The sequence below is a fragment of the Pantoea sp. ARC270 genome (genome assembly GCF_003236725.1).
Classification (GTDB): domain Bacteria; phylum Pseudomonadota; class Gammaproteobacteria; order Enterobacterales; family Enterobacteriaceae; genus Pantoea; species Pantoea anthophila.
Window position 1 is genome coordinate 1 of sequence record NZ_PUGA01000009.1, and the last position, 91,355, is coordinate 91,355.

General features: G+C 57.5%; 84 protein-coding genes. 51 read left to right on the top strand and 33 right to left on the bottom strand.

What is annotated here, in order from left to right:
* The 3 genes from CKF42_RS06080 to sseB form a co-directional block, all read left to right on the top strand.
* A partial coding sequence (locus CKF42_RS06080; RefSeq protein WP_146239921.1) for an aminotransferase class V-fold PLP-dependent enzyme occupies positions 1-451 on the top strand: 451 nt, incomplete at its 5' end.
* Positions 452-612: 161 nt separating this feature from the next.
* Positions 613-1,899 (top strand): aminopeptidase PepB, encoded by a 1,287-nt coding sequence (pepB, locus tag CKF42_RS06085; protein ID WP_111207785.1) that lies wholly within the window; start codon positions 613-615, stop codon positions 1,897-1,899.
* A gap of 46 nt (positions 1,900-1,945) precedes the next feature.
* Positions 1,946-2,710 (top strand): enhanced serine sensitivity protein SseB, encoded by a 765-nt coding sequence (sseB, locus tag CKF42_RS06090; RefSeq protein WP_009088716.1) that lies wholly within the window; start codon positions 1,946-1,948, stop codon positions 2,708-2,710.
* A gap of 38 nt (positions 2,711-2,748) precedes the next feature.
* On the opposite strand, the gene sseA is transcribed toward sseB, so the two are convergent.
* Positions 2,749-3,591, bottom strand: coding sequence for a 3-mercaptopyruvate sulfurtransferase (gene sseA / locus CKF42_RS06095; protein ID WP_009088719.1), 843 nt, complete (start codon positions 3,589-3,591; stop codon positions 2,749-2,751).
* 318 nt (positions 3,592-3,909) lie between these two features.
* On the opposite strand from sseA, the gene ndk reads away from it, so the two are divergent.
* The 11 genes from ndk (at position 3,910) to CKF42_RS06150 (ending at position 16,601) form a co-directional block, all read left to right on the top strand.
* Positions 3,910-4,341 (top strand): nucleoside-diphosphate kinase, encoded by a 432-nt coding sequence (gene ndk, locus CKF42_RS06100; protein WP_003848684.1) that lies wholly within the window; start codon positions 3,910-3,912, stop codon positions 4,339-4,341.
* 186 nt (positions 4,342-4,527) lie between these two features.
* The gene (locus CKF42_RS06105) at positions 4,528-5,697 is read left to right on the top strand and encodes a bifunctional tRNA (adenosine(37)-C2)-methyltransferase TrmG/ribosomal RNA large subunit methyltransferase RlmN (protein WP_111207786.1); all 1,170 of its coding nucleotides are present in this window, start codon (positions 4,528-4,530) and stop codon (positions 5,695-5,697) included.
* A gap of 80 nt (positions 5,698-5,777) precedes the next feature.
* Positions 5,778-6,512: a type IV pilus biogenesis/stability protein PilW gene (pilW, locus tag CKF42_RS06110; protein WP_111207787.1), complete on the top strand. Its 735-nt coding sequence runs from the start codon at positions 5,778-5,780 to the stop codon at positions 6,510-6,512.
* Positions 6,502-7,515 (top strand): cytoskeleton protein RodZ, encoded by a 1,014-nt coding sequence (gene rodZ, locus CKF42_RS06115; protein ID WP_111207788.1) that lies wholly within the window; start codon positions 6,502-6,504, stop codon positions 7,513-7,515. Before pilW ends, rodZ begins: the two co-directional genes overlap by 11 nt.
* A gap of 37 nt (positions 7,516-7,552) precedes the next feature.
* Positions 7,553-8,674: a flavodoxin-dependent (E)-4-hydroxy-3-methylbut-2-enyl-diphosphate synthase gene (gene ispG / locus CKF42_RS06120; protein ID WP_009088728.1), complete on the top strand. Its 1,122-nt coding sequence runs from the start codon at positions 7,553-7,555 to the stop codon at positions 8,672-8,674.
* Between the two features lie 105 nt (positions 8,675-8,779).
* Positions 8,780-10,057 (top strand): histidine--tRNA ligase, encoded by a 1,278-nt coding sequence (hisS, locus tag CKF42_RS06125; RefSeq protein WP_046102368.1) that lies wholly within the window; start codon positions 8,780-8,782, stop codon positions 10,055-10,057.
* 33 nt (positions 10,058-10,090) lie between these two features.
* The gene (locus CKF42_RS06130; protein WP_111207789.1) at positions 10,091-10,708 is read left to right on the top strand and encodes a YfgM family protein; all 618 of its coding nucleotides are present in this window, start codon (positions 10,091-10,093) and stop codon (positions 10,706-10,708) included.
* A gap of 19 nt (positions 10,709-10,727) precedes the next feature.
* Complete coding sequence (gene bamB, locus CKF42_RS06135; RefSeq protein ID WP_058957402.1) at positions 10,728-11,909, top strand: outer membrane protein assembly factor BamB; 1,182 nt, start codon at positions 10,728-10,730, stop codon at positions 11,907-11,909.
* Positions 11,910-12,083: 174 nt separating this feature from the next.
* A complete protein-coding gene (der, locus tag CKF42_RS06140) occupies positions 12,084-13,574 on the top strand; it encodes a ribosome biogenesis GTPase Der (protein ID WP_009088735.1) in 1,491 nt (496 codons plus the stop codon).
* Between the two features lie 61 nt (positions 13,575-13,635).
* On the top strand, positions 13,636-13,857 hold the full coding sequence (locus CKF42_RS06145) for a zinc ribbon domain-containing protein (RefSeq protein ID WP_009088737.1): 222 nt from the start codon (positions 13,636-13,638) through the stop codon (positions 13,855-13,857).
* Between the two features lie 302 nt (positions 13,858-14,159).
* A complete protein-coding gene (locus CKF42_RS06150; protein ID WP_111207791.1) occupies positions 14,160-16,601 on the top strand; it encodes a glucose/quinate/shikimate family membrane-bound PQQ-dependent dehydrogenase in 2,442 nt (813 codons plus the stop codon).
* 270 nt (positions 16,602-16,871) lie between these two features.
* Here the strand turns inward: CKF42_RS06150 and CKF42_RS06155 are convergent, their stop codons facing one another.
* The 3 genes from CKF42_RS06155 to xseA all read right to left on the bottom strand — a co-directional run bounded on the left by CKF42_RS06155 (position 16,872) and on the right by xseA (position 19,849).
* Complete coding sequence (locus CKF42_RS06155) at positions 16,872-17,204, bottom strand: protealysin inhibitor emfourin (RefSeq protein WP_009088741.1); 333 nt, start codon at positions 17,202-17,204, stop codon at positions 16,872-16,874.
* Positions 17,201-18,214 (bottom strand): M4 family metallopeptidase, encoded by a 1,014-nt coding sequence (locus CKF42_RS06160; RefSeq protein WP_111207792.1) that lies wholly within the window; start codon positions 18,212-18,214, stop codon positions 17,201-17,203. Before CKF42_RS06160 ends, CKF42_RS06155 begins: the two co-directional genes overlap by 4 nt.
* A gap of 261 nt (positions 18,215-18,475) precedes the next feature.
* Complete coding sequence (xseA, locus tag CKF42_RS06165) at positions 18,476-19,849, bottom strand: exodeoxyribonuclease VII large subunit (RefSeq protein ID WP_111207814.1); 1,374 nt, start codon at positions 19,847-19,849, stop codon at positions 18,476-18,478.
* 168 nt (positions 19,850-20,017) lie between these two features.
* Here xseA and guaB point away from each other — a divergent pair, with 168 nt between their 5' ends.
* The 3 genes from guaB (at position 20,018) to CKF42_RS06180 (ending at position 24,216) form a co-directional block, all read left to right on the top strand.
* On the top strand, positions 20,018-21,484 hold the full coding sequence (gene guaB, locus CKF42_RS06170; protein ID WP_009088747.1) for an IMP dehydrogenase: 1,467 nt from the start codon (positions 20,018-20,020) through the stop codon (positions 21,482-21,484).
* A 68-nt stretch (positions 21,485-21,552) separates the two neighbouring features.
* Complete coding sequence (gene guaA, locus CKF42_RS06175) at positions 21,553-23,133, top strand: glutamine-hydrolyzing GMP synthase (RefSeq protein WP_111207793.1); 1,581 nt, start codon at positions 21,553-21,555, stop codon at positions 23,131-23,133.
* 309 nt (positions 23,134-23,442) lie between these two features.
* Entirely contained in the window at positions 23,443-24,216 is a 774-nt protein-coding gene (locus CKF42_RS06180; protein WP_111207794.1) for a DUF3750 domain-containing protein, read from the top strand.
* Between the two features lie 32 nt (positions 24,217-24,248).
* On the opposite strand, the gene CKF42_RS06185 is transcribed toward CKF42_RS06180, so the two are convergent.
* The gene (locus CKF42_RS06185) at positions 24,249-24,428 is read right to left on the bottom strand and encodes a hypothetical protein (protein ID WP_009088756.1); all 180 of its coding nucleotides are present in this window, start codon (positions 24,426-24,428) and stop codon (positions 24,249-24,251) included.
* A gap of 187 nt (positions 24,429-24,615) precedes the next feature.
* Between CKF42_RS06185 and CKF42_RS06190 the strand changes: the two genes are divergently transcribed.
* Positions 24,616-24,861, top strand: a complete 246-nt coding sequence (locus CKF42_RS06190; RefSeq protein WP_111207795.1) for a hypothetical protein — start codon at positions 24,616-24,618, stop codon at positions 24,859-24,861.
* 20 nt (positions 24,862-24,881) lie between these two features.
* On the top strand, positions 24,882-25,379 hold the full coding sequence (locus CKF42_RS06195; RefSeq protein ID WP_111207796.1) for an AlpA family transcriptional regulator: 498 nt from the start codon (positions 24,882-24,884) through the stop codon (positions 25,377-25,379).
* A gap of 3 nt (positions 25,380-25,382) precedes the next feature.
* Here the strand turns inward: CKF42_RS06195 and mgtE are convergent, their stop codons facing one another.
* The 5 genes from mgtE to ppk1 all read right to left on the bottom strand — a co-directional run bounded on the left by mgtE (position 25,383) and on the right by ppk1 (position 31,475).
* A complete protein-coding gene (gene mgtE, locus CKF42_RS06200; protein ID WP_111207797.1) occupies positions 25,383-26,816 on the bottom strand; it encodes a magnesium transporter in 1,434 nt (477 codons plus the stop codon).
* Positions 26,817-26,939: 123 nt separating this feature from the next.
* The gene (locus CKF42_RS06205; protein ID WP_033736145.1) at positions 26,940-27,125 is read right to left on the bottom strand and encodes a YfgG family protein; all 186 of its coding nucleotides are present in this window, start codon (positions 27,123-27,125) and stop codon (positions 26,940-26,942) included.
* 101 nt (positions 27,126-27,226) lie between these two features.
* Positions 27,227-27,841, bottom strand: coding sequence for a tellurite resistance methyltransferase TehB (tehB, locus tag CKF42_RS06210; RefSeq protein WP_009088764.1), 615 nt, complete (start codon positions 27,839-27,841; stop codon positions 27,227-27,229).
* A gap of 41 nt (positions 27,842-27,882) precedes the next feature.
* Positions 27,883-29,409 (bottom strand): exopolyphosphatase, encoded by a 1,527-nt coding sequence (gene ppx / locus CKF42_RS06215; protein ID WP_009088767.1) that lies wholly within the window; start codon positions 29,407-29,409, stop codon positions 27,883-27,885.
* A 5-nt stretch (positions 29,410-29,414) separates the two neighbouring features.
* On the bottom strand, positions 29,415-31,475 hold the full coding sequence (gene ppk1, locus CKF42_RS06220) for a polyphosphate kinase 1 (RefSeq protein ID WP_046102362.1): 2,061 nt from the start codon (positions 31,473-31,475) through the stop codon (positions 29,415-29,417).
* A 150-nt stretch (positions 31,476-31,625) separates the two neighbouring features.
* On the opposite strand from ppk1, the gene CKF42_RS06225 reads away from it, so the two are divergent.
* Genes CKF42_RS06225 through pstB form a run of 3 tightly spaced genes read left to right on the top strand, consistent with a single transcriptional unit; the run spans position 31,626 to position 36,124 of the window.
* Positions 31,626-33,713: an ABC transporter permease subunit gene (locus CKF42_RS06225; RefSeq protein ID WP_111207798.1), complete on the top strand. Its 2,088-nt coding sequence runs from the start codon at positions 31,626-31,628 to the stop codon at positions 33,711-33,713.
* Entirely contained in the window at positions 33,710-35,344 is a 1,635-nt protein-coding gene (pstA, locus tag CKF42_RS06230) for a phosphate ABC transporter permease PstA (protein WP_111207799.1), read from the top strand. The genes CKF42_RS06225 and pstA overlap by 4 nt, the downstream gene beginning before the upstream one ends.
* A gap of 12 nt (positions 35,345-35,356) precedes the next feature.
* Positions 35,357-36,124 (top strand): phosphate ABC transporter ATP-binding protein PstB, encoded by a 768-nt coding sequence (pstB, locus tag CKF42_RS06235; protein WP_046102360.1) that lies wholly within the window; start codon positions 35,357-35,359, stop codon positions 36,122-36,124.
* Positions 36,125-36,314: 190 nt separating this feature from the next.
* On the opposite strand, the gene purN is transcribed toward pstB, so the two are convergent.
* Both purN and purM read right to left on the bottom strand, forming a co-directional pair.
* Entirely contained in the window at positions 36,315-36,953 is a 639-nt protein-coding gene (gene purN / locus CKF42_RS06240) for a phosphoribosylglycinamide formyltransferase (protein WP_058957413.1), read from the bottom strand.
* Positions 36,950-37,990, bottom strand: a complete 1,041-nt coding sequence (gene purM / locus CKF42_RS06245; protein WP_111207815.1) for a phosphoribosylformylglycinamidine cyclo-ligase — start codon at positions 37,988-37,990, stop codon at positions 36,950-36,952. The genes purN and purM overlap by 4 nt, the downstream gene beginning before the upstream one ends.
* A 228-nt stretch (positions 37,991-38,218) precedes the next feature.
* On the opposite strand from purM, the gene upp reads away from it, so the two are divergent.
* The 3 genes from upp to hda all read left to right on the top strand — a co-directional run bounded on the left by upp (position 38,219) and on the right by hda (position 41,082).
* Positions 38,219-38,845, top strand: coding sequence for a uracil phosphoribosyltransferase (gene upp / locus CKF42_RS06250; RefSeq protein WP_009088774.1), 627 nt, complete (start codon positions 38,219-38,221; stop codon positions 38,843-38,845).
* A gap of 144 nt (positions 38,846-38,989) precedes the next feature.
* On the top strand, positions 38,990-40,273 hold the full coding sequence (gene uraA / locus CKF42_RS06255; RefSeq protein WP_046102358.1) for a uracil permease: 1,284 nt from the start codon (positions 38,990-38,992) through the stop codon (positions 40,271-40,273).
* 107 nt (positions 40,274-40,380) lie between these two features.
* Positions 40,381-41,082 (top strand): DnaA inactivator Hda, encoded by a 702-nt coding sequence (hda, locus tag CKF42_RS06260; protein WP_219854829.1) that lies wholly within the window; start codon positions 40,381-40,383, stop codon positions 41,080-41,082.
* Here hda and arsC read toward each other — a convergent pair.
* Together arsC and CKF42_RS06270 are read right to left on the bottom strand one after the other, a co-directional pair.
* Positions 41,079-41,420, bottom strand: a complete 342-nt coding sequence (arsC, locus tag CKF42_RS06265) for an arsenate reductase (glutaredoxin) (protein WP_111207816.1) — start codon at positions 41,418-41,420, stop codon at positions 41,079-41,081. The genes hda and arsC overlap by 4 nt on opposite strands.
* 29 nt (positions 41,421-41,449) lie before the next feature.
* Positions 41,450-42,913 carry a M48 family metallopeptidase gene (locus CKF42_RS06270; protein ID WP_009088781.1) on the bottom strand — a complete coding sequence of 488 codons (1,464 nt, stop codon included), beginning with the start codon at positions 42,911-42,913 and terminating at the stop codon, positions 41,450-41,452.
* 756 nt (positions 42,914-43,669) lie between these two features.
* Here CKF42_RS06270 and CKF42_RS06275 point away from each other — a divergent pair.
* The 3 genes from CKF42_RS06275 (at position 43,670) to CKF42_RS06285 (ending at position 46,861) form a co-directional block, all read left to right on the top strand.
* Positions 43,670-44,275, top strand: coding sequence for a DsrE family protein (locus CKF42_RS06275; protein ID WP_046102356.1), 606 nt, complete (start codon positions 43,670-43,672; stop codon positions 44,273-44,275).
* Positions 44,276-44,306: 31 nt separating this feature from the next.
* A complete protein-coding gene (locus tag CKF42_RS06280; RefSeq protein WP_009088786.1) occupies positions 44,307-44,915 on the top strand; it encodes a DsrE family protein in 609 nt (202 codons plus the stop codon).
* Between the two features lie 380 nt (positions 44,916-45,295).
* Positions 45,296-46,861 (top strand): sensor domain-containing diguanylate cyclase, encoded by a 1,566-nt coding sequence (locus tag CKF42_RS06285; RefSeq protein WP_009088788.1) that lies wholly within the window; start codon positions 45,296-45,298, stop codon positions 46,859-46,861.
* A gap of 74 nt (positions 46,862-46,935) precedes the next feature.
* Here the strand turns inward: CKF42_RS06285 and bcp are convergent, their stop codons facing one another.
* Together bcp and CKF42_RS06295 are read right to left on the bottom strand one after the other, a co-directional pair.
* On the bottom strand, positions 46,936-47,403 hold the full coding sequence (bcp, locus tag CKF42_RS06290) for a thioredoxin-dependent thiol peroxidase (protein WP_009088790.1): 468 nt from the start codon (positions 47,401-47,403) through the stop codon (positions 46,936-46,938).
* Between the two features lie 156 nt (positions 47,404-47,559).
* On the bottom strand, positions 47,560-48,141 hold the full coding sequence (locus CKF42_RS06295; protein ID WP_009088792.1) for a glycine cleavage system transcriptional repressor: 582 nt from the start codon (positions 48,139-48,141) through the stop codon (positions 47,560-47,562).
* A gap of 143 nt (positions 48,142-48,284) precedes the next feature.
* Between CKF42_RS06295 and dapA the strand changes: the two genes are divergently transcribed.
* The 6 genes from dapA (at position 48,285) to ypfH (ending at position 54,798) form a co-directional block, all read left to right on the top strand.
* Positions 48,285-49,163, top strand: coding sequence for a 4-hydroxy-tetrahydrodipicolinate synthase (gene dapA / locus CKF42_RS06300; RefSeq protein ID WP_009088794.1), 879 nt, complete (start codon positions 48,285-48,287; stop codon positions 49,161-49,163).
* A 14-nt stretch (positions 49,164-49,177) separates the two neighbouring features.
* Positions 49,178-50,209 carry an outer membrane protein assembly factor BamC gene (bamC, locus tag CKF42_RS06305; RefSeq protein ID WP_009088796.1) on the top strand — a complete coding sequence of 344 codons (1,032 nt, stop codon included), beginning with the start codon at positions 49,178-49,180 and terminating at the stop codon, positions 50,207-50,209.
* Positions 50,210-50,354: 145 nt separating this feature from the next.
* A complete protein-coding gene (gene purC, locus CKF42_RS06310; protein ID WP_009088797.1) occupies positions 50,355-51,068 on the top strand; it encodes a phosphoribosylaminoimidazolesuccinocarboxamide synthase in 714 nt (237 codons plus the stop codon).
* 130 nt (positions 51,069-51,198) lie between these two features.
* Positions 51,199-52,062, top strand: coding sequence for a neutral zinc metallopeptidase (locus CKF42_RS06315; RefSeq protein WP_009088799.1), 864 nt, complete (start codon positions 51,199-51,201; stop codon positions 52,060-52,062).
* Entirely contained in the window at positions 52,062-54,044 is a 1,983-nt protein-coding gene (locus CKF42_RS06320) for a tRNA(Met) cytidine acetyltransferase TmcA (protein WP_111207800.1), read from the top strand. The genes CKF42_RS06315 and CKF42_RS06320 overlap by 1 nt, the downstream gene beginning before the upstream one ends.
* Before the next feature lie 73 nt (positions 54,045-54,117).
* The gene (ypfH, locus tag CKF42_RS06325) at positions 54,118-54,798 is read left to right on the top strand and encodes an esterase (RefSeq protein WP_009088803.1); all 681 of its coding nucleotides are present in this window, start codon (positions 54,118-54,120) and stop codon (positions 54,796-54,798) included.
* Positions 54,799-54,828: 30 nt separating this feature from the next.
* On the opposite strand, the gene CKF42_RS06330 is transcribed toward ypfH, so the two are convergent.
* The 6 genes from CKF42_RS06330 to narQ form a co-directional block, all read right to left on the bottom strand.
* On the bottom strand, positions 54,829-55,017 hold the full coding sequence (locus CKF42_RS06330; protein WP_009088805.1) for a YpfN family protein: 189 nt from the start codon (positions 55,015-55,017) through the stop codon (positions 54,829-54,831).
* A 22-nt stretch (positions 55,018-55,039) separates the two neighbouring features.
* A complete protein-coding gene (gene dapE / locus CKF42_RS06335; RefSeq protein ID WP_111207801.1) occupies positions 55,040-56,167 on the bottom strand; it encodes a succinyl-diaminopimelate desuccinylase in 1,128 nt (375 codons plus the stop codon).
* Position 56,168: 1 nt separating this feature from the next.
* Entirely contained in the window at positions 56,169-56,537 is a 369-nt protein-coding gene (locus tag CKF42_RS06340; protein WP_111207817.1) for an ArsC family reductase, read from the bottom strand.
* Positions 56,538-57,115: 578 nt separating this feature from the next.
* Positions 57,116-60,232, bottom strand: coding sequence for a multidrug efflux RND transporter permease AcrD (gene acrD / locus CKF42_RS06350; protein WP_111207802.1), 3,117 nt, complete (start codon positions 60,230-60,232; stop codon positions 57,116-57,118).
* A gap of 167 nt (positions 60,233-60,399) precedes the next feature.
* Complete coding sequence (locus CKF42_RS06355; protein ID WP_058957420.1) at positions 60,400-61,029, bottom strand: response regulator; 630 nt, start codon at positions 61,027-61,029, stop codon at positions 60,400-60,402.
* A 68-nt stretch (positions 61,030-61,097) separates the two neighbouring features.
* On the bottom strand, positions 61,098-62,786 hold the full coding sequence (gene narQ / locus CKF42_RS06360) for a nitrate/nitrite two-component system sensor histidine kinase NarQ (protein ID WP_111207803.1): 1,689 nt from the start codon (positions 62,784-62,786) through the stop codon (positions 61,098-61,100).
* Between the two features lie 253 nt (positions 62,787-63,039).
* Between narQ and CKF42_RS06365 the strand changes: the two genes are divergently transcribed.
* From CKF42_RS06365 to CKF42_RS06380, 4 genes are all read left to right on the top strand, one after another.
* Positions 63,040-63,312 (top strand): YdgH/BhsA/McbA-like domain containing protein, encoded by a 273-nt coding sequence (locus tag CKF42_RS06365; RefSeq protein ID WP_058957421.1) that lies wholly within the window; start codon positions 63,040-63,042, stop codon positions 63,310-63,312.
* Between the two features lie 280 nt (positions 63,313-63,592).
* Entirely contained in the window at positions 63,593-65,089 is a 1,497-nt protein-coding gene (gene ansP / locus CKF42_RS06370; RefSeq protein WP_009088814.1) for an L-asparagine permease, read from the top strand.
* A gap of 135 nt (positions 65,090-65,224) precedes the next feature.
* Positions 65,225-65,803 (top strand): GDP-mannose pyrophosphatase NudK, encoded by a 579-nt coding sequence (gene nudK / locus CKF42_RS06375; protein ID WP_046102349.1) that lies wholly within the window; start codon positions 65,225-65,227, stop codon positions 65,801-65,803.
* Between the two features lie 182 nt (positions 65,804-65,985).
* Positions 65,986-67,059, top strand: a complete 1,074-nt coding sequence (locus CKF42_RS06380) for a DUF1176 domain-containing protein (protein WP_111207804.1) — start codon at positions 65,986-65,988, stop codon at positions 67,057-67,059.
* Here the strand turns inward: CKF42_RS06380 and ampH are convergent.
* On the bottom strand, positions 67,056-68,219 hold the full coding sequence (gene ampH / locus CKF42_RS06385) for a D-alanyl-D-alanine-carboxypeptidase/endopeptidase AmpH (RefSeq protein ID WP_046102347.1): 1,164 nt from the start codon (positions 68,217-68,219) through the stop codon (positions 67,056-67,058). The genes CKF42_RS06380 and ampH overlap by 4 nt on opposite strands.
* On the opposite strand from ampH, the gene CKF42_RS21050 reads away from it, so the two are divergent.
* Complete coding sequence (locus CKF42_RS21050) at positions 68,218-68,397, top strand: hypothetical protein (protein ID WP_146239922.1); 180 nt, start codon at positions 68,218-68,220, stop codon at positions 68,395-68,397. The genes ampH and CKF42_RS21050 overlap by 2 nt on opposite strands.
* An 80-nt stretch (positions 68,398-68,477) precedes the next feature.
* Here CKF42_RS21050 and tkt read toward each other — a convergent pair whose 3' ends face one another.
* The 5 genes from tkt to amiA all read right to left on the bottom strand — a co-directional run bounded on the left by tkt (position 68,478) and on the right by amiA (position 74,879).
* Complete coding sequence (gene tkt, locus CKF42_RS06390; protein WP_009088825.1) at positions 68,478-70,478, bottom strand: transketolase; 2,001 nt, start codon at positions 70,476-70,478, stop codon at positions 68,478-68,480.
* A gap of 57 nt (positions 70,479-70,535) precedes the next feature.
* Positions 70,536-71,486 (bottom strand): transaldolase, encoded by a 951-nt coding sequence (tal, locus tag CKF42_RS06395; RefSeq protein ID WP_009088826.1) that lies wholly within the window; start codon positions 71,484-71,486, stop codon positions 70,536-70,538.
* Between the two features lie 499 nt (positions 71,487-71,985).
* Complete coding sequence (locus tag CKF42_RS06400) at positions 71,986-72,828, bottom strand: class I SAM-dependent methyltransferase (RefSeq protein ID WP_111207806.1); 843 nt, start codon at positions 72,826-72,828, stop codon at positions 71,986-71,988.
* Between the two features lie 196 nt (positions 72,829-73,024).
* Positions 73,025-73,939 carry an oxygen-dependent coproporphyrinogen oxidase gene (gene hemF, locus CKF42_RS06405; RefSeq protein ID WP_009088828.1) on the bottom strand — a complete coding sequence of 305 codons (915 nt, stop codon included), beginning with the start codon at positions 73,937-73,939 and terminating at the stop codon, positions 73,025-73,027.
* A 91-nt stretch (positions 73,940-74,030) separates the two neighbouring features.
* Entirely contained in the window at positions 74,031-74,879 is an 849-nt protein-coding gene (gene amiA, locus CKF42_RS06410) for an N-acetylmuramoyl-L-alanine amidase AmiA (RefSeq protein ID WP_111207807.1), read from the bottom strand.
* Between the two features lie 208 nt (positions 74,880-75,087).
* On the opposite strand from amiA, the gene CKF42_RS06415 reads away from it, so the two are divergent.
* From CKF42_RS06415 to CKF42_RS06460, 10 genes are all read left to right on the top strand, one after another.
* Positions 75,088-75,513, top strand: coding sequence for a GNAT family acetyltransferase (locus CKF42_RS06415; RefSeq protein WP_046102342.1), 426 nt, complete (start codon positions 75,088-75,090; stop codon positions 75,511-75,513).
* Complete coding sequence (locus CKF42_RS06420) at positions 75,503-75,970, top strand: DUF2919 domain-containing protein (protein WP_111207808.1); 468 nt, start codon at positions 75,503-75,505, stop codon at positions 75,968-75,970. The genes CKF42_RS06415 and CKF42_RS06420 overlap by 11 nt, the downstream gene beginning before the upstream one ends.
* A 64-nt stretch (positions 75,971-76,034) precedes the next feature.
* Entirely contained in the window at positions 76,035-76,652 is a 618-nt protein-coding gene (locus tag CKF42_RS06425; RefSeq protein WP_111207809.1) for an RpoE-regulated lipoprotein, read from the top strand.
* Positions 76,653-76,892: 240 nt separating this feature from the next.
* Positions 76,893-77,909, top strand: coding sequence for a sulfate ABC transporter substrate-binding protein (locus tag CKF42_RS06430; RefSeq protein WP_111207810.1), 1,017 nt, complete (start codon positions 76,893-76,895; stop codon positions 77,907-77,909).
* Positions 77,909-78,742, top strand: a complete 834-nt coding sequence (gene cysT, locus CKF42_RS06435; protein WP_009088836.1) for a sulfate/thiosulfate ABC transporter permease CysT — start codon at positions 77,909-77,911, stop codon at positions 78,740-78,742. Before CKF42_RS06430 ends, cysT begins: the two co-directional genes overlap by 1 nt.
* Positions 78,742-79,617: a sulfate/thiosulfate ABC transporter permease CysW gene (gene cysW / locus CKF42_RS06440; RefSeq protein WP_046102340.1), complete on the top strand. Its 876-nt coding sequence runs from the start codon at positions 78,742-78,744 to the stop codon at positions 79,615-79,617. The genes cysT and cysW overlap by 1 nt, the downstream gene beginning before the upstream one ends.
* On the top strand, positions 79,607-80,695 hold the full coding sequence (gene cysA, locus CKF42_RS06445; protein WP_111207811.1) for a sulfate/thiosulfate ABC transporter ATP-binding protein CysA: 1,089 nt from the start codon (positions 79,607-79,609) through the stop codon (positions 80,693-80,695). Before cysW ends, cysA begins: the two co-directional genes overlap by 11 nt.
* Positions 80,696-80,776: 81 nt before the next feature.
* A complete protein-coding gene (cysM, locus tag CKF42_RS06450; protein WP_046102338.1) occupies positions 80,777-81,661 on the top strand; it encodes a cysteine synthase CysM in 885 nt (294 codons plus the stop codon).
* A gap of 166 nt (positions 81,662-81,827) precedes the next feature.
* Positions 81,828-82,508: a response regulator transcription factor gene (locus tag CKF42_RS06455; RefSeq protein WP_009088840.1), complete on the top strand. Its 681-nt coding sequence runs from the start codon at positions 81,828-81,830 to the stop codon at positions 82,506-82,508.
* Complete coding sequence (locus CKF42_RS06460) at positions 82,505-83,836, top strand: ATP-binding protein (RefSeq protein ID WP_046102337.1); 1,332 nt, start codon at positions 82,505-82,507, stop codon at positions 83,834-83,836. The genes CKF42_RS06455 and CKF42_RS06460 overlap by 4 nt, the downstream gene beginning before the upstream one ends.
* A gap of 62 nt (positions 83,837-83,898) precedes the next feature.
* Here the strand turns inward: CKF42_RS06460 and crr are convergent, their stop codons facing one another.
* From crr to cysZ, 5 genes are all read right to left on the bottom strand, one after another.
* Positions 83,899-84,399, bottom strand: coding sequence for a PTS glucose transporter subunit IIA (gene crr, locus CKF42_RS06465; protein ID WP_009088842.1), 501 nt, complete (start codon positions 84,397-84,399; stop codon positions 83,899-83,901).
* Positions 84,400-84,441: 42 nt separating this feature from the next.
* Entirely contained in the window at positions 84,442-86,169 is a 1,728-nt protein-coding gene (gene ptsI / locus CKF42_RS06470; protein WP_009088845.1) for a phosphoenolpyruvate-protein phosphotransferase PtsI, read from the bottom strand.
* 161 nt (positions 86,170-86,330) lie between these two features.
* Positions 86,331-86,588: a phosphocarrier protein Hpr gene (ptsH, locus tag CKF42_RS06475; RefSeq protein WP_003848868.1), complete on the bottom strand. Its 258-nt coding sequence runs from the start codon at positions 86,586-86,588 to the stop codon at positions 86,331-86,333.
* Between the two features lie 387 nt (positions 86,589-86,975).
* On the bottom strand, positions 86,976-87,944 hold the full coding sequence (cysK, locus tag CKF42_RS06485) for a cysteine synthase A (RefSeq protein WP_009088849.1): 969 nt from the start codon (positions 87,942-87,944) through the stop codon (positions 86,976-86,978).
* Between the two features lie 141 nt (positions 87,945-88,085).
* Positions 88,086-88,853, bottom strand: a complete 768-nt coding sequence (cysZ, locus tag CKF42_RS06490; RefSeq protein WP_111207813.1) for a sulfate transporter CysZ — start codon at positions 88,851-88,853, stop codon at positions 88,086-88,088.
* 218 nt (positions 88,854-89,071) lie between these two features.
* Here cysZ and zipA point away from each other — a divergent pair, with 218 nt between their 5' ends.
* Complete coding sequence (gene zipA / locus CKF42_RS06495; RefSeq protein WP_046102334.1) at positions 89,072-90,085, top strand: cell division protein ZipA; 1,014 nt, start codon at positions 89,072-89,074, stop codon at positions 90,083-90,085.
* A 75-nt stretch (positions 90,086-90,160) separates the two neighbouring features.
* A partial coding sequence (ligA, locus tag CKF42_RS06500; protein WP_146239923.1) for an NAD-dependent DNA ligase LigA occupies positions 90,161-91,355 on the top strand: 1,195 nt, incomplete at its 3' end.

Sequence of the window (91,355 nt, forward strand, 5' to 3'; positions counted from 1 at the left end):
CGGTATGCGATCCGGCACCCTGCCGGTTCATCAGATTGTCGGGATGGGGGAAGCCTTTCGCATCGCAGCTGAAGAGCGCGAAACCGAGATGGCGCGTCTGCAGGCGCTGCGTGAGCGTCTGTGGCAGGGCATCAGCACACTGCCGGGCGTGACCCTTAACGGCCATCCTCAGCAGAGCGCGCCGAATATTCTCAACGTCAGTTTCGCTGACGTTGAGGGTGAATCATTGATCATGGCGCTGAAAGATCTGGCGCTCTCTTCCGGCTCGGCCTGTACCTCCGCCAGCCTGGAGCCTTCCTATGTCCTGCGGGCGCTGGGGCTGAGTGAAGAGCTGGCGCACAGTTCGCTGCGCTTTTCGCTGGGACGCTTCACCACCGATGAAGAGATCGACTATGCCATCGCGCTGGTGCAGAAATCCGTGACGCGTCTGCGGGCATTAATGAAATCCTGACACCCGGTCAGAATCCGGAAACGGCACCTGTCATTGCACTTCGCTGGCATCACCCGACGGAATCTGTTATCAGGTCTGTCTGCGGATTGCATTTAACATCTTATTAAAGCCGTTATAACAATCAGGCTGGATGAAACAGATAACGATTATGGAGCTTTTCGATGACCACACAACCGATGAACATCACGCTTAGCAGCCAGCCCGCCGATGCGCGCTGGGGCGAAAAAGCGATTCTCAGCAGCAACGACAGCGGCATGACGCTGCATCTGACCGGCGCGGATGCCCTGAATACCATTCAGCGTGCGGCGCACAAAATCGACAGCCAGGGGATCCGCCACGTGGCGCTCACCGGCGAAGGCTGGCATCTTGAGCAGTGCTGGGCATTCTGGCAGGGCTTCCGTGGCCCGAAAGGGCAGCGTCAGGTGGAGTGGCCGACGCTGGGTGAACATGAGCAGGCGGAGTTTGACCGTCGTCTGAAAGCGATCGACTGGGTCCGCAACGTCATCAACCTGCCTGCAGAAGATCTGGGGCCGGAACAGCTGGCACACATGGCGATCGATCTGATCAGTGAAGTAGGCGGCAGCGCCGTCAGCTATCGCATCACTAAAGGTGACGATCTGCGCGAGCAGGGCTACATGGGTCTGCACACCGTAGGACGTGGCTCGAATCGCCCGCCGGTCTTCCTGGCGCTGGATTACAACCCGACCGGTGATGAGAGTGCGCCGGTCTATGCCTGTCTGGTCGGTAAAGGCATCACCTTTGATACCGGCGGCTACAGCCTGAAGCAGAGCAGCTTCATGGATTCGATGAAGTCAGATATGGGCGGAGCGGCGACCGTCACCGGCGCGCTGGCGCTGGCGATTTCCCGTGGCCTCAACAAGCGCGTCAAACTCTACCTCTGCTGTGCCGACAACATGGTCAGCAGCAACGCCTTTAAACTGGGCGATATCATTCGCTATCGCAACGGTAAATCGGTGGAAGTGATGAACACCGATGCGGAAGGGCGTCTGGTTCTGGCCGACGGCCTGATCGATGCCAGCGAACAGAATCCTACGCTGCTGATCGACGCTGCCACCCTGACCGGCGCAGCCAAAACGGCGCTGGGTAACGATTACCATGCGCTGTTTACCTTTGACGACGTGATGGCGCAGTCGCTGATGGGCAGCGCGGTGAGCGAGAATGAACCTTTCTGGCGTCTGCCGCTGGCAGAATTCCATCGCAGCCACCTGCCGTCTAACTTCGCCGACCTTAACAATATCGCCAGCCCTTCCCATGCGGCGGGTGCCAGCAGTGCGGCAGCATTCCTGTCCCACTTCGTCAGCCACTATCAGCAGGGCTGGCTGCACATCGACTGCTCTGCGACCTATCGCAAAGGCGCGGTCGATCAGTGGGCCGCAGGCGCAACCGGCCTGGGCGTGCGCACTATCGCCAACCTGTTACTGAAATAAGCTGACCCCAGCGGTGGCCGATGCCACCGCGATGCAGAGAGCAACTATGAACCGTCTTGAAGAGGTGCTGAAGCTGGCCGCAACTGAGCCAGCCCATCGGCCCGAATTTTTTCAACTGCTGCTGGAGTCCGATGTCTGGGTACCGGGTGAAAGCACCCAGCCACAGCTCGATGCCAGTACGCCGGTTGATCTGCAGCACTGGGAAAAAGAGGATGGCAGCAGCATCATTCCTTTTTTCACGTCGGAACAGGCGATGAGCGAAGCCGTCACGGGTGAACAGGCCTGGCTGCGTCTGCCGGTGCGGACGCTGTTTGAGATTACGCGCGGCGAAACGCTGTTTCTCAATCCAAAACTCCCTTCCGGCAAAGAGTTTACCCCGGCAGAGATTACGCATCTGCTGGCGGAGCAGGGCAGTGCGCTGAGTCAGCAGACCGTGCTGGAAGGCGGGCACGCCCTGCTGCTCTCTGAGGTGGCCGAGCCGCCTGCGCAGATGATCGACTCGCTGACGCAGCTGTTCAGCAAGCACAAAGAGGTGCGGCGCGCCTTTGTTGCCAGCATTCGTGAGCAGGCCGACGAAGCGCCTAATCTGCTGATTGGTATCGAAGCGGACAGCAACATTGAGGCGATCATTCAGGCGGCGGGCAGCGTGGCAACGGATACGCTGCCGGACGATGCGCCGATTGATATCTGCGAAGTTACCCTGCAGGACCGCGGTATCAGCCACTTCTTTACCGCGCACATCACGCCCTTTTATGAACGTCGCTGGGGCAGTTTCCTGCGTGACTTCAAGGGCAGCGAGCGGATTATCTGACGCAGTTAAAAACAGGCGGCTCATGGGCCGCCTGTTTTTTATTTCGCAATCGGTAAGTCGTCGCGACTGCCCCATTCACCCCAGGAGCCGTCATACAGCGTGACATCCCGCGCCCCCAGCGCCGTCAGCGCCAGGATCACCACCACCGCCGTGACGCCAGAGCCGCAGCTGGCCACTACCGGTTTGCTGATATCGACGCCGGCGTCAGCAAACAGCTGGCGCAGCGCCGCCTCCGGCTTCAGTTCTCCCTGCTCTACCAGACTGTTCCACGGCACGTTCAGACTGTTGGGAATATGCCCGCGATGTAATCCGGGACGCGGCTCGTCCACTTCCGCGTTGAAGCGATTGGCCGCACGTGCATCCACGATCTGTGCGCCGCCTTCATGGCTGATCAGCAGCACATCCGTCAGACGTTTCACCCGGCTTTCATCCGCCTGAGCCTCAAACTCGCCTTCCGGCAGGCTGACCTCGCCGGTTTCCAGCGCAAAGCCCGCTGCTTTCCAGCCCTGCAGTCCGCCCGCCAGGATCGACACCTGCGCCACACCAAAGGTCTTCAGCATCCACCAGGCGCGTGGCGCGGAGAAGAGATTGCCTTCGTCATAGACCACCAGGTGTTTATCGCTGCTGACGCCCAGCTCGCGCATCGCCACGGCAAAGCGTTCGGCGCGCGGCAGCATATGGGGATAGGGGCTGGTGTGATCGGACAGCGCTTCGATATCGAAGTAAGGAGCGTCGGGTAAGTGTCCCGCCAGATATTCGGCCTGAATATCACGCACGGCCTCCATGCCGGGTGGCAACATGCGCGCATCCAGTACCTGAAGCCGCTCATCGTCATAGTGCTCTTGTAACCAGTCGGCGGACACAAACAGTGGCGTCGTCATAACAACCTCATCTCTGCAATCTGTGATAGCAGTGTCGGGGAATGTGGAAACCATCTCAAGCGATGCGTTAATAAAATGGGGCAGGGGAGGAGAAAAAGCCTGGCGTGCTGCTCAGGAATCGTCCGTCAGGGCCGCCGCACCGGCGCTTTTTCAGGCAAAATCATAACGGAGAGGCGTCTGCGTCGACTCAGATCAAGAATTTTCAACAAATTAGGGATCTCTGATAGGCAATGCCGCACTCAGCCCCTATAATCGGCGCCGTTTATTGGCCGGGGGCTGCGCCGCCGGTTTCTTCAGGACGTCAAGACAGAGGTCATCATGGCAATCGAACGTACTTTTTCTATCATCAAGCCAAACGCCGTCGCTAAAAATGTGATTGGTGCTATCTACAACCGTTTTGAAAGCGCTGGCTTCAAAATCGTTGGTGCAAAAATGCTGCAGCTGAGCAAAGAGCAGGCTGAAGGTTTTTACGCTGAGCACCAGGGCAAGCCATTCTTTGATGGTCTGGTTGAATTCATGACCTCTGGCCCGGTTGTCGTTTCTGTACTGGAAGGTGAAAATGCCGTTCAGCGTCACCGTGACCTGATGGGTGCGACTAACCCGGCAAACGCACTGGCTGGCACCCTGCGTGCTGACTACGCAGACAGCTTCACCGAAAACGCCACGCACGGTTCAGATTCTGCTGAATCCGCTGCCCGCGAAATCGCCTATTTCTTCGGCGAAAACGAAATCTGCCCACGTACCCGTTAATCGCCTGGCGATAAACAGCAGGTCGGCTTTACAAAAATCTGCCTGAGGGAGCCACTCCCGCCTGTTATCAGGCCGCAGATGTTGTACAATATTGCGCCTTCATTGACTTCGCTTAATGAAGGCGCAATTTTTTTCACCTATCCCTGAACAGCGCCATAACGTGTAACAACGAGGCCAGAGAATATTATGTCCGAACAGATTGTGACGTCCGCGTCCGCATCCCCCATTGTCGTTTCCCCTAAAAGCCAGAAAATCAACCTGCTGGATCTCAACCGTCAGCAGATGCGCGAGTTTTTCCAGTCGCTGGGCGAAAAGCCGTTCCGTGCCGATCAGGTCATGAAGTGGATTTACCACTACTGCTGCGACGATTTCGAGCAGATGACCGACATCAACAAAAAGCTGCGTAACCGGCTGATGGAGCTGACGGAGATCCGCGCACCGGAAGTGGCTGAAGAGATGCGCTCCACTGACGGCACCATTAAATGGGCCATCCGCGTGGGCGATCAGCTGGTGGAAACGGTCTATATCCCGGAAGGCGACCGCGCCACGCTGTGTGTTTCTTCGCAGGTGGGGTGTGCGCTGGAGTGTAAATTCTGTTCGACCGCACAGCAGGGCTTTAACCGTAACCTGCGGGTGTCAGAAATTATTGGTCAGGTGTGGCGTGCGGCGAAAATCGTCGGCGCAGCAAAAATCACCGGCCAGCGTCCTATCACCAACGTGGTGATGATGGGCATGGGTGAGCCGCTGCTCAACCTCAATAATGTGGTTCCGGCAATGGAGATCATGCTGGATGACTTCGGCTTTGGTCTCTCCAAGCGTCGTGTGACCCTCTCTACTTCAGGTGTGGTGCCTGCACTGGACAAACTGGGCGATATGATTGATGTGGCGCTGGCCATTTCACTGCACGCGCCTAACGACAAGCTGCGTGATGATATTGTTCCGATCAACAAAAAGTACAATATCGAAACCTTCCTGGCAGCGGTGAAACGCTACATTGGCAAATCTAACGCCAACCAGGGACGCGTGACCATTGAGTACGTCCTGCTGGATCATGTCAATGACAGCACCGACGATGCGCATGAGCTTGCCGCATTACTGAAAGAAACACCGTGTAAAATCAACCTGATTCCGTGGAACCCCTTCCCGGGTGCACCTTATGGCCGTAGCTCAAACAGCCGCATCGACCGCTTCTCCAAGGTGCTGATGGACTACGGTTTTACCACCATTGTGCGTAAAACCCGTGGCGACGATATTGATGCCGCCTGTGGTCAGTTAGCGGGTGAGGTAATCGACCGCACCAAGCGTACGCTGCGTAAAAAAATGGCGGGTGAAGTCATCTCTGTGAAGGCGCTCTAGAAGCGTGACAGAGAACGTTTCCTGACGTGAAGACGCGTGGCAGGCTGCAGCCTGTCAATGTCAGGCAGAGGGAAACGATCGTGCGTAACGGATTACCCGCCAGTGTACTGGCGCTGTTTGTTGTAAGCGGGTGTGTCAGCCAGCCGCACTCACCCGGTGCTGAAGAGGTGCGTCTGCAGTTAGGGATGCACTATCTGGCGGCGGGTGATTATGCCGCCGCTGAGCGAAACTTTCTGCGCGCGCAGGCCGCCGCGCCAGAGGATTACCGGGTCTCGCTTGCGCTGGCACGACTGGCGCAACAGCAGGGCAATCAGACAGCAGCCCAGGTAGGGTTTATACTGGCACAGCAGCAGGCCCCGGATAATGGTTTTGTTGCTAACAATTACGGTGCGTTTCTCTGCGCTTTAGGGCAGTATGACGAAGCGCATCAACAGTTTAGTCGGGCAGAAACCGCTCCGTCGTCTGATGCACGCAATGACGCGCTTGAACTGGCAGGTTTTTGTTACCTGCAGGCGGGGGATGTTGTTGCCGCCCGCAGGACGTTACGCCGGGCCATTGAAGCCGACAGGCGAAAAGCTGATTCGCTGCTGGCGGAGGCTGAAAAGCAGATGGCTGAAAACCATCTGACGAGGGTGCAGATTTTGCTCGACGTTTACCAGCTACAGTTGCCCGAAACGGCACGCAGTCTGGCGTTACACTTACGTTTCGCCGCGCTACAGGGAAATGCCGCAGACGTTTCACGTTATGGCGACCAGTTAGCGCGACGTTTTCCGCAATCGATACAGTACCAGCGTTATTTAGCTAATGAATACTGAAGCCACTCAAGAAAACTCTGCATTACATTCAACAGGTGATCGCCTGCGTCTGGCCCGTGAGCAGATGGGGCTGTCACAGCAGAACGTCGCTGAACGTCTGTGTCTGAAACTCTCTACCGTGCGTGACATCGAAGAGGACAAATCGCCTGCCGATTTAGCCTCGACGTTCCTGCGCGGTTACATCCGCTCTTATGCGCGTCTGGTGCACATTCCTGAAGAGGAACTGCTGCCGATGATGGCGAAACAGACGCCGGTCCGGGCGGCAAAAATCGAGCCGATGCAAAGTTTCTCCCTGGGCAAGCGCCGCAAGAAACGCGACGGCTGGTTAATGATTTTTACCTGGCTGGTGGTGTTCGTGGTGATTGGCCTGACCGGCGCCTGGTGGTGGCAGAATCACAAAGCGTCGCAGGACGATCTGGTGCCGATGACCGACCAGAACGGCAGCAGCGGCGATAGCGGCCAGTCGATTCCGCTGGGTGAGACCAGCGGTGACAGCGCGGCGCCAGCCGCGCCTGACGAAAGTAATACGGCCGCCAGCGACAACAGCGCGACCAGCACGCCAGCCACCTCTGCGCCGGCTGCCAGCACGACCACTACCCCAGCCACAAAGCAGACCGACAGCAGCAATGCTGTCGTGTCACCGAGCCAGGCGCCACAGGACAACACATCGGCAGCACCGGCCACGACTAACCCTGCAACCAGCACGACACCACAGATGCCGGTCGGCGCTGCCGCAGTCAGTGAACCGGCGGCCGATCCGAATGCGGTGGTCATGAACTTCACCGCCGACTGCTGGCTGGAAGTGAGCGATGCCACCGGCAAAAAACTGTTCAGCGGCATTCAGCGTAGTGGTGGTAAACTGAGCCTCGCGGGCACACCTCCGTATCGTCTGAAAATTGGCGCGCCGTCCGCGGTTCAGGTGCAATATCAGAATCAGCCCGTTGATTTAAGTCGTTTTATCCGTAATAACCAGGTTGCTCGCCTGACGTTGGGTGCGCAATAACAGCGTATCGCGTACCGGGCAATTGTGGAGAAGAAATATGCATAACGAAGCACCCATTATCCGTCGTAAATCCAGACGCATTTACGTCGGCAAGGTGCCGGTCGGTGACGGCGCACCTATTGCCGTCCAGTCGATGACCAACACCCGCACCACTGACGTGGAAGCGACGGTAAATCAGATCAAAGCCCTTGAGCGCGTCGGTGTCGACATCGTTCGTGTCTCGGTGCCGACCATGGATGCAGCAGAAGCGTTCAGGCTGATCAAACAGCAGGTGAACGTGCCGCTGGTTGCAGACATCCATTTTGACTACCGCATCGCCCTGAAAGTCGCCGAATATGGCGTTGACTGCCTGCGCATCAATCCCGGTAATATCGGGAACAATGAGCGTATCCGTATGGTGGTTGACTGCGCGCGCGACAACAATATTCCGATCCGGATTGGCGTTAACGCCGGTTCGCTGGAAAAAGATCTGCAGGAAAAGTATGGCGAGCCGACGCCGCAGGCGTTGCTGGAATCGGCCATGCGTCACGTCGATCACCTCGACCGTCTCAACTTCGACCAGTTTAAAGTCAGTGTAAAAGCCTCTGACGTCTTCCTGGCGGTGGAATCTTATCGCCTGCTGGCAAAACAGATCGATCAGCCTCTGCATCTCGGGATCACCGAAGCGGGCGGGGCGCGCGCTGGCGCAGTCAAATCGGCGATTGGGCTGGGTCTGCTGCTGTCAGAAGGGATCGGCGACACGCTGCGTATCTCGCTGGCGGCCGATCCGGTTGAAGAGGTCAAAGTCGGCTTCGATATTCTGAAATCACTGCGCATCCGTTCGCGCGGGATTAACTTCATCGCCTGCCCGACCTGTTCACGTCAGGAGTTTGACGTGATCGGCACCGTCAACGCGCTGGAGCAGCGTCTGGAAGATCTCATCACGCCGATGGATGTCTCCATTATCGGCTGTGTGGTCAACGGACCGGGCGAAGCGACGCTCTCGACCCTGGGCGTGACCGGTGGCAGCAAGAAGAGTGGTTTCTACGAGGATGGCGTGCGTCAGCGTGATCGTCTCGATAACCATGACATGATCGATCAGCTGGAAGCGCGCATTCGTGCCAAAGCGTCGATGCTGGATGCCAGCCGCCGTATTGACGTGCAGCAGCTGGAAAAATAATGGCGTGCGCAGCCTGCGTGCGTGACTTTTTTGACTGAACCTGTGCGGTTTCATCCTCATAAGGTATGATGCCGGACAGGTTTTTTTGCATTAAGAGATTTTAACGTGGCGAAGAATATTCAGGCGATTCGCGGGATGAACGACTACCTGCCTGCGGATACCGCTCTCTGGCAACGGATTGAAGGCGTACTCAAGCAGACGCTGGCGAGCTACGGCTATAGCGAAATTCGCTTGCCGCTGGTGGAGCAGACCCCACTGTTTAAACGCGCCATCGGTGAAGTCACCGATGTGGTTGAAAAAGAGATGTACACCTTCGAGGACCGCAATGGCGAAAGCCTGACGCTGCGTCCGGAAGGAACCGCAGGCTGCGTGCGAGCCGGTATCGAGCACGGTTTACTCTACAATCAGGAGCAGCGCCTGTGGTACATGGGGCCGATGTTCCGCTATGAGCGTCCGCAGAAGGGCCGTTATCGCCAGTTCTACCAGATTGGCGTCGAAGTGTTTGGTCTGCAGGGACCGGATATCGATGCGGAGCTGATTATGCTCAACGCCCGCTGGTGGAAAGCCTTAGGCATTGCCGACCACGTTCGCCTGGAACTCAACTCCATCGGCTCACTGGAAGCGCGTGCGCACTACCGCGACGCACTGGTCGCCTTCCTCGAACAGCACAAAGAGGTGCTGGATGAGGATTGCAAACGCCGCATGTACAGCAACCCGATGCGCGTTCTCGACAGTAAAAATCCCGATATTCAGCAGCTGCTGAATGATGCGCCGCAGCTCGGCGACTATCTTGATGACGAATCACGCGACCATTTCAGCGGCCTGTGTGCCCTGCTGGATGACGCGGGCATCCGCTACACCGTCAATCAGCGTCTGGTGCGCGGCCTGGATTACTACAATCGCACCGTGATTGAGTGGGTCACCGACAGCCTGGGTTCACAGGGTACCGTGTGCGGCGGCGGTCGCTATGACGGCCTGGTAGAGCAGCTCGGTGGACGTGCCACCCCTGCGGTAGGCTTCGCGATGGGCATGGAGCGTCTGGTGCTGCTGGTTCAGGCGGTGAATCCGGAATTTGAACCGACGAGCAATGTGGATGTCTATGTTATCGCTTCCGGTCAGGGCGTGCAGTCCGCTGCGATGCAGCTGGCTGAGAAATTGCGCGATGAAGCGCCAGAGCTGAGGCTGATGACTAACTTTGGCGGCGGCAACTTCAGGAAGCAGTTTGCCCGCGCTGACAAGTGGGGCGCTCGCGTCGCGCTGGTGCTGGGCGAGGATGAAGTCAAAGCCGGTCAGGTCGTGGTGAAAGATCTGCGCCGTGGCGAGCAGCAAACGCTGGATCAGGCAGAGGCTGCTGCTGTATTGCGCACGCTGTTACAGGCGTAACACAGCACCAACCATAGAAAGGAGAAGGATTGCGTGGAAGTGTATAGCAATGAGAACGAGCAGACCGAAGCGCTGCGCAACTTTTTTACCAGCAATGGTAAGGCGTTAGCCATTGGCGTAGTCATCGGCATTGCTGCGCTGGGTGGCTGGCGTTACTGGAGCAGTCATCAGGACGATACCGCAAAAACGGTATCGGCCCAATATCAGCAGCTGACCACCGCCATGCAGGCGGGCAAACCTGAGACGCTCGAAGCGGTTAACCGGTTTGCCAGCGAAAACAGCAACACTTACGGTGCGCTGGCGGCGATGGATCTGGCGAAGCAGTATGTGGACGCCGGTCAGCTTGTTAAAGCCGCAGCACTGCTGCAAAACGGACTGAAAGATACCAAAGATGCCAATCTGCAGGCGGTCATTAACCTGCGTCTGGCTCGCATTCAACTGCAACAGAATCAAGCGGATGCGGCGCTTAAAACCCTTGACGGTGTGAAGGGTGATGGCTGGACAGCCATTGTGGCCGATATTCGCGGCGAAGCGCTGCTGGCCAAAGGCGACAAGCAGGGCGCGCGCGATGCCTGGAGTAAAGGGGTGGAATCTGACGCCTCTCCGGCATTAAAGCAAATGATGCAGATGAAGATGAATAACTTAAGCTAAGCCAGTCAAGAGAGAGCGCATGGAATTACGTAAATACCTGCTGCCGGGACTGATTTCAGTCACTTTGCTCAGCGGTTGTTCGCTGTTTAGCGGCGAAGAAGATGTAGTGAAAATGGCCCCGCTGCCGAAGGTGGAAAATCAGTTTACGCCAGAGAAAGTGTGGAGCACCTCGGTCGGCGATGGCGTGGGTGATTTCTACTCCAATCTGCATCCTGCCTGGCAGGACAGTACGGTCTTCGCAGCCGATCGCTTTGGTATCGTGAAAGCGCTGGATGCCGCGGACGGTAAAGAAAAATGGAAAGTCGATCTCTCTGAGAAAACCGGCTTCTTCTCGAAAAATCGCTCAGCCCTGTTATCGGGCGGCCTGACGGCGGATGGCGATCGGATCTATGTCGGCAGCGAGCGCGGTCAGGTTTATGCCCTGAACAGCAGCGATGGCAGCCTGGCCTGGCAGACGAAAGTCGCCGGTGAAGCGCTGTCACGTCCGGTGGTCAGCGATGGCCTGGTGCTGATCCATACCAGCAACGGCATGTTGCAGGGTCTGGACCAGAGCAGCGGGGCGGTGAAGTGGAGCGTTAACCTGGATATGCCTGCGCTATCACTGCGCGGTGAATCGGCTCCGGCTGTTGCGTTTGGCGGGGCCATTGTCGGTGGTGACAACGGCCGCGTCAGTGCCGTCGTGCTGAACCAGGGGCAACTGATCTGGCAGCAGCGTATTTCTCAGGTCAGCGGCGCAACCGAAATCGATCGTCTGAACGATGTCGATACGACCCCGGTTATCGTCAACGGCGTGGTTTACGCGCTGGCGTACAACGGTGACCTGACGGCGCTGGATCTGCGTTCCGGCCAGATTCTGTGGAAACGCGAAATCGGCGGTGTGAAAGATCTGATTGTTGATGCCGGCCGCATCTATCTGGTCGATCAGGATGACCGTGTGATTGCCCTGAACGCGGACGGTGGCGTCGCTATCTGGCGTCAGAGCGATCTGCTGCATCGCAACCTGACTTCACCGGTGCTCTACAACGGCTATCTGGTGGTCGGCGACAGCGAAGGATATCTGCACTGGCTGAACACCACCGACGGTCGTTTTGTCGCGCAGCAGAAGCTGGACAGTTCCGGTTTCCAGACCGAGCCCGTGGTCGCCAGCGACAAGCTGCTGATCCAGTCGAAAGATGGTGAGGTTTATGCGATTACCCGTTAACGGGTAAACGTCCGGCAGGTGAAATCCTCCGTTCCGACGGCTCCTGATTTAATCAGGGGCCGTTTCGTTTTTAGTCAGGCATGGTATTCTTTGCGCCTTAAGCCTGAACTTAACGGCCAGAGCCGTTATAATCACGCCATTCGGGCGATTCATTTTTTATTGAGGCATTTTGTTATGGTACCTGTGGTCGCGCTGGTTGGGCGTCCCAATGTGGGAAAATCTACGCTATTTAACCGCTTAACCCGCACTCGTGATGCGCTGGTAGCGGATTTTCCCGGACTGACTCGCGATCGCAAATATGGTCGCGCCGAAGTGGAAGGGCGCGAATTTATTGTTATTGATACCGGTGGTATCGACGGCACCGAAGAGGGTGTTGAAACGCGGATGGCCGAGCAGTCACTGCTGGCGATTGAAGAAGCGGATGTCGTACTGTTTATGGTCGACGCACGTGCGGGCATGATGGCCGCCGATCAGCAAATCGCTAAACATCTGCGTTCACGTCAGAAAGCCACTTTCCTGGTGGCGAACAAAACTGACGGGCTCGATCCGGATCAGGCGGTTATCGACTTCTACTCACTCGGCCTGGGCGAGATCCACGCCATTGCGGCGTCGCACGGTCGCGGTGTCACCAGCCTGATCGAAACGGCGCTGCTGCCGTGGATGGAGACGGTTGAGCCGGTCGAACTGACCGAAGAAGAAGAGAACCAGGCCTACTGGGCGGCGCTGGACGCCGAGGAGATCGCTGAGCAGGAAGCCGCCGAGGAAGAAGAAAACTTCGACCCGACAGGTTTACCTATCAAGCTGGCCATCGTGGGGCGTCCTAACGTAGGTAAGTCAACGCTTACTAACCGTATCCTCGGTGAAGACCGCGTAGTGGTCTACGATATGCCCGGCACCACCCGCGACAGTATCTATATTCCGATGGAGCGTGACGGACGTGATTACGTACTGATCGACACCGCCGGGGTGCGTAAGCGCGCCAAAATCTCTGACACCGTAGAGAAATTCTCGGTGATCAAGACGCTGCAGGCGATTGAAGATGCCAACGTGGTGATGCTGGTCATCGACGCCCACGCCGGTATCTCGGATCAGGATCTCTCCCTGCTGGGCTTTATTCTCAACAGTGGACGCTCGCTGGTAATCGTGGTTAACAAATGGGATGGCCTGTCGCAGGAAGTGCGTGACGAAGTGAAAGAGACGCTGGACTTCCGTCTGGGCTTTATCGATTTCGCCCGCATCCACTTTATCTCTGCGCTGCACGGCAGCGGGGTGGGTAACCTGTTTGAATCGATCACTGAAGCCTATGACTGTTCGACCCGGCGCGTAAACACTTCGCTGCTGACGCGCATCATGAACATGGCGGCAGACGATCACCAGCCACCCCTGGTGCGCGGCCGTCGCGTTAAGCTTAAGTATGCCCATGCCGGTGGTTACAACCCGCCCATCGTGGTCATCCACGGGAATCAGGTGAAAGATCTGCCAGATTCTTACAAGCGCTACCTGATGAACTATTTCCGCAAATCCCTGAATGTGATGGGAACGCCAATCCGTATTCAGTTCAAAGAGGGTGAGAACCCTTATGAAGGCAAGCGTAACCTGCTGACGCCGACTCAGCAGCGTAAACGTAAGCGTCTGATGGCGCATATGAAAAAGAATAAGCGTTAATGAGAAGAGGGCCATGAGGCCCTCTTTTTTTTGTGCTGAACACGCTGCTCAGGAGGAGAAAGTGACTATTCACTGCGAAAAATGTCAGCAGCCACTGCGGCTCAGCGACGGCGAATTTATCTGTGACCGCTGCAGTGCGCACTATCCGGCGCAGCCCGTCTGTCCGGACTGTCACCAGCCACTGACGGTACTGAAAGCCTGCGGTGCGGTCGACTATTTTTGTCAACATGGCCACGGATTGATCTCGCGCAGGCGGGTGCAGTTTCAGCCGTCCACACCGTAAGATTTGGCTATGATTAAACGCACCGGTGAACCCGACCCGCCCGCCGTTTTGTAGCAAAAATGCTATTACGTCGTAACAAATGAGTTGTATATGTTCACTCGGTTATGTACCAGGTGGTACAATCCTGCCGCGTCGTGGGAGGGGCCAGCCACATCTGTAGGCTTCCGGCCCTCAGATTCTTACGGACGCGGGTCTGTTTATAATTGATTTGAAACAGAACGGGGCTCTGCGCAGAACGTCTTAAGGCGCGGAGTCCGGACGGCACCTGTCCGGACGTTCTGTTTATTCAGGAGAGATAGTTTATGGCTGAAACATCCTCCCGCTCCGCCAGGGGGTTGGGAATCGCATCCGTGCTGCTCGGACTGGTGCTGCTTGCTACCGGTCTGTTCTTTGCAATCGGTGGCGGCAAACTGGTTGCACTTGGCGGCAGCTGGTACTTTTTGATTGCAGGGATCGTCATCGTACTTTCCGCAATTCAGTTCTTCCGCCGCAAATCGTCGGCAGCGGTTCTTTTCCTGCTGGTCTTTATCGGCACGCTGATCTGGTCGCTGTTTGATGCCGGGCTGGATTTCTGGCCGCTGGTCTCACGCCTGATGGTGCCAGCCGGACTGACACTGCTGGCCTTCCTGATCTGGCCTTCACTGCGTAAGCATGAAGGTAAGCCCTCACTGGTAAAACCTTCCTATACTTTCTCCGCACTGCTGGCCGCAGGCATGGTGGTCACGCTGGTGCAGATGTTCCAGCCGCATCCTACCGTGGCCGGTAATGGTGAAGAGCTGCCGCTGATCCCGGTCGATAAAACCAAACAGCAGAAAGACTGGGATAACTACGGCAATACGCCGCAGGGCAGCCGCTTTGTGGCGCTGGACCAGATTACCCGCGACAACGTGAAGGATCTGAAAGTTGCCTGGACCTTCCGCACCGGTGACACCCCGATCAGCCCGACCGGTAACGGCGCAGAAGATCAGCAGACGCCGTTACAGATTGGCAACACGCTTTATCTCTGCACTCCACACAATAATGTGATTGCGGTGGAAGCGAACAGCGGTAAGCAGATCTGGAAACGCGAAATCAATGCGCAGGCTGAAGTCTGGCCGCGCTGCCGTGGTCTGGCTTACTTTGACGCGACGAAACCGCTGCAACAGCCGGACAAGCCGGGGTCAGTTCCGGTAACGGCCGTTACCCTGCCTGCCGGTGACACCTGTCAGCGTCGTATTCTGATGAACACCATCGACGCGCGTCTGATTGCCATCAACGCCGACAACGGTGAGTTCTGTGAAGACTTTGGCGATCACGGCATTGTCGATCTGAAAGCCGGCATCGGTAAGGCACCAGACCCGCAGTATCAGCTGACCTCAGCTCCTACGCTGGCAGGCACCACTGTCGTGGTTGGCGGACGCGTGGCGGATAACGTACAGACCGATATGCCGGGCGGCGTGCTGCGTGGATTCGACGTTATCACCGGCAAGATGCGCTGGGCGTTTGACCCGGGCAACGTTGACCCGAATGCGATCCTGATGCCGGGCAAGGAGTACACCCGCAGTACGCCGAACTCCTGGGCTCCGATGTCATACGATCCGACCATGAACACCGTGTTCATTCCGATGGGCAGCTCCTCTGTTGACCTCTGGGGCGCAAACCGTACCCCACTGGATCACAAATATGGCGCATCCGTGCTGGCGCTGGATGCCACCACCGGTAAAGAGAAGTGGGTCTATCAGACCGTGCACAACGATCTGTGGGACTTTGACCTGCCCATGCAGCCAAGCCTGATCGACTTCCCGCAGAAAGATGGCAGCACCACGCCAGCGGTGGTGATCGGCGGTAAAACCGGCATGATTTTTGTGCTCGACCGGATGACCGGTAAGCCTTTGACCAAAGTCGAAGAGCTGCCGATGCCGCAGGGCCATATCCCGAACGAGCAGTACACCAAAACCCAGCCACACTCGACCGGCATGCCGCAGATTGGCAACCAGACGCTGAAAGAGTCTGACATGTGGGGAGCGACGCCGTTTGATCAGCTGGCCTGCCGTGTTGCCTTTAAATCGATGCGTTATAACGGCCTGTTCACCGTGCCGGACACCGACAAGTCGCTGAGCTTCCCGGGCTCGCTGGGTGGAATGAACTGGGGCAGCATGTCGACTGACCCTAACAACCATCTGCTGTTCGTTAACGATATGCGTCTCGGCCTGTGGGTGCAGATGATCCCGGCTGACACCAACAGCATTTCACGTGGCAGCAACGGTGGCGAAGCGATCAACACCGGTATGGGTGCGGTACCGCTGAAAGGCACGCCGTACGCCGTAAACAAAAACCGCTTTATGTCTCCGCTGGGCATCCCTTGTCAGAAGCCGCCATTTGGTACGCTGTCGGCGATTGACATGAAAACCCAGAAAATCGTCTGGCAGGTACCGGTCGGTACCGTGCAGGACACCGGACCGTTTGGTATCAAAATGGGCGTGAAAATGCCGATTGGTATGCCGACGCTGGGCGGAACGCTGGCAACGCAGGGTGGCCTGGTCTTCATCGCGGGTACCCAGGATTACTATCTGCGTGCCTTTGATTCTTCAACCGGTAAAGAGGTGTGGAAAGCGCGCCTGCCGGTCGGCAGTCAGGGTGGCCCGATGAGCTACGTCTCACCGAAAGATGGTAAGCAGTACATCCTCATCTCGGCAGGTGGCGCACGTCAGTCACCGGACCGCGGTGATTACGTGATTGCTTACGCGCTGCCAGACAGCAAGTAATATCGCAAAAGGAAAAGGGCCGACATTGTCGGCCCTTTTTTTTTGAAAAAATTCTGGCCGGTTCGCTGTAAGAGCGGGCATGCTCAGGCAACACGGTCAGATCGGAAAGTCGCAAAACCGTCATCCATGACGGCTCGTCCCGCGCCGTCCCTGGCGCGGGACGCTTTCCTCTTCTGACTGTGTTACCTTCGCTAAAGGCTCATTCGCTGCTGCCAGATTCACATCAGATTATCAGCTCTCTCCGGGCCGACATTGTCGGCCCTTTTTTGCTTATTTGCCGTCGCGCCACAGCGCCTGCAATTCGGGAGGGGCGACCTGTTCCGGGATCAGCAGCACAATGGTGCCAACCTCACGGCGGGTCGCGTACTGGATCTGAATGCGAAAATAGCGCTGATCGCCACTGCCCACCTGCGCGGCTTTCTCCTCGGGTTCGCCCAGCGGCATCGCCTGTTCCAGCGCATGGCAGACGCGCTGTTTTTCAGGCGGTGGCAGATCGCCCAGCATAAAGCGACGCTCGGCGCGCAGCCCCGGAATAAAGGCCATGCCGCCTTCACGCGCGACGATGACCGTAGCGTCATCGGTGAGTTCGGGCAGTTCACTCATAGCACGCCAACCTCCTTCCACGCCTGTTCAATGGCACGGCCGACCGACGAATTAAAGCGCTTTTCACCATGCTGAACGGTGAAGCGGGCAAAGGTCTTAAAGTCCGCATCCTGAGGCAGTTCGTCGTCACACAGGGTGTCATACCAGGCGTAGCCTGCCTGCTCCCAGGCAAAGCCGCCCAGCGCGGTGGCCGCCAGATAAAATGCCCGGTTAGGAATACCGGAGTTGATGTGAACTCCGCCATTATCTTCACGGGTTTTCACATAGTCATCCATGTGCGCCGGTTGCGGATCTTTACCCAGCATCGGGTCATCGTAGGCGGTGCCGGGTTCAGACATTGAACGCAAACCGCGCCCATTGATGCCGCTTGCCAGCAGGCCTTCACCGATAATCCAGTCCGCCTCTTCGGCGCGCTGTTTCTTGCTGTACTGTTTGACCAGGGAGCCAAAGACGTCAGACAGGGACTCATTCAGTGCGCCAGCCTGCTCAAAGTAGATCAATCCGGCTTCATTTTCCGTGACGCCATGCGCGAGTTCATGTGCCACCACATCAATCGCAATGGTAAAGCGATTAAAAATTTCGCCGTCACCGTCACCAAATACCATCTGCTGACCGTTCCAGAAGGCGTTCTGATATTTTTCCCCGTAATGGACGGTACCAAGCAGCTTCAGCCCCTGATTATCCAGCGAGTTACGCTGATAAGCCTGCCAGAAAAAGTCATAGGTGACGCCGAGGTAGTCCCAGGCTTCTTCAGCCGCCACATCATCACTGGCGGGCTGGCCCTCCTGTCGAATCAGCTTACCGGGCAGGGTTTCTCTGCCCTGGGCATCATAAATTTCCCGGTCCACATGGCCGCCCGCAGCCGTTTTAGCTACGGCGGTTTTTTGCCAGTGTTCTGCCATCAGGTGCTGAACGTGGGTGAGGGTGCGACGCGCCTGCGCCTGCTGGTGACCGGAACCGTGAGCAATGATCTTACGAAGGATATAGGGAGGAATAACGCAGTAAGCCATCTGAAACTCCTTGGCAGCTGAGAAAGAGGTACCGGAGAGTATAGACCCGTCAGGCAGACAACTTTGACAGGCCATCTGAAACTCCCTGGCAGCAGAGATGTACCGGAGAGTACAGACCCGTCAGGCAGACCACGTTGACAGGCCATCTGAAACGCTCTGGCAGCAGAGATGTACCAGAAAGTATAGACCGGTCACGGCGAATGCACGCGGTAAATGAGACCAGCCATAACTGGAAAGGAAGGGCGATGAGGGCGGAGCGGGTCAGGAGGCGGTTTTGCGGCGACGCTTTTTCTCAGGCAGTAACTGTGTGACCTGGCTTTCGACCCAGCCATCATCCAGACGGGTGCGCAGCAGGTCGCCGCTCTGCAGCTGCGCCGTTTGTTTCACCACCTGTCCGGTGGTGTCGGTCGTGACGCTGAATCCGCGTGCCAGCGTGGCCAGGGGACTGACGCCCTCCAGCTGCGCTACCAGCTGACCAAACTGCTGTTTTCCGCTGCTCAGTTGCGTTGTCATGCTCTGCTGCAGGCGGTAGTGCCAGCTTTGCAGCTGCTTCTGCGCTTCGAACAGGCGCGGCTGCGGCTGTTGGGCACTGAGCCGGTGCTGCAGGCGATCCTGCTGACGGGTAGCGAGACGCAGGCGGGTTTCCATCGCATCACCCAGACGCTGCTGCAGGCGGAACAGGGCAGTCTGCTGGCGGGCCAGACGCAGCTGCGGATGCTGCTGCTGCAGGCGATGTTCCAGGCGGCTGTAAAGCCGCTGCTGGCGCGCCAGATAGTAATCCATCGCCATCTCCAGCCGCTGCTGCTGTGACTGCAGCTGACGCAGCAATTCAAGCTGATTGCGGCTGACAATTTCTGCTGCGGCCGACGGTGTGGGCGCGCGTAAATCTGCGACGAAGTCGGCAATGGTGACGTCGGTTTCGTGTCCGACTGCGCTGACGATGGGAATGCGGCTGGCAAAAATTGCGCGAGCTACCCGTTCGTCGTTAAAGCTCCACAAATCTTCCAGCGAACCGCCGCCGCGCCCGACAATTAAAACGTCGCATTCATTGCGCAGGTTAGCGACTTCAATCGCCCGGACGATAGCCGCAGGCGCATCGACACCCTGCACGACAGTAGGATAGATGACCACGGGCAGGGAGGGATCGCGGCGATGCAGCACGCGTAACACATCGTGCAGGGCGGCGCCGGTCGCCGAGGTGATCACCCCGACCTGACGCGCCGGTTCCGGCAGCGGCTGCTTATGCTGCGGGTCGAACAATCCTTCGGTCGACAGTTTTGCCTTCAGCAGTTCAAACTGCTGCTGCAACAGCCCTTCGCCCGCCGGATGCATACTCTCGGCAATCAGCTGATAGTCGCCACGAGGCTCGTAAAGGGTGATGGTGGCGCGTACCAGCACCTGCTGTCCGTGCTGCGGACGAAAAGTGACGCGACGATTGCTGTTGCGGAACATGGCGCAGCGCACCTGAGCGCCATCATCCTTCAGCGTGAAGTACCAGTGACCGGAAGCCGGCTGAGTGAAATTGGAGATCTCGGCGCTGATCCAGACCAGGCCCATCTCTTTCTCCAGCAGCTGACGCACTGTCGTATTGAGACGGCTGACGGTAAAAATATTGGCGTTGGATGGCAGCGACATGTGACGAAGATCAAATTCCAAATCAGCAGGTTAATTCACCGATACTACAGGGCTGCCAGTGCGGATCAAGAGTTTTTCGTAAATAATAGTGGAGGCAATCGATTACGGCCTGTATAATGCCGCGGCAATATTTTATCTAATCTCAATCACCCGAGGTGGAGTATTGCCATGTTAAGAATCGCTAAAGAAGCACTCACTTTTGACGACGTTCTGCTCGTTCCTGCTCACTCCACCGTCCTGCCTAATACGGCCGATCTCAGCACACAGCTGACCAAAAACATCCGTTTAAACATTCCTATGCTTTCCGCTGCCATGGACACCGTGACCGAAGCGGGTCTGGCAATTGCGCTGGCACAGGAAGGCGGCCTTGGCTTCATCCATAAAAATATGTCGATTGAACGCCAGGCGGACGAAGTGCGCAAGGTGAAGAAACATGAGAGCGGCGTCGTGACTGAACCGCAGACCGTACTGCCGACCACCCCACTGGCTGACGTCAAAGCGCTGACCGAGCGCAACGGCTTTGCAGGCTATCCGGTGGTTAACCGCGACAATGAACTGGTCGGTATCATCACCGGTCGTGACGTGCGCTTTGTGACCGATCTCTCTCAGCCTGTTTCTGCGGTTATGACCCCGAAAGATCGTCTGGTGACGGTGAAAGAGGGTGAAGCGCGTGATGTCGTGCTGCACAAAATGCATGAAAAGCGCGTAGAGAAAGCGCTGGTCGTGGATGACAGCTTCCATCTGCTGGGCATGATCACCGTTAAAGACTTCCAGAAAGCCGAACGTAAGCCTAACGCCTGTAAAGATGCGCAGGGCCGTCTGCGTGTGGGTGCCGCTGTCGGTGCCGGTGCAGGCAACGAAGAGCGTATCGATGCGCTGGTTGCTGCGGGCGTTGACGTGCTGCTGATTGACTCCTCTCACGGTCACTCTGAAGGCGTGCTCTCCCGTATCCGTGAAACCCGTGCTAAATATCCGGACCTCGAAATTGTCGGCGGTAACGTCGCTACCGGTGCCGGCGCACTGGCACTGGTTGAGGCCGGCGTCAGCGCGGTCAAAGTCGGTATCGGCCCTGGCTCTATCTGTACCACCCGTATCGTCACCGGTGTCGGTGTTCCGCAGATCACCGCCGTCTCTGACGCCGTGACTGCACTGGAAGGCACCGGTATTCCGGTCATCGCCGATGGCGGTATCCGTTTCTCCGGTGATATCGCAAAAGCGATCGCGGCGGGAGCCTCCTGTGTCATGGTGGGTTCAATGCTGGCGGGCACCGAAGAGTCTCCGGGCGAGATCGAACTCTACCAGGGTCGTGCATTTAAATCCTATCGCGGCATGGGTTCACTGGGCGCGATGTCCAAAGGCTCTTCAGACCGTTACTTCCAGACCGATAACGCCGCTGACAAGCTGGTGCCGGAAGGCATCGAAGGCCGCGTGGCCTATAAAGGCCGTCTGAAAGAGATCGTCCATCAGCAGATGGGTGGACTGCGTTCATGCATGGGCCTGACCGGTTGCCCGACCATTGATGACCTGCGCACTAAAGCGGAGTTTGTCCGCATCAGCGGCGCTGGCATCAATGAGAGTCACGTACATGATGTGACCATCACCAAAGAGTCACCGAACTACCGTATGGGCTCGTAATTTCGATTTCCCGCCCGGCTTCAGCCGGGCGCTTTTATTTATTAAGTCACCGTTCTGGAACCCCCTCAATGACGACGGAAAATATCCATAAGCATCGCATTCTGATTCTCGATTTCGGCTCGCAATATACTCAGCTGGTGGCACGCCGCGTGCGCGAGCTTGGCGTTTACTGTGAACTCTGGGCATGGGATGTGAGCGAAGAGCAGATTCGCCAGTTCAACCCAAGCGGCATCATCCTTTCCGGTGGCCCGGAGAGCACCACCGAACTGAACAGCCCGCGAGCGCCGGAATATGTCTTTAATGCTGGCGTGCCGGTCCTGGGCGTCTGCTACGGTATGCAGACCATGGCGATGCAGCTGGGCGGCGCCGTTGCCGGTTCAAACGAACGCGAGTTCGGTTATGCGCAGGTTGAAGTGACCACGCCAAGCGCTCTGGTTCGTGACATCGAAGATGCGATCAGTGCGGCCGGTAAACCGCTGCTGGATGTCTGGATGAGCCACGGCGATAAAGTCACCGCTATCCCGGCTGACTTCGTAACCGTTGCCAGCACCGAAACCTGTCCGTTTGCCATCATGGCGAACGAAGAGAAGCGTTTCTATGGCGTGCAGTTCCACCCGGAAGTGACCCATACCCGTCAGGGCCTGCGGATGATTGAGCGCTTCATCATCGACATTTGTGAATGTGAAGCCCTGTGGACGCCAGCCAAAATCATCGAAGATGCGGTAGAACGTCTGCGTGAGCAGGTAGGAAATGACAAAGTTATCCTCGGTCTGTCTGGCGGTGTGGATTCATCGGTAACGGCGATGCTGCTGCACCGTGCCATTGGCGACCGTCTGACCTGCGTGTTTGTGGATAACGGTCTGCTGCGCCTGAACGAAGCGCAGCAGGTGATGGATATGTTTGGCGATCACTTTGGTCTCAACATCGTCCATGTCCCGGCTGAGCAGCGTTTCCTGGACGCACTGGCGGGTATTGATGAACCTGAAGCCAAGCGTAAAACCATTGGTCGCGTCTTTGTGGAAGTGTTTGACGAAGAAGCGCTGAAGCTGGAAGACGTTAAGTGGCTGGCGCAGGGCACCATCTATCCGGACGTGATTGAATCGGCGGCGTCAGCCACCGGTAAAGCGCACGTCATCAAGTCGCACCACAACGTTGGCGGCCTGCCGAAAGAGATGAAGATGGGTCTGGTTGAGCCGCTGAAAGAGCTGTTCAAAGACGAAGTGCGTAAGATTGGTCTGGAGCTGGGCCTGCCGTACGACATGCTGTTCCGCCATCCGTTCCCGGGCCCGGGTCTGGGCGTGCGCGTGCTGGGCGAAGTGAAGAAAGAGTATTGCGATCTGCTGCGTCGTGCCGATGCTATCTTCATCGAAGAGCTGCACAAAGCGGATCTCTACAACAAAGTCAGTCAGGCATTCACCGTCTTCCTGCCGGTTCGCTCGGTCGGTGTGATGGGCGATGGCCGTAAATATGACTGGGTGGTTTCACTGCGCGCGGTGGAAACCATCGACTTTATGACCGCTCACTGGGCGCATCTGCCGTATGATTTCCTGGGCCGCGTTTCTAACCGCATCATCAATGAAATCAACGGGATCTCCCGCGTGGTGTATGACATCAGCGGTAAGCCACCGGCGACGATCGAGTGGGAGTAATCGGCCTGTAGCCGGTTAACCCTGATGATGTTCAGGCCCGCTTCTCAGCGGGCTTTTTTCTGCCCTGGCTGCCTGCCGATCCGCCGTTTTAACCTTTCAGCACATCTGCACCCGAACCTGGTGATTTTCTGTTCACTTTGCCGCAAATTGCGCTATTCTGCTGGTCAGCAAAAGCACGTCGGGTTTCCTGTCTGACGCCCGCTTTTGACTCGCCGCTTTTACCGATTGTCCATATCTCAAAGCCGCCGCTTACGGAAACTGCCTTCTCTCCGGGCGTTTCCTGATTCTGACGCCACCAGGAATGTTGTCATGCTTTCACTCAAAGTGTTCAGCCTGTTTTTTGTTGTCGTATTGCTGCTCTCTCTGGGAGCCAGTATCGCCCAGGCGACCCGTCACAGCGAAACCGCAGAGCGGGGTGGCTGGTGGTCGGCGCGACGCGATTCAGCCGGTATTGCGCCTGACCCGCGCGCCTTCGCTAATCTGGCTATCGTGCAAATCTATGCCGCGCCCACCTATGGCTGGAAAGGGCGGGTCGCGGTGCATCCCTGGATCATCTTCAAACGTGCCGGTGAAACGCACTACAATCGCTATGAAGTGATCAGCTGGGGCAGTGGCGATAAAGTGCGTCACAATACCAATCTTCCCGATGGCTACTGGTATGGTGCAAAACCGCGGCTGCTGGTGAACCATCGCGGACCCGAGGCAGAAGCGATGATCCCGCAGATTGAAGCGGCCATTCAATCCTATCCCTGGCCGACGACCTATCACGCGTGGCCGGGGCCCAACAGCAATACTTTTCTGGCGCACATTGGTCGCGAAGTGCCGGCCTTAAAACTCGATTTGCCTGCCAATGCCCTGGGCAAAGATTACCGGCCACTGTGGCGTCCGGTCGGGCTGCCGCCATCCGGGCGAGGTCTGCAGGTATCGGTTCTGGGTGTGGCGGGCGTCACGCTGGGAGCGGAAGAGGGATTTGAAGTGAATCTGCTGGGTCTGAACATGGGTCTCGACTTTACCCCGTTCCGCCTGCGGTTGCCGTTTATTGGCGGGCTGGGCAACGACAACCTGCAGCAGGATAAGCCCTGATCGTCTGGCCCCGCTAACGGGGCCAGTTTGCCTCAGCACACGCCAAAATCGCCCTCTTCGTGATAGAGGTTGACGCTCTCTGCCTTCACTTCAATCTCTTTTTTGGTCGCATCATCCACCCGTGCGCAATACAGGGTGTCACCTTCAACGCGTAATACCTGCATTTTAGGGCCACCGGTTTTCGACTGAACAAAATCCTCTGCTTTAAACATAGTTTCTCCGTCGTGAGTTGTGATTGCTGCCAGCATCGCGCTGACATTTTTTGCGTAACGTTTTCCAGTTTAGATCCTGACCGTTTTACTGTGTGAAAAAGTCTGCGCATGCTCAGCCGGATAAGAATATTTCTTCTGGTTGTCAGTTGACAACTCATTAATCCGACGGCAGGATAGTGGAGGACAGATGGCAAGGAAGCGGCATCCTGATAAAGAGATCGAAGCGGCGTTACGTTATGCCGAATCCCACGGCTGGCTGGTCGTTACGGGCGGTCATCACGCCTGGGGCAAAATGTACTGCCCGAACACGCTGCTGAGATGCCGCTGCGGGGAGTTTTGTCTGACCTGTATCTGGAGCACGCCAAAAAATGCGCATAACCATGCCCGTGCGCTCCGGCGAGTGGTCGACAATTGTGACTATCTGACGTCCTGAGAGTGCGTAAGGAGAGGCATATGGAATATTGTTTTACATTACGGTTCAGCCTGCCGGAAGGGCATGCGCCGGCAGATGAGATGATGGAAGGGCTGGCCGCAGCCGGCTGTGACGATGCGCTGATTGGTCTGGGGATGCCGGGGCGAATCGCACTGGAGTTTACCCGGGAGTCAGGCTCTGCGACGGAGGCACTGGCAGAGGCAGAAGCGGCGGTCCTGCGCGCGATACCGGGTGCCACGCTGGTGGAAGCGGCGCCTGACTTTGTGGGACTGACTGATGTAGCCGAGCTGATCGGTATGTCGCGCCAGAACATGCGCAAGCTGATGCTCAGCCACCGCCCGCCATTTCCGCTGCCGGTGCATGACGGCAAAACCGCCATCTGGCACCTGGCGGATGTGCTGGAGTGGCTGAACCAGCGCGGTAACTATGTGCTGCCGGTGGCGACCCGGGAACTGGCGCAGGTGACGCGCCAGCGTAATCTCAGCGGGTCACTGCAACGCTACGGTCTGCACGCCTGAGGGTCAGTGCGTGGTCAGAAACAGCGTCGCCAGTCCCAGGAAGATAAAGAATCCGCCGGTGTCGGTAATGGCGGTAATCAGAACGCTGGAGCCGACGGCCGGATCGCGCTTCAGTCTGGTCATCACCAGCGGTACCAGCACGCCCATCAGCGCCGCCAGCAGCAGATTAAGCGCCATGGCCAGCATCATAACGCCGCCCAGCGCCATATTGTCATACATCAGCCAGGTGATGCCGCCCATGATGCCGCCCCAGAAGAGGCCGTTGATCAGTGCCACGCCCAGTTCACGGACAATAAGAAACGAGAAGTTACCCGGCTCCACCTGATGCAGCGCCAGTGCGCGCACAATCATGGTGATCGTCTGGTTACCGGTATTGCCCCCGATCCCGGCCACAATTGGCATCAGTGTCGCGAGGGCGACGATTTGCGAAATGGTCCCTTCAAACAGCCCGATAACGCGTGAGGCAACAAAGGCGGTACAGAGGTTGATCGCCAGCCAGGCCCAGCGTTTACGGACTGACTTATGCACCGGGGCAAAGACATCCTCTTCCTGACTGATACCGCCCATCTTACGGATATTGCTTTCGTTTTCGGCGTTGACCAGGTCGATGATATCTTCAATGCTTACACGGCCAATCAGTTTGCCTTTTGCATCGGTAACGGCGGCAGAGATGAGGTTATAACGCTCAAAGGCGCTGGCGGCGTCTTCTGCCTTGTCATTAAGCTGGAAGGTGGTGGGGCGTGCGTTCATCACTTCACTCACCAGCGTTTTGGGCTTATTCAGCAGGATATCGGTCAGCAGCAGTTCACCCAGCAGCTGATTATCTTTATTCGTGATGAAGAGCTTGTCGGTGCCGCCCGGCATACTTTTGCGCTTGCGCAGGAAACGCTGCACCGTCGCCAGCGTGACATCTTCACGCACCGTCAGGATGTTAAAATCCATCACCCTGGCGACGCGATCGCGGTCAAACTGCACCATGCTGAGCATCCGGGCGCGCAGGCCAGGTTCCACGGTGGCCAGCAGGCGTCCGGTCAGGTCACGCGGCAGATAGCGCGCCAGCCAGACCTGATCGTCGATATCCAGCGGCTGGATGGCGCGCAGGATATCGCGGTCGCTCATCTCCTCCGTGAGGCTGGCCCAGACCGTTTCTGACGCTTCAACCAGCACGTGACCGCGCCGCTCGTTTGGCACCAGCCGCCACAGCGCCTGGCGCTCCTCTTCCGGCAGGGCTTCGAGAATATCGGCAAGGTCAGCGGCATGCAGCTGAAGAATATCCTGTTCCAGCGCTTCACGCTGGGCCGCATTTTCACGTTGCTGTTCAGGCGGGCGATCGCCGGATTTCTCCAGCAGGGCATCAACCAGATCGTGTTCATTGAGCAGCAGCGTCAGAATGCGATGACGGGTTTCACTTAAACGTTGAGAGTGAGAGGCAGACACATTGGATCCCTTTAGTCTGAAAGCACCAGCACGAAGTGTAGCGTTTCGCCTGAAAAAGGGATGCAAAAAAGCGTCCGATCGGTCGGATAACGTTTTAAATTCAGTTCAGAAGGGGACTGTGCGTTAGCGGGTATCGCCTGATGTCACTGTAACCGGTCCAGGCGTCGCTTTCTGTTGCTGATGATGTTCGAAGGCAGCAGGCAGGATGAAAATCAGGCGACTAAAGAGAATGATAAAACTGATCAGCAACACGATGCGGGTCATGGTGCCGGTTTTCTGACGTCTTCGGGGAGAAATAGCGCTGTTCACGCGGGGTGGTTCCTGTAGTGACCCTCATCGGGGCGATTGCAATATTTAGTCACAGTCGCCCGATGAAATCAATCGCTGTTGTAAAAAACAGCAGATAATGATCAGTAACTCGCTTTCTGCGCCAGCAGCGTGGCAAAGCGGCAGGTGATGCGCTGGCCGTTTTCATCTTTACGGTGCAGCTGGCCGGGATGCTCGTTGTACTTCACGATGTGCCAGTTGCGATAGTAGTGACTGAGTTCACCCGATTTAAACGCAAAAGAGAAATCAGCCGGGCAGGGCATATCGTCCGTGTTCATCGCCGCGACAATCAGGTTAAAGCCATATTTCACCGTGCAGGCCTGCATGTCCGCAATCAGCTGTGGAATAGTCTGCGGCTGCAGAAACATCATCACCACGGTCGACAGCACAAAGTCATAGCCGCCATTGAAGCGCGTCGTGTTCAGGTCATGCTGCGCGGTGTGGATACCGCTGAGGTTTTCCTGCGTCACAATCTCCTGCAGGCGCGCCAGACTTTGTGGATTGTGATCCCACGCCGTCACGTCAAATCCCTGCTGATTCAGAAACAGCGTGTTACGGCCCACGCCACAGCCAAGATCCAGCGCCTTGCCGACGGTGAGCTGGGGCAGCGCCGCAACCACTTCAGAGTGAGGCGGAGTCAGGCCATAGGTTTCGGCGAAGTAGTTTGCGCCTGAAAGCAGTGTGGTTGGTTGTGTCATAGTCATCAGTTCAGTTAAAAGGGCGCCAGGCGCCCGTAAGGTCAGGCTTCTTCTTTAAGGATCAGTTTCCATCCCGTCACGTCATTCCAGTAAACCTGCTCACGTTCGAGATCGAGCTGAACCAGGTTGTTCTGACTGAAATAGCCTGCCGGGAAGGTCAGCGTCCAGTGGCCGTCATCACACTTCAGGCTTAACGCATCCGGGCGCGTCGTGGCCTGGCGCTGATTATTGAGCAGCGTACCCAGGCGCAGCAGGAAAATCAGCGGGATAAACTGCTTTTTCTTGAACAGCGTGACGCGCGGCAGCTCATCGAGTTTAATCGCTTTGCGATGGAATCTGACCAGCGCAGCCAGCAGCATCTGCTGGTCCTGATTGAAACCGGGCAGGTTGGTGTTTTGCAGGATGTAGGCGGAATGGCGCTGCAGCGCGCTATGGTTAATAGTTAGGCCCACTTCATGCAGCATGGCCGCCCACTTCAGCAGCGCAGCCAGTTGCGGATTGGCCAGCTTTGGATTCTGCTCGCTCCACTGCACATAAAGCTGCTCGGTGGTGTCAAGCACGCGTCGCGCCTGATCGCTGTCGATGGCGTAGTGATTCGCCAGACTCTGTGCGGTCCGGCTGCGAATATCCTGATGGCGGAAGCGGCCTTCCATCTCATAGAGCACACCTTCACGCAGCGCACCGTCAGAGAGGCGCAGCTCGCGGATCGCCAGCGCATCAAATACGCCACAGAGAATCGCCAGTCCCGGCACGAAGACGTTTTTGCGCTCTTCAGAGAGGCCCGGCAGGCTCAGTGCCGCAAAGGATTTATGCTTCATCACCTCGTCATAGAGCTTGTCGAGACGCTCAGGGGTGATCAGCTTCTCTTTCTCATCCATCGCCTGCAGCACTTCACAGGCGGCTTTGATGGTTCCGGACGCCCCCAGCGCATATTTCCAGCCATGCAGACGATACTGCCACGCCAGCGTTTCCAGCTTCTGCGCGGCCGCTAAACGGGCACGACGGAAGTTTTCACGACTGATTTCCCCTTTAGGGAAATAGAGCTGGGCGAAACTGACGCAGCCCATGCGGCGGCTCTCAACCAGCTGCGGTTCAAAATCCTCGCCAATCACCAGCTCGGTCGAGCCGCCGCCGATGTCGATCACCAGCTTGCGGCCTTTTTCCGGCTGCGTATGCTCCACGCCCATAAAGATCAGGCGCGCTTCTTCATGACCTGAAATCACCTCGATCGGGTAGGGGATCACCTCAGCCGCCCGCTGCAGGAAGGTTTCGGCATTTACCGCCTCACGCAGCGTATGGGTGCCGACAATCGTCACGTTACTCGGGCTGAACCCCTGCAGGCGCTCGGCGAACAGCGCCAGACAGGCTAAGCCGCGCTCCATCGCCTCTTCGCTGAGTTTGTGCTGAGCATCCAGCCCGTCAGCCAGATGGACGCGCTGCTTCAGGCGACCCAGCACCTGCATCGCACCGTCGACGACCCGCGCAATCACCATATGGAAACTGTTCGAGCCCAGGTCAATCGCCGCAAACTCCTGGGGTTTAGGTGTACTTTTATGAGAAATTGGCATAGGATTTAGTCAGGTTGTTCCAGTTTCTTGATGTAATCATAGATGGCCAGCTGCGAGCGCACTTTACGGCGATTGCCTCGCTGGACGTAATGGTTACTCAGCTCTTTGTCGACGATGCGGGCTTTCACCGTATCACTCAACTGAATGGCAATAATGTCGAGTATGCGTTGCCGGATGCGTGGATCGAGAATCGCCACCGCCACCTCGATACGGTAATCAATATTACGCGTCATCCAGTCAGCGGAGGAGAGGAACACCTTTTTATCGCCGCCATTCTCAAAAATATAGACGCGATCGTGTTCCAGATAGCGGTCAACAATACTGATGACGCGAATGTTCTCGCTGATCCCCGGCAGATCCGGGATCAGTGAGCACATGCCACGCACCAGCAGATTGACTTTTACCCCTACGCTGGAGGCTGTATAAAGCCGATCAACCAGCCCTTTGTCCACCAGATTGTTTATTTTCAGAGTAATGCCGGAGGGCTTCTGCTGCTGGGCATTGGCGATTTCGGTGTCGATCAGTTCATACAGCATCCGGCGTGAATTCTGCGGAGACACCATCAGGTGATCGAACGTTACGGGCCGGTAGGGGTTCTCAATAAAGTTGAACACCCGACGCACTTCGTTGGTGATACGCGCATCGGCGGTCAGCAGGGAGTAGTCCGTGTAGAGCCGGGCGGTCTTCTCGTTAAAGTTGCCGGTGCCGATGTGGGCATAGCGCACAATCTCTTCCCCTTCACGGCGTGAAATCAGGAACAGCTTGGCGTGGATTTTCAGGCCAGGAGCGGAGAAAATCACATGCACACCGGCTTCGGTCAGGCGTTTAGCCCAGTAGATGTTGGCTTCTTCATCGAAGCGCGCCTGCAGCTCAACCACCACCGTGACCTTCTTACCGTTATACGCGGCGTGGATCATCGCATCCATGATGCGCGAGTGTTTGGCGACGCGGTAAATATTGATTTTGATCGCCAGCACGCTCGGGTCAAACGACGCCTGACGCAGCAGCTCCAGCACATGCTCAAAGGTGTGATAAGGATAATAGAGCAGCACGTCGCGGTCGCGGATCGCATCAAAGCCGTTGCGGTAGCCGTCAAAGCCGATGTGGCGGATCTGCGGCAGCGGACGATTTATCAGGTTGTTTTTGCCGACGTTCGGGAAGCCGATGAAATCTTTAAAGTTGTGATAGCGACCGCCGGGCAGAATCGAATCGAAGTTAGAGATAGAGAGCTTGTGGCACAGCAGTTCAACCATCGCCTCCGGCATATCGCGCTGATAGACGAAACGCACCGGCTCTGCCGTCAGTCGCTGCTTCAGGCTGGAGGACATCAGCTCCAGCAGGCTCGACTCCATCTCCGTCACCAGATCGTACTCGGCGTCACGCGTCATTTTCATGGAATAGGCGTTGAGCGCGTCGTAGTCGTAAAAGCCTTTGAAAATATCATCCAGGCAGTAACGTAAAATGTTGTCGAGCAGGATCATCGGCTTACGGCGACGCGGTGGCTCCGCCGGAAGATTGATAAAGCGCGGCACCTTGTCGGACGGGATCTCCAGCAGCGCATAGCGGATGTCGTCACCCCGGATAATCTCGACCGCCAGGTAGGTGTAGTCATCTTTAAGAAATTCGGTCAGGTCAGTTTCATGGGTGATCAGAATCGGCGAGATGTGCTGACGCAGCTCATGCTTAAAGTAGTGACGCAGCCACGCCTGCTGATTGGGCGACAGCTGACGTTCGTTGATCAGGAAGATCTGGTTGCGTGCCATCTCCAGCAGCAGCTCGTTATAGAGGGCATCGAACTCCTGATCGGACTTCATCACCCGCTGCTGAATTTTCTTAAACAGATGACGTGGCGTACTGGCGGAACCCTGCTCTTCACCGATCAGAATACGGCGTTTCAGGTCGGCAAAACGCACTTTATAGAATTCATCGAGGTTGTTGGAGTAGATACCCAGAAAGCGCATCCGCTCAATCAGTGGATTGCTTTTATCTGCCGCTTCCTGCAAAACCCGTTCATTAAAGGATAACCAGCTCAATTCTTTTTCAATATAAAGCTTTACCTGACCCATTCTCACTCCATTTAGCGGTTGCAGGACTGAAGATCCAGTGTCCCTGAACATTATGGCGAGAGTATGGCAGCGTTGTCCAACGCCAGGAGTTGTCTTATCAACCCGCTACGGGCAACATAGCGGCTTATTTCAGCCTGCTGCCGGAACCGCATGAGCGTAAACCACATTCCTGTCCAATTCAGCGATCGTAAGCGTCGTGCCATTGACCGCCTGACGCGGCGGCTGGTCACCTGCTGCGGCGTGGCGATCCTGCTGCTGATGCTGCTGCTGTTCTGCTGGCTGATAGGAGTGGTACTGCCGCTGTTTACGGCGCCGGGTCTGCAAATCGCCTCCAGCCAGCAACTCTGGGATCGTGCGCCTGCATTAGCGATGGGCAATCAGGACAAGGTCGGCTGGCGTATCAGCGATCGCGGCGCGGCGCGCTTTATTCCGCTGGATGGGCAGCCCGCAGAACCGGCACTGGCGCTGACGCCACCACCGGGTGCGATTGTGCAGAGTGCCGACGGGCAGACGCTGCTGCTCAATATTGAGGGAGCACTGACGCTGCTGCAGCCCACAGCCGACCAGCAGTGGCGCTTTCCGCTGGGCGACAAACCCTTTCATTTACCCGCTGGCGCGGTGACGAAGATGGCGCTGGCAACCCGCCATGCCGATCAATGGCGTATCGCGGCGCTCACCCAGGCCGGACTTCAGGTGCTGACGATCGGCACCGATCGTCAGGCTGCTATTCTCTCGCTGCCTCAGCGTCAGCTTGATCTGCTGGCGCTTTCACCGACAGGCGATCTGCTCTACACCACGGAAGGCAATCTGCTGCGCGTCTGGCAGCTCGGTGATGCACAGGCCTCATTACGCGAAACGCACACCCTGCCGCAGCCGCCGCAAAGCCTGCACCTGCTGGTGGGCGGTGCAAGCCTGCTGATTCAGGATCGCAGCGGCGTGACACAGTGGTTTGCTGTGGCCGGCGAGCAGGGGCCGCGCCTCCAGCGCATAAAGACCTTCGCGCAGAGCGACGGTGAGACGCTTCTGGTGACGGAGCCGCACCGTCGCGTGTTCGCCACACTCAGCAGGCAGGGGCTGCTGCGGCTGTTCGCCAGCAAGCAGAGCGGCCCGATACTGGAGCGTCAGCTGGCGCCCGGCATCGTACAGGCGCAGTTTTCACCCCGCGGCGATAGCCTGCTGATTGAGCGGCCCGGACACTGGCAGATGCTGCGGCTCGATAACCCGTGGCCCGACGTCACGTGGCGTAATTTCTGGCAGAAAATCTGGTATGAGAACTATCCCGCGCCGGACTGGGTCTGGCAGTCGACCGCCGCGGGCGACGGCTATCAGGCAAAGTTCAGTCTGGTGCCGATGGTGACGGGCACGCTGAAAGCGGCCGGGTTAGCGCTGCTGGTTGCCACGCCGCTGGCGCTGGCCGCCGCCATGTACACCGCGTGGTTTATGGCCCCCGGCCTGCGACGCTGGGTTAAACCGGCGATAGAGATGATGGGGGCGCTGCCGAGTGTGGTGGTCGGGCTGATTGCCGGACTCTGGCTGGCACCGCACATCGGGCAGGCCCTGCTGGGGGTGCTGCTGCTGCCGCTCACCCTGGCGGGCGCGCTGCTGCTGTGCGGGGTATTCAGCGCCCGCTTACCGCCGCGCTGGCGTCAGCCCGGTCGCGAAGTGCTGATTCTGCTGCCGCTGCTGCTGTCAGTGACGCTGCTGACGCTGTGGCTGCCCGCTCGGTTTATGCCGGATGCCGGCGACTGGCTGCCGCATTATGAACAGCGAAATCTGCTGGTGGCCGCGCTGGCGATGGGCTTTGCGCTGGTGCCGCTGATCTTTACCCTCTCGGAAGATGCGCTGTTCAGCGTCCCCGCGGCGCTGGGACAGGGCTCGCTGGCGCTGGGCGCGACGCCGTGGCAGACGCTGACCCGCGTGGTGCTGCCCGGTGCCTCTGCCGGTATTTTTGCCGCGCTGATGATAGGCCTGGGGCGCGCCGTGGGAGAAACCATGATTCTGCTGATGGCGACCGGCAACACCCCGCAAAGTGAAGGGGGCCTGTTCAGCGGCCTGCGCGCGTTGTCCGCCAATATCGCTATCGAGATGCCGGAAGCGGCGGCGGGCAGTGCTCACTACCGGGTGCTGTTTCTCAGCGCTCTGCTGCTGCTGCTGTTTACGCTGGTTATCAACACCATTGCAGAGCTGATCCGTCAGCGGCTGCGTCAGCGATACAGTCAGCAGGAGGAGCAGGCATGAAGGTGATGCGCCAGAACGATCGCTGGCGGTGGTTAACCGCCGGCGCGGTAGCCGTCTGCCTGCTCGCTTTTATGCTGCTGATTGGTTTGCTGGCCTGGCAGGGGGTGCGTGCCTTCTGGCCGCAGCGCGTTGACCTTTACAGCTTCAGCCAGCCGGACGGCGGCGAGACGCGCCTGCTGGGTGAAACGCTGGAGCATCAGCTGCACTTTCCCGCCCCGGCCGATGAGCAGGGCAACCAGGGTGAGAAGGTTCATCGCTATCTGATTAAGACCGGTAACCGGGAGTGGGATGCGCCCGATTTCCGCGTGGTTTACAGCCGTCAGGCGGCGCAGGTCACTCAGCCCGCCGATGTCATGGTGCTGCAGCGGCGCGGCCACGGTCAGGCCTATGGCTGGTTTGTCGGGCTGCGTGAAGACAATGAAGAGTTAACCGCCAGAGACCCGGATGCGCTGCTGCATCAACGGCTCGGGCAGGTGCAGACCCTGGTGCGCCAGGCCAGCCAGATCCGCCGGGTCGATATGGCGCGTCTCAACAGCCAGCGGGAGCAGTTAGACGAGCAGGCGGAGGCACGACGGGCCGCCGGACGCTTTGATCTGCAGACCGAGTCGGAATTTCAGGCCAATCAGGCCGCCCTGCAGCGCCGTTTCAATCAGCTGAGTGAGACGCTGGCCTCTCTGCAGCAGCAGAGTCAGCGCGATCTGCTGATCCTGCGGGATGTGCACGGCACCGAACATGCGATTCCGCTGACCGACATTGTGGACAGCTGGAAGCCCAATGCGATGACGGCAGGCGGCAAAATGCTGCATTTCCTGCATCAGCTGTGGCGCTTCGTCAGCGACTCCCCTGCGGAGGGCGAGAGTGAGTCGGGCGCGTTTCCGGCCATTTTCGGCACCGTGCTGATGGTGCTGCTGATGTCGGTGGTGGTAATGCCGCTGGGTGTGATCGCGGCAATCTGGCTGCACGAATATGCCGGACGTCATGCGCTGACCCGGCTGGTGCGTATTGCGGTGGTCAATCTGGCGGGCGTCCCCTCGATTGTCTATGGCGTCTTTGGCCTGGGCTTTTTCGTCTGGCTGGTGGGCGGCACAATCGACCAGCTCTTCTTCGCCAGCGCACTGCCCAATCCGACGTTTGGCACGCCAGGGCTGCTGTGGGCCTCACTGACGCTGGCGTTACTGACGCTGCCGGTGGTCATTGTCGCGACCGAAGAGGGGCTGTCCCGTATTCCCAGCAGTCTGCGACAGGGTTCGCTGGCGCTGGGTGCAACGCAGGCGGAAACCCTGTGGAATGTGGTGCTGCCTATGGCGGTGCCCGCGATGCTGACCGGTCTGATCCTGGCGGTGGCGCGGGCGGCTGGGGAAACCGCACCGCTGATGCTGGTGGGGGTAGTAAAAATGGTGCCGGAGCTGCCGGTAGACGCGGTGTTTCCTTATCTGCATCTGGATCGCAAGTTTATGCATCTGGGCTTCCAGATTTACGACCTGGCGTTTCAGAGCCCGAATATTGAAGCTGACCGGCCGCTGGTGTTTGCCACCGCGCTGCTGCTGGTGCTGATTATTCTGTCGCTTAATCTGCTGGCGATGGCCCTGCGTCACCGTCTGCGTGAACGCTATCGCCTTATGACTCAATAACAGGCTATGACTATGACGTCCGACACGGATATGGCGCTTACCGTTAACCATCTGTCGCTGTGGTATGGCGAGCGCCAGGCGCTGCAGGATATTTCGCTGCAGGTGCCGAAAAACAGGATCACCGCGCTGATTGGTCCCTCAGGCTGTGGTAAATCGACGCTGCTGCGCTGCTTTAACCGCATGAATGATGTGATCGATCACTGCCGGGTTGAGGGAGAGGTGCTGCTGGGCTCGCTGCCGATACTGCGACCGGAGCAGGATCTCTCCGCGCTGCGGCGTCGGGTCGGGATGGTGTTTCAGCGGCCGAATCCGTTTCCCAAGTCGATCTATGAGAATGTGGTTTACGGGCTGCGCCTGCAGGGGGTACGCGACCGGCGGGTGCTGAATGAAGCCTGTGAGCGTGCGCTGCGTGCGGCGGCACTGTGGGGCGAGGTGAAAGATCAGCTGTCTCAGAATGCGCTGACGCTCTCGACCGGACAGCAGCAGCGGCTGGTGATTGCCCGCGCTATTGCGATTGAACCGGAGGTTCTGCTGCTGGATGAGCCGACCTCTGCGCTGGACCCCATCTCGACGCTGGTGATTGAAGAGCTGATGACCACGCTGAAGCAGCATTTTACGCTGGTGCTGGTGACCCACAATATGCAGCAGGCCTCTCGCGTGTCAGATTACACCGCATTCATGCATCAGGGCGTGCTGGTGGAGTTTGATGAGACCGACCGTATCTTCACCGCGCCGAAACAGCGCCGGACCGAAGATTATATTACGGGGCGTTACGGCTGAGTCCGCAACGGGAAAGGGGCGCTGTGCGGGATATCACATCGGCTCAGGGGGCCTGTATCCTGCGTAAAGACGCAAAAGACGCCCTCCATGGCGGGCTCAGCGCGGGCCCTCCATGGCCCGCTATGCTTTACTCCGGACACAGGCCCCCATCGCTTCAGGTTTATCCGCTGTCTGTGGGACTTCCTGTGTATCAGTCGTTAGCATAGCCCTGCGGCGGCAGCGGTTCGCCATCCAGCCAGGCCTTACCGTCACGCATCGCCAGCCGTCCCTCAACAAACCAGTCGATGACCAGCGGGTAGATGGCGTGCTCCTGATGCTGCACCCGCTCCGTGATCTCCGCCTCCGTGTCGTCGGCAAAAATCGGCACTTTTGCCTGCAGGATCACCGGCCCGCCATCCAGCTCGTCAGTGACGAAGTGCACCGACGTGCCATGCTCGCTGTCACCGTTCTCCAGCGCCTGACGGTGCGTATGCAGGCCCGGATATTTCGGCAGCAGGGAAGGGTGAATATTCAGCAGGCGATCGTGAAAATGGGCCACGAATGCGCTGCTGAGAATACGCATATACCCCGCCAGGACGACAAGGTCGGGCGAGTACGCTTCAATCTCAGCGATCAGCTGGCGATCAAAAGCGTCCCGGTCGGTGAAATCGCTGGCGGCCAGCGCGTGAGCCGGGATGCCCGCCTCACGCGCCCGCGTTAAGCCAAAGGCAGCGGCGCGGTTGCTGAACACGGCAGCCACGCTGCCGTGAATGCGCCCGCTGGCGCAGGCGTCAAGGATGGACTGAAGATTGCTTCCGTTGCCGGAGATCAGTACAACCAGCTTTTTCATCCGTTGATGACCACACGCTCTTCCGCCTCTGACGCTTTGATCACGCCGAGCTTCCAGGCTTTCTCACCGGCCGCTTCCATCAGCGCGATCGCTTTATCCGCGTCGGCCGGGCTCAGGGCGATGACCATCCCGACGCCGCAGTTAAAGGTACGGTACATCTCGAAACGGCTGACGTTACCGGCCTGCTGCAGCCAGCTGAAGACGGCCGGCCACTGCCAGCTCTTCTCATCAATCACCGCCTGGGTGTTGTCGGGCAGCACGCGAGGAATATTTTCCCAGAAGCCGCCGCCGGTCAGGTGTGCGATAGCATGCACATCGACCTGTTCAATCAGGCTCAGGATATTTTTCACGTAGATGCGGGTCGGTTCCAGCAGATGATCAGCCAGCGGTTTGCCTTCCAGCTGTTCGGTCAGCGGATCGGTGTTGCTGACTTCCAGAATCTTGCGCACCAGCGAATAGCCGTTGGAGTGCGGGCCGCTGGAGCCGAGGGCGATCAGCATGTCGCCATCCTGCACCTTGCTGCCATCAATGATTTCTGATTTTTCCACCACGCCCACGCAGAAACCGGCCACGTCGTAATCTTCGCCGTGATACATGCCTGGCATCTCGGCCGTTTCACCGCCGACCAGCGCACACCCTGACTGCAGACACCCTTCGGCGATGCCGGTGATCACCGCAGAGGCAGTGTCCACGTCCAGTTTGCCGGTCGCGTAGTAATCCAGGAAGAAGAGCGGCTCAGCACCCTGTACCACCAGGTCGTTAACGCACATCGCCACCAGGTCAACACCAATGGCGTCGTGACGTTTGAGATCCATCGCCAGACGCAGCTTGGTACCAACGCCATCGGTGCCGGAGACCAGCACGGGTTCACGGTATTTTTGCGGCAGCGCGCAAAGCGCACCAAAACCGCCCAGTCCACCCATCACTTCCGGGCGACGCGTCTTTTTCACTACGCCTTTAATACGGTCAACCAGGGCATTACCAGCATCAATATCAACACCGGCGTCTTTGTAACTGAGAGAGGTTTTGTCGGTCACTGCGAGGTCCCCACGCGAGTTGCGGTTGGTGGTTAAAATAAAGCGCGGCAATTCTAACAGTGCAGGCAAACGTTTGCGAGTCCGGGATTGCGCATCGGACAATTTTCATTAATCCTTGTTTTATCCCGGCCAGACTCGCGGCTTTGCGCAAGGACAGGTGGCGCAGAGCGGAAAAGGCGGTATAATCCCGCGATTTTTTTTAGCTCAACTCATTCCGGGAGAACACCAATGAAGATCGTGGAAGTCAGACACCCGCTGGTCAAACATAAACTGGGCCTGATGCGTGAGCATGATATCAGTACAAAGCGCTTTCGTGAGCTGGCGTCTGAAGTGGGCAGCCTGCTGACCTACGAAGCGACCGCCGATCTGGAAACGGAGCGCGTCACCATTGAGGGCTGGAACGGCCCGGTTGAAATCGATCAGATCAAAGGCAAAAAGATTACGGTGGTGCCGATTCTGCGTGCCGGTCTTGGCATGATGGAAGGGGTTCTGGAGCACGTTCCCAGCGCCCGTATCAGCGTGGTTGGGGTTTACCGTGATGAAGAGACGCTGGAGCCGGTTCCCTATTTCCAGAAGCTGGTTTCTAACATCGAAGAGCGCCTGGCGCTGGTGGTAGACCCGATGCTGGCGACCGGGGGCTCAATGATCGCCACCATCGACCTGCTGAAAAAAGCGGGCTGCACCAGCATTAAAGTGCTGGTACTGGTTGCCGCCCCGGAAGGGATCGCTGCACTGGAGAAGGCACACCCTGACGTTGAGCTCTACACGGCGTCCGTGGATCAGGGACTGAATGAGAAGGGTTACATCATTCCCGGACTCGGCGATGCCGGGGACAAGATTTTCGGAACCAAATAAATCGCATAGCCGACCAGAGAGTCGGCTTTTTTTTGCAAAAAAAAGCTCTCCGACCGGGGCGGGTTTGCCGCAGGGCTGACCCGCGTGCCTGAGGCTGTGCCTGAAGCGCGCACCCGTGGGGAAAATAACATAAGGGGATAAATGATGACTCGTCGCGCCATTGGCGTCACTGAACGACCGCCGTTACTGCAAACCATTCCACTCAGCCTGCAACACCTGTTCGCCATGTTTGGTGCTACGGTACTGGTGCCGATTCTGTTTCACATCAACCCGGCGACGGTTCTGCTGTTTAACGGCGTCGGCACGCTGATCTACCTCTTTATCTGTAAGGGCAAAATCCCCGCCTATCTCGGTTCCAGTTTCGCCTTTATCTCGCCGGTACTGCTGTTACTGCCGCTGGGCTATGAGGTGGCGCTGGGAGGATTTATCCTCTGCGGGGTGCTCTTTTGCCTCGTGGCGCTGATTGTTAAACGCGCGGGAACCGGCTGGCTGGACGTGATGTTTCCGCCAGCGGCGATGGGCGCGATTGTCGCCGTAATCGGTCTGGAGCTGGCGGGCGTAGCGGCCAATATGGCGGGCCTGCTGCCGGCAGAAGGCAGTGCACCCGACAGTAAAACGGTGCTGATTTCGCTGGTGACCCTGGCCGTCACGGTATTTGGTTCGGTGCTGTTCCGCGGCTTCCTGGCGATCATCCCTATCCTGGTCGGCGTGGTGGCGGGTTATCTGCTCTCCGCGTTTATGGGCATCGTGGACTGGCGCGGCGTGGTCAGTGCCCCCTGGTTTGCCCTGCCGACCTTCTATACGCCGCGCTTTGAATGGGTGGCGATGCTGACGATTCTCCCCGCCGCGCTGGTGGTGATTGCCGAACATATCGGGCATCTGGTGGTCACGGCTAACATCGTGAAGAAAGATCTCATCCGCGACCCCGGCCTGCATCGCTCAATGTTCGCCAACGGCTTGTCGACGGTGATCTCCGGCTTCTTTGGCTCCACCCCGAACACCACCTACGGCGAAAACATCGGCGTCATGGCGATTACCCGTGTCTACAGTACCTGGGTAATTGGCGGTGCGGCGATTCTGGCGATCCTGCTCTCCTGCGTCGGCAAACTGGCGGCGGTGATCCAGGCGATCCCGGTGCCGGTTATGGGCGGCGTGTCGCTGCTGCTGTATGGCGTGATCGGCGCTTCGGGTATCCGCGTCCTGATCGAATCGAAAGTCGATTACAACAAAGCGCAAAACCTGATCCTGACCTCGGTGATCCTGATCATTGGCGTCAGCGGCGCGAAGGTGCACATCGGCGCGGCAGAGCTGAAGGGCATGGCGTTAGCGACAATCGTGGGCGTCGGACTCTCATTGATCTTCCGGGTGATCTCGCTGCTGCGTCCGGAAGAAGTGGTGCTGGACGCCGAAGAATCCCGCGAGCCCTGATCGCATCGTGACGGACAGGATCGGGGCAGGGACGCCCCATTCATCTCTTTCTGAAAACTGTGGTAGACTTCCCCCGATTTTTTGCTTGTTCTCTTGCTGAGGTGCTTCTGAACACGCCGGCACAATTGTCATTGCCACTCTATTTACCTGACGATGAAACCTTCGCCAGCTTCTGGCCGGGGGAGAACCCGTCGCTGATTGCCGCGCTGAAAGGCGCTCTCAGCCAACAACATGGCAGCTATCTCTACTTCTGGTCACGCGAAGGCGGCGGGCGGAGTCATCTGCTGCACGCCGCGTGCGCCGAAATGTCCGCACGCAGTGAAGCGGTCGGGTATGTGCCACTGGACAAACGCACCTGGTTTGTACCGGAAGTGCTGGAGGGGATGGAGCAGCTGTCACTGGTCTGCATCGATAACATTGAGTGCATTGCCGGTGAGCCGGAGTGGGAGATGGCGATCTTCGATCTCTATAACCGCATTCTGGAAACCGGCAACACGCGGCTGTTCATCACCGGCGATCGTCCACCGCGCCAGCTGAATCTGCAGCTGCCGGATCTCGCCTCGCGCCTGGACTGGGGGCAGATCTATCGCCTGCAGCCGCTCTCCGATGAAGATAAACTGCAGGCGCTGCAACTGCGCGCCGGGTTACGCGGCTTTGAGCTGCCGGAGGATGTGGGACGTTTCCTGCTGAAGCGACTGGATCGTGAAATGCGCACCCTGTTTGAAACGCTGGATCGGCTGGATCGTGCCTCGATCAGCGCCCAGCGCAAACTTACCATTCCCTTCGTTAAAGAGACGCTCGGCCTTTAAAGAATGTCGAGCACCGCTTCCGCCGGACGTCCGATTCGCGCCCGATCGCCCTTGATCACAATCGGCCTTTCAAGCAGTTTCGGATGGGCGGCGAGCGCGTCCAGCAGCGCACTCTCCTCTTTATCACTCAACGCCAGTTCGCTGTAGAGCGCTTCTTTCGTGCGCATCAGCTGGCGTGCGCTCTGCATCCCCAGCTTCTGCATCAGACTCTGCAGCGTCTCGCGGTCAGGCGGCGTCTGCAGATAGAGCACCACTTCCGGTGTCAGGCCGCGGGCGTTCAGCAGGGCCAGAGTTTCGCGGCTCTTGCTGCAGCGCGGGTTGTGGTAAATCGTCACCATGTCAGGCTCTCCCTTTCCGGCTGTCATTCTCAGCCTTTCTGATATTGTTTGAAACGCTGCTGCAACTGACGCAGCTGATCGATACGGGCATCGTAGCGCGCCTGTTTCAGGCTGCCGAGCGGCACCTGGGCGCTGGCGCTGCTCAGTGCGCTAATCGCCTGATCGAGCTGACCATTCAGTGCCAGACTCTCGGCCCGCGCCGAGAGCTCCTCATCATTCAGCCCCTGCTGAGCAGACGCCTGCGCCAGTAAATCCCAGCCGTTGGGGTCATCCTTGTTTGCCCAGGTGTAGCGATTCAGAATGCGGCTGGCGCTGGCATACTGTTTCGCTTCTACATAGGCATTCGCCAGGTTGAGCTGCACCACCGGGCTGTTTTTCGCCCCGGTAGCCGCGGTGAGCAGGGCAATCGCCTGCTGCGGCTGGTTCAGACCGATATCGATATCGGACATGATGTCGAGGAACCAGACATTACCGGGCTGCTTCGCCAGCAGCGGGGTCATAATCCGCTTCGCGTCGGCAAAACTCTTCGCCTGCAAAAACTGTATCGCTTTGCCATATTGTGAGGCCAGCTGCTCACGCGAATTGCCGCTGGCATACTGGCTAAGCAGTTCGTCAGTAAGCTGATTGCGCCCGGTGGAGTACATGCCCAGCGCCCGGACCTTCGCCAGATAAAAATCTTCCGTCGACTGCACGACTACTGGCCGCATCTGGTTGGCGCGGTTTCGGGCATCCGCCAGACGGCTGTCGGGCAGGGGGTGCGTCAGCAGAATTTCCGGTGGCTTTGACGAGAAGCGGCTCTGATCGGCCAGCTTCTGCAAAAAGTTCGGCATCGCCTGCGGATCGAATCCGGCGCGCTGCAGCACCTGAATCCCGATGCGATCTGCCTCCTGCTCATTGCCCTGGGTAAAGCTGATGATCCCCTGCTGGGTGCCCGCCAGCGTACCGGTCAGTGCGGCCATGCCCGCCTGCGGACTCGCCATCGCCAGCAGAATGGAGCCCAGCGCACCGACCCAGGTCAGCGGCGCATTGCGCTTCTGATCTTCCATCGCGCGCGCCAGATGGCGCTGGGTAACGTGAGAAATCTCATGCGCCATTACCGACGCCAGCTGGCTTTCATTCTCGGTAAAGCGGAACAGCGCGGAGTGCAGCACCACATTGCCGCCAAAAAAGGCAAAGGCGTTCAGCTCATCGTTCTGTATCAGAAAGAAGTGGAACGGCGTTTTCACCGAGTCAGCGTGCGCAACCAGGCGCTGGCCGAGCTGATTGATGTACTGATTAAGAAGCGGATCGTTGATCAGCGGTGCGCTGGCGCGAAGCTGGCGGACATAGAAGTCGCCCATCTGCAGCTCCTGATTAATCGACAGCGTCGAACCGGCCGTGGTGCCAATATCGGGAAGAGAATCACTGACATCAGCGTAAGCCGGTGACAGCGTGGACAGAATGAGCGTCGGCAGAAGCGCGGCGATCAGCGTTTTTTTTAACCGGTTCAACATGCCTTAATCCTGTAGAGAGGCTCTGAAAAGAGACAGGTGCGCAGCGGGTAGGTTCCCTTTTCCGCAGATAACGACGGTTTGCGCCTATCTTAACCAGTGCCCGAAAAGAAAGAAATGCTGTTTTCGGGGCCAGCCGGCGGCGCGGTTTGTGCAAGATTAGCGGATATAACGAAAAAATTTGAACATTCCTGAAACCTAAACCGTAGTTAAACGGATAAGCCGGGGCAGGGGATTGCCCGCGCCGCCGCGCAATTATACAACGGCTTATTTACCCTGCTGATTGAGTCCGGCATGAATAAAGCAGAATCTTCTGTCGGTCTTCTGACGTTAATCCGCTTTCTTTTTTAAATTTATGTAAATTCACTCAAAAAAACTGAATATGGCATGATTTTTTCCAGGCCAAATCTGAAAAAAACAGCGAAACGCATGGGTTTAATCCTTTTTTTACATTGATAAATTCAATCGTTATTCCGGCCATATCTGTTTTTTTCTATTTAACGCTGGCTGTTATTTTTTAAATCTTTCCCCTGTCGCCATAAATAAGGCGGCCCTTATCGCGGGCCAGTGATAAGAAGACGGTTTTAAGTCGCTAATGAAATTTTTCGATTAATTCAGGCGGTGAATCATTTCTGCTGTCATCAGCAGCGTGCCTGCCCGCCTTTCCTTCAGGAGAGAATCACGTCCGCGCTGTGATATAGATAGCCGACCTGATTCAGTCCTGAATCGGCCAGAGATTATTTGCCGGAGAGAAGTGTTATGCGTTCAGCTATTTCGTACGCGTTAATCGCCATTATCGGTGGCGTAGTGGGTGCGGCTGTTACACAGAGTGGCACTATTTATGACAAAGTCACACGCCATTTTGCCTCAGAGCCTCAGGAACCCGCCGGATTCTGGAGTACACCGGCGATTGAAGGCTACGGCAAAATTCATTATGAGCCTGATGCCGCTTTTAAGCCGGTGCCGGGTCTGAGTAATAAAATTGTTTTTCAGATCACCCGCAGCGATGGCGCGATGACCGCACCCAATCTGGGACTGGAGCGCGTCGCGCGGGTAGTGAATCTTTATATCGCCTCTGGCGTTCCGGCCGATCAGCTGAAGTTTGTGGTTTCGGTTACCGGTGACGCGACCCCCGCCATGCTGGATAACACCCATTTCAAACAGTTTTATGGCATCGACAATCCCAACCTGAAGCTGATTAACGAGCTGAATCAGGCGGGCGTCAAAGTCTCCGTGTGCGATCAGTCGGTGGCCTTCCACCACTATCCCAACAACTGGATTGATAAATCCGTTGTGCATGCGCTTTCCAGTCCAACCACGGTCTCAACGCTGCAAAACCAGGGGTATGCGTGGCTGGCAATGTAATTAACGTTTTATTTAATCGGGAGAATATCTGATGCGTCCAGCAGCTTTAGTGGTGGTGGCAGCCGTCGCGGGATTTATTGGCGGCAATGTTTTACAGCTGCCCGCTTTATTTGGTAAGGCCAGCGATAAACTGGCGGAGAATAAAACCGAGCCTGCCGACTTCTGGAGTACACCAGCAATTGAGGGCTACGGCAAAATACATTATGTCGATACGCCAGCCTTTAAACCCGGCACAACGACAGGCCTGAGTAATAAAATCGTCTTTCAGATCAACCGCAGTGAAGGGGATATTCGTAAGCCGAATCTCGGTCTGGAGCGCGTCGCGCGTGTAACCAACCTCTATTATGCGGCGGGTGTGCCGCTCGACCAGCTGAAATTTGTGGTATCCATTAACGGCGACGCGGTTTCATCTGCCCTGAATAATGCGCAGTTCAGCAAAGCCTACGGTGTCGATAACCCGAACCTGAAATTAATCAGCGAACTGAAAAAAGCGGGTGTGCAGGTCACTATCTGTGACCAGTCAGTGGCGTTTCACCAGCTGGAGCGTGACTGGATCGACCCGATGGTCACCCACACGATCTCCAGCGGCACCACGGTCGCCACCCTGGAAAACAGCGGTTACGCCTTCCTGATGCTCTGATCCTCCTGACAGCGGCGTTATTGCCGCTGTCATCTGCTGTGCTTTGCTTTCCTGTAAGGCGGACCGGTCTTACTCCTTTCTTCTTACCGGATGCACCCTGTCGCTTCAGGCTGGCCTTAATTGCCGCGCCTCCCACAATAAAACGTCATGTTTACCGGGATTCGGGACCACTATCTATCGTGATTTTTCCCTGTCAGATGGGAAGCCCTGATCATTAAATCAGTGCCAGGATAATTTGTATTTAGTCGGCTGAAATTTGTCTTAATGCTGCTCAAAAAGGCCAGCAGGGTGTAGACTTAAGCCCGGATTATCAGCTGGCTTTCATTAAAAAAATAATCAGGCATTCATGACATGACTTCCTTCTTCGGGGCGGCAACGCCATGCTAAAGCTGTTTCGGCCTAAAGCCGATTTGCGCAATCTCATCGCCCTGCTGGTCATTGTCAGTATTGTCATTACGCTCGCCAACACACTTTACGCCACCTGGCGGGTGCAGCGTCAGGTGCTGATCGATTCCACGCTTGAAGCTAACCGCGCCTATGCCGCCAAGCTCGCCTCTACCAGCGAAATCTTCTTCCAGCTGGCGCAGTCACAGCTGCACTTCAGCGCCAATCAGCTCAGCCGTGACTTCAATAATGATGCGTTGCTGAGCAGTGAGGTCAACCGCCTGCGTGAGCAGACCACCAGTTTTAACTCGGTGGTGGTGGTGGACGGGCAGGGTGTGGTCAAAGCGATCTCGCCTGAGTCCCTGACCCTGAAAGGCATGCATCTCACCAGTGATGCCTCGCGCGAAGCGCTGACGCTGCGGCAGCCGGCAATCAGCAAACCGACGCTGTCACCGGCTAATAATCTGCTGGTGTTTGTCTCATGGCCGATCTGGAGCGAACAGGGCGACTATCTGGGCTACGTCGGCGGCACCATCTATCTGAAAAAGAAAAGTATTCTGAATGCGCTGCTGGGTGAACAGTTCTACCGCGATGGCACCACGGTCTATGTGCTCGACAGTAATAATGAGGTGCTGTATCACCAGAATCGTCAGCTGGTGGGCAAAACTCTGCCTGCCATCGTCAGTCCCAACGGTGAGGAGACTAACGGCTCGCTGATGATGACCGGTGCGGGAGAATCCACGCAGCTGGCAGGCTATGCCGTCGTTCCGACCACCGGCTGGACGGTGGTGGCCCTGAAGCCCATCAATGCCACGCTCGATCCGCTCTCCGGGCTGTTAATGAAAGTGCTGAAAAACTCGGTGCCGTTTGCACTGCTGACCCTGCTGGTGGCTGTGGTGCTGGCGCGACTGATCGCCCGCCCGCTGTTTCAGCTGGCGCGCAAAGCCAGCCGGATGGATGCGCAGGGCGTCTCTAAGGAGATTGGCGGTATCAGCGCCTGGTACTTTGAGGCCGCACAGGTGAAGCGCGCACTGCTCACCGGTATCGGCCTGGTGCAGGACAAAATCGGCCGTCTCAGCTCAGAAGCGCAGACCGATCCGCTCACCCAGTTGCTGAATCGCCGCGGGCTGAACGCGGTCCTGGAGTATTACCGCACGCTGCGCCAGCCTTTCGCGGTGCTGGCGCTGGATATCGACCATTTCAAAAACGTTAACGACAGCTGGGGCCATGACGTCGGTGATCGGGTGATTCAGCAGGTGGCCAGCACGCTGCGTGCCAGCGCCCGTCACTCGGATGTGGTGTGCCGCAACGGTGGGGAGGAGTTTCTGATGCTGCTGCCAGGAACGTCGCTGGATGAAGCGCAGGTCATCGCAGAGCGGGTGCGGCAGGGCATTGCAGAAGCCTGGCTCAGGGATGTGGGGCGGATTACCCTCTCTATCGGCGTCGCGGCCTGGAAAGGAACGCAGGATGCCGGGCTGGAAGTGAGCCTGAAACAGGCGGATGCCGCGCTTTATGAGGCAAAGAATGCCGGGCGCAACTGCGTCATCGTGGTCCGATCTTAACGGTTCGGGAAGCGGGGAGGGCGGGAAAAGAGAAAGAAGAAGGGCGCGGCACCCAGGCTACCGCGCCCTTAAGATCAGGCGGACTTGACGTAATCCAGCACCATGTCGTGGTGATTCGAGGTCTTGAAGTTATCAAACACTTTCTCAACCTTGCCCTCTGCATCCACCAGGAAGCTGATGCGATGAATGCCGTCATAGGTTTTACCCATAAACGTTTTTTCACCCCAGACGCCAAACGCCTGGCAGACTTCATGGTTTTCATCTGAGAGCAGGGTAAAGTTCAGCAGCTCTTTTTCCGCAAAACGTGACAGTTTTTCCGGTTTGTCGGTGCTGATACCCAGCACTTCCACACCCGCTTTTTTCAACTCATCCATGTTGTCACGCAGACCGCACGCCTGCACGGTGCAGCCTGGCGTCATCGCTTTCGGGTAGAAGTAGACCAGAACGCGCTGTCCCTGGAAGTCGGTCAGATTCACTTGTTCGCCGTCCTGATCGGGCAGGCTAAATGCGGGTGCGGTGTCACCGGCTTTCAGTGGATTCATCACATCTCTCCATTTTTTTATTCAGGCTGTGGGTAATACACCATCCAGCGAAAAACAACCAGAGGGAACGTTACCATCAGGGGGTATTTCACCACATAGCCGGTCACGTTTCAGTGGCAGTAATGTGGAGAAATAACTCCGGTTTATTTGCAAAGCTTAGCGCACCGCGCTGACAGATTCGCTGCTGTCGGCGTCTGACACACTATAGAGGCGCAGCGTGCCCTGGGCATTCAGCTCCTGACACAGCGCATTGAACGCCTGCTCAAAGGTGGTGCCGCTGGTGCGTGTCGGACTGTGTGCCGTCATCTGAATATAGAGTGTCGGCGGCAAACTCTGTTGCGCGGGGGTGATGCGCGACACCAGTTCGGCCACGTTCATCTGATGCTTATCAATGAGATCGGTAAAGCGCTCGATGATGTGCGGTGAATCGGCGACCTCAACCTGGATAAAGGCGGTATCCGGCATCGGCGGGCGTAACCGCGCGTTGGTACGCTTCATGACGATCAGCAGCTCCAGCTCTGCCCCTTTCAGCGGCAGCGTCGATTCAATTAGCGTGATCGCATTCCAGCTGCCGGACAGCAGCATGATAAACGTGAACTCATCCCCGAGCATGGCAAGACGACTGTCTTCAATATTGCAACCACAGCTGCTGACGTGTCGGGTAATGGTGTTGACGATACCCGGACGGTCAACACCGAGGGCGGTGATCACCAGATGATGGGGCTGAGATTGCGACAAAATGGCTTTTCCTCTGCTTTCGCTAATAACCATAAGGTAAACATAAAAAAAACTGCTGACAAGCGCGGGAATAGCGTGGCTTGCTTGCTTTTCCCTAAGCGTAAAACGTACCATGAAGCACTTGTTTGTCGAGGGGATCGCCAATGTTTACGGGAAGTATTGTTGCACTCGTTACGCCAATGGATGACAGCGGTAATGTCTGCCGGTCGAGTCTGAAAAAACTGATTGATTATCACGTCGCCAGCGGCACCGCGGCGATCGTTTCCGTCGGCACCACAGGCGAGTCTGCCACCCTGAGTCATGAAGAGCATGGCGATGTGGTGATGCTGACCCTGGAACTGGCCGATGGCCGTATTCCGGTGATTGCCGGAACCGGGGCTAATGCCACCGCTGAAGGCATCTCCCTGACGAAGCGTTTTGAACATTCCGGCGTGGTGGGTTGCCTGACCGTCACCCCTTACTATAACCGCCCGACGCAGGAAGGGCTGTTCCAGCACTTTAAAGCGATTGCTGACAGCACCAGCCTGCCACAGATGCTCTATAACGTTCCCTCACGTACCGGTTGTGACATGCTGCCGGAAACCGTTGCCCGCCTGGCCGAAATCAAAAATATTATCGGAATCAAAGAGGCAACCGGGAACTTATCGCGGGTTAGTCAGATCCAAGAGCTGGTTAATGAAGATTTCATTCTGGTGAGTGGCGATGACGCGACGGCACTGGACTTTATGCAACTGGGCGGCAAAGGCGTCATCTCGGTGACCGCGAACGTGGCTGCGCGCGAAATGGCGGAAGTCTGCCAGCTCGCACAGCAGGGCAATTTCGTCGAGGCACGCCGCCTGAATCAGCGTCTGATGCACCTGCACCAGACGCTTTTCTGTGAACCCAATCCTATCCCGGTGAAATGGGCAGCGAAGCAGCTGGGATTAATCGCTAACGACACGCTGCGTCTGCCAATGACGCCACTGACAGCAGCCAGCCAGCCGAAAGTGGAACAGGCGCTGGTGAAAGCGGGTTTGCGATAATTTAGGGAGTTTGAATGAATTACTCAGTAAAGCGGTCAACAATTGCCACAGTGGTGGGGCTTTCTACCCTGATGCTGTTGTCGGCCTGTTCAACCGATCAGCGTTATAAGCGCCAGGTCAGCGGCGACGAATCCTATCTTCAGGCCAGTGAACTGCATGAGCTGAAAGCGCCTGCCGGGATGATCCTGCCGGTGCAGCGTGGCGACTATGATGTGCCCCGCACCGCCAGTCAGGGCCCTACCGGCAAGCAGCTGGACATCCGTCCGCCAGCACAGCCGCTGGCACTGATGAACGGCACCCGCGCGCAGTTCAGTAACAACACCGGCGCGCTGATCATTGATAACAGCCGTGGCTCGGTCTGGTCGCAGGTCGTCAATGTGGTGCAGTCCTACAAATTCCCGATCGCCTCCCGCAATGATGCCGGTCAGCAGCTGACGACCGACTGGGTTCAGTGGAACCGTGCGGATGAAGATCAGCAGTACCGCGGTCGCTACCAGATCAGCGTGCAGTCGCAGAGCTATCAGCAGCTGCTGACCGTGCGTCTGCTGGAGCTGCAGCAGGATGGGAAAACCATCACTTCACCTGCCCAGATCCAGCGTTACACCGCGCAGATGCTGAATGACATCAGCACCGGCATGGACAAGATCGATACCGCCAGTGAAAACGCGGCATCCGGTCGGGTGAACGGCGCGATCGATGTGCAGAGCGGTGCCGATGATACCGGTCTGCCTATGCTGATCCTGCGAACGCCTTACAACGTGGCCTGGCAGCGTCTGCCAGACGCAATGAAACGCGTTGGCATGGAGGTGACTGACACCACCCGCTCCACCGGCAGCATGAAGGTGACCTACAAGTCACTGAGCAGCAGCGACTGGGATTCCGTGGGCGCGAAAGATCCGGAATTGCCGAACGGCGATTACAAAGTGCAGGTCGGCGATCTCGACAACCGCACCAGTCTGCAATTCATCGACCCGAAAGGGCATGTGCTGACCCAGTCGCAGAACGATGCGCTGGTGGCCGTGTTCCAGGCGGCGCTGAACAAATAAAGTTGCCTCAGGCCGGAGATTCTCCGGCCTTTTTATTTTGTTTTTGGCATAATAGCGCGCGGCGAAGTAAACGATTGCGTCAAGGCAATCGCCGCAGCGGCGCTGGCCGCTGAACACCCGTTATTTCAAGTCTGGAGTGAACAAGATGCAAAAGCGAGCTGAGTTGTATCGCGGTAAAGCGAAAACCGTATACAGCACCGATAACCCGGATCTGCTGATACTCGAATTCCGCAACGATACGTCAGCAGGTGATGGCGCCCGAATCGAGCAGTTTGATCGTAAGGGAATGGTTAACAATAAGTTTAACCACTTCATCATGACCAAATTGCAGGAAGCGGGTATCCCGACCCAGATGGAAGCGCTGCTGTCCGATAATGAGGCGCTGGTCAAGAAGCTGGAGATGGTACCAGTAGAGTGTGTGGTGCGTAACCGCGCCGCAGGATCGCTGGTAAAACGTCTGGGCGTGGAAGAGGGCATGGTGCTTAATCCGCCGCTGTTTGATCTTTTCCTGAAAGATGATGCAAAGCATGACCCGATGGTCAACGAATCCTACTGCGAAACCTTTGGCTGGGTCAGTAAACAGAACCTGGCGCGGATGCAGGAGCTGACCTTTAAAGCTAACGAGGTGCTGAGCAAGCTGTTCGACGAGGCGGGTCTGATTCTGGTCGACTTCAAACTGGAGTTTGGTCTGTTCAACGGTGAAGTGACGCTGGGCGATGAGTTTTCCCCGGACGGTGCGCGCCTGTGGGACAAAGAGACGCTGGATAAAATGGACAAAGACCGTTTCCGCCAGAGCCTGGGGGGTGTAGTGGAAGCCTATGAGGCGGTGGCACAGCGACTGGGCGTTAAACTCGACTGAGTCTGACGACCGTGCAGAACATAAAAAGGAGAGCCCCGGCTCTCCTTTTTTCATTTTGGCGTAAAGCTGGTGATTGCTTCTTCGCACAACTAAAATCATGCCATCTGAAGATTATCAAAGGGAGTAGAGCATGCGCTGGCAAGGGCGTCGCGAGAGCGACAATGTAGAGGACCGTCGCGATCAGTCATCCGGTTTTGGCGGCGGCGGACGCCAGATTCGTCTGCCACGTGGCAAAGGTGGCATCGTGCTGCTGATTGTGGTGGCGGTAGCAGGCTATTACGGTTACGACCTCACCGGACTGCTGACCGGCGGCGACGTGGCACCGACCAGTCAGCAGCAGCGCAGCGTCAGCGCCAATGATGATGAGGCGGCGAAATTCACGAAGGTGATTCTGGCTACCACTGAGGATACCTGGGGCAAACTGTTCCAGCAGATGAACAAGCAATATGTGGCCCCGAAGCTGGTGATGTATCGCGGCGCAACCCGCACCGGCTGTGGCACCGGCCAGTCAGTGATGGGACCGTTTTACTGTCCTGCTGACCAGACCGTCTACATTGACCTCTCCTTCTACGACGAGATGAAGACGAAACTGGGCGCGGGCGGAGACTTTGCTCAGGGGTACGTGGTCGCCCATGAAGTGGGTCACCACGTGCAGAAGCTGCTGGGCATTGAGCCAAAAGTGCGTGAAATGCAGCAGGGCGCCAGCCAGACGCAGGTCAATCAGCTCTCCGTCAAAATGGAACTGCAGGCGGACTGTTTTGCCGGTGTCTGGGGACACTACATGCAGAAGGAAAACATCCTGGAAGCGGGCGATCTGCAGGAGGCGCTGAATGCTGCCGAGGCGATTGGTGACGATCGTCTGCAGCAGAAAGGTCAGGGGCGCGTGGTGCCGGACAGCTTTACCCACGGCACCTCTGAGCAGCGCTACACCTGGTTCAAGCGCGGATTTGATGGTGGCGATCCGGGACAGTGCAACACCTTCGCCAGCAACTGATGTCTCTGCCACAGCAGACGCAGCTAATGCAGCAGGCCGGTGTCCGTCGTCTGGCGGTGATCAGCGGCGACCCGGCCTGGTGTGTGATGCGGGCCGCAGAGTGGCGTGAAATGCTCCCGGGCGACTGGCTGCAGGTGAGTCCTGAACCGCTGTTTACAGGTTCCTCTGACGCTCCCGAACCGCATAAACCGCCCGGAGCGCTGCGAACGCTGCTTGGCCGCGAGTTTCATCACGCCATTTTTGACGCCCGACAGGGCTTTCATGCCGAGGCTTTCGCTGCGCTGGCGGGGACGCTCAGCGCCGGTAGCTGGCTGTTACTGCTGGTGCCGCCCTGGGGACAGTGGTCGCAGCAGCCTGATGACGATAGCCTGCGCTGGGCAGATGTTGCGGAACCGATCGCGACGCCCGGTTTTGTTCGCCATCTGCAACAGCTGATAATCGGCGATAAGCAGGTGCTGCTGGCGCGTCAGCATCAGCCTGACCGTTTTCCGCCCCCACCGGACTGGCCGCACTGGCACTGTCAGGCACCGCAACAGCAGCAGGCGATACTCGATCAACTGGCGACGATGCCTTCCGGCGTCGCGGTCCTGACGGCCGCCCGCGGACGGGGCAAATCGGCGCTGGCGGGCATGCTGGCCCGGCAGAACGGGCAGTGCCTGGTGACCGCCCCGGCCAGAGCCTCCACGGAAGTGCTGGCGACCTTTGCTGCTGAGGCTTTCCATTTTATGGCCCCGGATGCCCTGCTGGCGTCTGATCCCGTACCAGCGGCGTCGTGGCTGATCGTGGATGAAGCGGCGGCCATCCCGGCTCCGCTGCTGCAGGCGCTGGTCAGCCGCTATCCCCGCGTCCTGCTGACTACCACCGTGCAGGGCTACGAGGGGAGCGGGCGCGGGTTTATCCTTAAATTCTGTGCCGGGCTGCCGCAGGCACGCTACTTCACGCTGGATGAGCCGCTGCGCTGGTCGCGTCACGATCCGCTGGAGCAGTGGCTGAATGCGGCGCTGCTGTTTGAGGATGCCGCTGCCGCCACGCCCGCTTCTGCCGTGACGCCACACCCGGTCCCGCGTCACGATTTCCCCATGCTGGAGGCCGCCTATCGTCTGCTGACCAGCGCGCATTACCGCACCTCGCCGCTCGATCTGCGCCGCCTGCTGGATGCACCGGGTATGCAGCTGTGGCGGGCAGGGGAGCCGCCGGGTCTGCAGGGGGCGCTCTGGCTGGTGGAGGAGGGCGGGCTGGAGCCCGCCCTGGCGCAGGCGGTCTGGGCAGGCACCCGGCGACCGCGCGGCAATCTGGTGGCGCAGTCGCTGGCCGCACACGCGGGTCTGGCTGAGGCGGCGACCCTGCGCTCGCTGCGCATCAGCCGGATTGCCGTGGCCGCGGAGAGCCGCCGTCGGGGAATGGGGCAGCAGCTCGTGGCCGCTGCCGCCCGCGCCGCCGCCGATCGCGACTACCTCTCGGTCAGCTTCGGCTACACTGAATCTCTCTGGTCATTCTGGCGCGCCTGTGGTTTTACGCTGGTACGGATTGGCAGTCAGCGTGAGGCCAGCAGCGGCTGTTATGCGGCGATGGCCATCCTGCCCTGTTCTGCAGCCGGCGAGGCATTGCAGCGTCGCGCGGCAGAACAGCTGGCGCGTGACTGGCCGCTGCTGCGTCAGCACATCGCGCTGGAGCTGCAGTTTGAGGCGAGGTGTGATGATGGATGGCGTGCGCAGGACATCCAGCTGGCCGCGGGTTTTGCCTGGGCGCAGCGCCCACTGGAAGCGAGCCTGCCGGTGTTGCAGCGTCTGGTGGCGGCCAGTGCGGCACCAGACTCACTGCTGGCCGCAGCGGTAAGCACACCGAATGCGTTAAGCGGGCTGGCACACCAGGCGGGCATAAGCGGACGCAAGGCGCTGATTTCGGTACTGCGTCAGCAGGCGGCAGCCGCCCTGGAAAGTCTGGGCATTCGGCAGGATGCGCTGCACCCGTCGTTGAAATAATTCGACCAGCGGGTTCAAATAATCCTCATATCATTCTTTGCCAGCTGGCGTAGAGTGAATAACGGAGGTCACTATGACACTGAAATATGTAATCGTTCAACAGCCTGCCACCACGGCTCAGCTGTTTCTGCTCTACCATGGCGTAGGCGATAACCCGGATTCTATGGGTGAGATTGGCAGCTGGTTTGCCCGGACATTTCCTGAGGCGCTGGTGGTTTCTGTTGGCTCGCCGGCTGCGGGCCGTCAGTGGTTCAGCGAGGCTGAACTGCACGATATGACGCTACAGCAGCGGGTTAACGCGGCGATGCCACAGTTTGTGGAATCTGTGCGTCACTGGCAGAAAAAAAGCGGTGTGCGCCCGGAAGCAACGGCGTTAATCGGTTTTTCCCAGGGCGGCAGTATGGTGCTGGAAGGGGTAAAAGCCCATTCCGATCTGGCCGGCCGCGCGGTGGTGTTCAACGGCCGGTTTATTACCCTGCCGGAGAAAGCCAGCACCCGTACCACGGTTCACCTGATCCACGGTGATTATGATGAGCAGATTCCGGTGTTTCATGCGCAGCAGGCGGAGCAGCGACTCACCGCCAGCGGGGGCGACGTCACGCTCGATATCGTCGACGATCTGGCGCACGCTATTGATGACCGCAGCATGACGCTGGCGCTGAATCATCTGCGCTACACGGTGCCAAAACGCTACTTCGATGAAGCGTTAAGCGGGGCAAAACCCGGTGACGATGATGTCATTGCGATGATGTAAAAATGCCCCTGCAGAGCAGGGGCATTTTCGTTACTTCTTCTTCGGCCAGTCGTCTTCGTCATCCCACTTATCGTTAAAGTCACGGTGGGGCGGCAGGTCAGGTTTGTTATCCATGAATTTTTTATGGTCGATCCGTTTCAGATCTTTATAGACATTCATCAGCACGCCAACCATCAGCAGGATCACCAGGATCCACCAGTAATCTTTGATAAATTCCATTTGCTGCTCCTTTACATCGCCATCAGGCGATCAGTTGTTCCATGATGCGTTGGTACATCCGGCTTAGCATCTGCAGGTCGGAAGCTTTCACACACTCATTGATTTTATGAATGGTGGCATTCACCGGCCCCAGTTCCACCACCTGCGCCCCCATCCGCGCGATAAACCGGCCATCGGAGGTGCCGCCCGTCGTCAGCAGCTGCGGCTTAATTTCATTATAGTGCGCTACCGCTTTCACGACGGCATCAACCAGCTTTCCGCGTGAGGTCAGGAAGGGCTGACCTGAAAGTTTCCACTCAATGGTGTAACGCAGCTGGTGACGATCCAGCAGTTCTGCGACCCGCTGGCGGATCATCTCATCGGTGAGTTCGGTGCTGAAGCGGAAGTTGAACTGCACAAACAGCTCGCCGGGGATCACATTGTTGCTGCCGGTGCCCGCCTGGACGTTGGCAATCTGCATACTGGTGGCCGGGAAGAACTCATTACCCTGATCCCACTCCGTCGCCACCAGCTCATTCAGGGCAGGCATCGCGCGGTGAACCGGGTTGTCAGCCAGATGCGGATAGGCAACGTGACCCTGCACGCCATGTACCATCAGGTTGGCGGTGATCGAGCCGCGTCGGCCATTTTTTACCACGTCACCCACTACTTCGGTGCTGGAAGGCTCACCGACCAGGCAGTAGTCGAGGCGTTCCCGGCGCGCCATCAGCCGTTCCACCACTTTTACCGTGCCGTTGGCACCGCTGGCCTCTTCATCAGAGGTGATCAGAAAGGCGAGTCGCCCTCTGTGATGGGGACGGGCTGCCACAAAACGCTCGGCCGCGACGACCATGGCTGCCAGCGATCCTTTCATGTCGGCCGCACCGCGCCCAAACAGCATGCCGTCGCGGATGGTGGGTTCAAACGGCGGGTTAATCCAGCGGCTGGCATCGCCCGGCGGCACCACATCGGTGTGACCGGCAAACGCCAGCGTTTCCCCTTCGCCACGGGTGGCCCAGAAGTTCAGGGTATCGTCGATGTTCATCGTCTCAATCTGAAAGCCAATGGATTCAAGACGGGCGATCAGCAAAGCCTGACATCCGGCATCATCGGGGCTGAGAGAGGGACGACGAATAAGCTGCTGCGTCAGCTCAATGACCGGGCAAAACATATTATGGCTTCTCCTGAATAGCATTCTGATAGGTGGCTTCGCTGAAACCGGCGAGCAGGCTGCCATCCGGGGCGCGCAACAGCGGACGCTTAATCATGGCGGGATGCGCCAGCATCAGCGCTTTGGCGCTGCGGGCATCGGTCACCGCGTCGCGGTCAGCCTCGGGCAGTTTACGCCAGGTAGTGCCGCGGGTATTGAGCAGGGCTTCGTAGCCCAGCGCATCGATAAATTCCTGCAGCAGTGCATCGCTCAGGCCATCGACCCGATAATCGTGAAAGTGATAATCAACGCCTGCATCTGTTAAAAAGCGCCGGGCTTTTTTTATGGTGTCGCAATTTTTTATCCCGAACATCACCCACTGCGTGCACATCGCCTGATCCTTATTGTTATGAAGCGCGTTAAGCTGAAAAAGCAGCCAAAGCGCGAGTTTAGCATAGTGTGATCCGTTGCGGCATCTGCCCTGACGGCTGATCGTGCGTAAAGCGAGCCTCAGGCAGAGGATCATTTCCCCCCGGGTAAACGCTATCAATTCAGCGGGCAATCATTACCCTGCTCATCATTTCGCTATTAAGAATTTCGCCATGTTGAAAAAATCGTCTACCGCTGGGTTAATAGCGAAATATTTCCTGCGTAGTCAGGAGGTTGCTGAAATGTGCGTCAGCTTACAAAATCCGCAATATTCATGTTTTCATCGCTGCTGCCGATAGTGATAACAGGTGTAAACGTATTCACCTGGCGAAAAAAAACGCGTAATATTGCCAGCACAATAAGAGAGGGCATTATGATTGACACTGAAATGGGAACCTGGAAAGAATTCATCGAAGCGATGTTACGCAACAAGTAACACGTGGAGATTAAAGCAGGACATTCCCGCTTGCTGACATTCTTACCACACACAGAAATAAGGCGGCCGCTGATCTCAGGGGCCGCTTTTTATTGGCTCCGCATTCAGTCATGCGGCTTCTCTTTCAGCGGGAAGCGACGGCGTACCAGCACAAAGAACAGCGGCACGAAATAGATCGCCAGCAGCGTCGCGGAGATCATGCCGCCCATCACGCCGGTTCCCACGGCATGCTGGCTGCCGGAGCCTGCTCCGCTACTGATCGCCATAGGCAGCACGCCAAAGATAAAGGCCAGTGACGTCATGATGATGGGCCGCAGGCGCTGACGCGACGCCTCCAGCGTAGACTCCACCAGCTCACGCCCTTTGCTGTTCATCTCACTGGCAAACTCGACAATCAGGATGGCGTTTTTCGCCGACAGGCCGATTACCGTCAGCAGGCCCACCTGAAAATAGACATCATTTTCCAGCCCGCGCAGCCAGGTGGCGATCAGCGCTCCGACGACGCCGAGCGGTACCACCAGCATCACCGAGAAAGGAATCGACCAGCTCTCATAGAGCGCGGCCAGGCAGAGAAAGACCACCAGCAGCGAAATGGCATAGAGCGCCGGGGCCTGTGAGCCGGAGAGGCGCTCCTGATAAGAGGCGCCACTCCACTGGAAGCCGACACCCAGCGGCAGGGCGTTAACCAGCTTCTCCATCTCATCCATGGCAGCGCCGCTGCTCACGCCACTGGCGGCTTCGCCCACGATCTCCAGGGATGAGTAGCCGTTATAACGCTCAAGGCGTGGCGAACCGGTCTCCCAGCGGCTGGTGGCAAAGGCGGAGAAGGGCACCATTTTGCCGCTGCTGTTGCGGACATACCATTTGTCAATGTCGTCCGGCAGCATGCGGAACGGAGCGGCGGCCTGCACATAGACCTTTTTCACCCGGCCGCGATCCAGAAAATCGTTGACATAGCTGGAGCCCCACGCGGTGGTCAGGGTGTCGTTGATGGTATCCAGTGACACGCCCAGCGCCTGCGCTTTGCGCGCATCCACATCGATCTGCAACTGCGGGCTGTCATCCAGGCCATTGTGCCGCACCCGTGACAGCGCCTTATCGTTGCCCGCCATCTCCAGCAGCCTGTCACGCATCGCCATCAGCTGGGTATGACCAATGCCTCCGTGATCCTGCAGCTGCAGATCAAAGCCGGAACTGCTGCCCATACCGGTGATCGCGGGGGGACTGCTGGCTATCACCCGGCCCTCTTTGATCTGCTGAAAGGCTCTGGTCGCGCGCTCGATAATCGCAAAGGAGGTGCGATCGTCACCGGGCCGCTCCTCCCAGTTTTTCAGCCGCACAAACAGACGCGCGACGTTCTGTCCGTTGCCGCCCGGGCCTGCACCGATGGTGGAGAAGACCGACAGTACGTTCGCTTTCTCCTGAGTCAGATAGTAGTGCTCCACCCTGGCGACCACGCGAGCGGTCTGCTCCAGCGTCGAGCCCGCCGGCAGCTGCACCTGCGTCAGGAATACGCCGCGATCTTCCAGCGGCAGAAACGAGGTGGGCAGGCGCAGAAACAGAAAGGCCATCAGGCCGATAAGGCCGAGATAGAGCAGCAGCCAGCGACCGCCGCGGCGCAGAATCGCCGCGACCCCGCGCTCATAGCGCTCAGCATTGCGGTTGAAGTGACGATTGAACCAGCCAAAAAAGCCGCGCGCCGCATGCTGTTCGCCCTGTGCCACCGGCCTGAGCAGCGTGGCGCAGAGTGCCGGTGTCAGGATCATCGCCACCAGCACTGACAGCACCATCGCCGACACGATGGTGATGGAGAACTGACGGTAAATCGCGCCGACGGTTCCGCCAAAAAATGCCATCGGCACAAACACGGCTGACAGCACCAGCGCGATACCCACCAGCGCGCCCTGAATCTGGCCCATCGATTTCCGGGTGGCGGCTCGCGGCGAGAGTCCCTCTTCGCGCATGATACGTTCCACGTTTTCCACCACCACGATGGCATCATCCACCAGTAACCCGATCGCCAGCACCATGGCAAACATGGTCAGGGTGTTGATGCTGAATCCGCAGGCGTAGAGCACGCTGAAGGTGCCAAACAGCACCACCGGCACCGCAATGGTCGGAATGAGGGTGGCGCGAAAATTCTGCATGAACAGATACATCACGCCAAACACCAGCACGATCGCCTCCAGCAGCGTCTTCACCACATCGGTAATTGACGCTTTGACGAACGGCGAGGTTTCATAGGCCACTTTTGCTTCCAGCCCGTGCGGGAAGTAGTGCGACAGCTCCTCAATGCGCGCCCGCACCAGCTTATCGGTGTTCATCTCGTTGGCGCCGGAGGCGAGCTTTACCCCCAGCCCCGAGGCGGGCTGACCATTGTAGCGGCTCAGATAATCATATTTCTCCGCCCCCAGCGCCACGCTGGCGACATCGCCCAGCGTCACCACGGAACCGTCAGGATTGTTCTTCAGGGTGATGGCCCGGAACTGCTCCGGGGTCTGCAGCATCGACTGCGCATTGACCGTAGCGTTCAGCGCCTGCTTCTCCACCGAGGGCAGGCCTCCGACCTGACCCACGGCAACCTGTGTGTTCTGCGACTGAATAGCCCTGACCACATCTCCGGTGGTCAGGGCATAGGCGATAAGCTTGTTGGGATCGAGCCAGATGCGCATCGCATATTGCGAGCCGTAGGCGTCCACCTGGCCGACGCCATCAATGCGGCTCAGGGGGTCCTGAATGTTGCTGGCGACATAGTCTGCAATATCCTGCTTATCCATGCTGCCGTCGGTAGAGACGAAAGCCACCATCAGAATGTTACTGTCACCGGTTTTGTTCACCGTGACGCCCTGTGACTGCACCGCCTGTGGCAATTTGCGCAGCGCAGACTGCAACTGGTTCTGCACCTGCTGACGCGCTTCATCAGGATCGGTTCCGGCGGTAAAGGTGAGGGTGATTTGCGCCTGGCCGGTGTTGCTGCTGTTGGAGGACATGTACATCAGGTTATCGATGCCGGTCATGTTCTGCTCGATCACCTGGGTGACCGTATTTTCCAGCGTCTGGGCCGATGCGCCCGGATAGTTAGCGGTAATGCGGACATTGGGCGGGGCCAGGTCGGGGTACTGCTCAATGGGCAGTGACCTGATCGACAGCGTGCCGCACAGGCACAGCAGAATCGCCAGCACCCAGGCAAAGATGGGGCGGTCGATAAAGAAATTCGACATTAAACCGACACTCCTCACGACAGTTAAAATCGACCAGGCCTGCCCGCTACGGGCGCACTGACAGACAAATCGGATGTGCTTTGTCACGATTCGCCGCCGCCATTCACTCTACGTGCGGCAGCGGGGGAAATCGTGGAGAAATTGAGGAGAAAGTGTAAATTCGTTGGCTATTTGCGGCTTTCCAGCCACATCACCGTGGCGGCGACACGCGAACGCACATCCAGCTTGCGCAGCAGATTACGGATATGCACTTTTACCGTCTCTTCCGAGATGTGCAGAATAGCGGCAATCTCTTTGTTCGACAGGCCGCGCGCGACCTCCTGCAGCACGTCCCGCTCGCGATCGGTGAGCTGACGCAGCGGATCGGCGCTGTGCTGGCGATTCGTCAGATAGCTGGCGACGCCTTCACTGAAGACTTTTTCGCCACGCGAAGCCTGCAGAATATGCGCCAGCAGGATCTCCGGTTCGCTGTCCTTGAGCAGATAGCCATCGGCACCGGCATCCACCATCGCAAAAATGTCACTGCGGGCATCAGAAACGGTCAGCACCAGAATGCGGGCGCTGATCCCTTCATGGCGCAGCGCCTTCAGCGTGTCCAGCCCGGACATGCCTTTCATATTCAGGTCGAGCAGAATGATGTCGGGCTCCTGACGGCGCGCCTCGGCCAGCGCCTCTGTGCCGTTATTCGCTTCGGCGACCACCGTCAGTTGCGGCTCCAGCGCCAGCAGCTGACGAATACCGCGACGCATCAGCGGGTGGTCATCCACAATCATCAGGGTTAATGCGGGTTGTTGCATAGTCTCTCCGTTTATCGGTTCAGTGAAACCGACAGTCTGTTCTGGCGAGTAAACCAGGCGGCGGCCCGTTACTCCAGCGGGCGGGCAGGCTGCGGCGGAAAGCGCAGTTCGACCCGGGTGCCCCGCGGTTGCGCGTGGATGGTCAGGTTGCCGCCCAGGCGCTGAGCGCGTTCCGCCATAATGGTCAGGCCATAGTGGCCGGGGGGTTCGTCGGTGCTGTTCATGCCCACACCGTCGTCTGTAATCGTCAGTAAGTGCTCACCTTTTTCACTGTGCTGATACTCCACCCGGATGACCTCTGCGCTGGCGTGACGTATCGCGTTCAGCAGCGCCTCACGGGCGATCTGCAATACATGCACCTGCTGCTGCGCTTCCAGACTCAGCAGCCCGGTCTGATAGTGAAACTGTATCTCTGCGCCACTCTTCTCCTGCAGCGAGGCGATCATCGCCTGCATCGCCGCGACCAGATCTGCCTGCTCAATGGTCAGGCGGAAGGTGGTCAGCAATTCACGCAGCTGCCGGTAGGCATCAGCCAGCGCCCGATCGAAGTCTGCAATGATAGTGTGCGCTGCGCTATCCTCTTTATCGACGGTGCGGCGCAGCAGGGTCAGCTGAATGCGTAAAAAGGAGAGCGACTGCGCCAGCGAATCATGCAGTTCACGGGCGATGGTGGTGCGCTCTTCGATCAGCAGCATCTGCTGATACTGCTGCTGCGCCTGCCAGATCCAGATAGCGCGTCCGAGCATCGCCGCGAGGCTGCGCATCAGCTCATCCGGGGGAGAGGCACCGGCTGTCTGCCAGCGCAGCTCGCCCATCGGCTGGTCGGCCTGCCGGACCGGCAGCCGCTGCCACTGACCTCCGGCCTCTTCATCACCGGCGCAGAACTGAAACTGATCGCTGTCGAGCCGGATAGCCGTCAGTTTTTCACGCGTCAGCACGCGGCTCAGGACGGCTTCAAACAGGGCCGGATGCAGCGGGCTGGCCGTCAGCATCTGTGAGCTGTCATAGAGCAGGGAGAGGGTGCGGTTCGCCTGGGTTAAATCTTCGGTCTTTTCACGCACCGTACTTTCCAGCAGCTTATAGTGCGAATGCAGGCGTGCCGCCATGCCGCTAAAGGCGTGAGACAGTACCCGCAGCTCATTCTGCTGTTCGACCTGCAGCGGCGGAAAAGCAAAATTGCCGCTCTCAACGTAGCGACTGGCGGTGACCAGCGCATTGAGAGGCCGTACCACCTGCAGGCGGGTAAAGCGAATCGTCATCAGCGCCAGTGCCACAATCGCAATCACCCCCACCAGGCTGCTGCCCGCCACCAGATGCATTTTCAGTTCGGTGTAACGCTGTAAGCCCAGCACAAAGCGGTCGATCTCGGCGACGTAAACCGGGATCTGATGCTGCCAGGTGACGGTATCGCCCTGCAGCAGCTGCTGTTGCAGGTCAGGCCAGGCGGCGCGCAGACGTTGATAGCGAGTGCTGACTTCACGCGGAACCCAGGGGCGATCCAGCTTCTGTAACACCGGGGAGTCCAGCGTCTGCTGATAGAGCGCCAGATGTTGCGGCAGATTCTGCGGCTGACGGCTGGCATCCCAGGCCATGCGGTAACTCTGCATACGCAGTGAACCGGCCAGATTGATCGCCTCTGCGTCGCGCTGACTGCTGAGCAGCGTGACCAGGGCCAGACCTGTTGTGAGCAGCGACAGCAGGACAATTGCACTGAGCGCCTGCGCGATGCTTTGAGTTACGGAACGTTTAACAATCACATGAATGGCCCTGTGGTGAGTGCGGGATTATAAAAGAGCAATCTCCTGACGCAAATGATCCTGCTGCGGTTTATCGCCCCTGTTGTGTCGGACCGAACAAAAAATGACCGCAACTGACAGTTCCCAGGATCGACGACGGTTCTGTGGTCAAAAAACAAACAGCTTTACACCGCCCCGATGTTGCTTTTCATTGCAGCGCTAATAATTCTTCCAGTCACTGACTTACCCCCGATTACAGATTAAGGAGCATCCCATGAAAAAACTGAATGCTGTTCTGGCGGGCGCCTTACTGACTACCGCCTCATTTACCACTTTCGCTGCTGCACCGGTCGATCAGGCCCAGGCGCAGAACCTGCAGAGCATCGGCAGCGTCTCGGTCTCCGGCGTGCGAGGCTCGCTGGATGATGCCAGCCGCCATCTGTCGCAAAAAGCGGAAGAGATGGGCGCCAGCCACTACCGTGTTATCGGCGTCGATAACCCAGGCGACTCCAGCCTGTGGAGCGGCACCGCAGAGATTTATCGCTAGCTATACCCTCCTGTTTCCATCCCTGTAGCTCTTACCGGCCTGAAAATGGCCGGTTTTTTTATTTTTGTGCATCATGACGGATTCTTACAAATCAGCCTGTGCATCCGCCCGGTATATTTTGCTTCGTTCCTGCATAACGGGTAGGATTCATCGCCGTAAATTCCCGCCTTGCCTGGCACTCACTCACAGGCAAGCGCACAGAGGAAAATACCCCATAACTCAGGGCATGACACCTGCATGGGGGAAGCGACGACTGATGGTCAGGACAAACAGGAAAGCTATGAAATCTAAAAAGAAAACCCCAGGCGAGTTGCGCGCTGCGAAACGACGCTGGCTCAATTCTCATGACGCGGGCTACCAGAAGGCTATGGGTAACCGGCACGTACAGATGATCGCAATCGGTGGTGCCATCGGCACCGGTTTGTTCCTGGGCGCAGGTGGCCGTTTGCAGGCTGCGGGCCCCGCCTTAGCCATCATCTATCTGGTGTGTGGCATTTTCTCCTTCTTTATTCTGCGTGCGCTGGGTGAGCTGGTGTTACACCGTCCCAGCAGCGGCAGCTTTGTTTCTTATGCCCGTGAGTTCCTCGGCGAGAAAGCCTCCTACGTGGCGGGCTGGATGTATTTCGTCAACTGGGCCATGACCGGTATCGTGGATATCACCGCCGTCGCGCTCTACATGCACTACTGGGGCGCGTTTGGTGATGTGCCGCAGTGGGTCTTCGCCCTGGGTGCGCTGGCGATTGTTGGCACCATGAACATGATCGGCGTGAAGTGGTTTGCCGAAATGGAGTTCTGGTTCGCGCTGGTGAAAGTGCTGGCCATCGTGGTCTTCCTCGTGGTGGGCGTGGTGTTCCTTGGCACCGGCAAACCGTTGGATGGCAACAGCACCGGCTTCCATCTGATTACCGACAACGGCGGTATCTTCCCGCACGGCTTACTGCCTGCGCTGGTGCTGATTCAGGGGGTAGTGTTCGCCTTTGCCTCGATCGAACTCGTCGGAACGGCGGCGGGCGAATGTAAAGATCCGCAGACCATGCTGCCGAAAGCCATTAACAGCGTGATCTGGCGTATCGGTCTGTTCTACGTCGGTTCGGTGGTCCTGCTGGTGCTGCTGCTGCCGTGGAACGCCTATCAGGCCGGTCAGAGTCCGTTCGTGACCTTCTTCTCAAAGCTGGGCGTACCTTACATCGGCAGCATCATGAACATCGTGGTGCTGAGCGCGGCGCTCTCCAGCCTGAACTCCGGACTCTATTCGACCGGACGTATTCTGCGTTCCATGTCGATGGGCGGTTCTGCACCGAAGTTCATGTCTAAGATGAACGGTCAGCAGGTGCCTTATGCCGGGATTCTGGTCACCATCGGCGTTTATGTCATTGGTGTAGTGCTTAACTACTACGTGCCGTCGCAGGTGTTTGAGATCGTCCTGAACGTCGCCTCACTGGGTATTATCTCCTCCTGGGCCTTTATCGTGGTCTGCCAGCTGCGTCTGCGTAAGGCGATCAAAGAGGGTAAGGCGGACGATGTGAGCTTCAAGCTGCCGGGCGCGCCGTTTACGTCCTGGCTGACCCTGCTGTTCCTGTTCAGCGTGCTGGTGCTGATGGCGTTCGACTACCCGAACGGCACCTATACCATCGCCTCTATTCCACTGATTGCCGTGGTGCTGGTGCTGGGATGGTTTGGCGTGCGTAAGCGCGTTAACGCTATCGCTGAAACCGAGCATGATCATCATGAAGAGGAGGCAAAGCCGACCCAGCTGGCGGATGAATCCTCCCGCTGATCGCCATTGCCGTCATCAGGCCAGCCTCCGGGCTGGCTTTTTTTTGGGCGCAAACCGGCGCCGCGAATTAGGATAGTTTTCCCGCCTCCTTGCCCCTATGATGAAAGGCTCCCTTTATGCGGTAGCGGAGTCTGCATGTCGTTTAAGATCAACATCATCAAAGATAAACTCCTGTCTGAAAACTGGTTTGTGCTGCGTAACTACACCTATGAGATAACCGACCGTCAGGGTGAGGTGATCCGCCACAAGCGTGAAGTCTACGACCGCGGCAACGGGGCGACCATCCTGCTCTATAACCGTGAAAAAAACAGTGTGGTGCTGACGCGCCAGTTTCGCATCGCCACCTACGTCAACGGTAACGACAGCGGCATGCTGATCGAAGCCTGCGCGGGGTTGCTGGATGATGACACGCCGGAAGATTGCATCCGCAAAGAGGCCATCGAAGAGACCGGCTACGCCGTGGGTGAGGTGGAAAAACTCTATAGCTGCTACATGTCACCGGGCGGCGTGACCGAGCTGATCCACTTTTTCGCGGCGGAATATCACGACGCGCTGCGTGACAATGCGGGCGGGGGCGTTGATGATGAGTCGATTGATGTACTGGAGCTGCGCTTCCCGGATGCGCTGGCGATGGTCGCCGATGGCCGCATTCGCGACGGTAAAACTATTATGCTGCTGCAGCATGCCCGTATCGCAGGCTGGCTGACACCATAATCGTGCCCTGAACGGCCCGCCGCGCGACAGCCCGGGATGCAATGCGGACACTGTCTCCAGGTTATGCACGCTTTTTAAGCAGTTAACTGCGCTTTTTGCACGGGTTCACAGAATGCGAACCCTGTCTGGCCCATTGATGCGCTATCCTCTCCACTCTGGGTTTTTGGGGATCGATTTTCTTAATGTCGTACTGGATGAAATCGCTGTGGCTGTCGACGTCTCTGTGGGTGACCTGTGTTCAGGCGGAACCGTTGCAAAAGTCATTCAACGACTGGCAAATCACCTGCAACAACGAAGCCTTCTGCGTGGCCCGCAACATCCCCGGCGATAAAGGGCTGGTGATGACGATTTCGCGCCATGCGGGCGTTAACGATCGCCCCTTACTCCGCATCGACTACGGCAGTGCCTATACCGGCGCGCTGCCTGGCGGCCCGCTGCAGGATAATCTGCTGCTCGACCAGCGGCGTCTTAAACCGGACCTCAAACACTGGACGGCAGAACCGCACCATCTCGCCACCAGCAATGCTATCGCCATTGATGAATTTCTTGATCTGGTGATGGAAGCCAAAACCCTGCAACTCACCTACGATGCCAGTGCCGCGATCTCCCTGCGCGGTATGAAAGCTGCACTGCTGCTGATGGATGACAGGCAGGGGCGGGTGAACAGCATGAGCGCGTGGATTAAACGTGGCGACCGCGCCAGCTGGGAGGTTCCGCCGCCGCCAGCATTGCCACAGCTGCCTCCCGCCGTGAGGCCGCCTGCGCCCCTGACGCGCGAAGAGACCAGCGGATTAATCGATTACGGCACCTGGCGCATCAATACCGACTCCTGCTCACTCGACCCGCTGCGGCGTGAGGTCAGCGTTGCGCCTCTCACCGATCAGCATGCGCTGTTGCTGGTCAGTTGTGAAATGGGGGCATACAACGTCATCGATCTGGCGTTTGAAGTGACGCGCAGCACGCCCTACGTGGCCCGGGGCATCACGCTGACGCTGCCCTTTACTCCGCCGAGAGCGAGTGACCGCCAGCTTGAGCTGATTAACGCTGAGTATAATGCGGCCAGCGGCCAGCTTTATACGTTTGGCAAGGGGCGGGGGCTCGGTGACTGCGGCAGTGCCACACGCTGGCAGTTTGATGGCACCCGCTTTGTGCTGGCGGAATATGCGGAGGAGTCGACCTGCGATGCCTGGCACAGCAGTGATGACTGGCCAACCCTGTGGGTCAGCCAGTCAGACGGTGGCGTCCAGCAGCGTTAGCGGATGACCTGCACCATCATCGGAGAGCCGGTCTGGTTGCCGACCAGCTCAGCCAGCATGTTGTTTACGCCGTCGCTCATTGGCGTGAAGCGGGTCAGCGGCGAGCGCGTCACCACGACAAACACGCCCACGTTATGCTGCGGCACCATCGCCATATAGGTAATGAAACCCCCGCCACCGCCGGTTTTCTGAATAATCCCGGGACGACCATTCTTTGGTCCCATGTAGACCCAGCCCATCCCCAGCGCATCCGCTTTCCCTGGCACATCCATGCCTTCCACGCGGGTCAGCTGATCGCGGCGATAGATCAGCGTTTGCAGCCGATCGATCTGCGGGGTGCGATGGTTAACCGACGAGTTAAGGAACTGCTGCATCCAGCGGCCCATATCATCCGGCGTGGAGTAAACGCCGCCGCTGCCAATCGCCGCCAGGGTGTTGTTGCAGGGGCTGGCCCCTTTTTCAGCCACCATCAGGCGACCACACTGCTCCGGCGAAGGCGTAAAGGTGGTGTCTTTCATACCCAGCGGTCGGGTGATCAACTGCTGAAACAGGGCCGGGTAGGGCGTGCCCGCCGCGCGCGACAGCGCATCGCCCAGCAGATCGTAACCCAGGTTGGAGTAGGCGGCACTGCTGCCCGGTGCGGCTTTGAGGTTCGCCCGTGACAGCCACGTCCAGCGTTCACTGCGCGTCGGCCAGACAAACACCGGCCGCTGCGCCTTGCCGCCAGGCTGTTCACGCGGCAGTCCGCTGGTGTGGGTGGAGAGGTTGATCAGACGAATGGGCTGTCCGTTATAAGCAGGCACGCGGGTGCCCGGCGGCGCATATTTACTCAGCGGATCGTCGAGGCGAATCTGTCCGCGCTCCGCCAGCTTGACCATCACTTCACTGGTCATCAGCTTACTCAGCGAGGCGATACGAATCAGCGAATCTTTTTGCGGGCGCACATTGTTGCCTGGCCGGGTTTCACCAAAGCTGGCGAAGACCCGCTGATTGCCATCAATCGCGACCAGTGCCATACCGGTTGCACCACTGCCATAAAAGATATGCTCCGCATAGCGGTCAACAATCTGAGAGGCGAGCAGCGGATCGGGCGCGACCTGCGCCATGCTTTTTAATGGAAGCAGTGAAACCATCAGGGCCAGTAAATAGGGTGTGCGCATGTTCAACGGAAATGGCTTCGCTATAGAGATCGGAGGAGATCTGCCTTCATGCATCGGACAGACGCGGGCAGCACATCGCGTTATTCCGGCAGAACAGCAGCAGGAACAGGCGGGCAGCCAGGGCGCAGGCAGCATTAACTATGACGGCTCTATAGTAATCAGTTTGTGCGGGGCGTGAAGAGGGGAGAGGAGATTTTTTTCTGTTTCGGGCTATGTGATGAAATGGCCCTTCCCGGTGTGCCGGGAAGGGCAAAAGCATTACACCGGCTTGAGTAATGCTTCAGCGTGACTGACGATATTCTCTACCGTGAAGCCAAACTCCGGGAACAGCTTGCCGGCTGGCGCTGATTCACCAAAGGTGGTCATACCGACAATCGCGCCTTCCAGACCCACATACTTGAACCAGTAGTCGGCGATTCCGGCTTCCACCGCCACGCGCGCCTTCACGCCGACAGGCAGAACGGATTCGCGGTAGGCAGCATCCTGCGCATCAAACAGGTCAGTTGAAGGCAGTGAAACCACCCGCACCTTGTGACCGCCTGAAGTGAGCTTATCGGCTGCACCCAGGGTGATCTCAATTTCTGAACCGGTGGCAATCAGGATCACTTCGGGGGTGCCGTCGCAATCTTTCAGCACATAGCCGCCGCGTTTGATGTTCTCGATCTGCTCCGGGGTACGTTCCGGCTGCAGCAGATTCTGACGGGAGAGGATCAGCGCAGTCGGGCCATGATGGCGTTCGATAGCCGCTTTCCACGCCACAGCCGTTTCCACCTGGTCGCACGGACGCCATACGCTCATGTTGGGCGTCAGACGCAGGCTGGCGATCTGCTCTACCGGCTGGTGGGTCGGGCCATCTTCGCCCAGACCGATGGAGTCATGGGTGTAGACCAGAATCTGTCGCGCCTTCATCAGCGCCGCCATGCGCGCTGCGTTACGCGCATATTCGACAAACATCAGGAAGGTGGCCGTGTAGGGGACGAAACCGCCATGGTGCGCGATACCGTTACCAATCGCCGTCATCCCGAACTCACGCACGCCGTAGTGAATGTAGTTACCGGCCGGATCTTCTTTGATCGATTTGGAGCCAGACCAGATTGTCAGGTTACTGGGCGCCAGGTCTGCAGAACCGCCGAGGAACTCCGGCAGTAATTTGCCGTAGGCTTCCAGCGAGTTTTGTGAGGCTTTGCGGCTGGCAATTTTCTGCGGGTTAGCCTGCAGCTCCTGAATGAAACGGGTGGCTTCGCTTTCCCACGTTGACGGCATCTCGCCATTCATACGGCGTTCATACTCTTTCGCCAGCTCAGGATGTGCCTCTTTATAGGCCGCAAATTTTGCATCCCAGGCTTTTTCCCGTTCCGCACCGGCGGCTTTGGCGTCCCACTGCTGGTAGATTTCAGCCGGGATCTCAAACGCCGGATAGTTCCAGCCGAGTTGCTTGCGGGTCAGGGCGACTTCTTCCTCACCCAGCGCTGCGCCGTGCGACTCCTCTTTACCGGCTTTGTTCGGGGAACCGAAACCGATAATGGTGCGGCAGATAATCAGCGAAGGCTTATCGGTAACGCTCTGCGCCTCTTTGATCGCCTCACGAATGGCGTCCGCGTCATGGCCGTCGATGTCGCCGATGACGTGCCAGTTGTAAGACTCGAAGCGCTTATGGGTGTCGTCGGTAAACCAGCCTTCGGTTTCACCATCGATCGAGATACCGTTATGGTCATAGAAGCCGATCAGTTTGCCGAGACCCAGGGTGCCCGCCAGGGAGCAGACTTCGTGCGAAATCCCTTCCATCAGACAGCCATCGCCCATAAAGACATAGGTATGGTGGTCAACAATCTCATGATCCGGACGGTTAAACTGCGCGGCCAGCGTGCGCTCTGCAATCGCCAGACCAACGGCGTTCGCCAGACCCTGACCCAGCGGGCCGGTGGTCGTTTCCACGCCAGGCGTGTAGCCGATTTCCGGGTGGCCCGGCGTTTTGGAGTGCAGCTGACGGAAGTTTTTCAGCTCTTCAATCGGCAGGTCGTAACCACTCAGGTGCAGCAGGCTGTAGAGCAGCATTGAGCCGTGGCCGTTGGAGAGGATAAAGCGGTCGCGATCAAGCCAGGCGGGATTGGTCGGATTGTGCTGAAGGAAGTCGCGCCACAACACTTCGGCGATATCGGCCATTCCCATGGGCGCACCGGGGTGGCCGGAATTTGCCTTCTGAACCGCATCCATGCTCAGTGCACGAATCGCGTTTGCCAACTCTCTGCGTGAGGACATAAAGTTCTCCCTTGTTATGCATCAGGGCGGGAAAGTCCCGCCCGACTAAAATGAGGACTACAGACGTGCGGCCAGTACATCTTCCAGCTTCTGCTGGTCAACAGCGAACTGGCGGATACCATCAGACAGTTTCTCAACCGCCATCGGATCCTGATTATGCTCCCAGCGGAACTCCGCCTCAGAGAGCGGTGATGGCTGATGGAAGCCTTCGGTAGACGGCTCCAGCTTGCGCTCCAGCGGTGCGTCGCTGTTCTGCAGCTCTTCCAGCAGGTTAGGGGAGAGCGTCAGGCGATCGCAGCCCGCCAGCGCCACAATTTGCTCCACTTTACGGAAGCTGGCACCCATGATGATGGTGCTGTAGCGGTGCTTTTTGTAGTAGTCGTAGATGCGACGCACGGATTTCACGCCCGGATCTTCATCCGCCACGTATGGTTCCATCGGCTTGCGTGAGTTATACCAGTCGTAGATGCGACCCACGAACGGCGAGATCAGGAACACGCCCGCTTCCGCGCAGGCACGCGCCTGCGCGAAGGAGAAGAGCAGGGTCAGGTTGCAGTGGATACCATTCTTCTCCAGCTCTTCCGCAGCGCGGATACCTTCCCAGGTTGAAGCCAGCTTTATCAGTACGCGCGAGCGGTCGATACCCTGCTCTTCGTACATCCGAATCAGTTTTTCTGCTTTGGTCACACACATGCCACGATCGAAGGAGAGGCGCGCATCCACTTCGGTCGAAACACGGCCCGGTATGCTTTTCAGGATTTCCATACCGAGATTGATTGCCACTTTGTCACTGGCGTTGATGATCTGGGTCTCTTTGCTGCCGCCCTGTTTTTTAGCGTACTCGATCGCGTCATCCATCAGGTGTTTGTACCCTTCGAGACCGGATGCTTTCAGAATGAGTGAAGGGTTGGTGGTGGCGTCTTCCGGGTGGTAATGACGAATCGATTCGATATCGCCACTGTCCGCCACCACGGTGGTGAACTGTTTTAGGGCTTCTAGCTGGTTCATCTCTAAACTCCTTGAAAAGAAAAATGAAAGCGAACAGGGATCACCTCAGGCCTCGCAGCCGGTCTGTGGCATGTGCTGCTAGCGGGAACGCGAACCCATAACATTGCAACAGACACTTTCTGATGAAAATGCGGTTTCTCTGATTGTTGCGCTGCGAGGCGGTGCGAAGGAGCCGTCATGCGGTGTAACCCGAGGGGTGCGCCATATTCCACTCTTAAGCATAGCAGTCGGGAAAAATGACGCAGGCAACACTGTAGCAATCCGTGCCCTCTCCGCATCAAAGCGGCGTTAGGACACTCACTCTCGTCATACGCCGGGAGCAGAAAACGGTGCGGTGAGTCGGAAAGTAAAAACGCGGGGACGGGAAAAGCGCTGCCACAGTGAAACGTGGCGGGGCAGGCTGAATGCTAAACAGGGGGGGATGTCTGAGCCTCCCCGGGAGAGGCGTTTTAAAAACAGGCCGCGATGAGAGTACAGGCGGCCCGAATCACGTGGTGCGCTATTGCCTCTCAAAAAATTGCGCCAGCGTTATTTTGGGGTGCGGGTAGTAAAATTTATTATGCGTCAGCGGGATATACATCCCTTCGGGTTCACCCGGCATAAAATAGTTGCCCTGCCAGCGGTTCGGTTCACAAACCGGCCCGTCGTTATAGACGGTACCCAGCGGCGCATAAGTGACATCCCGACCGAAAATAGAATAGACGGCGGCATCGACAAAATTAAAATATTCAGGAACGCCACGCAGATGGGTATCCTGAATCAGTAAGCTGTGCAGTTTATCTTTGATATAAAAGAGGCTGCCGAGGTCACGGATCACCTGCTCGAAATCGTGCGCGCCATCATGATGAATGATGACGTTTCCGCCTTCTTCTTTCATCAGCACATCCCTGACATACTCCGGAAGGGTGCCATGGTACATCCTGACCCGACTTTCGACGGTTTCCGGATAGGCTCTTCTTGCGCGCTCTCTGGCGAACTGTAAATGGTCCGGACTGATGTCAATCAAATCGAGTTCAATACCCAGATAGTGTGCACAGCCAGCCAGAACAGAGGTGCTGCCTCCCATAAAGACGCCCACTTCAACGATTCTGCTGACTTCACCCAGTGCCGACTTAATGGTGTTAAAAATATCAAAGTAATATTTCCCGGAGCATTGATCTTCGTAGTGACCTTCAGTCGCCGCTCTCTTTGCGATGATGTCGTCGAAGATAATATTTCTGCCCAGCCAGGGAGAAAGGTCGGGTTTGAAACCACTGTATATTTCGATGTTAAGCCGTTCCGCTATTTCCGCAAAACTCCGTGTTTCAAGGTTTTTATCGGGGTCTGTGAATGAAGCCATCATTGGTGTCCTTATCCTGAATATGGCCTAGTGTATCAATGAAATTCAGGGCACTAATGAATGAGAAACAAACGGAACTGAACCCTTTTTATCGGTTATCAGGTCGGGTGGGAGCGGCAGGAAGATGAACGGTTTCAGGCGGTTGAGACAGCGTAATGAACCGCAACGCAGGCAGGCAGCCACGTTGCGGTCCGGGGGATTATGACGGCAGATTGAGCCAGTTCTTCACCGGCAGGAAATCGCGATAGAGGGCCGCTTCAGGCGAGTCTGGTTCAGGCTGATAATCATATTCCCAGCGCACCAACGGCGGCATCGACATCAGGATCGATTCCGTGCGGCCGCCGGTCTGCAGGCCAAACAGGGTGCCACGGTCCCACACCAGATTGAACTCCACATAACGCCCGCGGCGGTAGAGCTGGAACTGGCGCTCACGATCGCCCCACGGATGATCTTTGCGGCGTGCCACAATCGGCCGGTAGGCATCAATAAAGCCGCGTCCCACCGCCTGCATAAAGCTGAAGCTCTGCTCAAAATCGGGCGTGTTAAGATCGTCAAAAAACAGGCCGCCAATGCCGCGCTGCTCATCGCGGTGTTTCAGATAGAAATAGTCGTCGCACCACTTTTTATATCGCGGATAAACGTCGTCGCCAAAAGGCTGACAGAGGTCGGCGGCAGTCTGATGCCAGTGCAGTGCATCTTCTTCGAAGCCGTAGAACGGCGTGAGATCAAACCCGCCGCCAAACCACCACACCGGATCGGCACCGGGTTTCTCCGCGATAAAAAAGCGCACGTTGGCGTGGCTGGTGGGCACATAGGGATTGTTCGGGTGGATGACCAGCGACACACCCATCGCTTCAAAGCTGCGGCCCGCCAGTTCCGGACGGTGCGCCGTAGCCGAGGCCGGCATCTTATCGCCATGCACGTGCGAAAAGTTTACGCCCGCCTGTTCAAACACCGCACCGTTTCGCAGCACGCGGCTCTGACCGCCGCCGCCGCCAGGACGCTGCCAGCTATCTTCTGCGAACGCTGCGCCGCCATCTTCAGCCGCCAGCTGGTTACAAATCTCATCCTGCAGAGCGAGCAGGAATGCTTTTACGCGGGAAATATCAGCCATCTTTTCGCTTATCGTCGGTTTTAATTTAGGGCGATTATACGCAAAATCGGGCTGCTTGCATGAGTGCGGCGCGATACAGGAACTTTCCGCATCAGGCATTACGGCGATCAAACTCATCAAAATAGTTGACGATACCGCTGGCAATGGCGGCGGCAATTTTCTGACGAAACGCCGTGGTGCCGAGCAACTGCTCTTCGTGCGGATTAGTAATAAAGGAGGTTTCAACCAGCACCGAAGGGATGGAGGGCGACTTCAGGACCGCGAAAGCAGCCTGTTCCGTGTGCTGGCTATGCAGATGATGAACCGGGCGAATCTGATCCAGCACATGTTTGCCCAGCGTCAGGCTGTTTTTGATGGTGTCGGTCTGAACCAGATCGAACAGGATCTGCTGCAGATAGTGATCCTGCTGCAGCGCCTTCACGCCGCCCAGTTTGTCCGCATCGTTCTCACGCTGAGAGAGATAACGCGCCATTGAACTACTGGCACCGCGATTGGAGAGCGCAAATACCGAGGCGCCGCTGGCATCGGGGCTGGTAAAGCCGTCGGCATGGATCGACATGAACAGATGCGCGCCATGCTGATGAGCAATCTCCACCCGCTGGTAGAGCGGAATAAAATGGTCGCTGTCGCGGGTCAGACGCACTTCGATGCGCGGATGGCTCTGCAGTTGCCGTTTCACGTTACCGGCAATCTCCAGCACGATGTGCTTCTCTTCTGAACCCTCCTCGCCGACCGCGCCGGAGTCGATGCCCCCGTGGCCGGGATCAATCATCACAATGCGCTTTCCGTTACTGGCTGGCGGAGCAGGGCGTGCATGGCGGCCTGTTCCTGTAAGCGCTGAAGGCTCTCTGGCCTGAACCGCGCGCGGCGATAAAACGGCCAGAGCCAGACCGGAAAGGAGTAACTGACGACGATGAATCAAACGTTTAAGCAGGTGCATGTGCGGGTCCGGTAACAGAAATCCTGCCGGTGTTATAGCCTAAGGCTCTGTTGTCTGCGATCACATAACCATTTCAGGGCATTACTTTGTATTGCAGGCCGCGAACAGAAAATTTGCGCTTTTTTATTTGCCGCCGTTCAGCCGAGGGTTGCGTGCGGCAGAGAATGCGTGATAATCAGCAAATTGTGCTTAATTGCAGGTGAAGAAGATGGAAATCCGCGCCTTCCGCCAGGAAGATTTTGAAGAAGTGATCACCTTATGGGAACGTTGCGATTTGTTACGGCCATGGAACGATCCGGAGCTGGATATCGAACGCAAAATGCATCACGACCCCGATCTCTTTCTGGTCGCTGAAGTCGGCGGCGTGGTCGTCGGCACTCTGATGGGGGGCTACGATGGTCATCGCGGTGCGGCCTATTATCTGGCGGTGCATCCTGACTATCAGGGACGCGGTTTTGCGAATGCGCTGATGAATCGTCTGGAGAAGAAGCTCATCGCTCGCGGCTGTCCGAAGCTGCATCTGATGATCCGCGAAGAGAACGACCAGGTGGTGGCCTTTTACGAGAAGCTCGATTATGAGCCGGTCGATGCGCTGCTGTTTGGCAAACGTCTGATCGAAGATCGTGAATACTAAACCGTCCCCTGACTATCAGCCGGACCACTATGACGCCAGAGGGCAGCTGCGGCTGCCGTTTCTTTTTTGGCTGATCCTGTTACTGCAGGCGCGCACCTGGCTACTGCTGGTGATGGCCGGGGCGTCACGGCAGCAGGGTAACGATCTGCTGGCGCTCTTCTATCCGGATCGCCAGGCGTTCTGGATCGGTCTTGCCCTGGGATTACCGGCGCTGGCAGGTCTGCTGCTGACCGGTTACCGGCTGCGGCTGCCGCGACTCTGGCAGCACTGGCGCAGCGTGCTGTCGCTGTCATTTTTAGTGAATCTTATCTGGCAGGGGCTGCAGTTTGTGCAGGGGTATCTGCTCAGTTCGCCGCTGCCCCTGTTGCTGACGCTGTTTGACCTGCTGGCACTCATCTGGCTGCAGACTGACCGTCGCTGCCGCGACTGCTTTCTGCCTGAACATCATCTTAAATAAACTTTTTGGCGCTTTGCGACTCCAATCAGTTCCGCCTTCCGGCATCGTATTTACAGGAGTTTTCATGAAAGCTGTTCGTTCCACGCTACTGATCGCCGCCGTTGCACTGAGCGGCTGTGCCAGTTCGGGTTCCGGCACTGACAGCAGCCAGCAGGCCAGCTGGTGGAATCCGCTGACGTATCACTGGTCCTCGGCGCTGCCGTGGAACTGGTTCGGTTCATCGCTCACCGCGACGGAGCAGGGCGTAGGCGGACTGACCGCCTCGACGGCCATGAAAGAGGAGGCGATCAAAGCCGGCCTGAATGGGGATTACACCCTGCGTCAGGGCATGCGCGGTGAAAACGGTCAGGTGGTTGCGTTCTGGCAGGCGCTGGATGACGACAAGGTGAAGCTGGTGATTTACGGGCAGTTGCAGGTTGAACGCATTGAGGTGATGGACAGCCAGATTGCCAGCAGCGACGGCAGTAAAGTGGGCGATGCTTTCAGCAATAAGTTCACCAAAGCCTTCAGCAACTGCACCCTGGCCAGCGGAACGGATGCGCGAGACGTAGCATGCCGGGCCCCCGGCAGTCAGCATCTCACCTATCTCTACCATGGCGACTGGCATGGACCGGAAGGGCTGATGCCTTCCGATGACACGCTGAAGACCTGGAAACTCAGCAAAATCGTCTGGCAGCGTTAACACTGCCTGCTAAACGCCATGCGCTGACGCGCCTGGTCACCCCCGCAGGCTGGTGCTCAGCGGGGGTTATCCTCTCTGCGGCTTTTGCTGATTTCTGCATAAACTCTGCCGCTGTCTTATGCTTTTTTCGACTTTGAAATCATCAAACGATATATAAAACCGTTACTGGTTTTCCCTGAGTTATAAATAAACTGATGTTTCAGCGGGTGAGATCCGCATCAAATTTTTTCAGGGTGCCAAATGACATTACAAGCGATGAAAAAAGTCGTGAGCGGTATCGCGTTGTCGCTGAGCCTTGCTGGCGCAGCCAATGCCACTGAACTTCTTAACAGCTCTTACGATGTGTCCCGGGAGCTGTTTGTTGCCCTGAATGCCCCTTTCGTTAAACAGTGGGATGCCAGCCATCCTGCCGACCCGCTGACCATCAAAATGTCTCATGCCGGTTCATCTAAACAGGCGCTGGCTATCCTGCAGGGACTGCGCGCCGATGTTGTCACTTACAACCAGGTGACGGATGTGCAGGTCCTGCATGATAAAGGCAACCTGATTGCCGCAGACTGGAAAAGCCGTCTGCCGAATAACAGTTCACCGTTCTATTCCACCATGGCGTTTCTGGTGCGCAAAGGAAACCCAAAGCAAATTCATGACTGGTCAGATTTGACCCGTAACGATGTGAAGCTGATTTTCCCTAACCCGAAAACGTCCGGCAATGGTCGCTATACCTATCTGGCCGCCTGGGGGGCTGCTGATAAAGCGGACGGTAACGATCAGGCTAAAACCCGTGCCTTTATGACGCAGTTTCTGAAAAACGTTGAAGTTTTCGATACCGGGGGCCGTGGTGCGACCACGACCTTCGCTGAGCGTGGTCTGGGCGACGTGCTGATTAGCTTTGAGTCGGAAGTAAACAATATCCGCAACCAGTACGGCAAAGATGAGTATGAGGTGATCGTGCCGAAAACCAACATTCTGGCGGAGTTCCCGGTGGCGTGGGTAGATAAAAACGTTGCCGGTAACCACACCGCGGATGCGGCCAGCGCCTATCTCCACTACCTCTACACACCGGAAGCGCAGACGATTATTACGCACTACTACTATCGCGTGAACAATCCGCAGCTGATGGCAGAGCAGAAAGATCGCTTCCCGCAGACCAGCCTGTTCCGGGTTGAAGAGGCCTTTGGCGGCTGGGACAACGTGATGAAAACGCATTTCGCCAGCGGCGGTGAGCTGGATAAATTGTTAGCGGCGGGGCGTGGATAATGTTTGCAGCAAGTCATAAACGCGTGTTGCCCGGCTTTGGACTGAGCCTGGGCACCAGCCTGCTTTTTACCTGTCTGATTCTGCTGCTGCCCATCAGCGCCGTGATCATGCAGCTGTCACAGATGACCCTTCAGCAGTACTGGGATGTGGTGACCAACCCGCAGCTGGTTGCGGCCTACAAGGTTACGCTGCTCTCCGCCGGTGTCGCCTCGCTGTTTAATGCGGTGTTCGGCATGCTGATGGCGTGGATCCTGACCCGCTACCGCTTCCCGGGCCGCACGCTGCTGGATGGCCTGATGGATCTGCCGTTTGCGCTGCCGACCGCCGTCGCGGGCCTGACACTGGCCGGACTCTTTTCGGTCAACGGCTGGTATGGACAGTGGTTTGCCCATTTCGATATCAAAATCTCCTACACCTGGATCGGCATCGCCATCGCCATGGCCTTCACCAGCATCCCGTTTGTGGTGCGCACGGTACAGCCGGTGCTGGAGGAGTTAGGCCCGGAGTATGAAGAAGCCGCGGAAACGCTGGGTGCCACACCGTGGCAGAGCTTCCGTCGGGTTGTGTTACCGGAAGTCGCCCCGGCGCTGCTGGCGGGCACGGCGCTCTCCTTTACCCGCAGCCTGGGGGAGTTTGGTGCGGTGATCTTTATTGCCGGTAACATCGCCTGGAAAACGGAAGTGACCTCGCTGATGATTTTTGTCCGGTTGCAGGAGTTTGACTATCCGGCCGCCAGCGCCATCGCCTCGGTGATCCTGGCCGCCTCGCTTATCCTGTTATTTGCGATTAACACCTTACAGAGCCGCTTTGGCCGTCGACTGGGAGGTCACTAATGGCTGAGGTCTCACAACTGAATCATGCGGATCGCCAGCCGGTGAACTGGGGAAAATGGCTGCTGATTGGTATCGGCGCGCTGCTCTCGATTCTGCTGCTGCTGGTGCCGATGGTCTCCATCTTCTGGGAGGCGCTGAATCAGGGGCTGCTGGTCTCCCTGAGCAACCTGGCTGACCCCGATATGCTGCACGCCATCTGGCTGACGGTGATGGTGGCGCTGATCACCGTTCCGGTTAACCTGGTGTTCGGCACGCTGCTCGCCTGGCTGGTGACCCGCTTTACCTTTCCGGGGCGTCAGCTGCTGCTGACCCTGTTTGATATTCCGTTTGCCGTGTCGCCGGTGGTGGCCGGTCTGATGTATCTGCTGTTCTGGGGCGTCAACGGTCCGGCGGGCGGCTGGCTGGATGCGCATAACATCCAGGTTATGTTCGCCTGGCCGGGCATGGTGCTGGCGACCGTGTTTGTGACCTGTCCGTTTGTGGTGCGCGAACTGGTGCCGGTGATGCTGAGCCAGGGCAGTCACGAAGATGAAGCGGCGGTGCTGCTGGGCGCTTCAGGCTGGCAGATGTTCCGTCGTGTGACATTGCCGAACATTCGCTGGGCGCTGCTGTATGGCATCGTGCTGACCAACGCCCGTGCGATTGGTGAGTTTGGTGCGGTCTCGGTGGTATCGGGGTCGATTCGCGGTGAGACCTATACGCTGCCACTTCAGGTTGAATTATTGCATCAGGATTACAATACGGTCGGCGCCTTCACCGCTGCCGCGCTGCTGACCCTGATGGCCATTGTAACGTTGTTTCTGAAAAGTATTGTGCAGTGGCGTCTGGAGCAACAGCACAAGCACCTGCAACAGGAGGGAAATCATGAGCATTGAGATTAACAAGATCAACAAATCCTTTGGTCGCACCTCGGTGCTGAACGATATCTCTCTGGATATTGCCTCGGGTGAAATGGTGGCGCTGCTTGGCCCATCCGGCTCCGGTAAAACCACGCTGCTGCGCATTATTGCCGGGCTGGAGCATCAGAACAGCGGCCAGATCCGTTTTCATGGCAACGATGTGAGCCGTCTGCATGCGCGCGATCGTCAGGTTGGATTTGTTTTCCAGCACTATGCGCTGTTCCGCCATATGACGGTGTTCGACAACATCGCCTTTGGCCTGACGGTGCTGCCGCGTCGGGAACGTCCTTCTGCGACCGAGATCAAACAGCGTGTTACCCGTCTGCTGGAGATGGTGCAGCTGGCCCATCTGGCGAACCGCTTCCCGGCTCAGCTGTCGGGCGGGCAGAAACAGCGTGTGGCGCTGGCGCGTGCGTTAGCGGTAGAACCGCAAATCCTGCTGCTGGATGAACCTTTTGGCGCGCTCGATGCGCAGGTGCGTAAAGAGCTGCGTCGCTGGCTGCGTCAGCTGCATGAAGAGCTGAAATTTACCAGCGTGTTTGTGACCCACGACCAGGAAGAGGCGATGGAAGTGGCAGACCGCGTGGTGGTGATGAGCCAGGGGAATATCGAGCAGGTCGGCACGCCAGATGACGTGTGGCGCGATCCGGCAACCCGCTTTGTGCTGGAGTTCCTGGGTGAAGTGAATCGCTTTGATGGTGAGATCCACGGGTCGCAGTTCCATGTCGGCGCGCATCACTGGCCGCTGGGGTATACCTCGGCACATCAGGGCCCGGTTGAGCTGTTCCTGCGTCCGTGGGAAATCGACGTGTCCCGCCACAGCAGCCTGGAAACCCCGCTGCCGGTGCAGGTGCTGGAAGTGAGTCCGCGTGGACACTTCTGGCAGCTGGTGGTGCAGCCCGCTGGCTGGCAGAGCGAGCCATTTTCGCTGGTGTTTGAAGGTGAACAGACCGCCCCGATTCGTGGCGAACGCCTGTTTGTTGGCCTGCAGCAGGCGCGTCTCTATAAGGGTGATACCCCGCTGCGCGCTGTTGCCTTTGCCCAGAGCGCCTGATATTTTCTGATCAACACCGGGCGGGAGTGTGACTCCCGCCTTTTTTTTGCCTTCTGTTTGCATTAAGCCAGGAACCGCACCGTGACGACTCTCGAAAATACCATCGGCAATACCCCGCTGGTCAGGTTACAGCGCCTGACACCCGCTAACGGCAGTGAGGTCTGGCTTAAGCTGGAAGGCAACAATCCGGCGGGTTCGGTCAAGGATCGTGCGGCCTGGTCGATGATCAATCAGGCGGAGCTGCGCGGGGATATCACGCCCGGCGATCAGCTGATCGAAGCCACCAGTGGCAACACCGGCATTGCGCTGGCGATGATCGCCGCGATGAAAGGCTACCGTATGCGCCTGCTGATGCCGGACAACATGAGTCAGGAGCGGCAGGATGCGATGCGTGCCTATGGCGCAGAGCTGATACTGGTGCCGCGTGAGCAGGGAATGGAAGGGGCGCGCGATCTGGCGCAGGCGATGGCGGCACGCGGCGAGGGCCGGGTGCTGGATCAGTTCAACAATCCCGATAATCCGCTGGGCCACTATCAGACCACCGGCCCGGAGCTGTGGCAGCAGTCGAATCAGCGTATGACCCATTTTGTCTCCAGTATGGGCACCACCGGCACGATCACCGGCGTGGGACGCTACCTGAAAGAGCACAACACCGGCGTGCAGGTCATTGGCTTACAGCCCAGCGAGGGCAGCAGCATTCCGGGCATCCGTCGCTGGCCGCTGGCCTATCTGCCGGGGATCTACCGTCCCAATCTGGTGGATGACGTCATCGATATGACGCAGAAGGAAGCGGAGGAGACCATGCGGGCACTGGCACGCCGTGAGGGCATCTTCTGTGGCGTCAGTTCAGGCGGCGCGGTGGCGGGTGCACTGCGCATCGCCGAGGCAAATCCGGGAAGCGTGGTGGTGGCGATCGCCTGCGATCGCGGCGATCGTTATCTCTCGACCGGTCTCTATCACCCGTAACCGCTGTGGATGCGAAACCTGGCCTGTGAAGCGTCTGCTGCCCACAGGCCTTTTTTTTGCCCGGTTTACTGTGCCAGCGAGTGTGAATCTGTAAGGATCACGTAAATCAGGCTGCGCCGATAGGCCGCACAGGTGAAAATAGCGCCCGTTCTCCGGAGAAATGACCATGAAAATTCTGCTTGTAGATGATGATGTAGAGCTGGGCACGATGTTAAGCCAGTACCTGATTGCGGAAGGCTTCGATGCTCAGCTGGTGCTGACCGGCAGCGCCGGGATTCAGGGCGCGCTCTCCGGCCAGTTCACCGCGATGATCCTGGACATCATGCTGCCCGATATGAGTGGCATTGACGTTCTGCGCCAGGTGCGTCAGAACAGCCGTATACCAGTGATTATGCTGACCGCCAAAGGCGATAACATTGACCGCGTAATCGGTCTGGAGATGGGGGCCGATGACTATATGCCTAAGCCCTGCTATCCGCGCGAGCTGGTGGCGCGTCTGCGGGCGGTGCTGCGGCGTTTCGAAGAGCAGGCTCCGCAGCCGGATAGCCAGGAGCCGCTGCGCTGGGGGGCGCTGACCCTCAATCCCGCCACCCGTATCAGTGAATGGCAGGAGAAAGCCTTCGATCTCACCGCCTCGGAATTTAATCTGCTGGAACTGCTGATGCGCGCCCCGGACAGGGTGGTATCAAAAGATGAGCTGTCGGAGAAGGGACTTGGTCGCCCGCGCGAGGCGTATGATCGCAGCGTCGATGTGCATATCAGCAACATCCGTCAGAAGCTCAGTGCCTTAACCGCTGACAGCATCACGATCGAAACCGTTCGCAGTATCGGTTATCGCATTCGATGAGGCACTACCGTGGACGCCTGTTCTGGAAGATCTTTATCGGCTTCTGGATCGTCTTTGTCATCATCAGTCAGCTTATCTGGCTCGGCTTTTCGCTCTCCGGTAGACGACACGAGCCGCCTGAACTGGTGGCGGTCCGTCGCGTGGCCGATCTGCAACTCACCTCGGCGGCGACGGTGCTGGCGCAGAACGGGCCTGAGGCGCTGAACGCGATGCTGTCGGGCTGGGACGAACGTGACCGGCAGTTTTTCCACATCCTGCCACAGGCGCAACCGTCTCCTGCACAGGCTAACCCGGATGGGGAGGCGCATCGGCCCGCCGAAAGTAAACGCTGGGTGCGCGGCGCCGATGGAAAAGGGTATCAGCTGCGCTATGACATCGATGGCATGCGAAAAGAGAGCATGATGAACAGCATGCCGCGCAAATTCCTCAATATCCCTGAACCGATGTTTGTTTTCGCCGGTTCGGTAGGATTACTCTTCAGCCTGCTGCTTGCCTGGAATCTGACGCGACCCATGCGTCAGCTGCGCGAAGGGTTCTCCCGGGTCGCAGAGGGCGATTTAAGCGTGCGGCTTTTTCCGGTGATGCGTAAACGGCATGATGAGATTTCTGATGTCGCCCGGGCCTTCGATACCATGGCTGAGCGGCTGGAGACCCTGGTCCGCGCGCGCGAAGAGCTGCTGCACGATATCTCACACGAGCTGCGTTCACCGCTTGCGCGCCTGCAGCTGGCGACCGGGCTGGCCAGGCAGACGCCAGAAAATGTGCACAGTTCGCTCGATCGTATCGACGAAGAGGCGCGCCGGCTGGATAAGATGATCGGTGAACTGCTGACGCTGTCGCGGGCTGAGCATGAAAGTATTCCGGATGAGCAGTACTTTGACCTCACCGGCCTGCTGGAGGCGGTGATCACCGATGTCCGCTATGAAGCGCAGCTCCCCGGCGTGCAGGTGGCGTTTCAGGTGGACGATCGGGCCGACTACACCGTGCGTGGCAATGCCGAACTGATACGGCGCGCCACCGAGAATGTGTTACGCAACGCGCTGCGCTTTTCCCTGCCAGGCCAGCGGATCGAGGTTGAACTGCGCACCGCGCAGCAGTGGCTGGAAATTCAGGTGCGCGATCAGGGGCCGGGTGTCGATGAAGAGAAACTCTCCAGCATCTTTGACCCGTTTGTGCGGGTCAACTCACCGCTGATGGGAAAGGGCTATGGCCTCGGGCTGGCGATCGTCCGCAAAGTGGTGCTGGCGCATCAGGGTGAAGTCGAGGCACGGAACCGGCCGGAAGGAGGGCTGGAACTGACGCTGCGGCTGCCGCACTGGCCCTCCTGAAAAGCGCAGAGAGCAGAAACGAAAACGGCACCCGAAGGTGCCGTCAGAGCAGGAACAAAGCCTTATTTTCTGATGCGAATCACCGGCGTTTCGCCGACGGTGACCTGGCCAGAGAGCTTAATCAGTTCCTTGATTTCATCCATGTTGGAGATAACAACCGGAGTCAGGGTTGATTTCGCTTTCTCTTCCAGCAATGGCAGATCGAACTCGATAACGACGTCGCCTTTTTTGACCTTCTGGCCTTCTTCAGCGATGCGTTTGAAGCCTTCACCTTTCAGTTCAACCGTATCGATACCGAAATGCACGAACAGCTCAATGCCGTTGTCCGATTCGATTGAAAAAGCATGGTTGGTTTCAAAAATCTTACCGATAGTGCCATCCACCGGCGCAACCATTTTGTTGCCAGTCGGTTTGATCGCGATACCGTCGCCCACGATTTTTTCTGCAAACACCACATCTGGTACGTCTTCAATATTCACAATTTCGCCTGACAGAGGCGCTACGATATCGATTGTCCCAGCGCTATCCGTTTTTTCGCCAAAAAGTTTAGAAAACAAACCCATGATCTTCTCCTAAGCAGTAATTTGGGGCCAGCATCATGCAGATTAGCAGAGCGTTTTTTCTTTAATGAACTTGTTCACCAGGTTCATTAAATCTTCCGCTGTCGGTTGAGCCAGTGCCTGCTCTGCCAATGCCTTCGCATCTTCAAAATTAGTATTACGAATGATTTTCTTGATGCCAGGGATAGAAATGGCACTCATGCTGAACTCGTCCAGCCCCATTCCCAGTAACAGTAGTGTAGCACGTTCATCACCTGCCAGCTCACCACACATGCCGGTCCATTTACCTTCAGCGTGAGATGCATCAATGACTTGCTTAATTAAGTTAAGCACAGACGGCGTCATTGGATTGTACAGGTGCGAAATCAAATCGTTACCACGATCGACCGCCAGAGTATACTGCGTCAGGTCGTTTGTCCCAATACTGAAGAAGTCGACTTCTTTCGCCAGATGACGTGCAATCACCGCTGACGCCGGCGTTTCCACCATGATACCGACTTCGATGGACTCGTCGAACGCTTTGCCTTCTTCACGCAGCTGCGCTTTCAGCAGTTCCAGTTCCGCTTTCAGCGAACGCACTTCTTCAACGGAAATGATCATCGGGAACATAATGCGCAGTTTGCCGAAGGAAGAGGCGCGCAGGATAGCACGCAGCTGCGCATGCAGAATCTCTTTGCGGTCCATGGCGATACGGATAGCGCGCCAGCCGAGGAAAGGGTTTTCCTCTTTCGGCAGGTTCATGTAAGGCAGATCTTTGTCACCACCGATATCCATGGTACGGACGATAACGGCCTGTGAACCCATGGCTTCAGCAACGGCTTTATACGCCTGGAACTGCTCTTCTTCGGTCGGCAGCGCATCGCGGTCCATGAACAGGAACTCGGTGCGGTAAAGACCCACGCCTTCTGCGCCATTGCGCTCTGCGCCGGCGACGTCGCGCACGGTGCCGATGTTGGCACAGACTTCAACCTGATGACCATCCAGCGTGACCGCAGGCAGGTCTTTCAGCTTGGCTAATTCGTGTTTTTCCGACAGATACTGGTTCTGTACGGCTTTCAGCTCTTCCTGAACGGCGTCAGAAGGATTGACGTGAATCGCGTTGTTCACACCATCCAGAATCAGAAAGTCGCCATTTTTAACCGTGACGGTGACATTGCCGGTGCCGACAATGGCTGGGATCTCCAGCGAGCGCGCCATGATTGAGGTATGGGAGGTACGGCCACCCAGATCGGTAATAAAGCCCAGCACCTTTTTCAGGTTCAGCTGTGCGGTTTCTGACGGCGTTAAATCTTTTGCTACCAGAATGGATTCATCCGGAATGGCGCTCAGGTCAACGATATGCAGACCGAGGATGTTTTGCAGCAGACGCTTACCGATGTCGCGCACGTCAGCCGCACGCTCTTTCAGGTACTCATCATCTAACTCTTCCAGCGCTTTCGCCTGACCATCGATGACCGAGTCGACAGCAGCATCGGCAGAGGCGTGATCTTTTTTGATCAGGTCGATGATTTCCTGCTCCAGCTCTTCATCTTCCAGCAACATAATGTGGCCTTCGAAGATCGCAGCTTTCTCTTCACCGAGGGTTTCACCCGCTTTGACGCGAATCGCTTCCAGTTGCTGTGCCGCTTTACCGCGACCATCGAGGAAGCGCTGAACTTCCTGCTCAACCTGGTCATCAGAAATTTTCTTACGGTTGATGACGATCTCGTCTTCTTTCAGCAGCAGTGCTTTGCCGAAAGCGATACCTGGTGATGCTAAAATGCCTGAAATCATAACGCTACCTTTTAATCACGATGGCTGATGGGACTCTTTGCGGTGCCATTGTCGCGGGACACGTACTCTACGAAAGCAATAACGCGGACAGATTGTCCGCGATCAAGATGTTTGCACTCAATGGCGCAGAGGAGTCGATTGGCTGGAGAGCTGAGCGGAGATTACTCCAGTTCAGCCATCAGTTTGACCAGATGCTCAACTGCTTTCTGTTCGTCTTCGCCTTCTGCTGACAGGGTCACAACGGTTCCCTGCGTTAAACCCAGTGTCTGCAGCTTGAACAGGCTCTTGGCGCTGGCAGATTTACCGTTAGAGGTCACAGTGATTTCTGACTGGAAAGCTTTGGCTTCTTTAACGAATTGCGCTGCTGGGCGAGTATGCAGACCGTTTGGTGCAGTAATGGTAACTTCTTGCTGGAACATTCTATTTCCCCAACGTTATCAGAATGAGTGTTATGGATCTAAAGTCTAGCCTGGAGCCTTCACTTTAGCCTGTGTCGGTGCGCGGGTATAGCTTCATGCTGACCCAGGACGCGCATGCGTCAAATCGACATTCCGTTGCGTCGTAAAACCGATTCTACACGTCACCGGTTAATTATGCCGTGATTCGCCGTTTCACTGAATCCGTAAATCGATTCAGCTTGATCCACTTCAAACGCGGATTAATTTCAGGCATCGAAATAATTGGCAGTCTAAATACCAGAGCGGCGTCACTGAAATCAATCTGCCGGGTGGTGAAAGTGAGATCTGCGCCACAAAAAAGCACCCGGGCGGGTGCTTTTTGCGGCATTTTCAGACTTTCTGCCCTGACTACTGCAGCTCTTTTTCTGTAAAGAGATCGGCGAACAAAGCGGTACTCAGATAGCGTTCACCTGAGGAGGGGAGAATCACCACGATATTCTTGTTGGCGAAGGTTTCCTCTTCCTGCAACTTTAGTGCGGCGGCGACCGCAGCACCGGAGGAGATACCGGCCAGAATGCCTTCCTGCTCCATCAGCAGACGCGCGGTGCTGATCGCTTCCTCATTCGTGATAGCCACAACCCGATCAACCAGATTCAGCTCTAGGTTGCCCGGAATAAAGCCTGCGCCGATCCCCTGAATTTTGTGAGGGCCAGGCTTGATCTCCGCTCCTGCCAGGGCCTGAGCAATGACCGGCGAATCGGTTGGTTCCACCGCGACGGTGATCAGATCTTTTTTGCCTTTGGTGTTCTTGATGTAGCGGCTCACGCCGGTCAGCGTACCGCCGGTGCCGACACCAGCAATAAAGACATCCACTTCGCCGTCGGTATCTTCCCAGATTTCCGGGCCGGTGGTCTTTTCATGGATCTCCGGGTTTGCCGGGTTGCTGAACTGCTGCAGCAGGACATATTTATCCGGGTCGCTTGCAACAATCTCTTCAGCTTTGCCGATTGCCCCTTTCATGCCTTTGGCACCTTCAGTCAGGACCAGATTCGCGCCCAGCGCTTTCAGCAGCTTACGACGCTCAACGGACATCGTCTCAGGCATGGTCAGGGTCAGTTTATAACCGCGCGCGGCGGCCACATAGGCGAGGGCAATCCCGGTATTGCCGCTGGTCGGTTCAACCAGTTCAATACCCGGTTTCAGAATACCGCGTTTCTCTGCGTCCCAAATCATATTGGCACCGATACGGCATTTTACGCTGAAGCTCGGGTTACGGGATTCAACTTTCGCAAGGATGCGGCCGTTACCGATGCGGTTCAGTCGAACCAATGGCGTATGACCAATTGTCAAAGAGTTGTCTTCGTAGATCTTACTCATAGCCTGTCCTTAACTGTATGAATTATTGGGAACCCTATGAGCATACCTGTTCTGCCTGGGGGCGGAAGGAAAGAAATCGCATATCTATATGTCACCCGGCAATAAGCCTTGTTAAAAAGAGCATAAGGCGCGCTGATATGTTCAGCGCACTTCCTGCCGTGCCAGTTGCTGCCGGTAGCGATCGACCCACATCGCTGTGGCCCCGCAGACGGCCACCGGCATGATGACCAGGTTCAGCACCGGAATCATGGTAAACAGACTGGTAAGCGCACCAAACTGCATATTGGCGGTTTTATGCCGACGCAGGGCGTTACGCATCTGCTGAAAAGGCACTTTGTGATTATCGAATGGGTAGTCGCAATACTGGATCGCGAGCATCCAGGCGCTGAACAGGAACCACAGCACGGGCGCAACCGTCTGGCCGAAACCCGGGATAAAGTAGAGCAGCAGCAGTCCCACCGCACGTGGCAGGTAGTAGCCCAGCTTTTGCAGCTCGCGCTTCATGATGCGCGGCACATCTTTGATCAGACCCGCCCAGCCGCTGTCAGGCAGCGGTTTACCGGTCAGGCGTCCCTCAAGCTGCTCGGCCAGCAAACCGCAAAACGGTGCGGCGATAAGGTTAGCGAGGGTGGAAAAGAAGTAGCTAAAGACCAGCACAATCGCAAGCACCGACAGTGGCCATAACAGATAGCTGAGCCACTGCAGCCAGTCCGGAATCGAGGCCATCAGCCGCGGGATCCAGTCACCCAGACGGTAGAAAAGCCAGATGAATGCGCCACCCAGCATCAGAATGTTGATCAGCAGCGGCATGACCACAAAGCGACGAATGCCAGGCAGACGCATCAGTTTCCAGCCCTGGCTGAAGTAGTGTATGCCGTTAAAATCTGAGACGGACTTCTCAAGGGCCATATAGGCAATTCTCCTGAAGGTAATAGGGCGGGCCCACTATAACCTGGCTTTTTCCCCAGGCCAGGTGCCGTTTGGGTAAAAAAACAGCGAAAAAGCGTGGGTTGCCTATCTTATTTGTTAGAAAATAGTGCACAGACTTGCACTTGTGTAGCAGGGCAAATACAGTTAGAGGATAAAGTTTGCCGCGGTGGCAAGGTATTGGAACAACAGAGAATACAATGATGCAGGATTTGCGTCTGATATTAATCGTTGTTGGCGCGATCGCCATAATAGCGCTCCTTCTTCACGGACTGTGGACCAGCCGTAAAGAGCGTTCGTCAGTGTTCCGCGATCGCCCGCACAAACGTCTGAAACAACGTGATGAACATGATGAGCCGGACCTGATCGACGACGAAGATGATGGCGTCGGCGAGGTTCGTGTTCGCGCTGAGCGCAGCAACCATCAGGAACCGCGTTTCGATGATATTCGCGAATCCCAGCCGGTTGCGCCGCGTAAGCCCGCGCCTGCTGAGCCTGTTCGTCAGCCTGCGCCACGACCTGCTCCGCAAGCCGAACCGGAAAGCGACCCGCTTTTCAGTCCCGCACCGCAGCCTGCTCCTCAGCCGCGTCCGGAACCGGCTCGTCAGCAGCAACAGCCCGCGCCTGCCTTTGTCGCGCCGCCTGTGCAGGCCGATCCGCTGCTGGATCTGGACCCGCTGGAATCGGTGCAGCCCGCACCGCAGTACCAGGCTGAACCCGAGCCGCAGCCTGAAGCCACTCAGGCGCCGGAACCGACTCCTGTTCCGCCGTCTGCACCTGCCGCACCGGCAGAGAAGCCGAAAGAAGCCGTGCTGGTTCTGCATGTTGCCGCACACTCGGGTGGCGAACTCAATGGTGAGGCGCTCCTCCAGGGGATTCTGCAGGCGGGCTTCCAGTTTGGCGAGATGAACATCTTCCATCGCCATCTCAGTCCGGCAGGCAGTGGTCCGGTCCTGTTCAGTCTGGCCAATATGGTCAAGCCTGGCTCGTTTAACCCTGACCTGATGACAGATTTCAGCACGCCGGGTATCTCTATCTTTATGATGGTGCCTTCCTATGGCGATGCGAATCAGAACTTCAAGCTGATGCTGCAGTCGGCACAGCGCATCGCTGATGATGTTGGCGGCGTAGTGCTGGATGATGAACGTCGCATGATGACGCCGCAGAAGCTGGAAACTTACAAGGCGCGTATTCGCGATGTGGTCGGTGTCTGACCACGGCGCAAACCGCTATCTGAACTGTTAAAACAAACCCCCGCATGTCGGGGGTTTTTTATCTGATGGGGCTTTATGAAATCCGTCCAGGATCACATCACCGAACTGCGCACTACGTTGCGTCATCACGAATACCTCTATCACGTCATGGATGCACCGGAAGTGCCGGATGCCGAATATGATCGCCTGATGCGTGAACTGCGCCAGCTGGAAGCGGATCATCCCGATCTCATTACGCCGGACTCACCAACCCAGCGCGTCGGCGCTGCGCCGCTGACGGTGTTTGAACAGGTTCGCCATGAAGTCCCGATGCTGTCGCTGGATAACGCCTTCGATGAAGCGACCTTTATGGCTTTCAACAAGCGGGTGCGCGATCGGCTGAAAAGCAGTGAAGAGATTACCTACTGCTGTGAACTTAAACTCGATGGCTTAGCGGTGAGCCTGATATATGAAAACGGGCTGCTGGTTCAGGCCGCCACGCGGGGAGACGGCACCACCGGCGAGAATATTACCGCCAACGTGCGCACCATTCGCGCTATTCCGCTGCGTCTTAAAGGTGACAACATTCCGGCGCGGCTGGAAGTGCGTGGCGAAGTCTTTATGACGCAGCGCGGCTTCGAAAAGCTGAATGAGGAAGCGCGCCGCACGGACGGCAAAGTCTTTGCTAACCCGCGCAACGCAGCGGCAGGTTCGCTGCGTCAGCTTGATCCGCGCATCACCGCAAAACGTCCGCTGACCTTCTTCTGCTACGGTTTCGGCCTGCTGGAAGGCGGCGAGATGCCGCACAGTCACATGGCACGCCTGCAGCAGTTCAAAGCCTGGGGGCTGCCGGTCAGTGACCGCATTAAGCTGGTGCATAATGCGGAAGAGGCGCTGGCTTTTTATCACGACGTTGAGCAACAGCGCCCCAGTCTCGGATTTGATATCGATGGCGTGGTCATCAAAGTCGATTCACAGGCGCAGCAGGAACAGTTGGGCTTTGTGGCGCGTGCGCCGCGCTGGGCGATAGCCTTTAAATTCCCGGCGCAGGAGCAGCTGACCTGGGTGCGGGATGTCGAGTTTCAGGTTGGCCGGACCGGGGCAATCACTCCTGTCGCCCGCCTGGAGCCGGTGCAGGTAGCGGGCGTGATTGTCAGCAACGCCACGCTGCATAACGCCGATGAAATCGCGCGGCTGGGACTGCGCATCGGGGACCGGGTCGTGATTCGCCGTGCAGGCGATGTGATCCCGCAGGTCGTGAATGTGGTTACCGCTGAACGTCCTGAAGAGA

Excerpts from the sequence above, each read along its gene's own strand:
- pepB (WP_111207785.1), top strand. The coding sequence starts at position 613 with ATGACCACACAACCGATGAACATCACGCTTAGCAGCCAGCCCGCCGAT.
- sseB (WP_009088716.1), top strand. The coding sequence starts at position 1,946 with ATGAACCGTCTTGAAGAGGTGCTGAAGCTGGCCGCAACTGAGCCAGCC.
- sseA (WP_009088719.1), bottom strand. The coding sequence starts at position 3,591 with ATGACGACGCCACTGTTTGTGTCCGCCGACTGGTTACAAGAGCACTAT.
- ndk (WP_003848684.1), top strand. The coding sequence starts at position 3,910 with ATGGCAATCGAACGTACTTTTTCTATCATCAAGCCAAACGCCGTCGCT.
- CKF42_RS06105 (WP_111207786.1), top strand. The coding sequence starts at position 4,528 with ATGTCCGAACAGATTGTGACGTCCGCGTCCGCATCCCCCATTGTCGTT.
- rodZ (WP_111207788.1), top strand. The coding sequence starts at position 6,502 with ATGAATACTGAAGCCACTCAAGAAAACTCTGCATTACATTCAACAGGT.
- ispG (WP_009088728.1), top strand. The coding sequence starts at position 7,553 with ATGCATAACGAAGCACCCATTATCCGTCGTAAATCCAGACGCATTTAC.
- bamB (WP_058957402.1), top strand. The coding sequence starts at position 10,728 with ATGGAATTACGTAAATACCTGCTGCCGGGACTGATTTCAGTCACTTTG.
- der (WP_009088735.1), top strand. The coding sequence starts at position 12,084 with ATGGTACCTGTGGTCGCGCTGGTTGGGCGTCCCAATGTGGGAAAATCT.
- CKF42_RS06150 (WP_111207791.1), top strand. The coding sequence starts at position 14,160 with ATGGCTGAAACATCCTCCCGCTCCGCCAGGGGGTTGGGAATCGCATCC.
- CKF42_RS06155 (WP_009088741.1), bottom strand. The coding sequence starts at position 17,204 with ATGAGTGAACTGCCCGAACTCACCGATGACGCTACGGTCATCGTCGCG.
- CKF42_RS06160 (WP_111207792.1), bottom strand. The coding sequence starts at position 18,214 with ATGGCTTACTGCGTTATTCCTCCCTATATCCTTCGTAAGATCATTGCT.
- xseA (WP_111207814.1), bottom strand. The coding sequence starts at position 19,849 with ATGTCGCTGCCATCCAACGCCAATATTTTTACCGTCAGCCGTCTCAAT.
- guaB (WP_009088747.1), top strand. The coding sequence starts at position 20,018 with ATGTTAAGAATCGCTAAAGAAGCACTCACTTTTGACGACGTTCTGCTC.
- guaA (WP_111207793.1), top strand. The coding sequence starts at position 21,553 with ATGACGACGGAAAATATCCATAAGCATCGCATTCTGATTCTCGATTTC.
- CKF42_RS06180 (WP_111207794.1), top strand. The coding sequence starts at position 23,443 with ATGCTTTCACTCAAAGTGTTCAGCCTGTTTTTTGTTGTCGTATTGCTG.
- CKF42_RS06185 (WP_009088756.1), bottom strand. The coding sequence starts at position 24,428 with ATGTTTAAAGCAGAGGATTTTGTTCAGTCGAAAACCGGTGGCCCTAAA.
- CKF42_RS06190 (WP_111207795.1), top strand. The coding sequence starts at position 24,616 with ATGGCAAGGAAGCGGCATCCTGATAAAGAGATCGAAGCGGCGTTACGT.
- CKF42_RS06195 (WP_111207796.1), top strand. The coding sequence starts at position 24,882 with ATGGAATATTGTTTTACATTACGGTTCAGCCTGCCGGAAGGGCATGCG.
- tehB (WP_009088764.1), bottom strand. The coding sequence starts at position 27,841 with ATGACACAACCAACCACACTGCTTTCAGGCGCAAACTACTTCGCCGAA.
- ppx (WP_009088767.1), bottom strand. The coding sequence starts at position 29,409 with ATGCCAATTTCTCATAAAAGTACACCTAAACCCCAGGAGTTTGCGGCG.
- ppk1 (WP_046102362.1), bottom strand. The coding sequence starts at position 31,475 with ATGGGTCAGGTAAAGCTTTATATTGAAAAAGAATTGAGCTGGTTATCC.
- CKF42_RS06225 (WP_111207798.1), top strand. The coding sequence starts at position 31,626 with ATGAGCGTAAACCACATTCCTGTCCAATTCAGCGATCGTAAGCGTCGT.
- pstA (WP_111207799.1), top strand. The coding sequence starts at position 33,710 with ATGAAGGTGATGCGCCAGAACGATCGCTGGCGGTGGTTAACCGCCGGC.
- pstB (WP_046102360.1), top strand. The coding sequence starts at position 35,357 with ATGACGTCCGACACGGATATGGCGCTTACCGTTAACCATCTGTCGCTG.
- purN (WP_058957413.1), bottom strand. The coding sequence starts at position 36,953 with ATGAAAAAGCTGGTTGTACTGATCTCCGGCAACGGAAGCAATCTTCAG.
- upp (WP_009088774.1), top strand. The coding sequence starts at position 38,219 with ATGAAGATCGTGGAAGTCAGACACCCGCTGGTCAAACATAAACTGGGC.
- uraA (WP_046102358.1), top strand. The coding sequence starts at position 38,990 with ATGACTCGTCGCGCCATTGGCGTCACTGAACGACCGCCGTTACTGCAA.
- arsC (WP_111207816.1), bottom strand. The coding sequence starts at position 41,420 with ATGGTGACGATTTACCACAACCCGCGCTGCAGCAAGAGCCGCGAAACT.
- CKF42_RS06270 (WP_009088781.1), bottom strand. The coding sequence starts at position 42,913 with ATGTTGAACCGGTTAAAAAAAACGCTGATCGCCGCGCTTCTGCCGACG.
- CKF42_RS06275 (WP_046102356.1), top strand. The coding sequence starts at position 43,670 with ATGCGTTCAGCTATTTCGTACGCGTTAATCGCCATTATCGGTGGCGTA.
- CKF42_RS06280 (WP_009088786.1), top strand. The coding sequence starts at position 44,307 with ATGCGTCCAGCAGCTTTAGTGGTGGTGGCAGCCGTCGCGGGATTTATT.
- CKF42_RS06285 (WP_009088788.1), top strand. The coding sequence starts at position 45,296 with ATGCTAAAGCTGTTTCGGCCTAAAGCCGATTTGCGCAATCTCATCGCC.
- bcp (WP_009088790.1), bottom strand. The coding sequence starts at position 47,403 with ATGAATCCACTGAAAGCCGGTGACACCGCACCCGCATTTAGCCTGCCC.
- dapA (WP_009088794.1), top strand. The coding sequence starts at position 48,285 with ATGTTTACGGGAAGTATTGTTGCACTCGTTACGCCAATGGATGACAGC.
- bamC (WP_009088796.1), top strand. The coding sequence starts at position 49,178 with ATGAATTACTCAGTAAAGCGGTCAACAATTGCCACAGTGGTGGGGCTT.
- purC (WP_009088797.1), top strand. The coding sequence starts at position 50,355 with ATGCAAAAGCGAGCTGAGTTGTATCGCGGTAAAGCGAAAACCGTATAC.
- CKF42_RS06315 (WP_009088799.1), top strand. The coding sequence starts at position 51,199 with ATGCGCTGGCAAGGGCGTCGCGAGAGCGACAATGTAGAGGACCGTCGC.
- CKF42_RS06320 (WP_111207800.1), top strand. The coding sequence starts at position 52,062 with ATGTCTCTGCCACAGCAGACGCAGCTAATGCAGCAGGCCGGTGTCCGT.
- ypfH (WP_009088803.1), top strand. The coding sequence starts at position 54,118 with ATGACACTGAAATATGTAATCGTTCAACAGCCTGCCACCACGGCTCAG.
- CKF42_RS06330 (WP_009088805.1), bottom strand. The coding sequence starts at position 55,017 with ATGGAATTTATCAAAGATTACTGGTGGATCCTGGTGATCCTGCTGATG.
- dapE (WP_111207801.1), bottom strand. The coding sequence starts at position 56,167 with ATGTTTTGCCCGGTCATTGAGCTGACGCAGCAGCTTATTCGTCGTCCC.
- CKF42_RS06340 (WP_111207817.1), bottom strand. The coding sequence starts at position 56,537 with ATGTGCACGCAGTGGGTGATGTTCGGGATAAAAAATTGCGACACCATA.
- acrD (WP_111207802.1), bottom strand. The coding sequence starts at position 60,232 with ATGTCGAATTTCTTTATCGACCGCCCCATCTTTGCCTGGGTGCTGGCG.
- CKF42_RS06355 (WP_058957420.1), bottom strand. The coding sequence starts at position 61,029 with ATGCAACAACCCGCATTAACCCTGATGATTGTGGATGACCACCCGCTG.
- CKF42_RS06365 (WP_058957421.1), top strand. The coding sequence starts at position 63,040 with ATGAAAAAACTGAATGCTGTTCTGGCGGGCGCCTTACTGACTACCGCC.
- ansP (WP_009088814.1), top strand. The coding sequence starts at position 63,593 with ATGAAATCTAAAAAGAAAACCCCAGGCGAGTTGCGCGCTGCGAAACGA.
- nudK (WP_046102349.1), top strand. The coding sequence starts at position 65,225 with ATGTCGTTTAAGATCAACATCATCAAAGATAAACTCCTGTCTGAAAAC.
- CKF42_RS06380 (WP_111207804.1), top strand. The coding sequence starts at position 65,986 with ATGTCGTACTGGATGAAATCGCTGTGGCTGTCGACGTCTCTGTGGGTG.
- CKF42_RS21050 (WP_146239922.1), top strand. The coding sequence starts at position 68,218 with ATGTTCAACGGAAATGGCTTCGCTATAGAGATCGGAGGAGATCTGCCT.
- ampH (WP_046102347.1), bottom strand. The coding sequence starts at position 68,219 with ATGCGCACACCCTATTTACTGGCCCTGATGGTTTCACTGCTTCCATTA.
- tkt (WP_009088825.1), bottom strand. The coding sequence starts at position 70,478 with ATGTCCTCACGCAGAGAGTTGGCAAACGCGATTCGTGCACTGAGCATG.
- tal (WP_009088826.1), bottom strand. The coding sequence starts at position 71,486 with ATGAACCAGCTAGAAGCCCTAAAACAGTTCACCACCGTGGTGGCGGAC.
- CKF42_RS06400 (WP_111207806.1), bottom strand. The coding sequence starts at position 72,828 with ATGATGGCTTCATTCACAGACCCCGATAAAAACCTTGAAACACGGAGT.
- hemF (WP_009088828.1), bottom strand. The coding sequence starts at position 73,939 with ATGGCTGATATTTCCCGCGTAAAAGCATTCCTGCTCGCTCTGCAGGAT.
- amiA (WP_111207807.1), bottom strand. The coding sequence starts at position 74,879 with ATGCACCTGCTTAAACGTTTGATTCATCGTCGTCAGTTACTCCTTTCC.
- CKF42_RS06415 (WP_046102342.1), top strand. The coding sequence starts at position 75,088 with ATGGAAATCCGCGCCTTCCGCCAGGAAGATTTTGAAGAAGTGATCACC.
- CKF42_RS06425 (WP_111207809.1), top strand. The coding sequence starts at position 76,035 with ATGAAAGCTGTTCGTTCCACGCTACTGATCGCCGCCGTTGCACTGAGC.
- CKF42_RS06430 (WP_111207810.1), top strand. The coding sequence starts at position 76,893 with ATGACATTACAAGCGATGAAAAAAGTCGTGAGCGGTATCGCGTTGTCG.
- cysT (WP_009088836.1), top strand. The coding sequence starts at position 77,909 with ATGTTTGCAGCAAGTCATAAACGCGTGTTGCCCGGCTTTGGACTGAGC.
- cysW (WP_046102340.1), top strand. The coding sequence starts at position 78,742 with ATGGCTGAGGTCTCACAACTGAATCATGCGGATCGCCAGCCGGTGAAC.
- cysA (WP_111207811.1), top strand. The coding sequence starts at position 79,607 with ATGAGCATTGAGATTAACAAGATCAACAAATCCTTTGGTCGCACCTCG.
- CKF42_RS06455 (WP_009088840.1), top strand. The coding sequence starts at position 81,828 with ATGAAAATTCTGCTTGTAGATGATGATGTAGAGCTGGGCACGATGTTA.
- CKF42_RS06460 (WP_046102337.1), top strand. The coding sequence starts at position 82,505 with ATGAGGCACTACCGTGGACGCCTGTTCTGGAAGATCTTTATCGGCTTC.
- crr (WP_009088842.1), bottom strand. The coding sequence starts at position 84,399 with ATGGGTTTGTTTTCTAAACTTTTTGGCGAAAAAACGGATAGCGCTGGG.
- ptsI (WP_009088845.1), bottom strand. The coding sequence starts at position 86,169 with ATGATTTCAGGCATTTTAGCATCACCAGGTATCGCTTTCGGCAAAGCA.
- ptsH (WP_003848868.1), bottom strand. The coding sequence starts at position 86,588 with ATGTTCCAGCAAGAAGTTACCATTACTGCACCAAACGGTCTGCATACT.
- cysK (WP_009088849.1), bottom strand. The coding sequence starts at position 87,944 with ATGAGTAAGATCTACGAAGACAACTCTTTGACAATTGGTCATACGCCA.
- cysZ (WP_111207813.1), bottom strand. The coding sequence starts at position 88,853 with ATGGCCCTTGAGAAGTCCGTCTCAGATTTTAACGGCATACACTACTTC.
- zipA (WP_046102334.1), top strand. The coding sequence starts at position 89,072 with ATGATGCAGGATTTGCGTCTGATATTAATCGTTGTTGGCGCGATCGCC.